This is a genomic window from Acidocella aromatica (genome assembly GCF_014201825.1).
Lineage (GTDB): Bacteria > Pseudomonadota > Alphaproteobacteria > Acetobacterales > Acetobacteraceae > Acidocella > Acidocella aromatica.
In genome coordinates this window covers 280,062-393,586 of sequence record NZ_JACHFJ010000002.1, presented here as the reverse complement: position 1 = coordinate 393,586, position 113,525 = coordinate 280,062, and the positions used below count along the sequence as shown (strand labels likewise).

104 protein-coding genes, 1 tRNA gene and 1 pseudogene (2 of these 106 cut by a window edge) are annotated in these 113,525 nt (G+C 64.6%); 72 read left to right on the top strand and 34 right to left on the bottom strand.

Annotation, left to right across the window (positions count from 1 at the left end; genetic code table 11):
* The 3 genes in view from HNP71_RS04440 to HNP71_RS04430 are tightly spaced (at most 45 nt apart) and all read left to right on the top strand, a layout consistent with a single transcriptional unit that may run on beyond the window.
* Window positions 1–223, top strand: partial view of a YggT family protein gene (locus HNP71_RS04440; protein ID WP_183265655.1) — the 3' portion only. 86 nt of this gene lie to the left of the window's left edge; the window shows 223 of its 309 coding nt (coding positions 87–309); its start codon lies off the left edge, out of view; it ends in the stop codon at window positions 221–223.
* A gap of 45 nt (window positions 224–268) precedes the next feature.
* Window positions 269–2,854 carry an MMPL family transporter gene (locus tag HNP71_RS04435; RefSeq protein ID WP_183265654.1) on the top strand — a complete coding sequence of 862 codons (2,586 nt, stop codon included), beginning with the start codon at window positions 269–271 and terminating at the stop codon, window positions 2,852–2,854.
* Window positions 2,838–3,041, top strand: coding sequence for a ribbon-helix-helix domain-containing protein (locus HNP71_RS04430; protein WP_183265653.1), 204 nt, complete (start codon window positions 2,838–2,840; stop codon window positions 3,039–3,041). Before HNP71_RS04435 ends, HNP71_RS04430 begins: the two co-directional genes overlap by 17 nt.
* 80 nt (window positions 3,042–3,121) lie before the next feature.
* Here HNP71_RS04430 and pheT read toward each other — a convergent pair whose 3' ends face one another.
* Together pheT and HNP71_RS04420 are read right to left on the bottom strand one after the other, a co-directional pair.
* Window positions 3,122–5,578: a phenylalanine--tRNA ligase subunit beta gene (pheT, locus tag HNP71_RS04425; RefSeq protein WP_183265652.1), complete on the bottom strand. Its 2,457-nt coding sequence runs from the start codon at window positions 5,576–5,578 to the stop codon at window positions 3,122–3,124.
* Between the two features lie 3 nt (window positions 5,579–5,581).
* Window positions 5,582–6,634: a phenylalanine--tRNA ligase subunit alpha gene (locus HNP71_RS04420; RefSeq protein WP_183265712.1), complete on the bottom strand. Its 1,053-nt coding sequence runs from the start codon at window positions 6,632–6,634 to the stop codon at window positions 5,582–5,584.
* A gap of 301 nt (window positions 6,635–6,935) precedes the next feature.
* On the opposite strand from HNP71_RS04420, the gene HNP71_RS04415 reads away from it, so the two are divergent.
* From HNP71_RS04415 to bfr, 5 genes are all read left to right on the top strand, one after another.
* The gene (locus HNP71_RS04415) at window positions 6,936–7,433 is read left to right on the top strand and encodes an OmpA family protein (protein WP_183265651.1); all 498 of its coding nucleotides are present in this window, start codon (window positions 6,936–6,938) and stop codon (window positions 7,431–7,433) included.
* 136 nt (window positions 7,434–7,569) lie between these two features.
* On the top strand, window positions 7,570–8,457 hold the full coding sequence (locus HNP71_RS04410; protein ID WP_183265650.1) for a tetratricopeptide repeat protein: 888 nt from the start codon (window positions 7,570–7,572) through the stop codon (window positions 8,455–8,457).
* Window positions 8,448–9,656, top strand: a complete 1,209-nt coding sequence (gene tilS, locus HNP71_RS04405) for a tRNA lysidine(34) synthetase TilS (protein ID WP_183265649.1) — start codon at window positions 8,448–8,450, stop codon at window positions 9,654–9,656. The genes HNP71_RS04410 and tilS overlap by 10 nt, the downstream gene beginning before the upstream one ends.
* 65 nt (window positions 9,657–9,721) lie before the next feature.
* Window positions 9,722–11,626 (top strand): ATP-dependent zinc metalloprotease FtsH, encoded by a 1,905-nt coding sequence (ftsH, locus tag HNP71_RS04400; RefSeq protein WP_183265648.1) that lies wholly within the window; start codon window positions 9,722–9,724, stop codon window positions 11,624–11,626.
* An 81-nt stretch (window positions 11,627–11,707) separates the two neighbouring features.
* On the top strand, window positions 11,708–12,190 hold the full coding sequence (gene bfr, locus HNP71_RS04395; protein ID WP_183265647.1) for a bacterioferritin: 483 nt from the start codon (window positions 11,708–11,710) through the stop codon (window positions 12,188–12,190).
* 8 nt (window positions 12,191–12,198) lie between these two features.
* Here bfr and panB read toward each other — a convergent pair whose 3' ends face one another.
* The 4 genes from panB to HNP71_RS04375 are packed head-to-tail and all read right to left on the bottom strand — an operon-like array spanning window position 12,199 to window position 15,462.
* Window positions 12,199–12,978, bottom strand: coding sequence for a 3-methyl-2-oxobutanoate hydroxymethyltransferase (gene panB, locus HNP71_RS04390; protein WP_183265646.1), 780 nt, complete (start codon window positions 12,976–12,978; stop codon window positions 12,199–12,201).
* Window positions 12,975–13,445 carry a CinA family protein gene (locus HNP71_RS04385; RefSeq protein WP_183265645.1) on the bottom strand — a complete coding sequence of 157 codons (471 nt, stop codon included), beginning with the start codon at window positions 13,443–13,445 and terminating at the stop codon, window positions 12,975–12,977. Before HNP71_RS04385 ends, panB begins: the two co-directional genes overlap by 4 nt.
* Window positions 13,442–13,888, bottom strand: coding sequence for a phosphatidylglycerophosphatase A family protein (locus HNP71_RS04380; RefSeq protein WP_183265644.1), 447 nt, complete (start codon window positions 13,886–13,888; stop codon window positions 13,442–13,444). Before HNP71_RS04380 ends, HNP71_RS04385 begins: the two co-directional genes overlap by 4 nt.
* Window positions 13,885–15,462, bottom strand: a complete 1,578-nt coding sequence (locus tag HNP71_RS04375) for a lytic transglycosylase domain-containing protein (RefSeq protein ID WP_183265643.1) — start codon at window positions 15,460–15,462, stop codon at window positions 13,885–13,887. The genes HNP71_RS04380 and HNP71_RS04375 overlap by 4 nt, the downstream gene beginning before the upstream one ends.
* A gap of 96 nt (window positions 15,463–15,558) precedes the next feature.
* Here HNP71_RS04375 and dapA point away from each other — a divergent pair, with 96 nt between their 5' ends.
* Both dapA and smpB read left to right on the top strand, forming a co-directional pair.
* Complete coding sequence (gene dapA / locus HNP71_RS04370; RefSeq protein WP_183265642.1) at window positions 15,559–16,437, top strand: 4-hydroxy-tetrahydrodipicolinate synthase; 879 nt, start codon at window positions 15,559–15,561, stop codon at window positions 16,435–16,437.
* On the top strand, window positions 16,434–16,916 hold the full coding sequence (gene smpB / locus HNP71_RS04365; RefSeq protein ID WP_183265641.1) for an SsrA-binding protein SmpB: 483 nt from the start codon (window positions 16,434–16,436) through the stop codon (window positions 16,914–16,916). Before dapA ends, smpB begins: the two co-directional genes overlap by 4 nt.
* Window positions 16,917–17,027: 111 nt before the next feature.
* On the opposite strand, the gene HNP71_RS04360 is transcribed toward smpB, so the two are convergent.
* Together HNP71_RS04360 and HNP71_RS04355 are read right to left on the bottom strand one after the other, a co-directional pair.
* Entirely contained in the window at window positions 17,028–17,651 is a 624-nt protein-coding gene (locus HNP71_RS04360) for a uracil-DNA glycosylase (RefSeq protein WP_183265640.1), read from the bottom strand.
* Window positions 17,651–18,223, bottom strand: coding sequence for a LabA-like NYN domain-containing protein (locus tag HNP71_RS04355; RefSeq protein ID WP_183265639.1), 573 nt, complete (start codon window positions 18,221–18,223; stop codon window positions 17,651–17,653). Before HNP71_RS04355 ends, HNP71_RS04360 begins: the two co-directional genes overlap by 1 nt.
* 120 nt (window positions 18,224–18,343) lie before the next feature.
* Between HNP71_RS04355 and folK the strand changes: the two genes are divergently transcribed.
* The 6 genes from folK to HNP71_RS04325 all read left to right on the top strand — a co-directional run bounded on the left by folK (window position 18,344) and on the right by HNP71_RS04325 (window position 24,005).
* Window positions 18,344–18,850, top strand: a complete 507-nt coding sequence (gene folK / locus HNP71_RS04350) for a 2-amino-4-hydroxy-6-hydroxymethyldihydropteridine diphosphokinase (protein WP_183265638.1) — start codon at window positions 18,344–18,346, stop codon at window positions 18,848–18,850.
* Window positions 18,851–18,924: 74 nt separating this feature from the next.
* Window positions 18,925–19,338 carry a DNA-directed RNA polymerase subunit omega gene (rpoZ, locus tag HNP71_RS04345; protein ID WP_183265637.1) on the top strand — a complete coding sequence of 138 codons (414 nt, stop codon included), beginning with the start codon at window positions 18,925–18,927 and terminating at the stop codon, window positions 19,336–19,338.
* 42 nt (window positions 19,339–19,380) lie between these two features.
* Window positions 19,381–21,606, top strand: a complete 2,226-nt coding sequence (locus HNP71_RS04340; protein ID WP_408840596.1) for a RelA/SpoT family protein — start codon at window positions 19,381–19,383, stop codon at window positions 21,604–21,606.
* Window positions 21,603–22,013, top strand: a complete 411-nt coding sequence (acpS, locus tag HNP71_RS04335; RefSeq protein ID WP_183265635.1) for a holo-ACP synthase — start codon at window positions 21,603–21,605, stop codon at window positions 22,011–22,013. Before HNP71_RS04340 ends, acpS begins: the two co-directional genes overlap by 4 nt.
* Before the next feature lie 62 nt (window positions 22,014–22,075).
* Entirely contained in the window at window positions 22,076–23,356 is a 1,281-nt protein-coding gene (locus HNP71_RS04330) for a GGDEF domain-containing protein (RefSeq protein WP_183265634.1), read from the top strand.
* Between the two features lie 31 nt (window positions 23,357–23,387).
* A complete protein-coding gene (locus HNP71_RS04325; protein ID WP_183265633.1) occupies window positions 23,388–24,005 on the top strand; it encodes a flavin reductase family protein in 618 nt (205 codons plus the stop codon).
* Window positions 24,006–24,062: 57 nt separating this feature from the next.
* Here HNP71_RS04325 and HNP71_RS04320 read toward each other — a convergent pair whose 3' ends face one another.
* Together HNP71_RS04320 and HNP71_RS04315 are read right to left on the bottom strand one after the other, a co-directional pair.
* Entirely contained in the window at window positions 24,063–24,311 is a 249-nt protein-coding gene (locus tag HNP71_RS04320) for a DUF3297 family protein (protein WP_183265632.1), read from the bottom strand.
* Window positions 24,308–25,567, bottom strand: coding sequence for a D-alanyl-D-alanine carboxypeptidase family protein (locus tag HNP71_RS04315; RefSeq protein ID WP_183265631.1), 1,260 nt, complete (start codon window positions 25,565–25,567; stop codon window positions 24,308–24,310). Before HNP71_RS04315 ends, HNP71_RS04320 begins: the two co-directional genes overlap by 4 nt.
* Before the next feature lie 258 nt (window positions 25,568–25,825).
* On the opposite strand from HNP71_RS04315, the gene lepB (HNP71_RS04310) reads away from it, so the two are divergent.
* The 13 genes from lepB (HNP71_RS04310) (at window position 25,826) to pnp (ending at window position 40,129) form a co-directional block, all read left to right on the top strand.
* Window positions 25,826–26,479 (top strand): signal peptidase I, encoded by a 654-nt coding sequence (gene lepB, locus HNP71_RS04310; protein WP_183265630.1) that lies wholly within the window; start codon window positions 25,826–25,828, stop codon window positions 26,477–26,479.
* A gap of 65 nt (window positions 26,480–26,544) precedes the next feature.
* On the top strand, window positions 26,545–27,297 hold the full coding sequence (lepB, locus tag HNP71_RS04305; RefSeq protein WP_183265629.1) for a signal peptidase I: 753 nt from the start codon (window positions 26,545–26,547) through the stop codon (window positions 27,295–27,297).
* Window positions 27,294–27,965 carry a ribonuclease III gene (gene rnc, locus HNP71_RS04300; protein ID WP_183265628.1) on the top strand — a complete coding sequence of 224 codons (672 nt, stop codon included), beginning with the start codon at window positions 27,294–27,296 and terminating at the stop codon, window positions 27,963–27,965. The genes lepB (HNP71_RS04305) and rnc overlap by 4 nt, the downstream gene beginning before the upstream one ends.
* Complete coding sequence (era, locus tag HNP71_RS04295; protein ID WP_183265627.1) at window positions 27,962–28,855, top strand: GTPase Era; 894 nt, start codon at window positions 27,962–27,964, stop codon at window positions 28,853–28,855. Before rnc ends, era begins: the two co-directional genes overlap by 4 nt.
* A gap of 7 nt (window positions 28,856–28,862) precedes the next feature.
* Window positions 28,863–30,158 (top strand): hypothetical protein, encoded by a 1,296-nt coding sequence (locus HNP71_RS04290; protein ID WP_183265626.1) that lies wholly within the window; start codon window positions 28,863–28,865, stop codon window positions 30,156–30,158.
* Window positions 30,107–31,765, top strand: coding sequence for a hypothetical protein (locus tag HNP71_RS04285; protein WP_183265625.1), 1,659 nt, complete (start codon window positions 30,107–30,109; stop codon window positions 31,763–31,765). The genes HNP71_RS04290 and HNP71_RS04285 overlap by 52 nt, the downstream gene beginning before the upstream one ends.
* Complete coding sequence (locus tag HNP71_RS04280) at window positions 31,762–33,387, top strand: hypothetical protein (protein WP_183265624.1); 1,626 nt, start codon at window positions 31,762–31,764, stop codon at window positions 33,385–33,387. Before HNP71_RS04285 ends, HNP71_RS04280 begins: the two co-directional genes overlap by 4 nt.
* On the top strand, window positions 33,384–34,625 hold the full coding sequence (locus HNP71_RS04275) for a hypothetical protein (protein WP_183265623.1): 1,242 nt from the start codon (window positions 33,384–33,386) through the stop codon (window positions 34,623–34,625). The genes HNP71_RS04280 and HNP71_RS04275 overlap by 4 nt, the downstream gene beginning before the upstream one ends.
* Entirely contained in the window at window positions 34,622–35,569 is a 948-nt protein-coding gene (locus HNP71_RS04270) for a glycosyltransferase family 2 protein (RefSeq protein ID WP_183265622.1), read from the top strand. Before HNP71_RS04275 ends, HNP71_RS04270 begins: the two co-directional genes overlap by 4 nt.
* 34 nt (window positions 35,570–35,603) lie before the next feature.
* The gene (locus tag HNP71_RS04265; RefSeq protein ID WP_183265621.1) at window positions 35,604–36,434 is read left to right on the top strand and encodes a carbon-nitrogen hydrolase family protein; all 831 of its coding nucleotides are present in this window, start codon (window positions 35,604–35,606) and stop codon (window positions 36,432–36,434) included.
* On the top strand, window positions 36,431–37,189 hold the full coding sequence (locus HNP71_RS04260; protein ID WP_183265620.1) for an NAD kinase: 759 nt from the start codon (window positions 36,431–36,433) through the stop codon (window positions 37,187–37,189). The genes HNP71_RS04265 and HNP71_RS04260 overlap by 4 nt, the downstream gene beginning before the upstream one ends.
* 41 nt (window positions 37,190–37,230) lie before the next feature.
* Window positions 37,231–37,701 carry a xanthine phosphoribosyltransferase gene (gene gpt / locus HNP71_RS04255; RefSeq protein WP_183265619.1) on the top strand — a complete coding sequence of 157 codons (471 nt, stop codon included), beginning with the start codon at window positions 37,231–37,233 and terminating at the stop codon, window positions 37,699–37,701.
* A 274-nt stretch (window positions 37,702–37,975) separates the two neighbouring features.
* A complete protein-coding gene (pnp, locus tag HNP71_RS04250; RefSeq protein WP_183265618.1) occupies window positions 37,976–40,129 on the top strand; it encodes a polyribonucleotide nucleotidyltransferase in 2,154 nt (717 codons plus the stop codon).
* Between the two features lie 108 nt (window positions 40,130–40,237).
* On the opposite strand, the gene HNP71_RS04245 is transcribed toward pnp, so the two are convergent.
* From HNP71_RS04245 to HNP71_RS04220, 6 genes are all read right to left on the bottom strand, one after another.
* Window positions 40,238–41,542, bottom strand: a complete 1,305-nt coding sequence (locus HNP71_RS04245) for a glycosyltransferase (RefSeq protein ID WP_183265617.1) — start codon at window positions 41,540–41,542, stop codon at window positions 40,238–40,240.
* Between the two features lie 15 nt (window positions 41,543–41,557).
* Window positions 41,558–42,427 carry a hypothetical protein gene (locus HNP71_RS04240; RefSeq protein ID WP_183265616.1) on the bottom strand — a complete coding sequence of 290 codons (870 nt, stop codon included), beginning with the start codon at window positions 42,425–42,427 and terminating at the stop codon, window positions 41,558–41,560.
* 108 nt (window positions 42,428–42,535) lie between these two features.
* The gene (locus HNP71_RS04235; protein WP_183265615.1) at window positions 42,536–45,265 is read right to left on the bottom strand and encodes a glycosyltransferase; all 2,730 of its coding nucleotides are present in this window, start codon (window positions 45,263–45,265) and stop codon (window positions 42,536–42,538) included.
* Entirely contained in the window at window positions 45,262–47,010 is a 1,749-nt protein-coding gene (locus HNP71_RS04230; RefSeq protein WP_183265614.1) for a tetratricopeptide repeat protein, read from the bottom strand. Before HNP71_RS04230 ends, HNP71_RS04235 begins: the two co-directional genes overlap by 4 nt.
* Window positions 47,011–47,016: 6 nt before the next feature.
* On the bottom strand, window positions 47,017–48,438 hold the full coding sequence (locus tag HNP71_RS04225; protein WP_183265613.1) for an HlyD family type I secretion periplasmic adaptor subunit: 1,422 nt from the start codon (window positions 48,436–48,438) through the stop codon (window positions 47,017–47,019).
* Entirely contained in the window at window positions 48,395–50,683 is a 2,289-nt protein-coding gene (locus HNP71_RS04220) for a peptidase domain-containing ABC transporter (RefSeq protein WP_246344052.1), read from the bottom strand. The genes HNP71_RS04225 and HNP71_RS04220 overlap by 44 nt, the downstream gene beginning before the upstream one ends.
* 225 nt (window positions 50,684–50,908) lie before the next feature.
* Between HNP71_RS04220 and HNP71_RS04215 the strand changes: the two genes are divergently transcribed.
* Together HNP71_RS04215 and HNP71_RS04210 are read left to right on the top strand one after the other, a co-directional pair.
* Entirely contained in the window at window positions 50,909–51,400 is a 492-nt protein-coding gene (locus tag HNP71_RS04215; RefSeq protein ID WP_183265612.1) for a GNAT family N-acetyltransferase, read from the top strand.
* A gap of 103 nt (window positions 51,401–51,503) precedes the next feature.
* Entirely contained in the window at window positions 51,504–52,595 is a 1,092-nt protein-coding gene (locus HNP71_RS04210) for a glycosyltransferase family 87 protein (RefSeq protein ID WP_183265611.1), read from the top strand.
* A 159-nt stretch (window positions 52,596–52,754) separates the two neighbouring features.
* Here the strand turns inward: HNP71_RS04210 and HNP71_RS04205 are convergent, their stop codons facing one another.
* The gene (locus HNP71_RS04205) at window positions 52,755–53,921 is read right to left on the bottom strand and encodes an iron-containing alcohol dehydrogenase (protein ID WP_183265610.1); all 1,167 of its coding nucleotides are present in this window, start codon (window positions 53,919–53,921) and stop codon (window positions 52,755–52,757) included.
* A gap of 6 nt (window positions 53,922–53,927) precedes the next feature.
* A complete protein-coding gene (locus HNP71_RS04200; protein WP_183265609.1) occupies window positions 53,928–55,289 on the bottom strand; it encodes a glutamine synthetase family protein in 1,362 nt (453 codons plus the stop codon).
* A 173-nt stretch (window positions 55,290–55,462) separates the two neighbouring features.
* On the opposite strand from HNP71_RS04200, the gene HNP71_RS04195 reads away from it, so the two are divergent.
* Window positions 55,463–57,007, top strand: coding sequence for an amino acid permease (locus HNP71_RS04195; RefSeq protein WP_183265608.1), 1,545 nt, complete (start codon window positions 55,463–55,465; stop codon window positions 57,005–57,007).
* A gap of 113 nt (window positions 57,008–57,120) precedes the next feature.
* On the top strand, window positions 57,121–57,963 hold the full coding sequence (gene kdsA, locus HNP71_RS04190; RefSeq protein ID WP_183265607.1) for a 3-deoxy-8-phosphooctulonate synthase: 843 nt from the start codon (window positions 57,121–57,123) through the stop codon (window positions 57,961–57,963).
* An 18-nt stretch (window positions 57,964–57,981) separates the two neighbouring features.
* Here the strand turns inward: kdsA and HNP71_RS04185 are convergent, their stop codons facing one another.
* On the bottom strand, window positions 57,982–58,185 hold the full coding sequence (locus tag HNP71_RS04185) for a hypothetical protein (protein WP_183265606.1): 204 nt from the start codon (window positions 58,183–58,185) through the stop codon (window positions 57,982–57,984).
* 335 nt (window positions 58,186–58,520) lie between these two features.
* Between HNP71_RS04185 and HNP71_RS04180 the strand changes: the two genes are divergently transcribed.
* The 7 genes from HNP71_RS04180 to HNP71_RS04150 all read left to right on the top strand — a co-directional run bounded on the left by HNP71_RS04180 (window position 58,521) and on the right by HNP71_RS04150 (window position 64,790).
* Window positions 58,521–59,423 (top strand): YicC/YloC family endoribonuclease, encoded by a 903-nt coding sequence (locus HNP71_RS04180; protein ID WP_183265605.1) that lies wholly within the window; start codon window positions 58,521–58,523, stop codon window positions 59,421–59,423.
* Window positions 59,416–59,997, top strand: a complete 582-nt coding sequence (gene gmk / locus HNP71_RS04175) for a guanylate kinase (RefSeq protein ID WP_183265604.1) — start codon at window positions 59,416–59,418, stop codon at window positions 59,995–59,997. The genes HNP71_RS04180 and gmk overlap by 8 nt, the downstream gene beginning before the upstream one ends.
* A gap of 144 nt (window positions 59,998–60,141) precedes the next feature.
* A complete protein-coding gene (gene gyrA / locus HNP71_RS04170; protein ID WP_183265603.1) occupies window positions 60,142–62,865 on the top strand; it encodes a DNA gyrase subunit A in 2,724 nt (907 codons plus the stop codon).
* Window positions 62,858–63,364, top strand: a complete 507-nt coding sequence (gene coaD, locus HNP71_RS04165) for a pantetheine-phosphate adenylyltransferase (RefSeq protein WP_183265602.1) — start codon at window positions 62,858–62,860, stop codon at window positions 63,362–63,364. The genes gyrA and coaD overlap by 8 nt, the downstream gene beginning before the upstream one ends.
* Before the next feature lie 59 nt (window positions 63,365–63,423).
* Window positions 63,424–63,912 carry a peptidylprolyl isomerase gene (locus HNP71_RS04160; protein ID WP_246344051.1) on the top strand — a complete coding sequence of 163 codons (489 nt, stop codon included), beginning with the start codon at window positions 63,424–63,426 and terminating at the stop codon, window positions 63,910–63,912.
* An 86-nt stretch (window positions 63,913–63,998) separates the two neighbouring features.
* Window positions 63,999–64,073, top strand: a tRNA-Lys gene (locus HNP71_RS04155).
* 66 nt (window positions 64,074–64,139) lie between these two features.
* Complete coding sequence (locus tag HNP71_RS04150) at window positions 64,140–64,790, top strand: nucleoside phosphorylase-I family protein (RefSeq protein ID WP_183265600.1); 651 nt, start codon at window positions 64,140–64,142, stop codon at window positions 64,788–64,790.
* 85 nt (window positions 64,791–64,875) lie between these two features.
* Here HNP71_RS04150 and hpnH read toward each other — a convergent pair whose 3' ends face one another.
* Window positions 64,876–66,030: an adenosyl-hopene transferase HpnH gene (gene hpnH / locus HNP71_RS04145; protein WP_183265599.1), complete on the bottom strand. Its 1,155-nt coding sequence runs from the start codon at window positions 66,028–66,030 to the stop codon at window positions 64,876–64,878.
* Between the two features lie 24 nt (window positions 66,031–66,054).
* Entirely contained in the window at window positions 66,055–67,008 is a 954-nt protein-coding gene (ispH, locus tag HNP71_RS04140; RefSeq protein WP_183265598.1) for a 4-hydroxy-3-methylbut-2-enyl diphosphate reductase, read from the bottom strand.
* 285 nt (window positions 67,009–67,293) lie between these two features.
* Between ispH and dxs the strand changes: the two genes are divergently transcribed.
* From dxs to hpnJ, 4 genes are read left to right on the top strand one after another with little or no spacing between them, the layout of a single operon-like run.
* Entirely contained in the window at window positions 67,294–69,225 is a 1,932-nt protein-coding gene (gene dxs, locus HNP71_RS04135; RefSeq protein WP_183265597.1) for a 1-deoxy-D-xylulose-5-phosphate synthase, read from the top strand.
* Window positions 69,226–69,269: 44 nt separating this feature from the next.
* Window positions 69,270–69,893 carry an ABC transporter substrate-binding protein gene (locus HNP71_RS04130; protein ID WP_183265596.1) on the top strand — a complete coding sequence of 208 codons (624 nt, stop codon included), beginning with the start codon at window positions 69,270–69,272 and terminating at the stop codon, window positions 69,891–69,893.
* Between the two features lie 17 nt (window positions 69,894–69,910).
* On the top strand, window positions 69,911–71,038 hold the full coding sequence (gene hpnI, locus HNP71_RS04125) for a bacteriohopanetetrol glucosamine biosynthesis glycosyltransferase HpnI (protein WP_183265595.1): 1,128 nt from the start codon (window positions 69,911–69,913) through the stop codon (window positions 71,036–71,038).
* Window positions 71,039–71,048: 10 nt separating this feature from the next.
* Window positions 71,049–72,491, top strand: coding sequence for a hopanoid biosynthesis associated radical SAM protein HpnJ (gene hpnJ / locus HNP71_RS04120; RefSeq protein ID WP_183265594.1), 1,443 nt, complete (start codon window positions 71,049–71,051; stop codon window positions 72,489–72,491).
* Between the two features lie 42 nt (window positions 72,492–72,533).
* Here the strand turns inward: hpnJ and HNP71_RS04115 are convergent, their stop codons facing one another.
* Complete coding sequence (locus HNP71_RS04115) at window positions 72,534–72,953, bottom strand: VOC family protein (RefSeq protein ID WP_343062203.1); 420 nt, start codon at window positions 72,951–72,953, stop codon at window positions 72,534–72,536.
* Between the two features lie 4 nt (window positions 72,954–72,957).
* On the bottom strand, window positions 72,958–74,007 hold the full coding sequence (locus HNP71_RS04110; RefSeq protein WP_183265593.1) for an alcohol dehydrogenase catalytic domain-containing protein: 1,050 nt from the start codon (window positions 74,005–74,007) through the stop codon (window positions 72,958–72,960).
* A gap of 159 nt (window positions 74,008–74,166) precedes the next feature.
* Between HNP71_RS04110 and HNP71_RS04105 the strand changes: the two genes are divergently transcribed.
* From HNP71_RS04105 to HNP71_RS04085, 5 genes are read left to right on the top strand one after another with little or no spacing between them, the layout of a single operon-like run.
* Window positions 74,167–75,045, top strand: coding sequence for a class II glutamine amidotransferase (locus HNP71_RS04105; RefSeq protein WP_183265592.1), 879 nt, complete (start codon window positions 74,167–74,169; stop codon window positions 75,043–75,045).
* 29 nt (window positions 75,046–75,074) lie between these two features.
* Window positions 75,075–75,755 (top strand): GltB/FmdC/FwdC-like GXGXG domain-containing protein, encoded by a 681-nt coding sequence (locus HNP71_RS04100; RefSeq protein ID WP_343062202.1) that lies wholly within the window; start codon window positions 75,075–75,077, stop codon window positions 75,753–75,755.
* Window position 75,756: 1 nt separating this feature from the next.
* Window positions 75,757–77,094, top strand: a complete 1,338-nt coding sequence (locus tag HNP71_RS04095; RefSeq protein WP_183265591.1) for an FMN-binding glutamate synthase family protein — start codon at window positions 75,757–75,759, stop codon at window positions 77,092–77,094.
* 19 nt (window positions 77,095–77,113) lie between these two features.
* Window positions 77,114–78,415 (top strand): type III glutamate--ammonia ligase, encoded by a 1,302-nt coding sequence (glnT, locus tag HNP71_RS04090; protein ID WP_183265590.1) that lies wholly within the window; start codon window positions 77,114–77,116, stop codon window positions 78,413–78,415.
* 29 nt (window positions 78,416–78,444) lie between these two features.
* Window positions 78,445–78,918: a GNAT family N-acetyltransferase gene (locus HNP71_RS04085; protein ID WP_183265589.1), complete on the top strand. Its 474-nt coding sequence runs from the start codon at window positions 78,445–78,447 to the stop codon at window positions 78,916–78,918.
* Window positions 78,919–78,957: 39 nt separating this feature from the next.
* Here HNP71_RS04085 and HNP71_RS04080 read toward each other — a convergent pair whose 3' ends face one another.
* Complete coding sequence (locus HNP71_RS04080) at window positions 78,958–79,566, bottom strand: superoxide dismutase (RefSeq protein ID WP_183265588.1); 609 nt, start codon at window positions 79,564–79,566, stop codon at window positions 78,958–78,960.
* Between the two features lie 54 nt (window positions 79,567–79,620).
* Here HNP71_RS04080 and HNP71_RS04075 point away from each other — a divergent pair, with 54 nt between their 5' ends.
* Complete coding sequence (locus HNP71_RS04075; RefSeq protein WP_183265587.1) at window positions 79,621–80,295, top strand: squalene/phytoene synthase family protein; 675 nt, start codon at window positions 79,621–79,623, stop codon at window positions 80,293–80,295.
* Here HNP71_RS04075 and HNP71_RS04070 read toward each other — a convergent pair.
* On the bottom strand, window positions 80,279–81,205 hold the full coding sequence (locus HNP71_RS04070) for an oxidoreductase (protein WP_183265586.1): 927 nt from the start codon (window positions 81,203–81,205) through the stop codon (window positions 80,279–80,281). The genes HNP71_RS04075 and HNP71_RS04070 overlap by 17 nt on opposite strands.
* A gap of 1 nt (window position 81,206) precedes the next feature.
* Window positions 81,207–82,199, bottom strand: coding sequence for a porphobilinogen synthase (gene hemB, locus HNP71_RS04065; RefSeq protein WP_183265585.1), 993 nt, complete (start codon window positions 82,197–82,199; stop codon window positions 81,207–81,209).
* 231 nt (window positions 82,200–82,430) lie between these two features.
* On the opposite strand from hemB, the gene HNP71_RS04060 reads away from it, so the two are divergent.
* The 10 genes from HNP71_RS04060 to thiL are packed head-to-tail and all read left to right on the top strand — an operon-like array spanning window position 82,431 to window position 90,665.
* Window positions 82,431–83,693 (top strand): NRAMP family divalent metal transporter, encoded by a 1,263-nt coding sequence (locus HNP71_RS04060; RefSeq protein ID WP_183265584.1) that lies wholly within the window; start codon window positions 82,431–82,433, stop codon window positions 83,691–83,693.
* A 36-nt stretch (window positions 83,694–83,729) separates the two neighbouring features.
* Entirely contained in the window at window positions 83,730–84,188 is a 459-nt protein-coding gene (gene rpiB, locus HNP71_RS04055; RefSeq protein WP_183265583.1) for a ribose 5-phosphate isomerase B, read from the top strand.
* Complete coding sequence (gene glyA, locus HNP71_RS04050) at window positions 84,185–85,468, top strand: serine hydroxymethyltransferase (RefSeq protein WP_183265582.1); 1,284 nt, start codon at window positions 84,185–84,187, stop codon at window positions 85,466–85,468. Before rpiB ends, glyA begins: the two co-directional genes overlap by 4 nt.
* A gap of 7 nt (window positions 85,469–85,475) precedes the next feature.
* A complete protein-coding gene (nrdR, locus tag HNP71_RS04045; RefSeq protein ID WP_183265581.1) occupies window positions 85,476–85,958 on the top strand; it encodes a transcriptional regulator NrdR in 483 nt (160 codons plus the stop codon).
* Window positions 85,945–87,045: a bifunctional diaminohydroxyphosphoribosylaminopyrimidine deaminase/5-amino-6-(5-phosphoribosylamino)uracil reductase RibD gene (ribD, locus tag HNP71_RS04040; RefSeq protein ID WP_343062201.1), complete on the top strand. Its 1,101-nt coding sequence runs from the start codon at window positions 85,945–85,947 to the stop codon at window positions 87,043–87,045. Before nrdR ends, ribD begins: the two co-directional genes overlap by 14 nt.
* The gene (locus tag HNP71_RS04035; protein ID WP_183265580.1) at window positions 87,046–87,660 is read left to right on the top strand and encodes a riboflavin synthase; all 615 of its coding nucleotides are present in this window, start codon (window positions 87,046–87,048) and stop codon (window positions 87,658–87,660) included. It begins immediately after the preceding gene.
* Window positions 87,660–88,781, top strand: a complete 1,122-nt coding sequence (ribB, locus tag HNP71_RS04030; RefSeq protein ID WP_183265579.1) for a 3,4-dihydroxy-2-butanone-4-phosphate synthase — start codon at window positions 87,660–87,662, stop codon at window positions 88,779–88,781. Before HNP71_RS04035 ends, ribB begins: the two co-directional genes overlap by 1 nt.
* On the top strand, window positions 88,778–89,257 hold the full coding sequence (gene ribH / locus HNP71_RS04025) for a 6,7-dimethyl-8-ribityllumazine synthase (protein ID WP_183265578.1): 480 nt from the start codon (window positions 88,778–88,780) through the stop codon (window positions 89,255–89,257). Before ribB ends, ribH begins: the two co-directional genes overlap by 4 nt.
* A complete protein-coding gene (gene nusB / locus HNP71_RS04020) occupies window positions 89,254–89,730 on the top strand; it encodes a transcription antitermination factor NusB (protein ID WP_183265577.1) in 477 nt (158 codons plus the stop codon). Before ribH ends, nusB begins: the two co-directional genes overlap by 4 nt.
* Window positions 89,730–90,665, top strand: coding sequence for a thiamine-phosphate kinase (gene thiL / locus HNP71_RS04015; RefSeq protein WP_183265576.1), 936 nt, complete (start codon window positions 89,730–89,732; stop codon window positions 90,663–90,665). Before nusB ends, thiL begins: the two co-directional genes overlap by 1 nt.
* A 155-nt stretch (window positions 90,666–90,820) precedes the next feature.
* Here thiL and rpmG read toward each other — a convergent pair whose 3' ends face one another.
* From rpmG to rnr, 3 genes are all read right to left on the bottom strand, one after another.
* Window positions 90,821–90,988 carry a 50S ribosomal protein L33 gene (rpmG, locus tag HNP71_RS04010; RefSeq protein WP_048877824.1) on the bottom strand — a complete coding sequence of 56 codons (168 nt, stop codon included), beginning with the start codon at window positions 90,986–90,988 and terminating at the stop codon, window positions 90,821–90,823.
* A 67-nt stretch (window positions 90,989–91,055) separates the two neighbouring features.
* Window positions 91,056–92,579: a S41 family peptidase gene (locus tag HNP71_RS14355; RefSeq protein ID WP_183265575.1), complete on the bottom strand. Its 1,524-nt coding sequence runs from the start codon at window positions 92,577–92,579 to the stop codon at window positions 91,056–91,058.
* Window positions 92,576–94,831: a ribonuclease R gene (gene rnr / locus HNP71_RS04000; protein ID WP_456304179.1), complete on the bottom strand. Its 2,256-nt coding sequence runs from the start codon at window positions 94,829–94,831 to the stop codon at window positions 92,576–92,578. Before rnr ends, HNP71_RS14355 begins: the two co-directional genes overlap by 4 nt.
* A 139-nt stretch (window positions 94,832–94,970) precedes the next feature.
* On the opposite strand from rnr, the gene HNP71_RS14350 reads away from it, so the two are divergent.
* The 3 genes from HNP71_RS14350 to HNP71_RS03985 all read left to right on the top strand — a co-directional run bounded on the left by HNP71_RS14350 (window position 94,971) and on the right by HNP71_RS03985 (window position 100,346).
* Complete coding sequence (locus tag HNP71_RS14350; protein WP_183265573.1) at window positions 94,971–99,089, top strand: Hint domain-containing protein; 4,119 nt, start codon at window positions 94,971–94,973, stop codon at window positions 99,087–99,089.
* A gap of 115 nt (window positions 99,090–99,204) precedes the next feature.
* The gene (gene rpsD / locus HNP71_RS03990) at window positions 99,205–99,819 is read left to right on the top strand and encodes a 30S ribosomal protein S4 (protein ID WP_183265572.1); all 615 of its coding nucleotides are present in this window, start codon (window positions 99,205–99,207) and stop codon (window positions 99,817–99,819) included.
* Between the two features lie 134 nt (window positions 99,820–99,953).
* Window positions 99,954–100,346, top strand: coding sequence for a hypothetical protein (locus tag HNP71_RS03985; RefSeq protein ID WP_183265571.1), 393 nt, complete (start codon window positions 99,954–99,956; stop codon window positions 100,344–100,346).
* Between the two features lie 51 nt (window positions 100,347–100,397).
* Here the strand turns inward: HNP71_RS03985 and HNP71_RS03980 are convergent, their stop codons facing one another.
* The gene (locus HNP71_RS03980) at window positions 100,398–100,784 is read right to left on the bottom strand and encodes a hypothetical protein (RefSeq protein WP_183265570.1); all 387 of its coding nucleotides are present in this window, start codon (window positions 100,782–100,784) and stop codon (window positions 100,398–100,400) included.
* 301 nt (window positions 100,785–101,085) lie between these two features.
* On the opposite strand from HNP71_RS03980, the gene HNP71_RS03975 reads away from it, so the two are divergent.
* The 6 genes and pseudogenes from HNP71_RS03975 (at window position 101,086) to HNP71_RS03950 (ending at window position 106,577) form a co-directional block, all read left to right on the top strand.
* Window positions 101,086–101,754, top strand: coding sequence for a DsbA family oxidoreductase (locus HNP71_RS03975; RefSeq protein WP_183265569.1), 669 nt, complete (start codon window positions 101,086–101,088; stop codon window positions 101,752–101,754).
* A gap of 65 nt (window positions 101,755–101,819) precedes the next feature.
* Entirely contained in the window at window positions 101,820–102,821 is a 1,002-nt protein-coding gene (locus HNP71_RS03970) for a lipid A deacylase LpxR family protein (protein WP_183265568.1), read from the top strand.
* A 297-nt stretch (window positions 102,822–103,118) separates the two neighbouring features.
* Window positions 103,119–103,364: pseudogene (gene hfq / locus HNP71_RS03965) on the top strand (RNA chaperone Hfq); the annotation flags it as partial.
* An 88-nt stretch (window positions 103,365–103,452) separates the two neighbouring features.
* The gene (gene hflX / locus HNP71_RS03960; protein ID WP_183265707.1) at window positions 103,453–104,730 is read left to right on the top strand and encodes a GTPase HflX; all 1,278 of its coding nucleotides are present in this window, start codon (window positions 103,453–103,455) and stop codon (window positions 104,728–104,730) included.
* Complete coding sequence (locus tag HNP71_RS03955) at window positions 104,727–105,545, top strand: inositol monophosphatase family protein (protein ID WP_183265567.1); 819 nt, start codon at window positions 104,727–104,729, stop codon at window positions 105,543–105,545. The genes hflX and HNP71_RS03955 overlap by 4 nt, the downstream gene beginning before the upstream one ends.
* A 24-nt stretch (window positions 105,546–105,569) precedes the next feature.
* Complete coding sequence (locus HNP71_RS03950) at window positions 105,570–106,577, top strand: zinc-dependent alcohol dehydrogenase family protein (protein ID WP_183265566.1); 1,008 nt, start codon at window positions 105,570–105,572, stop codon at window positions 106,575–106,577.
* A 9-nt stretch (window positions 106,578–106,586) separates the two neighbouring features.
* On the opposite strand, the gene HNP71_RS03945 is transcribed toward HNP71_RS03950, so the two are convergent.
* The gene (locus tag HNP71_RS03945) at window positions 106,587–107,675 is read right to left on the bottom strand and encodes a M14 family metallopeptidase (RefSeq protein ID WP_343062200.1); all 1,089 of its coding nucleotides are present in this window, start codon (window positions 107,673–107,675) and stop codon (window positions 106,587–106,589) included.
* On the opposite strand from HNP71_RS03945, the gene HNP71_RS03940 reads away from it, so the two are divergent.
* Both HNP71_RS03940 and HNP71_RS03935 read left to right on the top strand, forming a co-directional pair.
* Window positions 107,650–108,576 (top strand): mitochondrial fission ELM1 family protein, encoded by a 927-nt coding sequence (locus HNP71_RS03940; RefSeq protein WP_183265565.1) that lies wholly within the window; start codon window positions 107,650–107,652, stop codon window positions 108,574–108,576. The two genes, HNP71_RS03945 and HNP71_RS03940, sit on opposite strands and share 26 nt — an antisense overlap.
* A 9-nt stretch (window positions 108,577–108,585) precedes the next feature.
* The gene (locus HNP71_RS03935; RefSeq protein WP_183265564.1) at window positions 108,586–110,472 is read left to right on the top strand and encodes a hypothetical protein; all 1,887 of its coding nucleotides are present in this window, start codon (window positions 108,586–108,588) and stop codon (window positions 110,470–110,472) included.
* Here HNP71_RS03935 and HNP71_RS03930 read toward each other — a convergent pair.
* The 3 genes from HNP71_RS03930 to HNP71_RS03920 are packed head-to-tail and all read right to left on the bottom strand — an operon-like array spanning window position 110,469 to window position 112,864.
* Window positions 110,469–111,221: an arginyltransferase gene (locus HNP71_RS03930; RefSeq protein WP_183265563.1), complete on the bottom strand. Its 753-nt coding sequence runs from the start codon at window positions 111,219–111,221 to the stop codon at window positions 110,469–110,471. The two genes, HNP71_RS03935 and HNP71_RS03930, sit on opposite strands and share 4 nt — an antisense overlap.
* Before the next feature lie 45 nt (window positions 111,222–111,266).
* Window positions 111,267–111,713 (bottom strand): RDD family protein, encoded by a 447-nt coding sequence (locus tag HNP71_RS03925; protein WP_183265562.1) that lies wholly within the window; start codon window positions 111,711–111,713, stop codon window positions 111,267–111,269.
* Complete coding sequence (locus HNP71_RS03920) at window positions 111,710–112,864, bottom strand: glycosyltransferase family 87 protein (RefSeq protein WP_183265561.1); 1,155 nt, start codon at window positions 112,862–112,864, stop codon at window positions 111,710–111,712. The genes HNP71_RS03925 and HNP71_RS03920 overlap by 4 nt, the downstream gene beginning before the upstream one ends.
* Before the next feature lie 47 nt (window positions 112,865–112,911).
* Between HNP71_RS03920 and HNP71_RS03915 the strand changes: the two genes are divergently transcribed.
* Window positions 112,912–113,525: the 5' portion of an alpha/beta fold hydrolase gene (locus HNP71_RS03915; protein ID WP_183265560.1), read on the top strand. 241 nt of this gene lie beyond the right edge of the window; the window shows 614 of its 855 coding nt (coding positions 1–614); its start codon is at window positions 112,912–112,914; its stop codon lies beyond the right edge, outside the window.

Here is a 113,525-nt window from a genome sequence, read left to right as displayed (position 1 = left end):
CATAGCTTTCGGCGTGGCAAATCCGCGTAACCAGATCGTCTATTCGGTGGCGGATTTCCTGAACAAGCTCACCGAGCCGGTGCTGCGCCCGATTCGGCGCTTCCTGCCGTATCTGGGCAATGTCGATATCTCGCCGGTGGTGGCGATTCTGCTGCTCCAGGCACTGCAGATGGTGCTTGCGGATATTTACGGGCGGCTCGCAATGGCGGGGATGGCTTTCTAGCCGTCCGGCCGTAATTAGAATATAAACGACCCAGGGAGCCCCAATTTGCAAAAGATCATTGTTGCCATCGTCGTAACGGCGCGGCGCAACGCGGCCTTGGTCGTGGTGGCGTTTTTGCTGCTGGCCGGGTTTGGGCTTTGGTACAGCGCCAAGCATCTGGGCATGGACACGGATACCGACAACCTGTTCGCCAAGGAGCTGCCGTGGCGCCAGGCGGATATCCGCGAGAGCAAGAATTTCCCGCAATTCGACAAGCTGATCGTGGCCGTGGTGCGCGCCGCCACGCCGGAGGAAGCCACCGAGACCGCCGCGGCGCTGAACGCGGCGCTGAATGCGGACAAGGCCAATTTTCTCGATTCGAGCTATCCCAGCGGTTCGCCGTTTTACTCGCGCGAGGGCCTGCTGCTGCTGCCTCCCAAGGGGCTGGCGGAGCTGCTGAACGCCATCGTCGCCGCGCAGCCTTTCCTTGGCCAGCTCGCGGCGGACCCTTCGGCGCGCGGGCTGTTCACCGGTATGGGGCTGATCGCCCAGGGCGTGCAGGCGGGGGCGGATATCTCCCCCTATGCCGAGGCGTTGGCCGGGGTGGGGCGCAATCTCCAGGCCGCGGCCGACGGTCATCCGGTGCCGCTCTCCTGGCAGTCGCTGATCATGGATGGCACGGCCGGGCAGCGCGACGCCGAATTTGTGCTGATGCACCCCAAGCTCGACCAAAGCTCCCTGCAGCCGGGAGGCGCCGCCACGGCGGCGCTGCGGCGGATTGCCGCCAACCTGCCGGACGTGAAAGCCGGCCGCGCCACCGTTGACTATACGGGGCAGATCCCGCTCTCCGACGAGCAATTCGCCTCGCTGACCAAGGGGATGGTGCTTGGTGGCATCATCTCCGTGGTGCTCATCGCGCTCTGGCTTTATTTGGCGCTGCGCACCTGGCGGCTGATCGTGCCAATCCTGCTCACGCTGCTGCTCGGGCTGGCGCTCACCGTTTTTTACGCCGCCGTGTTCGTGAAGGTGATGAACCTGATCTCCGTGGCCTTCGCCATATTGTTCATTGGCTTGGCGGTGGATTTCGGCATCCAGTACTGCGTGCGGTTGCGCGATATCCGGCACAACACGCCGGACCCGGAAGTCGCCGTGCCGGAGACCGCGCGTCAGGCCGGGGCGCAGATCGCGCTTGCGGCCACGGCCACGGCCTGTGGCTTCTTCGCCTTCGCGCCCACCGATTTCGTCGGCGTGGCGGAGCTGGGGAAGATCGCCGGGGCGGGCATGTTCATCGCCTTCTTCTGTACCATCACCTTCCTGCCCGCCGTGCTGCGCCTGTTCAAACCCAAGGCGGAGCTGGCCCCCGTATGGCTGCCGGGTGGCGCGGCCATGGACAATATCCTGCTCAAGCACCGGCGCGTGGTGGTGGCGGGGTTCGTGCTGGCGGCGCTGGCGGGTGGGTTTGCCATCGGCCGCGTTGGGTTCGACGCGAACCCGTTGGACACCAAGGACCCGAACACGGAGAGCATGCGCACGATTCGCACGCTGCTGGCGGACCCCGCGACCAATCCGTTCTATGCGGATGTGCTGGCGCCAAATCTCGACGGCGCACGGGAGCTTTCCAAGAAGCTGAGTGCCCTTCCAGAAGTGGCTGAGGTGCTCTCCGGTGCTACTTTTGTGCCCGAGGAGCAGGACCAGAAGCTGGCCATGCTGGCTCAGGCGCAGACCATCCTGGCGCCGACGCTGCTGGCGGCCGCCACCCCGCCCAAGCCGGTCTCGGTGGAGGATATCCGTGCCTCCATGGCCAAGACGCATGACGCCATCATGGCCGTGGCGGACAAGCTGCCCAAGACCTCGCCGCTGCTGGGCATTGCCGCCACGCTGGCGCAGCTCCAGGGCGAGAGCGATGAGCGGGTAATAGCGATGAACGCGGCGGTGACACGCTTCCTGCCGCTGGAACTGACTCGCCTGAGCGAGAGCCTGAACGCGCAGCCGATAACGGTGCAGAGCCTGCCGCCAGAGGTGGCGCGGGACTGGTTCCTGCCTGATGGCCGGGTGCGGGTGGAGGCGCTGCCCTCCGCCGCGGCGCAGACGACCAAGGGGCTGAGGCATTTCGTCAAGGCCGTGCTGGCCATCGCGCCTGATGCGGGCGGCCCGGCGGTTTCCACCGTCGCCACCGCGGCGACGATCCTAGGCTCCTTCCGCGAGGCCGCGATCCTGGCTTTTGCCGCCATCGCCATCATCTTGGCGCTGGTGTTCCGCAATATCCGCGATACCGCGCTGGTGCTGGCCACGCTCGCCCTCTCGGCGCTGCTCACCGGGCTGTTCGCCTGGGTGGTGGGGCTGCATATCAACTACGCCAACATCATCGCGCTGCCGCTGCTGCTGGGCGTGGGCGTGTCGTTCAACGTGTATTTCGTGATGAATTTCCGCGCCGGGGTGCGCCGCTTCCTCGCCTCATCCACGGCGAACGCGGTGCTGTTCTCGGCGCTCACAACGGGCACGGCGTTCGGGGCGTTGGCCTTCTCGGGTGACCGCGGCACGGCTAGCATGGGCGATCTGCTGCTGTTGAGCCTTCTGGCGGTGTTGGTGGCGACCTTCGTCTTCCTGCCCGCGCTGCTCTACGTGCTGGAAGAGGATGCTGGACAAGCGTAGCTTCTCGCTCTCGGGCCACCGCACCTCGGTGGCGCTGGAGCCGGAATTCTGGGCCGCGCTGGGCGAGATCGCCCAGGCGGCGGGCGAGCCGCTTTCGGCGCTCATCACGCGCATCGACGCGAAAAGGGCGGAGGGCCAACCATTGGCCTCCGCCCTGCGCGTATTTGCTTTGAAAGAAAAGTTATAGAAGTTTTTGGGCGCCGCCTTTTTTAAAAAGGCGGCGTTTTCGCAGCTTTTTGAAAAAGCTGCACCAAAAACTTCTATTAATTAGCCGCGCAGCGTGGCGCCGGCTTTCTTGCCCACTTCGGCCACGATCTTGGCGCATACGGTCTCGATCTCGGCATCCGTCAGGCTCTTCTCGCTGGGTTGCAGCGTCACCGCGATGGCCAGGGAGACCTGCCCTTCCGGCACGCCCTTGCCCTGGTAACGGTCGAACAGCACCGCGTTGGCGATGAGGTTGCGTTCCGCCCCCTTGGCGGCGCGCAGCACCGTCTCGGCCGGGGTGGTCTCCGGCACCAGGAAGGCGAAGTCGCGCCGCAGCGGCTGGAAGGGCGGCAAAGCCGGGGCCGTTTTCTTGCGGCGCTTGGGCTCGGGGATGGCGTCGAGGAAGATCTCGAACGCAACGCTGCCCACCGGCAGGTCGAGCTTGGCGCACAGGCTGGGGTGCAGCGCGCCGAACCGGGCCAGCAGGGTCTTCGGCCCCTGGCGCAGCTCGCCGCTCTGGCCCGGATGGTAGAAGCCGGCGCTGCCCACGGAGGTCGTCACCGCGTCCATCGGCACGCCCAGCGCCGAGAGCACCGCCAGCGCGTCAGCCTTGGCGTCCAGCGCGTCGTAACGGCGGCTGGGGGCGAGGGCGGAGAGAGGTGTCTCTCCCACGCGCAAGCCGGCGGCGACCAGCGTCTGGCTGCGGTCCTCGGCATAGGCCGGGCCGATCTCGAACAGCCCGAACTCACCGAAGCCGCGCGCCACGTTGCGCGCCGCTGCCTGGGAGAGCGTCACCAGCGGGGTGGGACGCATCTGGTTGAGGTCGGCGGCGATGGGGTTGGCCAGACGCAGCCCCTCCGGAGTTTCGCCGAACAGGGCGCAGGTCGCGTCGTCGGCGAAGGAGAAGGTGACGCATTCCAGCAGCCCCCGTACCGCCAAAGCCCGGCGGGCCAGAGCCGTGCGCGTCTGTTTGGCGGTGAGGATGGGGGCGGGGATGACGCTCTCGGTACGCAGGGAGACCGGCGCGATGGCGTCCAGCCCCTTCAGGCGCAGCACTTCCTCGATCAGATCCACCTCGGGCTCGATCTCGGCGGCCCCCTCGGCGGCGGCCTGAGCACCCGGCAGGTCCGGGGCTTGGTCCAGCGATTGCGGCTGCGCCACGTCGTTGCGCCAGCTCGGCACGGCCACGGTCACGGAGGTCTCGTCCTCGGCCCGCACGGCAAAGCCCAGCCGCTCCAGCGAGGCCACGGCTTCGGCGGGGGAGATGTCCGAGCCGCCAAAGCTGCGGATGCGCTCAAAGCGCAGCTTGGCTTCGCGGGTCCATTCCGGGCGGCTGCCTGCTTCGGTGATCTCGCTCGCCTCGCCGCCGCAGAGTTTCAGCACCAGATCGGTGGCGGCATCCAGGGCCTCGGGGAGGAGCTGGCTGTCGATCCCGCGTTCGAAGCGCTGGCGGGCGTCGGAGAAGATGCCGGTGCGCTGGCCGGTCTGCGCGATCCGCACACGGTCGAACAGCGCGCATTCGATGAACACCTCGGTGGTGGACTCGTCGCAGCCGGTGGTCTCGCCGCCGGTGATGCCAGCCAGAGACTGCGCGCCCGCCGCGTCGGCGATCACGCAATCCTCAGCGCCGGGCTTGATCTCCTTGCCATGCAGGCCAAGGAAGGCGTCGCCCTCCTGGCCCCGGCGCAGGGTCAGCGCGTTGCCGGAGAGTTTCGCAACATCAAACACATGCAGAGGGCGGCCGAGATCGAAGGTGAAGAAATTGGTGATGTCCACCAGCGTGTTGATTGGGCGCAGGCCGATGCTCTCCAGGCGCTGCTTTAGCCAGTCCGGGCTCTGCCCGTTCTTCACGCCGCGCACGGTGCGGCCCAGCACCCAGGGGGCGGCCTCGGGGAATTCATTCTTCCAGGTAACGGCGGAGGCGCCGGAGGCCGCGATGGCGGGGGCGGTGAAGGGCTTCAGCTTGCCCAGCCCGGCGGCGGCGAGGTCGCGCGCAATGCCGCGCACGGCCAGGCAGTCGCCCCGGTTGGGGGTGATGGCGATCTCGATGATCGGCTCATCCAGCCCGACCCATTTGGCGTAGGTCTCGCCAACCCGCGCGTCCTCGGGCAGCTCGATGATGCCGTCGGCATCGCCCTCCAGCCCCAGTTCGCGGAAACTGGTTAGCATACCCTCGGATTTCTGCCCGCGGATTTCGCCGATCTTGATGGTGATGCCAGCGCCGGGGACATAAGCGCCGGGCGGGGCCATCACCACTTTCAAGCCAGTGCGGGCATTGGGCGCGCCGCACACGATGGTAACCTCGCCCGCGCCCGTGTTGACGCGGCAGACTTGCAGCTTGTCGGCATTCGGGTGTCGGGTGGCCTCGACGATCTGGGCGATGACGAAGGGCTTCAGCGTCTCGGCCTTGTTCTCAACACCTTCGACCTCGAGCCCGATGGCGGAGAGGGTGGTGGTGATTTCATCCAGCGAGGCGTCGGTATCCAGCCAAGTCTTGAGCCAGGAGAGGGAGAATTTCATGGGTCAGATACCCTCGTGCAGCGTGGCGGGGGAGAGCGGCGAGAAGCCGTAATGGCGCAGCCAGCGCACATCGCTCTCGTAGAACAGGCGCAGATCGTTGATGCCGTGTTTGAGCATGGTGATGCGCTCCAGCCCGACGCCGAAGGCGAAGCCCTGGTAGCGGCGCGGGTCGATGCCGCAATTGGCCAGCACGTTGGGGTGGACCATGCCGGAACCGCCGATCTCCAGCCAATCCGTGCCGCCGCCGATCTCGCCGGTTTTCTTGTTCCAGCCGATATCCACCTCCATCGAAGGCTCGGTGAACGGGAAGTAGCTGGTGCGCAGGCGCACGGGCAGGTTCGGCACGCCGAAGAAGGCGGAGAGGAAGTCCGACAGGCAGCCCTTCAGATGCCCAAGCGTGATGCCCTCCTCGATCACCAGCCCTTCGCATTGGTGGAACATGGGGGAATGGGTGGCGTCGTGGTCGGCGCGGAAGGTGCGGCCGGGGACGATGATGCGGATGGGCGGCGGTTCGCTCAGCATGGTGCGCACCTGCACCGGGGATGTGTGGGTGCGCAGGACTTCGCCGCCGGTCAGGTAGAACGTGTCCATCATCGCCCGCGCGGGATGGTGCGAGGGGATGTTGAGGGCGGAGAAGTTGTTCCAGTCGTTCTCGATGTCCGGGCCGTCCTTGATGGCGAAGCCCATGGCGCCGAAGATCGCGGCGATCTCCTCCACGGTCCGGCTGATCGGGTGGATGGTGCCCAGGGGCTCCGGGCGGGGCGGCTGGGTCACGTCGATCCGCTCGGCGGCGAGTCTCGCGGCCAAGGCGGCTTCGTCCAGCGTTGCGCGCCGCGCGGAAATTGCGTCCGTGATCTGCGTTTTCAGCAGGTTAATACCCGCTCCAGCGGCCTTTCTGGCCTCCGGATCCATGCCGCCGAGCGACTTTAACAGCATTGTCACGGAGCCGCTTTTACCCAGCAGGGAGACCCGCAGAGCCTCCAGACCATCGGCGTCGGCGGTGCCGATTTCGCCCAGGGCACGATCCAGCAGAGTCTTCAAATCATCGCCTAACATCAACATTCATCCCAGTTTCCGGGGGGAGGGCAGACATGGCTCGGGGCGAATTGTCAAGCACCCCCGGCCGGTGTGCACATACCCTCGCGCGCCGGGGCAGTGTTACAAAATATCAACAGCCTATAAGAAAATATGGAAGGGCTGATAAACCGATTGAGAATACGTCAAATGCCCCCATGCGGTGCTTGACCCTTGGCGGCGGAGAAGAGTATGGCCGCAGGGGTAGGCGCAATCAAAGCGGTTGCGCAACCTTACAAGACTTAATTTGCTCATCCACTACGGACAGGGATCGGTTAAAATCATGAAAATCAAAGCTCTGGGCGCTTTTGCCGGCCTTGCCCTGCTGGCAGCCTGCTCCTCCAACAACGCCAACACTGCTGCCACTGGTGGCACTGGCGCCGAGGCTACTGGTCCGGCTCCCGGCAGCGAGCAAGACCTGGTCGCCAACGTTGGTGATCGCGTGTTCTTCGCGTTCGACAAGTCCAACCTCTCCGACGACGCCAACGCCACCCTCGGCAAGCAGTCCGCTTGGCTCGCGAAGTACCCCTCCGTGAACGTGCTGGTCGCGGGTAACGCCGACGAGCGCGGCACCGAGACCTACAACCTCGCGCTGGCCAAGAAGCGTGCTGACCATGCCCGCGACTACCTGGTTGCCCAGGGCGTGGCCGCCACCCGCATCCAGACCATCTCCTACGGCAAGGACTGCCCGGTTGCCGCTGGCAATGACGAGTCTGCCTACCAGCAGAACCGTAACGCCATCACCTCCGTGGTTGGCTTCAACCCGCAGAACTGCAAGTAATTCTCTCCGCCGCCCCGGTGTGAACCGGGTGGCGTGAAAATTACGACCGGCGGCGCCCCAAAAGGTGCCGCCGGTTTTGTTTTTGGGGGGCGCAGGTTATACCGGCAGCATGTTGAACCCCTTGTCCGGAAGCCTCATGCGCCAGAAACTTCTCGCCCTTGCCACTGTTGCCGCGTTGCTGCCGCTCGCCCAGGCGCGGGCGCAGTCCATGGTTCAGAGCCAAGAGGGCATCGCCCTGCAGAACGAGATTGACCAGCTACAGTCTCAGCTGCAGCAATTGCAGGCCAATGGCGGCAATGGCAGCTCGGCGCTGGCGGGCTCCTCGTCTCCGCCGCCCGCCAGCAGCGGCGGCGGCAGCCAGGACCAGGGCGGCATGGTGGCGAACCTGCTCACCCAGGTGCAGCAGTTGCAGCAGCAGGTGCAGGACCTCAGCGGCAAGGTGGACGAGCTGCAGAACCAGGTGAACACGCAGCACGATGCCACCGAGAAGGAGATCGGCGACCTCAAGTTCCAAATGGGCAGCGGCGGCGGTGCGGGGGCTGCGGCAGGCGCCGCGGCAGCTGGTGCGGCGCCAACCCTGGCGGCTCCGGCACAGAGCAGCGCCCCGGTGGCGCCCGCTCCCCAGGCGGCGGCCTCGGCCAATCCGCGCGAGGCGCTGAAGGCGGCCGAGGCGGCTTATACCAAGCATGACTACGCCACCGCGCAGTCTCTGGCGCAGGGCATCGTGACCCAGAACAAGCAGGCGCCGGAAGCTTACCGTGCGCAGTATCTCGTGGCGCAGTCGCTGTCGGCGCAGGGTAAGGCGCAGAGTGCTGCTATCGCCTTCGACAGTACCTACAACATGAACCGCAGCGGCACCTACGCGCCTCAATCGCTGCTCGGCCTGGCCAGTAGCTTGAGCGCCATTGGCCAGACCGAGGCGGCCTGCGACACCATCGCTTCCCTCAACAGCCAGTTCCCCACGCCGCCCGCGGGGATGCAGCCGCGCATCGATGCGGTGAGCAAAAGGGCGCATTGCCAGTAAGGCACGTATTTACCGAGGCGCTGGCGCAGCTCGGGCCGTTTGGGGCTGAACCACGCTTTGCCGTGGCCGTCTCCGGTGGGGCGGACAGCACCGCACTGGCGCTGCTGGCGCATGAATTTTGCGCCGCCCGTGGTGGGCATGTGCTGGCGCTGATTGTCGACCACGGCTTGCGCGCCGATTCGGCGGCAGAGGCGGTGGTTACCGCCCGGCGGTTGGAAGCGCGAGGCATTGCCGCGCATGTTCTTACCCTTTCCGGTCTGCCGCGCGATGCCGGGTTGCAGGAAGCCGCTCGCGCCGCTCGGTACGTGGCTCTGGCCCAGGCCGCGTTCGCTGCGGGGTATTTGCATCTGCTGCTCGGCCACCATGCGGCGGATCAGGCGGAGACGGTGGCGATGCGCGCCCGGCGCGGCCCTGGCGGGGCAGAGGGGATGGCCGCCTGGAGCGCGCGCAATCAGGTGCTGCTGTTGCGTCCTCTGCTGGGCGTGCAGCCTGGGGCGTTGCGGGACTATCTGCGCCAGCAGGGTATGGATTGGGTCGAGGACCCCTCCAACCAGGCGGATAAATTCGAGCGTGTGCGCATCCGCCAAGCCGGGCAGGGGCTGCCGCCCATGGGTGCTGAGGCGCGTGCGGCGCGGGAGATGGAGGATGCGGCGTTCCTGGCCCGGCATGCGCAAATCCACCCCGAGGGGTTCGCTCTGCTGGACGCTGGATCAGCCCCGCCCAGCGCGCTGGGGGCGCTGATCCGTACCTTGAGCGGCACGCTCTACCCGCCGCGCCAAGAGCGGGTGGCGGCGCTGGCGGGTAGGCTTCGGCCCGCCACGCTGGGAGGAGTGAGACTCCTCCCAGCTGGTAGGCTTGGTCCCGGCTGGCTGCTGGCGCGTGAGTCCGCCGCGTGCGCCCCGGCTGTGACAGCCATTCAGGGCGCGCGCTGGGATGGGCGGTTCACTCTGCTGGCCGAACCTGGGGGGGGGGACAACCTGGGCGCGTTGGGTGTGGACGCAGAAAAATTTCGAAGATATAACGATTTGCCGTCCGTGGTGTTGCGCGCCATGCCGGCATTGCGGGGGGCTGATGGTAACATTCGGTTTCCCGTTCCTGTCTGGTTTTCGCCTGCCGTGCCGGTTACAGCCTACCCGTTTACCGCGTATGGCCAATTTATTTGTGCAGATATGGGAAAACGGTGCAGAATACCCATCTAGTGGCCATGGGAGCCTGTGTATGCACCGCATGGCCGCGGACATTGAAGGAATTGGACTAGTCTTAGATGAATAATCTGGGTCGAAATATTGCGCTTTGGGTGGTTGTTGCACTGGTTTTGGTTGTGCTGTTCAACGTGCTGCAGCCCTCCAGCCAGCAGGGGAACACCTCGCAGATTGCCTATTCCAGCTTCCTGGACGAGGTGAACAACGGTCAGGTGGCCAAGGTCACCATCACCGGGCAGGATATCGCTGGCACTACCAAGGACGGCAACGGCTTTGAGACCTACGCGCCGGAAGACCCGAATCTGGTACCCAAGCTGGTCTCGGCCGGGGTGAACGTGACTGCCAAGCCCGAGGATTCCGGCAACCCCTATGTGCGCATGCTGATCTCCTGGCTGCCGATTCTGGTGATGATCGGGGCGTGGATATTCTTCATGCGCCAGATGCAGGGCGGCGGCGGACGGGCCATGGGCTTCGGCAAATCCCGCGCGCGGCTGCTCACCGAAAAGCAGGGGCGCGTGACCTTCGAGGATGTCGCCGGTATCGACGAAGCCAAGGGCGAGTTGCAGGAGATCGTTGAATTCCTGCGCGATCCGCAGAAATTCCAGCGCCTGGGTGGCAAGATCCCCAAGGGGTGCCTGCTCGTCGGCCCGCCCGGCACGGGTAAGACGTTGCTGGCCCGCGCCATCGCGGGTGAGGCGAACGTGCCGTTCTTCACTATTTCGGGCTCCGATTTCGTGGAGATGTTCGTCGGTGTGGGTGCATCCCGCGTGCGCGACATGTTCGAGCAGGGCAAGAAGAACGCGCCCTGCATCATCTTCATCGACGAAATCGACGCCGTCGGCCGCCATCGTGGCGCCGGCCTGGGCGGCGGCAACGATGAGCGCGAGCAGACGCTGAACCAGATGCTCGTGGAGATGGACGGATTTGAGTCCAACGAGGGCGTGATCCTGATCGCCGCCACCAACCGGCCGGATGTGCTGGACCCGGCGCTGCTGCGTCCGGGCCGTTTCGACCGTCAGGTGGTGGTGCCCAACCCGGATGTGACCGGGCGCGAGAAGATCCTGCGCGTGCATATGCGCAAGGTGCCCCTGGCCTCGGATGTCGACCCCAAGACCATCGCTCGCGGTACGCCGGGCTTCTCCGGCGCGGATCTCGCCAATCTGGTGAACGAGGCGGCTTTGCTCGCCGCGCGCATCGGCAAGCGCGTGGTCGCCATGGCGGAGTTCGAGAGCGCCAAGGACAAGGTGCTGATGGGCGCTGAACGCCGCTCGCTGGTGATGTCCGACGCAGAAAAGACCATGACCGCCTATCACGAGGGGGGGCATGCCATCTGCTCCATCTCGCTGCCGGAGTGCGACCCGGTGCACAAGGCCACCATCATTCCGCGCGGGCGCGCGCTGGGCATGGTGATGAGCCTGCCCGAGGGCGACCGCTACTCCGTGAGCAAGCTCAAGCTGCTGCAACAGCTGATCATGGCCATGGGCGGGCGTGCCGCGGAGGAACTGGTGTTCGGGCCGGAGAAGGTCTCCAACGGCGCCTCCGGCGACATCAAGATGGCGACCGATACGGCGCGACGCATGATCACCGAATGGGGCATGTCCGAGAAGCTCGGCATGGTCTCCTATGGCGATAATGGGCAGGAGGTGTTCCTGGGTCACTCCGTGATGCAGAACAAGAGCGTCTCCGAAGCGACGGCGCGCGAGATCGACAACGAGGTCCGCGCCTTCGTCGATCACGCCTATGCCGAGGCCAAGCGCATCCTCACCGAGCGCAGGGACGATCTGGAAGCCCTGGCCAAGGGGCTGCTGGAATACGAGACGCTTTCGGGCGATGAGATCCAGCAGGTGCTGCGTGGCGAGAAGATCATCCGCAAGGTGGTGGACGAGCCGATGCAGGATAACCGCCGCTCCTCCGTGCCCACGGCCACGCCCAAGCCGGAACTCCCGCCGGGCGCGTTGCCGGCGTAAGTCTTCACGCCGCACCACTCTTGAATCCGCTGCGAAGTGGGCCAAATGAGTTTGGCCCACTTAAGCGCACGGAGATGCGGCATGAAAGGCGATCCAAAAGTTATCGAGTACCTGAACGAAGCGTTACGCCACGAACTGACGGCGGTGAACCAGTATTGGCTGCACTACCGGATGCTGGAGAATTGGGGCTTCAAGGAGCTCGCCGCACGATGGCGGGCGGAATCGATAGAGGAAATGCGCCACGCCGATCTGCTGATCGCACGCACACTGTTTCTGGAAGGCCATCCGAACATGCAGACGCTTGGGGCGCTGCATATCGGCTCCCAGGTGCCGGACATGGTGGTGAACGATCTGCATGCTGAAATCGAGGCGCGCAATCTTTACGCCGATGCCGCGCATTATTGCCATTCGGCGAAGGATTTGGTGACGCGCGATCTGTTCGAGCAGCTCATGCATGACGAGGAAGTGCATATCGACTTCCTCGAAACCCAGCGTGATCTGATCAACCAGCTGGGTTCCGCGCGTTACCTCTCGCAATACCTCGGCAATATCAAAGCCGAGTAGGCTGCATTTCAGCCCTGCGGAAATATGCTGCCGCGCACCTCTTCGGCGTATTGGCTGAGGGCTGTCTGCACAAGATCCGCACCATCCAGATAGCGCTTGGCGAAGCCTGGGGCCTTGTCCGGGTTCAGGCCCAGCACGTCGTGCAGCACCAGCACTTGGCCGTCTGTGCCATTACCGGCGCCAATGCCGATGGTCGGCACCGGCACCCGCTTTGTGATCTCGGTGGCAAGCTCGGACGGGATGGCCTCCATCAGCACCATGCGCGCCCCGGCTTCGGCCAGGGCCAGTGCGTCCTCGATCAGCCGGGCTGCGGCATCGGCCGTCTTGCCCTGGCGCTTGAAGCCGCCAAGCTGGCGCACATGCTGCGGCGTGAGCCCGATATGCGCGCAGACCGGAATGGCGCGCTGGGAGAGGAAGGAGACCGTCTCCACCATCGGCGCGCCCCCCTCAAGCTTCACGATATCAGCTCCGGCCTTGAGCAGCCGGGCGGAGGCGCGGAAGGCCTGGGCGGGAGATTCCTCGAAGCTGCCGAAGGGCAGGTCGGCCATCACCAGCGCGCGGGTAATGCCCTTGGCGACGATGCGGGTGTGATACTCCATCTGCTCCAGCGAGACGGGCAGGGTGTCTGCCTCGCCCGCCACCATCATGCCCAGGCTGTCACCCACCAGCACGGCATCCACCCCGGCAGCGTCGGCCAGCCGGGCGAAGGGATAGTCATAGGCCGTGATCATCGTCATCTTGCGGCCTTCACGCTTGGCTTTTTCCCAAACGGCGAGATTTTTGCTCATATCTTCTCCCCTTCCTGCTCCAGCAGTTTCAGCGCGAAAGATACGCTCTGCGTGCGGATCTCATCGCGGTTGCCGTGAAAAATCTTGTGGTAGGTAAGGCTTTCTGCTGGTCCGGCAAGCCCGAACCAGACAGTGCCGACGGGTTTCTCTAAAGTGCCGCCATCCGGCCCGGCAATGCCGGTGATGGCCACTGCCACATCCACCCCCGCCCGCGCCCTGGCTCCCTCCGCCATGGCTCGCGCCACCGGCTCGGAGACCGCACCGGCCATGTCCAGCATATCCTCCGGTACGCCGAGCATCTGCGCCTTGGCGGCATTGGCATAGGTGACGAAGCCGTGGGTGAACACGGAGGACGCACCAGGGACGGTCGTGATGGAAGCGGCCACCAGCCCGCCGGTGCAGCTTTCGGCTGTCGCCATGGTGAGGCCCTTTTGCTTGTACAGGGCCACGAGGCGCGCGGTGTTCATAGTGGCGAGACAAGATGCAGCGCGAGCATCACCACCCAGGCCATCAGCCCAGCGATGATGTCGTCGCCCATGATGCCGTATTCATCGGCCCGCTTATCGGCCCAGGCGACGGGGCCGGGCTTGAGGATGTCGAACAGACGGAACAGCGCGAAACTGAGCAGCGCGCCCCAGACGCTAACGTCGTAGAGCGCCAGAAGCGGGATCATCTGCCCGGCGATTTCGTCGATAACCACCCATTTCGGGTCGTCGTTTTTCTCCGGCAGGCGGGATACGGCGTACACGCCCACCGCGGTGGCGATGACGATGCCGAACAGCAGTGGCAGATGCCCCAGATGCAGTAGCGCGCAGCCCAACGCCAGCCCCACCGCCGAGCCAAACGTGCCGGGGGCCTTGGGAGCGTAACCGGAGCCGAAGCCGGCGGCGAGAAAGCGCCAGGGGTTCATGACTTCATCCACGGGTCAAGCGGGGAGGGGGCAGAGCCATTGAGCGTGGCACGGTAGATGGTGGCGTTTTCCAGCACGCGCTCCACGTAGTTGCGGGTTTCGTTGAAGGGGATTTCCTCGATCCAGTCGAGAATATCCGCCCCGCCAGCCTGCGAGCCCAGCTCCGGGTCGCCATTCTGGCTCAGCCAGCGGGAGACATTGGTCGGCCCGGCGTTATAGGCGGCGATGGCCAGCGGCAGGCAATTGCCGAAATTCGCCACCTCCTGCGCCAGATAGGCCGAGCCCAGCGCCATGTTGCTCTGCGGATCAAACAGATTGCCCATGGGGATGCCCGCCCTCTTGGCGGTGCGGCGGGCGGTTTCGGGCATCAGCTGCATCAGGCCCACCGCGCCAGCGCCGGAAATCACGCTGGGGTCGAAGCTGCTCTCCTGGCGCATGATAGCGTCCGCCACGGCGGGCTCCAGCCCGCTGCTGGGTGGGGCGTACGGGTTGGGCCAGCCATCCGGCAGCATTGTCTGTCCGGCAATGCCCGCGCTGCGGGCGATGGACACAGCCGATTGCGGCAACCCCAGCCCCAGCGCCAGCTTGGCGGCCATCACGCGGGATTTGTCGTCCCCCGCCGTCTGGCCGAGCTTGTTGAGGAACATCACGGCGTCATGCGTGTCGTTCATCTGGATCAGCAGCACGGCGGCGCGAGGCAGTTCCATCAGGCCGAAGCTCAGCGCGTCGGCGGCGGAGAAATCGGTCTCCTGCGCGCTCTGGATGCGCCCGGCCATGTCGGTATCCGACCCGCCGAGGGCGAAATTGGCGAGCTGGCCGTAGAAGGTGCTGGGATAGGCGGCGGCGCGGGTATAGTCAGCCGTGGCGGCGGCGCCGCTCTCGGTGCGGGCGAGCCAGTAATAGGCGCGGGCCTGGGTGATGACAGCCGGAGACACTGTGGCCAGGGCACGGAACCAGGTGGCAGCCTGATCCGGCTGGTGCAGGAAGCGCAGGAGTAGAAAACCGGCGAGGAAGTCGCGGTCGGCATTCTGCTCCCGTGCGCTGGCTGGCGGGGTGACGGCGTTGACCACGGCATAGGCGTCCTTGGCGTCGCCTGCGCTTAGCAGGGCGCGGGCGAGGCGGTTCTGGTCGGGCCAGAACATTAGGCGCTGGGCGGCATCGGCGGCGTTGAAGGCAGCTTGGCCCTGCTCCTGCCAGTTACGCGCGGCCTGGATGTCCTGCCCGGCGGTATGCAGCGCCTCGACCTGGGTGATAAAATCCGGCGTGGGCTCGGCGGCCTGCGGCGGCAGCCCTGCGGCCTGGGCGGCGCGCAGGGCGAGCAGGCCTTGTTCCGGCCAGTCCGGGTTCTCGGCGATGAACTGGTTGATCTCGTCCGCCGTGCCGCCGCCGGGATCGGTCAGGCGGAAGAAGGTGACGAGCTTGACCATCAGCGGATCGCCCGTCTGCTGGGCCAGGGTGGCCGCGTCGGTAAAGTCGCCATTATGCACATCGGTCATGATCTGCGGGGTGGCAGCGGTCTGCGCGCAGGCAAGCGCGGGCAGGGCGAGAAACGGCAAGGCGGCCAGGAACTTCATGTGCCATAGTGTAGCAGCGCCGCACATCGGGGCCAAACCCGCTTGCAGCATGGCGATACGCGGATTACGTGGGGAGCCACAGGAGAAAGAGTAAAAATGTTTCACGGCTCGCTGACCGCTCTGGTCACCCCCATGCACGAGGACGGGCGCATCGACGAAGATGCCTATACCCGTCTGATCGACTGGCAGATCGCCGAAGGCACCAACGGGCTGGTCCCGGTTGGCACCACCGGCGAATCACCCACGCTGAGCCATGAGGAACATAAACGGGTGGTGGAACTAGCCGTGGCCAGCGCCAAGGGCCGCGTGCCGGTGATGGCCGGTGCGGGCTCCAATTCCACGGCCGAGGCTATTGGCTTGGCGCAGCACGCGCAGAAGGCAGGGGCGGATGGCGTGCTCGTCGTCACCCCGTATTACAACAAGCCGACGCAGGAAGGGCTGTTCCGCCATTATCAGGCGATCGCCCAGGCCATCGATATTCCGGTGATCATCTACAACATCCCCGGCCGCTCGGTGATCGACATGAGCGTGGAGACGATGGCACGCCTTGCCGAGATCAAGAACATTGCCGGCGTGAAGGACGCGACGGCCAACCTTACCCGCCCGCTGCATACGCGCCGCGCCTGTGGGGCGGATTTCATTCAGCTCTCGGGCGAGGACCATACGATTCTCGGCTATCTGGCCAGTGGCGGGCATGGCTGTATCTCCGTCACCGCCAATGTCGCGCCGCGTTTGTGCGCCGAGCTGCATCAGGCCTGGGCCAAGGGCGACACCAAGGGCGCGCTGGAGATCCAGATGCGCCTGCTGCCGCTGCACGACGCGATGTTCTGCGAGAGCAATCCGGGGCCGGTGAAATACGCGGCCTCGCTGCTGGGCTTCGGCACCAACAATGTCCGCCTGCCGCTGGTGCCTATCTCCGATGCCAGTGCCGCGCGCGTGAAGGCGGCGATGCTGGAAGTCGGCCTGCTGCATTGAGCAAGGACACGAAAAAATCGGGCCTGATCTCGCACGGCATCGCCGCGCAGAACCGCAAGGCCCGGTTCGACTACAAGATCCTCTCCACCATCGAGGCCGGGATCGTGCTGAAGGGGCCGGAGGTGAAGTCGTTACGCATGGGCCGGGCCACGTTGAACGAGGCCTGGGCCGGCGAGCGCGATGGTGAGCTATACTTGTTCAACATGTATATCCCCGAATACCAGGGCGGTGTGCTGTCGCGCTTCGAGACGCGCGCCATTCGCAAGCTGCTGGTAAAGCGCAAGGAGCGCAACCAGATCTTCGGAGCCATCGCGCGCGAGAGGCAGACCATCGTGCCGCTGGATATCCATTTCAACGACCGTGGACTGGCCAAGGTGACGTTGGGCATCGCGGAGGGCAAGCAAAAGGCCGACAAGCGCCAAGCGGCGGCGGCCCGCGACTGGCAGAGAGATAAAGCCAGGCTGCTGCGGAGCAGGTAAAAGTTACAAAATTTTCCGGGCGCCGCCTTTTTACAAAAAGGCGGCGTTTTTCGTGGCTATACTACTCAGCGCGCTTGAACAGTGGCACGCTAAGCAGCCCAGAAACTTTTGTTAATTTAGCCGCGCCCTGATCTCTTCCACGACGGCCTCGAACATCGGCGCGGTCAGCCGCCCGGTGTTCACGTTGTACTGCGAGGTGTGGAAGCTGTCGGCCAATATCAACCCGTTCGGCAGCTCGTGCATCGACCCATGGGCGAACTTGTAGGCGGCTGGCTTCAGCCCCAGCACGCGCAGAATGCCCTCATGCGGCTCCCGCCCGATGGCCAGGAAAACGCGCAGCTTACGCATGGAGGCGATCTCCTCGGCCAGGAAGGGGCGGCAGGTGTTGATTTCCACCGTCTGCAGCTTGTGCTGCGGCGGGGCGCAGCGCACCGCGTTGGTCACCCGGCAGTCATGCAGCTTCAGCCCATCATCGGCGCGCTCCTCGTAGCTGCCGCTGGCGAAGCCCGTCTTCAGCAGCGTGGCATAGAGCAGGCGCCCCGCGACATCGCCGGTAAAGGGGCGGCCGGTGGTGTTGGCGCCGTTCACGCCAGGGGCCTGGCCCACAATCAGCAGGCGGGCTGTGGAGGGGCCAAAGCTCGGCACGGGGCCGTTGAAGCCATGCGGAATGGCGCGGCGGTTGCTCTCCCGGTACGCCACGAGGCGCGGGCAGAGCGTGCAGTCGTGGCCGGGCATCACGCTTCGTCGTCGTCACGCTGGCGGGTACGGCCTTCCTGGGGCCGCCGCGTGAATTCCGGCGCGATGTCGGCCAGTTCCACGTATTGGTCGGCTTGGCGGCGCAGTTCGTCGGCGATCATCGGCGGGGAGGTGCGGATAGTGGAAACGACCGAGACGCGCACACCCTTGCGCTGCACGGCCTCGACGAGGCGGCGGAAATCGGAGTCGCCCGAGAACAGAATCGCATGGTCGAGTTTTGGTGCGAGCTCCAGCATGTCGATCGCCAGTTCGATATCCATATTGCCTTTGATCCGGCGGCGGCCCAGCGCGTCGGTGAATTCCTTGGCCGGTTTGGTGACTAGGCTATACCCGTTATAGGCGAGCCAGTCTGTTAGAGGTTTCAACGGGGAGTACTCTTCAGTCTCCAGCAGGGCGGAATAATAATAGGCACGTAGCAGATTGGTTTTCGCGCCAAAGTAGTCGAGCAACCTCCGGTAATCGATATCGAAGCCCAGGCTGCGAGTCGCGGCGTATAGATTAGCCCCGTCGATAAACAGCGCGGTTCGTTCCTGGGACGAAAAACGGGTCATGCTTTTGTGCTTCTCATGAAATAGGCGTTAAGGCGGATATACATCGCTGCGGATAATGTTAGAAAGGTCCCGTCGATTAAGCCAGCCGGGACGGGGCCAGAGAAAGGTATTTTCTTAGATATGATATTGATTGCCATCGGCGCCAACCTGCCAGGGCCGGAAGGCGAGTCGCCGCTGGAGACCTGTCAGGCCGCCGCAGAGGCCGTCCGTGCCATTCCTGGGCTTGAATTCGTGGCGCTGTCTCCCTGGTACCGCACCGCCGCCATCCCCCGTACCGAGGACCCGGATTACTGCAACGGCATGATCCGCATGGAAGGTGACATCCCCCCCGCCGAGCTGCTGGCGACGCTGCACGGGATCGAGGAACGGTTCGCCCGAGAGCGTTCCATCCCCAACGCCCCGCGCACGCTGGACCTCGACATTATCGACCTCAATGGCATCATCCGCGCCGTGCCGGACCCGGTGCTGCCGCATCCCCGGGCGCATTTGCGCGCCTTCGTGCTTCGCCCGCTGCTGGATGTCGCCCCCGCCTGGCGCCACCCCACGCTGCGCCGGAGCGTGACCACCTTGCTGGCCGAGCTGCCCCCGCAGTCGTTGCAGCCCTGGCATGAGGATGAGCCGGCCTAAAAGCCATAAACACTTGCATCGCGCCTGCGCGCGGGTTAAGGCAACCGTTCAATTTTCTGCCTGGAGCTTTGTTTATGGCCCGCGTAACCGTTGAAGACTGCGTTGAAAAAGTGCCCAACCGCTTCGAGCTGGTTCTGTTGGCCGCGCAGCGCGCCCGTAACATCAGCCGTGGCGAGCAGCTGACCATCGACCGGGATAACGACAAGAACCCGGTCGTCGCTCTGCGCGAGATCGCCGAGGAAACCCTTGCTCTGCCGGAACTGGAGCAGGATCTGGTCAAGGGCCTGTCCCGCGTGCCGGAGCCGGAGCCCGTGGACGAGGAGGTGGTGGACCTGATCCCCACCGAGCAGAATATTTTCGGCTTGCAGGATGTCTCCGCCGAGGAAGAGGCCGCCGCCATGGCCGCCGAGGGCGAGGAGATCATGTCTCCCGAGGATATCCAGGCCGCGATCGAGGCCGAGCTCGGCGGCAAGTCCTCCCGCCGGTAACCCCGTATGCGGACGGGCTGCCGTGGCTTGAGCCTGTCCTGCCTGCCTGAAGGGCTGTCCGCTAGCCCGCCGCAGTTCCACCCGGAGCTGCGCGGGCTTTTGGCGCGTGTAGCCTCATACGACGCCAAGGCTGATCCGGCGCTCATCGATGACGCCTATGGCGTGGCCGAGCAGGCTCATGCCGCGCAGAAGCGCGATAATGGCGAGCCGTACATCACCCATCCGCTGGCCGTGGCGAACATCCTCGCCGGCTATAAGCTCGATGCCGCCTCCATCATCACCGCGCTGCTGCACGACACGGTGGAGGACACCTCCGTCAGCCTAGCCGATCTGCAGAAGCGGTTTGGCCCCGAAATCGCCGGGCTGGTGGATGGCGTCACCAAGCTGACCCGTCTCGAGCTGCAATCGGACCGCACCAAGCAGGCGGAGAATTTTCGCAAGCTCGTGCTGGCGATGAGCAAGGATATCCGCGTGCTCATCGTGAAGCTCGCGGACCGGTTGCACAATATGCGCACCATCGGCGCAATCTCGGCGGCGCATAAGCGCCAGCGGATCGCGCGCGAGACGATGGAGATCTACGCCCCGCTGGCCGAGCGCATCGGCATGGAGGCGGTAAAGACCGAGCTGCAGACGCGCTCCTTCGCCGAGATCGACCCCGAGGCCTATGAGACCATTCAGGCGCGCCTGAACTTCCTGCGCGGGCAGGGGGCGGATGTCATCGAGGAGGTGCGCCGGGAGCTGACCAATGTCTGTCAGGAGGCGGGCGTGAGTGTGGTGGAAATCGCGGGGCGCGAGAAATCGCCCTATTCCATCTGGCAGAAGATGCAGCGCCGTAACGTTGCCTTTGAGCAGCTTTCGGACATCATGGCCTTCCGCATCATCGTGCCCAGCCGCGCGGATTGCTATGTGGCGCTGGGGGCCATTCATGCCGCCTATCCGGTCATCGCCGGGCGGTTCAAGGACTATATCTCCACGCCCAAGACCAACGGCTATCAGTCTTTGCACACGGGCGTGACGCTGCGCCAGCCGCGCAACCAGAAGATCGAGATCCAGATCCGCACGCCGGAGATGCAGGCGGTGGCGGAAGCCGGTGTTGCTGCGCATTGGCTGTATAAGCAGTCGGATGCCTCGGCTGGCGATGTGCAGAAATTCCGCTGGGTGCAGGACCTGCTGGAAATTCTCGAAAACTCCGCGCCCGATGAATTTCTAGAGAACACCAAGCTGGAACTGTACCAGGACCAGGTGTTCTGCTTCACGCCCAAGGGGCAGCTCATCCAGCTTCCGCGCGGCGCGACCTCGGTGGATTTCGCCTATGCCGTGCATTCGCAGATCGGCGATACGTGCGTGGGGGCGCGCATCAACGGGCGGCTGATGCCGCTGCGTTACGAGCTGCAGAACGGCGACCAGGTGGAAATCCTCACCGCGCGCGGGGGCACACCGTCTCCGGCCTGGGAGCGGTTTGTCACGACAGGCAAGGCGCGGGCGCGCATCCGCCGCTTCCTCGCCCAGCAGATGCGCGACGCGCACCGCGACGCGGGCAAGTCCATCCTGGCCAAGGCCTTCCGTCAGGAGGGCGTGGACGGTTCCGAAAAAGTGCTGGAGCCGGTGTTGAAGGCGCTGAAGCAGGCGAGCGTGGACGATCTCTACGTTGCCGTCGCCACCGGCATTATCGGCGCCAAGGACGTGATCAACGCCGCCTACCCGGAGCTGCGCGCCCCACGTGCCCCGCGCATGCTGCCGGCCTTCATGGGCGGGGCGCTCACCGCGCGCTCGCCGCGCAGCAGCGGGGCCAAGGCCGATTATGGCATGCCAATCACCGGCATCGTCGCGGGCATGGATGTGCATTACGCCGGGTGCTGCCATCCGCTGCCGGGGGATAAGATCGTCGGCATCGTCACCACCGGCAAGGGCGTGACCGTGCACGCCAAGGATTGCGCCACGCTGGAGACCTTCGCGGCGACGCCGGAGCGGTTCATCGACATCGATTGGGATACGGCGAGCATCGCCAAGATGGACCCGAAGACGCAGAAATTCACCGGGCGCATCAGCGTCATCGCCAATAACGGCCCCAACGCCCTGGCCAGCCTCACCAACGCTGTGGCCAAGCAGGACGGCGCCATCGCCAATCTGAAGGTCGTGAACCGGCAGCAGGATTTCTTCGAGACGCTGGTGGATGTGGAGGTGCGCGACGCGCGCCATCTCAACCAGGTGATCGCCGGGCTGCGCGGCACCTCGGGGATCGCGCAGGTCGAGCGCGAGCGGGCATGATCCTCGGGCTCGGTTCCGATATCTGCGACATAAGGCGGATCGAGGCGGCGCTGGAAAAGCATGGCGAGCGCTTCACCCTGCGTGTGTTCTCCGAGGTGGAGCGCGCCCGCTCCGAACGCCGGGCGCATTTCCGCGCGCCGAGCTACGCCAAGCGCTTCGCCGCCAAGGAGGCCTGCGCCAAGGCGCTCGGTACCGGGTTCCGCCATGGCGTGTTTCTCTCGGATCTGCGCGTGGTCAACCTGCAATCCGGCCAGCCGACACTGGAGTTGCATGGCGGGGCGCTGGAGCGGCTGCACGCCATCACCCCGCCCGGCCATGCGCCGCGCATTTTCCTCTCGCTGACCGATGAATATCCCTATGCCTACGCGCAAGTGATTATTTCCGCGGAGCCATTAGCCGCCACTTAACTTTGTCGCCCCATGCTCAGGAAGGAATGCTTTGTTAACCAGTTCCTTCCGGCGGAGGCGGCATGATTGCGGATACGATCGTAGATACGATGGCGGCGAGCGCGTTTCTCGCCATGGCCTATGTGGTTAACGACCTCTCCACCGCGACCGAGGACAGCGTTGTGGGTGAACAGCGCACGACACTGATGATTGCGCTGCTCTCCGGCGCCCTGGTGGAGACACTGGCCATCGCCACCGCTCCGCTGTGCTGGGTTGAGCTGAATTACATGCTGAACTTTACCGCGGCACTTTGCCTGCTGGCGCTGCCCGCCGTGTTCTGGCCGGTGGCGCGGCGGTTGCGGGAGGGGCGGGCCCAGGTTCTCAACCGGCGGCTGGAGGCGCGGGCGCGCCGGGCGGAAGCCGCCGCCGAGGAAGCGCGTTTCTGGCTGGCCAAGGCTGAGCAGGCCGGGCATGTCGGGCATTGGCGCCTCGCCGTGCCGGGGCAAACGCTGACATGGTCGGATGAGGTGTTCCGCATCCATGGCCTGTGGCACGAGCATTACCGCCCACGGCTGGACTCGGCACTCGCGGCATTTCATCCGCTGGATGGCGCGCGCATCGGGGCGCTGCTGCGCGAAGTCATGGAAAAAGGCGGCGAGTTTGATGTAACGGCCAAGCTGCGCCGCCCGGATGGCGAGATCCGCAACGTGGTGCTGCGCGCCCAGGCGCTGCGTGGCCGCTTCGGGGACGTGGAGGCGGTGCAGGGCGTGATGGTGGATGTGACTGAGACCCGCAGGGCCGAGACGCATCCGCCTGCCCATGCCGGGTTGGAGGATGGTACCGTGGACGAACTCACCGGCCTGCTCAGCCGCAAGCAGTTCGATGCCAGCCTGGGCTACGAGTTCAAGCGCGCCGTACGCAGCAAGATGCCGCTTGGGCTGGTGCTGATCGAGATCGACCAATTCGCTCGCTACACGGCGCGCCACGGCCGCAAATCCGCCGATGCCTGCCTGCGCGGCGTGGGCGAGGCGGTGCGGGCTGTACCGCGCCGTACGGGCGATCTCGTCGCTCGTTACAGCAAGACGGAAATCGCCGTACTACTGCCGTTGGCCGATGCCGCCGGGGCGGAGTGCGTGGCGCAAAAGATTGCCGAGGCGGTGCGGGCTTTGGCCCTGCCCGACGATGTGCGCGAGGGCGGGCTGCTGACATTAAGCGGCGGGGCTGCGGCCTTCAGCGGGCCAGATGACCTCTATAACCCGCAGGAGCTCACCCGCCGCGCCACCCAGGCGCTGGCCGATGCAAGGCTGTTCGGTGGCGATCAGGTGTGTCGTTACCGGGAGACGGAATTCACCGAGAAGGCTTGAGCCCGGCGGTGGCGGTGCCACATAGGGGGGCATGGAGCAGGACCATTTCTACGAACCGGCCAAAGGGCACGGGCTGAAGCACGATCCGTTCAACGCCATCGTCGGGCCGCGCCCAATTGGCTGGATCTCCTCACGCGGTGCGGATGGTTCGGTGAATTTGGCACCATACAGCTTTTTCAATGCCTTTTGTTATCACCCGCCGATTATCGGCTTCTCCAGCATCGGCGCCAAGGACACGCTGCGCAATGTTCGGGAGACCGGGGAGTTCGTATGGAACCTCGCCACGCGGGAGCTGGCCGAGGCGATGAACGCGACCTCAGCCACGGCGGCTTATGGGGTGGATGAATTCACTTTAGCCGGGCTGGAAAAGGCGCCCGCGAACCTCGTGCAGCCGCCACGCGTGGCGGCGAGCCCGGTGAATTTCGAGTGCAAGGTGGCGGAGATCGTGCAGCTCAAGGGCTGGCAAGGGCAGCCCGCCGAGGCGTGGCTGGTACTGGGGGAAGTGGTGGGCGTGCATATTGCCCCGCATCTGATCGTGGATGGGGTATTCGACACGTTCAGCGCACGTATTCTGCTGCGCGCGGGAGGCGCCACGGCATATGCCGAAGTGCTGCCGGAAACCCGCCTCGATATGAAGCGGCCCGGCTAAGTTCTAAAAGTTTTTTGCAGGTGTGGGGGCTTTTTTCAAAAAGCCCCCACGACTTTCTTAGCCCGCGGCGTCGTCACGGAAATAAGCTTCAACCTTGCCCTTGAGCTTCATGGTCAGCGGCTTGCCGTGACGGTCGGTGGTTTTGCCGGCGGCCACGCGCACCCAGCCTTCGGAGACGCAATATTCCTCGACATTGTTTTTCTCGACCCCGTTGAAACGGATGCCGATGCCCCGCTCCAGCAGCTTCTCGTTGAAGAAGGCGCTGTCCGGGTCGATGGAGAGGCGGTCGGGGAGGGTGTCGCTCATAGATACTTGCTCAGCTTACGTTTGATTTTGGTGAAGAAGCTCGCCTGCGGCGAATCCGCCAGGGCCAGCACCGGCACGGTGGCCAGGGTTTTGCCGTTGGCGGTGTAGGTCACGCTGCCCAGCGTCTCGCCCTTGGTCACGCCAGGGGTGAGGTCGGCGGTGTAGGTGATGCTGTGGGTCACGCTGTTGGCGGCGTCGGCGGGCAGGGTGAGGAACACGTCCTGCGCCGGGCCGACGGGCACGCTGCCGCTATCCAGCGCGTCGCTGGTGAGCGTGTCGATCTGCTGGTTCGCGGTGGCGATCTTCGTGTCGGTGAAGAATTTCTGGCCGTAGGCGAGCAGCGTCTCGATGGCGGCGGTGCTTTCGCCCCAGGTCGGCCCGCCGGTGACCACGGCGATCAGCCGCATGCTGCCGCGCTGGGCGGTGACGTCGATGCAATGGCCGCTTTCCTTGGTCAGGCCGGTCTTGAGGCCGTCCACGGTGGGGTCCTTGGCCAGCACCGGGTTCCAGCTCGCCTGGGTGATGTTGTTGTAGGTGTAGCTCTGCTGCTTGGAGATATCGAGGATCTCCGGCTCCTCCTGCAGGATGGCGCGGGAGAGCAGCGCCACGTCCATGGCCGAGGTGTGCAGTGCGGGGTCGGGCAGGCCGGTGGGGTTGACGTAGTTGGTATCGGTGAGGCCGATATTGGCGGCCTCCTTGTTCATCATTTGCACGAAGGAATCGGTGGAGCCGGCCACCTGCTCAGCCAGGGCGGTGGCGGCGTCGTTACCCGAGTCGATGATCAGCCCGTGCAGGAGTTGGTCCACGGTAACGACCGAGGTCGGGTCGATGAACATGGTGGAGCCCTGCTGGTGCCACGCATCGACCGAGACCGGCACGGTCTGGTCCAGCTTCAGCCCGCCGCTGTGCAGCGCCTTGTAGACGATGTGCGCCGTCATAAGCTTGGTCAGGCTGGCGGGGGGGAGCTGCATATGCGGCGCGGCCTCGGCCAGGATGGCGCCGGTGGCGGCGTCCATCAGCACATAGGCCGTCATGTCCGGCAGCGTGGGCGGCACGGGAGTGGATTTATCGCCCGCCGGGGAATCCGGCACCGGCGCCGGGCCGGTGGGCGCGGCGGTGGCGCCGATCTTGTCCGCCTGGGCGGAAGCGGTGTGGGGGCCGTTATCGACGGCGTGGTGAGTCTTGGCCGCGGCGGCGTTGGCGAAGACCAGCGCGGCGGCAAGGGCGGCGCGGGACAAACCGTTGGTCTTGAGCATGGGCGAATCGGTCTCCGTGCTGTGCTGGCAAATGCGGGCCTCTCTGTACCCATTTGTTGACACGCCGCAAGCGCCGGGATTGAAAGCGGCAGATTACAGATGGTTATTTAATGTAATGCGGCGCTTGAGAGGCTGTTTAAGAACTCGCTCCGGCGAGGCGGTTAGGCGTGATTTTTGAGTGCCGGAGCCGAGCGTGCTTAAGGTACGTGAGCACCGGAGTGCAGAAAAACGCGGCTAAAGGGCCGCCGGAGTAGAGTTGTGAAACAGACGCTAAGGCTGGGGGAGGTGCTGAGGACATTGGCCATCGCCCTGGCCGTGGCGGTGGGCGTGCGCCACTTCCTGTTCGCGCCGTACTGGATTCCCTCGGGGAGCATGGTTCCGGAACTGCTGCCGGGGGATTGCCTGATCGTCAGCAAATTCCTCCACGGCCCGTTCCGGCGGGGTGAAGTGCTGGTCTTCGCCTCGCCCACCGGCTCGGGCGAAGTGCTGGTCAAGCGCGTCATCGGCCTGCCGGGCGATAGCGTGCAGCTCAAGGCCGGGCGGCTGTTCCTCAATGGCCAGCAAGTGCCGTGCGCCGACGCGGGCCATTACGAGGACGAAAGCGGGGCGGGTCCGGTGGTGGCCCGGATCTGCACCGAAACCCTGCCGGGGGGGCGGAGCTACCCCATCCTCAAGGTGGCGGATGACGGCTTTGCCAACAACACGCCGGTTTACACCGTGCCGCCGGGCGATCTCTTCCTGCTAGGCGACAATCGCGACAATTCCGAGGATTCGCGCTTCCTCGACGGGCCCGTGGGCTACGTGCCCGAGCGGGACGTGATCGGCCGAGCCGTGCTGGTGCTGGTGGCGCTGGACCCGCGCGCGCACGGTCTCAAACTGCGGCCGGGGCGGTTCTTCCGGCGGGTGGAGTAAGGCGTTTCCTTGACAAGCCGCCAGTGCCGGGTTTGATGCGCCAAGTTTCGAGGATTGGCATATAGATGGCACGCAACGCGCAGCATTCCGGCGGTTTTATCGAATTCGTCAAAACCATAGTCTATGCCGGGCTGATCGCCGTTGGCATCCACACCTTCCTGTTCGAACCGTTCTATATCCCCTCCGGTTCCATGGTGCCGACCCTGCTGGTGGGCGATTATCTGGTGGTGAACAAGTTCGCCTACGGCTATTCGCATTTCTCCTTCCCCTTCGCGCCGGATGTCTTCTCGGGCCGTTGGCCGGGCGGCGCGCCCAAGCGGGGCGATGTGGTGGTGTTCCGCCCGCCTGGGCTGCCGGATGAGGATTTCATCAAGCGCGTCATCGGCCTGCCGGGCGATACCATCCAGGTGACCAACGGCCAGTTGCTGATCAACGGCCAGCAGGTGCCGCGCACCGATGCCGGGACCTATGTCGATGACAGCGATGCCTACGGGCCGCCGGTGCAGGCCCGCGACTATACGGAGACGCTGCCGGGCGGAAAGGTGCACCAGATCCTCAAGCGCACCGATGAAGGGTTCGCCAACAACACCCCGGTTTACACCGTGCCGGCGGGCGATATCTTCCTGATGGGCGATAACCGCGACGATTCCGAGGATTCCCGCTTCCTCGATGGTCCAGTGGGCTATGTGCCCATCGAGAACGTGATCGGTCCGGCTTCGCTGATCTTCTTTTCCATCGATCTGAAGCATCCGTTCTGGCAGTTCTGGTACTGGCCCGTCGAGATTCGTTGGGGCCGGATGCTGCACTCCATTACGTGAGCGGGTTGACCTCCGCCCAGGCGCTGCTTGGGCATGATTTCACCCGCCCCGAGCTGCTGGCCGAGGCGCTTACCCACCGCTCCGCCGCCGGGGCCAAGGGGGTGGGCTCGAACGAACGGCTGGAATTCATCGGCGACCGTGTGCTCGGCTTGGTGGTGGCCGAGTGGCTGATCGAGCGCTTTCCCAATGAACAGGAGGGTAAGCTCGGCCCGCGTCTGGCGGCACTTGTCTCCAAGCCGTCGCTCGCGGCCATCGCCGAGGCTCATGGCGTGGCCCATATGCTGAACGTCGCGCCGGGAGAGGCCAAGCGCGGGGTGAGCGCCCAGGCAAATGTGGTGGCCGATGCGTTGGAGGCGATGATCGGGGCGCTGTATCTGGATGCCGGGCTGGATGCGGCGAAAGCGTTTATCCGCCGGGTTATGAAGGATGTGGTCGTGGCCCAGGCCGCCCCACCCAAGGACCCCAAGACGGCGCTGCAGGAATGGGCGCTCAAGCGCTCCCAGCAACTGCCGGTTTATGAAGTGGTGTCGCAAAGCGGCCCCTCACATGCGCCGCTCTTCGTGATACGGGTGAGCGTGGGCAAGGAGAGTGCCGAGGCCAAGGCCGGGGCCAAGCGCGCGGCGGAACAGGAAGCAGCACGGATGCTGCTGGAGATATTGCCAGAATGACGACGAAATGCGGTTTCATTGCGCTGATCGGCGCACCCAATGCGGGGAAATCCACGCTGCTCAACCGCCTGACGGGAGCGAAGCTCTCCATCGTGACGCCGAAGGCGCAGACAACCCGTGCGCGCGTGCTGGGGATTCTGGTGCGTAACGAGGCGCAGATGCTCTTCGTGGACACGCCAGGCATCTTCTCGCCCAAGCGCCGGCTGGACCGCGCGATGGTCGCCGCCGCCTGGGATGGCGCAGCCGAGGCCGATTATGTGCTGCTGCTGGTGGACGCCAAGGCCGGGTTGACGGACGCCGTGCGCGAGATCGTGACCAAGGCCGCCGCTTCGGGCCGCAAGATGGCGCTGGTGCTGAACAAGATCGACCTGATCGACCGCCAGAAGCTGCTGCCGCTCACGCAAGACCTCGCCGCGCTGGCTGAGTTCGAGCAGATATTCATGATCTCCGCCAATACTGGCGACGGCATTAACGTGCTGCTGGATTTCTGCACCGCCAAGTTGCCCGAGGGGCCGTTCCTTTACCCCGAGGACGAGATGACCGACCTGCCGGACCGTCTGCTCGCCGCCGAGATCGTGCGTGAGCAGATCTTCCTGCAAACCCGCGACGAAGTGCCCTACGGCACCACGGTGGAGACCGAGAGCTTCAAGGAGCAGAAGAACGGTATCCGTATCGACGCGGTGATCTACGTCTCCCGCCCTGGGCATAAGGCGATCCTGATCGGCTCTGGCGGTTCGCGCATCCGCGAGATCGGCGCGCGGGCCAGGGCGGAGCTGACGCGCCTGTTCGAGACCAAGGTGGATCTGTTCCTGCGTGTGGCCGAGCGTGCGGGCTGGGACGAGGAAGCCGCCCGCATCCGCGCCACCGGACTGACCGACCCGAAGATCTGACCCAAGCATGGCGCGGTGCACCGGCCATGGGATACGCCATGAACTGGCGCTGCGCTGCGCGCCGAGCCTTGTGGCTGCCGCCCTGTACGGGCTGTTTATGCTGCTGTTCTTTGCGGCTCCGCGTGGTTATGCGGCGCTGCTCGGGCTGCTGGACCCGATCCCGAATTTATACACCTTCACCGATCTAATGGCCGTGCTGCAGGCTGGGGCATGCTGGAAAGCGGGGGTGAACGTGTACCTGCCCAGCCCCTGTATGCATGGCGGGGTGTATAATTACGCGCCAATGCTGCTGCGCATCGCCGATCTGGGCATCGGCCCGGCCCTGCGCATGCCGTTGGGTTTGGCTAGCGGCGTGCTGTTCCTGCTAGTCAGCCTGGGGTTGCCGCCCGCGCGCGGATGGGGCGGGGTTGTCTGGCGTTGCCTGGGGCTCTGTTCGGGCGATGTGATGCTGGCGCTGAATACCGCCAATCTGGATGTGCTGATCTTCGTGCTGTTGGTGGCGGGCCTGCTGCTTCTGCTGCGGGCGCGGCTAGCGGCGCTGGGCTATGCGTTGTTCACCCTGGCAGCGGCGATGAAGCTTTATCCTGCCGTGCTGTTGGGGCTGGTACTACGGGAGAGGCGGCGCTTCATCGTGCTGATGACGCTGGTTCTGGCGGCGGCGGGAGGTGTGTACCTCTGGGCCTATGGCGCGGGCACGGCGCGGGCCATCGACATTTTGCCCGGCGGCCTGCCGTTCCGTGCAGTGTTTGGGGCGATGAACGTGCCCTTCGGCTTGGCGCTGCTAGCCTTTCTGCCTGTGCATACGCTTGAGCCGGACCAAGCCGCTTTTTTTGCGGCGCTGAGCTATCCTTTTGTGCCGCTCTATATCGTGGTGGCGCAGAAGCTGCTGGTGCTGGCGGGTATTGTTTCCGCGCTGCAACTGGCGCCGCGCTACCAGGAGGAGCTACGCGGTCTGTCGGAGTCGGAGCATCTGTTTCTACTTGCCGGGGCCATATTGGTCGGCTTCTGCTTTTGCGCCGCGCAGAATCTCGATTACCGCGCCATCTTCCTGCTGCTCACGCTGCCGGGGCTGATGCGACTGCGAGCGGCGGAAGCAGCGGATCTGCGCTTTTTGCCGGTGGCGGTGCTGCTGCTGTTGTGGGAGGGGCTATTCCGTCATCTGGCCGGCATGGTGGGATATGCGGCGCAGGTGCTGGCCTGGGGCGTGCGGGAATATCTCTGGTGGTGGGTGGTGGTGCGGCTTCTGGCGCTGTGCGTCTGCTGGCTGCGGACGTTGCGCCAGCCAAGCGAGGTGGCGTGCTGAAGCGCTTCTGGCCCTGGCATTTGGCCGCGCTGACGCTTTACGCGATTTGTGCCTGGGCGGCGGTGCAGCATGGGACGCCGCTCACAGGCATGGTCTCGGGCGGCGGCAGCGAGCCACTGCAATTCATCTGGTTCTTCGCTTGGTGGCCCTATGCGCTGGCGCACCATCTCAACCCGTTGTTCACGCAAATGGTTTGGCAGCCCGGAGGGCTGAATCTTGCTTGGGCTACCGGGGTGCCGGTTCTGGCGCTGCTGGCACTGCCGGTCACCAAGCTGTTTGGCCCGGTTGTTGTCTTCAACCTATGCAATCTGGCGGCTCCGATCATGGCGGCGTTTGTGGCCTATGCGCTGTGCCTGTACGTGACCCGGCGGCCGGAGGCAGCGCTGCTGGGCGGATTTCTGTTTGGTTTCTCCAGCTATGCGATGTCTCGCCAGAGCGAACAGCTGAATCTGGAAACCACCTTTTTGCTGCCTTGCCTTGTGTTGCTGGCGTTAGCACGGCTCGATGTCCGGGTAGGGCGCATCCTCACCGCGTTGCTGGGGGCGACGATGCTGGCCGCGATGGCCGGGATCTCGCTGGAGATGTTCGCGACCACGGTGGTTGCCGGGGGCTTTGCTTGGGCGTTGGCCTGGGTGCTGCTGCCGCAACGCCGGGGTGGTCTGGCGCTGCTGGCGGGCGATGCTTTGCTGGCCGCTCCGCTGCTGCTCCTGCTGCTTGCGCCGCTGCTCTGGGCGCTGTTCGTACAGCCGCATGATGTCTCCCTGCCCAAGGCTTGGCCTTTCTTCTTCTCCACCGACCTGCTCAACCTCATCATCCCGACCCCGACCAATGCCATCGGCGGGGTGGCGTTTGCGTCCGTATCCAGGCATTTCCCAGGCTTTGTTAGTGAGCAAAGCGGGTATCTCGGCCTGCCGCTGATCATCCTGCTCTGGCTCGCCTTGCGCGCGGGGCGGGCTTATCTGCGCTGGCTGGTTCTGGGGCTGATTATCGCAAGCCTGGGGCCGCGGCTTTGGCTCAGTGGGCACGATACCGGCATTCCGCTGCCCTGGATGCTCATCCACGCCTTGCCGCTGCTCGGCAATGCGCTGCCGGCTCGGATGATGCTCTATGCCAGCCTCGCCATCGCCATCGTTGCCGCGCTCTGGGTGGCCGAGGCTCCGCGCCGGCGGCTGCCGTTGGGCCTGCTGGCGGCGGCGATGCTGTGGCCCACCCCGCGCCCGGTGCAGGCGATTCCGCATTCGGCTTTTTTTTCGCCTGGGCGGGTGGGACAGGTCCTGGGACAGGGGGCAAAGGTGGCGGTGCTGCCCTTTGGGTTCTTCAGCCCCTCAATGTACTGGCAGGCCGAAAGCGACTTTGCCTTCGCGCAAACGGGTGGATATCTCGGCTTTCCACCGCAGCGCGTGCAGCAGAATACGGCGCTGATGCGCTATTTCTTTGGGTTGGAAGTGCCGGATATCGTTCCTGCTTTCGCGGCGTATTGCCATGAGACCGGCACGCAATACGTGGTGGCGGGGCCGGGTGCGCCTAGTGACATGGTTGTCGGCCTGCGCGCCTTGGGCTGGCCCGTGCGTCAAGTGGATGATGTGACGGTGTTCACAGTGCCATGAACCGCCATGCTGCCGCCTTTGCCGTGTACGCTCTGCTTGGCGTGTTGTTGCTTTGGCACGGCGCCTCGCTGACGCATCAACTCTCCGGCGCGGGGGCGGACCCATGGGATTCTCCGTGGTTCCTCGCCTGGTGGCCCTATGCGCTGACGCATCATCTCGATCCGTTTTTTACGAACCGCATCTGGTACCCGAGCGGCGTTTCGTTGCTCTGGGTTACCTCGGTGCCGCTACTGGGCGCGCTCGCCGCACCGCTCACCCTCACCGCCGGGCCGGTGCTTGTCTATAATCTCTATGCGCTTACCGCCCCGGTCCTGGCCGCCTGGGCTGCTTATCTGCTCTGCCATTGGCTGGTGCGGGATTTTTCCGCGTCGTTGATTGGTGGCTTCCTGTTCGGGTTTTCCGCGTACGAGATGACGCAGGATGCGGCGGCACTGAATCTCGCCGTAACTTGTCTGGTGCCCGCTCTGCTGCTGGTGGTGCTCAAGCGGTTGGACGGCGAACTCTCCCGCTCCGCCGCCGTGGCGCTGGCGGCGCTGCTGCTGCTGGCGCAGTTCCTCATCTGCCTTGAGATATTCGCCATGATATTCGTCTTCGGCGGCATGGCCTGGGGCTTGGCCTATTGGCTGCTGCCAGCGCGGCGGGAGGGGCTGCGGCGGCTATTTGCCGACGGGCTGATCACCGGGCCGTTCGTAGCGTTGCCCCTGGCGCCGCTGTTTGTACTCATGGCGCGGGATTACTGGATGATCAATCATCCGGCGATCTGGCCCTATTACTTCACCGCCGATCTCGCCAATCTCGTCATCCCCTCGGCGATGAGTGTGTTCGGTGCGCCATTCGTCACTATCTCCAGGCATTTTTCACTGAGCGCCCAGGAGCAGGATGCCTATCTCGGCCTGCCGCTATTGTTGCTTATCTATTTGTTTGCGCGCGGGCAGGGCAGGCAGCCGCGGGGGCGCTATCTGGTGGCATGCTTCCTGGCCCTGCTGGTTTGCGAGTTGGGACCACAGCTTTGGGTGGCTGGGCATATCACTCCCATCGTGCTGCCCTGGATGCTGATGGTGAAGCTGCCACTGCTGGGCGCCGCCCTGAGCGCACGTTTCACCATGTTCACCGCGCTGGCGGGCGCAGTCATCGCCGCGTATTGGCTGGCGCAGCCAGGGGGGCGGTGTTGGCGCTTGGCGTTGGGCGTGCTGGCTTGCGTGGCGCTGCTGCCGGTGCCGCATCCATGGCGGCCGGCACCATATTCCAGCTTCTTTCAGCCTGGGCGCGTGCAAGTGGTGCTGGGGGAGAACCCGCGTTTGTTGGTGCTGCCCTTTGCGCTGCATGGGCCCTCCAGCTTCTGGCAGATGGAAAATGGCTTCGGCTACACCCAGGTGGGTGGGTATCTCGGCTTTCCGCCCCGGCCCGCTCAGGCCTTCAAGGCGGTGGGCGATTTGTTCGGCGGCACTGTTGGCCCCGGCTTCGTGGATGACTTCGCAACCTATGCCCGTGCGGCGGGGACGCAATATGTCGTCGCCGGACCAGGCACGCAGGCGGATCTGCTTGCCGCCATCGCCACGCTGGGCTGGCCGCAAAAGCAGGTGGATGACGTGACGATCTTTACCGTGCCGAAGTCGCAATGATGAACCGCTTCGCCATTTCGGCCCTCGTTTTTGCCGCGCTGCTGTTGTTCATCGCGTTGCAGCTTGCCGTGCCAAGCGTGTATTTCTCTATTCTGTCTGCTTTCGATATCCCCAGAGCAGCACAGTCATTTTCCGATCTTGACGCGGTGTTGCAGGCGCTGCGTTGCGCGGGGCAGGGGGTGGATGTGTACGTGCCCAATGCCTGCATGAATGGAGGGAATTACAATTATTCCCCATTTCTTCTGCATTTTCCGATGCTGGATGGTTTGGCGGGGCATCTTAACCTCGCGGGGTTGGGGCTGGGCGTATTGTTCATTGCGGCTCTGGCAGTGCTGCCAGAGCCGCAAAGCCGGGAAGAATTCTTGTTGCGCACGCTGGCAAGTGTTTCCGCCAGCACGGCCTTCGCTGTCGAGCGGATGAATCTCGATGTGCTCATCTTCCTCTTCGCCGTGGCGGGTATCTGGTTGGTTCTGCGGGGTGGCGTCGCGAAGCTCGTGGGTTATGTGTTGTTCGGTAGCGGCGCGGCGCTGAAATATTACCCCGTGGCGCTGTTGGCACTGCTGCTGCGCGAGCCGCCTCGGCGTCTGGCGCTCATCGTCGCGCTGCTGGCCTTCGTGGGGCTGGGCGGCGTTCTGCGCTTTAGCGCGGGCATACAGGCCGTTCTGGCCGCCATTCCGCATGGCCCGCCCTTTGGCAATTGCTTTGGCGCCATCGACATTCCTCTGGGGATCAGCCTCGGCATCGCCGCCCTGCATGGCGATGATTTGCGCCATCTCGCCAATATCCACATGCCTCTGGTGCTGTACGGCGTGTACGGGGCGATGATCCTCTTCACCCTTTGGCGCGGCTGGGTGGGCACCGTGCGTTATTGCCCGGCCCTGGAAAAGCTGGATGCCAAGACCCAGGCTTATCTGATCGCCGGTGCGGCGCTCATCTGCGCCTGCTTCTTCATGGCGCAGAATATCGACTACCGCGCCATCTTCCTGCTGCTCGCCCTGCCAGGTGCGGCTATGCTGGACCGCCCCCTGGCCATCGCCATTGTGGTGCTGATGTGGGAGAGTTTCTTCCGCATCGCAACAATTTCCGTTATGCCTCATCTGCTTGGGCAGGCGGCGGGCTATTCCGTTGTCATCATGGTCTGGCTGGCGCGCGAGGTTTTATGGTGGTGGGTGGTCACACGGTTTCTGGCTCTGCTGTTCCTCTATGCGCGGGAGAATCTCCTGCGGGTGCCGGCATGACCCAGCTGCTTTCCCTCGTGGTGCCGTTCTACAACGAGGCTGCCGCGATCCAGTCCTTCGCCGACGCCATTCTCCCGGCGCTTGAGGCTGTACCCGATGCGCGCTGGGAGATTGTCTGTGTCGATGACGGTAGCAAGGATGGCACGTTGCTCAAGCTGGTCGCCCTGGCCCAGGCCGATTCGCGTTTCCGCGTGCTCGAATTCTCGCGCAATTTCGGCAAGGAGGCGGCGCTGACCGCTGGCATCGACGCCGCCAAAGGCGAGGCGGTGATCCCCATCGACGCCGATCTGCAGGATCCGCCCGAGCTGATTGCCGAGATGGTGAAAGCCTGGCGCGAGGGGGCGGAGGTGGTGCTGGCAAGGCGCATCGACCGTTCCTCGGACGGTGTGCTTAAGCGCAAGACCGCCGCCTGGTTCTATCAGCTCCACAACAAGCTCTCGAAGATCAAGATCCCAGAGAATGTCGGCGATTTCCGGCTCATGGACCGCGCCGTGGTGGACGCGCTGAAGCAACTGCCCGAGCGTCAGCGCTTCATGAAGGGGCTGTTCGCCTGGGTGGGATTTCGTACCGTCACGCTCGACTATACCCGCGCCCCGCGCGCTGCCGGTGAGACGAAATTCTCCGGCCTCGCGTTGTGGAACTTCGCCATGGAGGGCTTCACCAGCTTCTCCACCGCGCCGCTCAAGGTGTGGACCTATCTCGGTGCCGCCTCCGCCATGCTGACCTTCATTTACGCGCTCTATATCGTCATCCGCACCGTGGTGTTCGGTAATGCGGTGCCGGGCTATGCCTCGCTCTTTGTCGCCATTACCTTTTTCGGCTCGGTGCAGCTCATCAGCATCGGCTTGCTCGGCGAATATATCGGGCGCATCTACATGGAGACCAAGCAGCGCCCGGCCTACATTGTCCGCAAGAGCTATGGCGGTGACGGCGCCTCCGGGTAACACTATGATAGCGCGGGACTAAGAGGGGATAAGAATGCGCGTTGCCGTGATCCAGATGTCGCCAGGGGCCGACAAGGGCGAGAATATTGCGCAGGCGCGCGGGCTGATCGAAGGCCTGCTGGCCGAGCAGAAGGTCGATCTGCTGGTGCTGCCCGAGATGTGGACCTGTCTTGGCGGCTCGCGCGCCAACAAATTTGCCGCCGCTGAAACGCTGCCCGTGCCGGGCGGCACCGGCGGCGAGGCTTATGAGTTCCTGCGCGGCATGGCGGTGGTGCATAACGTATACGTCCATGGCGGCAGCATCGGCGAGCTGGCGGGGGAGAAGATCCTCAACACCTCCATCGTGTTCAACCCCCTGGGCGAGGAGCTGGGCCGCTACCGCAAGATCCACCTGTTCGACATCACCACCCCGGACGGGCAGGGCTACCGCGAGAGCGCCATCTACGGCGCGGGCGACGAGGTGGTGACGCTGGATATCGCCGGCACCCGCGTGGGCTTGGCCATCTGCTATGATATCCGCTTCCCCGAGCTGTTCCTGGCCCTGCGCCGGGCAGGGGCGGAACTGATCGTGCTGCCCGCCGCCTTTACCCTGCAAACCGGCAAGGACCATTGGGAGGTGCTGCTGCGCGCCCGCGCCATCGAGACGCAATGCTGGTTCGCCGCTTCGGGCACCTGCGGCACGCATCACGAGGGCAATGGCGAGCCGCGCCAGACCTACGGCCATTCGCTGATCGTGGACCCGTGGGGGCATGTGGTGGCCAAGGCGTCGGACGGCCCTGGCTGGGCCGTGGCCACCATCAACAAGGCATTCACCGCCAAGGTGCGGGCCAACATGCCGCTGCTCGACCACCGGCGGCTGGCGTGAAGTTAGCTTTTATCGCAGCGCAGACCGAAGGCGCCCAGGCCGCACGGGAGCGGCTGGTGGCGCTGTATGGCGAGCATCCGATCAAGGACGCCGATGTGCTGGTGGCCCTGGGCGGCGATGGGTTGATGCTCGAATGCCTGCACCGCGTGCTCGGCGCCGGGATGCCGGTTTATGGCATGAATCGCGGCTCTGTCGGGTTCATGATGAACGAGTTCCACGAGGAGAACCTGCCTGCGCGTATCACCGAGGCGCATCCGGCGGTGCTGCACCCGCTGCGCATGCATGCCGTTACCGCCTCGGGCGTGGTGGAGGAGGCGATGGCCTTCAACGAGGTCTCGTTGCTGCGCCAGGGGCGGCAGGCGGCCAAGATCCGCATCTCCATCGACCATCGCGAACGCCTGCCGGAGCTGATCTGCGACGGTGTACTGATCGCCACCCCCGCCGGCTCCACGGCCTATAACCTTTCGGCGCACGGGCCGATCGTCCCGCTCTCGGCCAACCTCCTGCCGCTTACGCCGATCTCCGCCTTCCGTCCCCGGCGCTGGCGCGGGGCGCTGCTGCCCTCCAACGTGGAGGTACTGTTCGAGGTGTTGGAGCCGGACAAACGCCCGGTGGCGGCGGTGGCCGACTTCACCGAGGTGCGCGATGTCATCTCAGTGGCGGTGAGCGAGGACAAGAGCTTAGGTGCTACCGTGCTGTTCGACCCCGACCGCGCCCTCTCCGAGCGCATCATCACCGAGCAATTCACCGTCTGATTATACTTGCCGGGGCGGGCGGGCTTCATTAATCCCGCCCCATGGCACAACATTATTTCACTGTTACCTGGGACCAGTTGCACCGCGACGCCAAGGCCCTCTCCTGGCGGCTGCACGCGCTGGGGCCGTGGGTTGGCGTCGTCGCGATCACCCGTGGCGGGCTGATCCCCGCCGCGATCATCGCCCGCGAACTGGAATGCCGGCTCATCGAGACCGTCTCGGTCGTCACCTATGACGATGAGAATTTAGGCCAGCCGCAAGTGGTCAAACCCCCCGCCGCCGCAGGGGATGGAGAGGGCTGGTTGATCGTGGACGATCTCGTGGACACCGGCACCACCGCCAAGCTGGTGCGTTCGCTGCTGCCCAAGGCGCATTTCGCCACCGTGTACGCCAAGGCGGCGGGCAAGCCGCTGGTGGATACCTTCATCACTGAGGTGAGCCAGGATACCTGGATCCTCTTCCCCTGGGACACCGAGCCGCAGTTTGTAGCACCCGTGGCGCGCCAAGGGTAACAAACTTCGCCTAGCCATTGCCCCGAGAATCAGCTAGGAAGCCGCATCGCGCCATGGTGGCGCGGTGTGTTAAGCGGCTGATCGGGGCGTGAGCGCAACCGGATGACCGCGCCGCCGCTGGGTTTTTGCATCAGCGGCGTTTCCGGCCACATGGTCCGTGGTTGCGGGTGTAAACCCCAGCCAGACCCATGCCGCCCGAGGCGCCGCCCCATAACCGGCCAAAGCGCCCATCCTTTGCCACGAACGTCTCCGGCGGCCGCGCTGGAGTACATGCATGTTCGATAAATATTTCCGTAAAGAGCTGGATTGGGCCGGTAAGACCCTGATTCTGGAGACCGGCAAGGTCGCCCGCCAGGCTGATGGCGCGGTCGTCGCCTCCTATGGCGATACCGTGGTGCTCGCCACCGTGGTCGGTGCCAAGACCGCCAAGCCGGGCCAGGATTTCTTCCCGCTGACCGTGAACTATCAGGAGAAGTTCTACGCCGCCGGCCGCATCCCGGGCGGCTTCTTCAAGCGTGAAGGCCGCCCGACCGAGCGCGAGACGCTGGTCTCCCGCCTGATCGACCGTCCGATCCGCCCGCTCTTCCCCGAGGGCTTCCGCAACGAGGTGCAGGTCATTGTCAGCGTGCTGAGCCATGACCTGGAGAACGATCCGGACATCGTCGGCTTGGTTGCCGCCTCCGCCGCGCTCACCCTCTCCGGCATTCCGTTCTTCGGCCCGGTTGGCGCCGCCCGCGTTGGCTATATCGACGGTCAGTACATTCTGAACCCGACCACCAGCCAGTGCGAAGAGAGCAAGCTCGACCTCGTTCTCGCTGGCACCACTGAAGGCGTGCTGATGGTTGAGTCCGAAGCCTCCGAGCTGTCGGAAGAAATCATGCTGGGCGCCGTCACCTTCGGTCACGCGGGCTTCCAGCCGGTGATCCAGGCGATCATCGAACTGGCCGAGCTGGCCGCCAAGGACCCCTGGGCCCTGCCCGAAGAGTCCGACGAGACCAAGACCCTGAAGGCCCGCGTGGACGAGCTGGCCCGCGCCGGCCTGAGCGAGGCTTATAAGGAGACGCAGAAACAGGTCCGCTACGAGAAGATTGGCGCGGTGAAGAAAGAAGCCGCCGCCAAGCTGACCGAAGAAGGCCTGAACGCCGAAGCCGCCAAGGGTTTGTTCAAGGAGTTGGAAGCCGACATCGTCCGCAACAACATCCTGGACACCGGCTTGCGCATCGACGGCCGCGACACCAAGACCGTCCGCCCCATCCTGGCGGAAGTTGGCGTGCTGCCGCGCACCCATGGGTCCTCGCTGTTCACCCGTGGCGAGACCCAGGCGCTGGTGGTTGCCACCCTCGGCACCGCGCAGGACGAGCAGGTGGTGGATGCCATCGAGGGCGAGTTCAAGGAGCACTTCATGCTCCACTATAACTTCCCTCCGTTCTCCGTTGGTGAGACCGGCCGCATGGGGTCGCCCGGCCGCCGCGAGATCGGCCATGGCAAGCTGGCTTGGCGCGCGGTTCACCCGCTGCTGCCGACCAAGGAAGCCTTCCCGTATACGCTGCGCGTGGTCTCCGAGATCACCGAGTCCAACGGTTCCTCCTCGATGGCCACTGTCTGCGGCACCTCGCTGGCACTGATGGATGCCGGCGTGCCGCTGAAGCACCCGGTGGCGGGCATCGCCATGGGCCTCATCAAAGAGGACAAGGGCTTCGCCGTGCTTTCCGACATCCTGGGCGATGAGGATCATCTCGGCGACATGGACTTCAAGGTGGCTGGCACCGAGAACGGTGTGACCTCGCTGCAGATGGACATCAAGATCACCTCCATCACCCCGGAGATCATGCAGATCGCCCTGGAGCAGGCCAAGCATGGCCGCATGCATATCCTGGGTGAAATGGCCAAGGCCCTGACCGGCAACCGCCAGGGCGTTTCGGCCAATGCGCCGAAGATCGTGACCATCCAGGTGCCCAAGGACAAGATCCGCGACGTGATCGGCACTGGCGGCAAGGTGATCCGCGAAATCGTGGAGACCACCGGCGCGAAGGTCGACATCAACGACGACGGCACCGTGAAGATCGCCGCTTCGGACGACAAGAAGATCCAGGCCGCGATCGAGAAGATCAAAGGCATCGTCGCAGAGCCGGAAGTGGGCGTGATCTACACCGGTAAGGTCGTGAAGACCGCCGATTTTGGCGCCTTCGTGAACTTCCTGGGTGCCAAGGATGGCCTCGTGCACATCTCCGAGCTGGCCCAGGGACGCGTTGCCAAGACCACCGACGTGGTGAAGCAGGGCGACACCGTGAAGGTGAAGGTCATCGGCTTCGACGACCGTGGCAAGGTGAAGCTCTCCATGCGCGTGGTTGACCAGGAGACCGGCGCGGATATCTCCGATCAGGTCGGTGGCAAGGGCAAGAAAGACGCTGCCGGCGCCGAAGAGTAAGTTTAAAAGTTTTTTGGATGCGGCCTTTTTTACAAAAAAGGCTGCATCCTTCCGGACCTTTTTAAAAAGGGCAGGAAACCAAAAACTTCTATAATAAAAAACGGCGCCTTACGGCGCCGTTACTTTTTTCCGGGTCCTCGGTTTCGCCGCCACTTTTGGCGGGGGAGGCAGCAGGGGGCGCCCAACAATTTCCTCGATATACGCGCGGTAATTGGCGATATAGGCGTCCATGGCCAGATTCTGCTCGGCAAAAGCCCGTGCGCCTTTGCGCAGCTTGGCGGCCAGCTTGCCATCCTCCAGTGCGCGCAGAACAGTTTGCGCGAGCTTGGCATGGTCCAGTGTTGGCGTGACCAGCCCGTTCTGCTCGTGTTTCACGAATTCCGTCACCGTATCGGTGTCCGAGCCGACCACCATGCAGCCGCAGGCCAGTGCCTCGCGCAGCGACCACGAGGCGACGAACGGATAGCTCAGATACACATGCGCGTCCGAGCGTTTTAGCAGCGCCAGGTGCTGCTCATACGGCACTTTGCCGAGGAAATGCACGCGCGAGAGATCGAGCTGTGAGCCGACCTCGCGCAGCATCACCTCGCGCCAGCTTCCACCCTGCCGGGGCGGCGCGCCATAGCTGATTTCGTCGCCACCAACGAGGGAGACAACCACATCCGGCCTTTCCGCCAGGATGCGGGGCAAAGCCCGCATGAAGGTATGGAAGCCCCGGTACGGCTCCAGATTGCGCGCCACATAGGTAACGAGCTTCTGTTCGGGCGTGACCGTGAGCCCGCCCACAGTGAGTGGTGCCTTGCGGCTGGCAGGGTCCGGCTTGCAGAGTTCGAGATCGACACCTTCTTCGATGATGCGGATCTGCTTCTGCGCCCAGTTTGGGTAGGTGCTTTGCTGCCAGCGTGTCGGCGTCTGCCCGTATTGCTCCAGGTTGAGTGCCAGCAGGTTCACCGAGTTCTTGCCGCGCACAGCGCCGAACTGCGCTTCGGGCATCGGGAATTCCGGGTCGAAATTCACGTCCGTGCCGTGGATTTTGTAATAGAACTCGAAATAACCGAGGATCGGCACGCCGGGGAAGGCATCGACGAGATTGAGCATTTCGCCCCAGCCGTGATGCCCGACGATGATGTCGGGCTTGAAGCCCAGTGCCTTGATCTGCAACGCGCCGCGATACCCGGCCTGGGCCCGGCGTGTCGACATCTCGTATTCCCGCGCCTCCAGCACCAGCGAGGCTGAAACCGGAGGTGGCTTGGAATAGGTGACCTTGCGCACCCCGGCCATGTGGTTGTTGTTCGGCTCCGTCATGAAGACAAGCTCGTGCGTGCCTTCATGCTTTTCATTATCCGCCTGCAAGCTGCGCAGCAGATGCAGGTACTGGCCAGGGAAGTTCTGGTGGACGAAGAGAAAGTTCACGGTGCCGCGTGCCGGTTAGCGCTTGCCCCGCGCGGCCTTGCGGGCGCGCGGCGTGAGGGTGATTTGCAGCGCTTCCAGGGGAGCGAGGGTCTCGGCCTCGCATGTTTCGTCATTGCCTACGGGGCCAGCAGCGGCACCGCCGACGAAGCTCGCTGAGACGCTCACCTCGTAGCGCTCCGCAGCCTCGCCGCTGAGGCGCACGCGCAGGCCGAGCAGCGGCAGGGCCATGCCGCGTGAGCCGCAATATTCACCGGCTTCCACCCAGGGGGAGAGCCAGCCGCGCCCAAGCACGGCCTGATAGGTGAGGTCTGCCGGGGCGATGCCCTCGGGGGCTGCGACGGAGAAGCCCTCGACCCAGCTATTGCTGCCGCGCTCGCCGAGCCAGTCGCCGAACTTGGCGCCAACATCGCCCCGGCCCTGGATATGCGCCACAAAATCGACCTTTTCAGGCTCGGCCTGGACCTGCGCCTGTGCTGCCGGAACGGGAGTTTCGTTGGCCGCGAGCAACTGGCGCACCTGCAGGCGCGGCGCGGCATCGGGCTGGTTGGGAAGCTGGTAGATGGTCACCAGCACCTGGGCGGGCTGGTTGCGGATGCGCACCAGCGTGGCATCGCCTTCGGCGTTCAGCCAGCCATCGGGGCGGAAACCGGCGATCTCCACATTCTGCCCGCCGATGGGCGGTGGGGAGACGCGCACGCCCGGCATGCCGTTATGCGAAGGTGCGGCCGGGTTCGTTTCGTTAATGAAGCAGAACAAGCCCGGCGGCAGGTTCATCATGTGGCCGGTAACTTTCAGCTCATGGACCTGGGCGCTACGATCGCTCCCCGCTGCACCGGCTTCGGGTGCGGGTGGTGCGGGATTCTTGGCGGATTTTGCAGCAGCCATTTGGTCTCCTGATCGTCGTGGTTATGCGGATTACCCTAGTTTAACAGGGTTAATTTAACTCCCGGTTTTTATCCAGCCCTCGATAAGCGGAAAAGGGCGGATTATGCTTCAAAACCGGCAGCTTAACAAAAGATCATTGATACGTGCTGCGGGCAGCCCAAGCGGCAGCACCAGCCCGCGTCCCGTGGCCTTGACCCGCTCGGCCTGGGCGCCGATTCCGAACACGATGGCGGGTAACCCCGCCGCCCACGCCTCGCCCAGGGTGAAGCACCAGGTTTCCGGGCAGATGGAGGGCAGGAAGGCCAGATGCGGTTGTGTTTCGGCAAGCAGGCCTGGCAATTCGCCCTCGCGATAGGGGGCGGTGACGAAGACGCCAGCCTCCAGCAGGCGAGCGTCATCGGCGCTGCCGCCGATGACGCTGAAGGTAAGCGGCAGATTGCGGGAGGTGGCATCGGCGGCGCAGTCGAGCAACACGTCGAACCCCTTGGCCGGTCCGATGCCGCCAATGACGGCGATGTTGCGTGCCACGCCGGGTGGCGGCGGGGGAACGAGAGGGCGCGGTGCGGCGTCATTTTCCCAGGGCTGCACGCATGGCTTTACCCCAGGAAAATGGCGGGCGATGCGGGTGGCGACATCCTCGGATGGCGTGATGACCCTACGGGCGGCGGCGAATTCGGCGGTCGAGCGGGCGAGCAGCTTGCGCATGGGCAGCTTGCTGAAAAGATCGCCCCCCTGGGCACGGCAGGAGATGCAGCCCGTGATATTAGGCTCGCCGCAATAGCGTAGCGGTTCACCGGGCGCCGCGTGGCGCAGCAGCGTCACGCGCGGGCAGAAGCTGGCGTAGTCATGCACCACGATGTCCTGCGCCACGCCGAGATGTTGGGCCAGGGCGCGCACGCTGTCGTCATGCCCCAGCGTGTGGTGCAGCATCACCTGTTCCACGCCCAGGCGGCGCAGCAGCGCCAGCAAGGCGGGCATGGCGGTGGGGAGGGAGAAGGTGAGGTTGGGGTAGTCCTTGGCCTCGCCGGTGCAGAGCAGCGAAGGCCAGGGATAAGGCGTCTTGGTGGCAAGGTTGGTGGGGAATTGCGTGACCAGCAGCAGCGTGGCGTATCCGGCGCGTCGCCATTTGCGTAGATCCGCCGCCATCTGCCGGGCCACGCCGCCGCCATGGCTGTGCGAGATCAGCAACACGGTGCGCTTATTGGCGCAGGCGGCGCGCAGGCGGGCTTCATCGAGTGCTGCGCGGTACGGGTATAGCCGGTCGGCCGCGATCTCCTCCAGTATCATCTCATGGTAGCCAGGATAGAGCCGGTTGAACACCGCGCCGTTGCGGGTCATCAGCCCGCGTGTGGCGGCGCGGAAGGAGATGCCGCCCACATGCGCCACATAAGCCCCGGCCGCGGCCATATGCCGGTAGCCGAGATGCCGCGCACGCAGGCAGAAATCATTTTCCTCGCCGTAACCCTGGGCGAAGATCTCGTCCCTGAAGCCGCCGGTCGCGGTCAGGCAGTCGTGCCGGATATACATGCAGAATCCGACCCCGGTGGGGATTTCGACAGCTGCCGCGCCGTTGGTCTGCCGTGCCAGGGTGTCCAGCCGGGTGGCCTCGCGCAGATCGGGCATGGCATTGCCGCCATGGCGCGCCGGGTAGCTGCAGATGCTGGCCTCGTTGGAGAGCGGCGTGACCGTGCCGGTAGCGGCGTCGGCATAGGCGGCGTCCCGCAATGTGCCGATGGCGCCAGGAGGCAGCAGGATGTCGCTGTTCAGCAACAGCACGTCACGCCCAGCCGCTTCGGCCAGCCCGGTATTCACGGCGGCGCAGAAGCCCTGGTTTTTGGCATGGACAAGCAAGGTCAGGCGCGGCTCGGCGGCGGCAAGCGTGCGCAAATGCCGGCTCAGCGCGGGGTCTGGAGAGGCATCGTCCACCACGATCAGCCGCGCATCGGCGGGCATGGCAGCCAGCACCGAGGCCAAGGCCGCCTTGGTCTCGCCCAAGCCTCGGTACACAGGCATTAGCAGCGCCAGCGGAGCTTGGGGTGGGATGCGTTTGGGCGGCTTGCCGCGTTTCGCCGCCGGGATGGGCGGGGAAGCCAGCGCACGCGGGTCCAGCGGGCTGCCCATGATGTTGGCACCATCCGGCCCGTGCAGGGCGAAGGGCGGGGTAAGGCCGTGCAATTGCCGGGCGCTCAGGCGGAAGCTGTGGCGGGGTAGGAGCGGGGCGCTGTCATCGGGCTTCAGCGTCTTGCCGAAGCGGATGTTCCGGCGCTGCCCGGTGGCATCGGCGAGGACCAAGCAAGGTGGCTCGTCGGGCCAGGCGGGGCGGCAGGCCCAGCCGCTCAGGCCCTCTTTCTCCCAGGCCACCAAGCCTTCCACCCGGTTCAGCGCCTTGCTGTCCGCCCGTGCGCCGAGCAGGCGGTGGGTGCCGTGGAGGATGATCTCGCCCGTTGGTGTGACCTGCTGAACCCCGCTGAAACCGGCCTGGGTGGCGACATGGAGGGCGAAGGCGGTAAAGTTCGGATCGGGCGCCAGGCAATGCCGTGTGAGCAGGTGCGCCAGCGCCTTCGCGGCGGCCTTGCTGTTGCCTGCGCTTTGCTCGGCCAATGCCAGGCCGGTCCAGGCGGCGGCGATGTCGTGCCGTTTGGCAATGGGGGCGAATTCCGCCCCCGCCTCGGCGGGCTGCCCGGCGGCCAGCAAAGCACGGGCAAGGTCCAGCGCGATGCGCGGGTCATCCGGGGCCAGACGCCGGGCCCGGCGCAGCCAAGCCAGCGCGTCCTTGCTTGGCTCCAGCCCGCGCGCCCAGGCAGCGGCCGCGGTATCGAGGCTGTTCCGGTGCTTCACTCGGCGGCGGTGGCGGGGGGCTCCAGCGACGCGAGGTCGGCCTCGGCTTCAGCCAGACCGGCCTTGGCCGCCAGGGTAAGCCATTTGCGCGCTTCGTCAGCGTCGGGCTCGATGGCGATACCCAGGCGCAGATATTTGCCCAGCATCAGCGCCGCGCGCGGATGTCCCAGCTCCGCCGCCTTGCGGTAGAATTCGAGCGAGCGGGCGCGGTCGGTGGGGATCTGGTGCCCGCCGCCATACAGCGCGCCGAGCGCGAACATGGCATCGCGGGAGCCATTTTCGGCGGCGCGTTCGAACATCATCCGCGCGGCTTCGTCGTTGCGCGGGCCGCCAAGCCCTTGCAGTTCCAGCGCCGCGAGGTCGAGCAGCGCGTCCGTCTGGCCGAGCGAGGCCGCCTTGGCCAGCCAGAGTCGTGCCTCGACGAAATCCTGTTTCACGCCACGGCCTTCCGCCAGCATACGGCCCAGGCGGTGCTGGGCGTTCAGCACATGGTCGGCGGCGCGTCGGAACCACTCCACGGCCTTGGCCTCGTCCTTCTCCACACCCACGCCCTCGGCTAGGCAGACGGCGAAGTTATACGCCCCGATCAGATCCCCGGCCTCGGCCGCTTTCTCGAACCATTCATGCACCGGGGCGGGCTCGGTGAAGCGCGGGTTGATCTGCTTCTTCAGCATCAGCGTGGCGAAATCCGCCTGCGCGATGAAATCCCCGGCCTCGGCGGCTTGGCGGAACCATTTGGCGGCTTCGTCCGGGTCGCGCGGCACGCCGGCACCCAGCATGTAAAGCACGCCCAGCGAGCGGGCCGCGGCACGGTGCCCGGCCTCGGCCGCGATGCGGAACCAGTTGGCGGCTTCGGCATAGCTCGGGGGCAGATCGCCATCGCCATTGGCGTAGATATCGGCGACGAGCGCCGCCGCTTCCGGGTCTCCTGCGATCGCCGCGCGGCGCAGCCAGGTCTCGCCCTCGGTCTTGTTGGTCTTGATGCCAGTGCCCTGCATTAGCATCAGTCCGTATTTGGCCTGGGCGTTGCGGATGCCGCCCTTGGCCGCCTCGCCGTAATGTTCGGCGGCTTTCGCGGGGTCGGGGAGCAAGCCGATGGCTTTTTCGTAAATCTCGGCCAGATAATAATGCCCGAGCGCCAACCCGGCCTCGGCCGCCTTGCGGATATGCTCTACCCCCCGGAAGGTTGGTTCGTCTTCCTCGGCGCCGCGCAGGGTGAGCAGCCCGAAGCCGAGATGCCCGTAGGCATTGTCCGCCTCGGCGGCGCGGCTGTACCAGAGCCTGGCCTTCGCGTCGTCGCGCAGCTCCTCCGGGCCTTCCATATAGATATATCCGGCCAGAGCCTGAGCCCGAGGCTCTCCGGCCTCGGCTGCCAGCAGCGCCCAGCGCAGGGCCTCGGCGAGGTCGGCGGGCCCGTCCTTGGCTCCACCGAACAGCGCAGAATCCGGCCGGTAACCGGCAAGATAAATACCCGCGAGGTTGGTCTGGCTCTCGACATCGCCTTTTTGGGCGGCGCGGGTGAACCAGTTCACCGCGTCGGCCGTGCTGCCATGGCCGCCCAGCCCCTGGTGGTAATAGGTGCCGAGCTCACGCTCCGCCTCGGTGATGCCTGCCTCAGCCGCCACGACGTAAAGCTTGAACGCCCGGGCGAGATCGCCCGCCGCTTTCAGCTCCCGCGCACGGATGAGCGCCTTGTCCGGATGGCGGGCGGCCAGTTTGTCGCTGATCGATTTCTTCAGGCTCATGGCGGGTTAGGGCTCGTGCATGCTGTTGTAAGCGACAGGTGCCAGCTGGGAGAGGAAGAAGCCGAGGATTGAGCGCTTGCCGACGATGACATCGGCCTCCACCGGCATGCCCGGCACCAGCCGGAAGCCGGTGGGGACGTTGTGCAGGTTCAGCACATCCAGCGAGACTTGCACCTTGTAGTAGAGGGTCTGCGGCCCGCCAGGCAAAGGCGGACCGTTTAGCGCGGCACTCTGCTGGTCCTGCGGGTTGAAGCTCTCGGCGCTGATGGAGGTGACGGTGCCCTTGGCCGTGCCGTAAAGCGAGGGGTCGAGGGTGGCGAATTTGATCACCACCTTGTCGCCCTGCTGCACATAGCCGGATTCCGTTGCCGCGATATCCGCCTCGACCGTGAAGGGGGAATTCACTGGAGCCAGGTCCATAAGCTGCTGGCCCGGTTGAAGCACAGACCCTTGGGAGACCTGGGCGATGGACTGCACAACGGCGTCTTGGGGGGCTGTGAGTTCCACCAGATCATTGTTCAACTTGGCCTTGGCAAGGTCTTGCTGCGCCTGGGCCAAATTGTTCAGCGCGGTGGCCAGCTGGGTGGAGGTTTGGGCCTTGAACTGCTGGTCGAAGCTGTCGCGCTGCGCCTGCACGGCGGCGAGCTGCTTTTGGTCGGCATCAGCCTGCGAGACGGCGGAGGCAAGCTGGGTCTGCATGCTCACGCGGTCATCGGTGGCGGCGAGCGTGTCCAACTGGCTGCCGACCTGCAATTGCTGCAGCTTCTTGCGCATGTCCTCGACATTACTGGCAATGGACAGGCGCTGGCGGAAATACGCCGCCTGGGCCTTGTAGCCCTGGATCTGCGTGTTCAGCTGGTTGATCTGCTGGTCGTAGTTCTGCAGCGTGAAGTTATACTGGCCCATCTGCTGGTTATAGGTTTGCAGTTGCAGTGCGGAGAACGGGTTGCTGGGGTCCGGCACGTAGGGCTTGCCGTCCTCCTGCGCCTGGAGCTGTGCCACCTGGGCGGCATAGTTCTGCTCCTGCTTGGTCAGGCCCGTCAGGTCCGCCGTGGCGTAGGTGGGGTCGAGCGTTGCCAGCACCTGGCCCTTGCTCACGAAATCGCCGGCGTGAACCTTGATGTCGCGGATGATCGAGCCGCTGTTGAATGCCTGGATGGAAAAGTCCGGCGTGGTGGCGCTGAGCGTGCCGGTGCCGCTAACCAGCTTGTCCACCTTCACCGTGCCGGCAATGAGCAGGACCGTGCCAATCAGCGCCGTGACGATATAGGTTGTCGAGCGTGCAAACATCGGCAACGGCGTGGCGATGACCGCAGCCGTAGGGGACTGGAATTCCAGCACCGGCAGCGGCAAGGCTTCCTCAGCAACGGTGCCGAGGGCCTGGTCAGTGGCCTTTGGTAAGAACCGGCGCAGACGCAGCATGGTCATCGAATCCTTCAGGCGCGAGGTGGCGGTTCTGCTGGAACCACAGATGGCGGTAGATGGCGCAACGCTCTACCAGTTCGTGATGCGTACCGATGTCGACGGTGCGTCCGCGGTCGAGCACCATGATTAGGTCACAGTCGAGCAGAGATGAGAGGCGGTGCGAGACGATCACCATCGTGCGCCCCTTGGCGATGCGCAGGATGTTGGCGTTCACAAGCGCCTCGCTCTCGGGGTCGAGGGCCGAGGTCGCCTCGTCCATGATCAGAATCTTGGGATCCGAGATCAGGGCGCGGGCGATGGCCAGGCGCTGCTTTTGTCCGCCGGAGAGGTTGGGCGAGCCTTCCTGGATAAAGGTGTCGTAGCCGTTGGGCAGACGTTCGATGAACTCCTCAGCCCCGGCAAGGCGGGCTGCGCGCACCGCATCCTCGAACGACAGGCCCGGCCGCCCGGCGATAATGTTCTCGCGCACCGTGCCGCGGAAGAGGAAGTTGTCCTGCAGTACCATGCCGAAATTCTTGCGGATATGGCGCAGGTTGATTTCGCGCATATCGTTGTCGTCGATACGGATGGCGCCCTGGTAGTCGCGGTTGATGCCTTGGAGCAGGCGGGTGATGGTGGACTTGCCCGAGCCCGAGCGCCCCACCAGCCCAAGCATGGTGCCAGCGGGAATCTTGAAGCTCATCTTGTCGAGCGCCGGGGTTTTCGCGCCCTCGTATTTGAAGGTGACGTCATCGAACTCGATGGCGCCCTCGAAGCGCGGGCGCAGGCCGTGGGTGAGGGCCTGCTTCTCGTTCGGGCGGTTGAGCACCGAGGCCACCTGGCCAATCGCGGCCTGAGCGTCCTGCACGTTTTCCATCAGCCCGGCGAGGCTGACCAGCGGCCCGGCGACGCGGCCGCCAAGCATCATGAAGCCGGTGAGGCTCCCGGCATCGAGCGGGTTGTTGCTATGCAGGGCGATATAGGCGCCGAGCGTGATCACGCCGATGCTGCAATAACGCTGCAAAGGCATGGCCAGCGTTGCGGGCCAGTTGGCCAGCTGCCCAGCCTCGACATGCAGTTCCGCCACCTCGGCCACGCGCCGGTCCCAATCGGCGGCGCGGGTAAGCTCCAGCGCCAGCGCTTTCACCGTCTTGATGCCGTAGATGGATTCCACCAGCACCGAGCCCTTGCCTGATTCCGCTGCGATGATTTTTCCGGTCATGATCGCCATTGGTCGCAGGAAGGCCGCGATGATGGCGGCGATCAGTGCCGCGGCGATCAGCACCGTCCAGGCCAAAGTCGCGTTCATGTAGAACAGCAGCGGCAGCAGGATGCTTAGCATGAACAGGTCGATGAAGGTGTTCATCAGCCTGCCGGTGAGGAACTCGCGCACCTTGTTGACCTGCTGCACCTTGTAGGTAAGTACGCCGGCCTGTTGCTGCTCGAAGAACTCGATCGGCAGCGCGAGCAGACGGTCGAAGATCATCAGATTGAGGCGCGAATCCAACTTGGCCGCGAGGATCACCTCCATCAGCTTTCGGCCCCAGCTCAGCAGCATCTCGAAGCCGATGGCGACGACGAGAAGGATGATGACGAGATCGAGCGTCGCCGTGCCCTGATATTGCAGCACCGTGCCGATGACGCGCATCACCACGAAGATCGGCACCAGGCTGAGGATGGTGATGGTGATGGAGGAGATGGCGATGTCGCGCATGATGCGCTTGTCGGCCCAGACCAGCCGGGCGATCAGCCCGAGATTGAACACCGGCTCGCCTTCCAGCCCGCCGCGCTTGGCGCGGATCAGCAGCGCGCCGCCGCTCCAAACCTGCTTCAACCGCAGCTCATCCACCGCGATCAAGGGGTCTCCCGTGCCGCCACGCGGGTCGCGCAGCACCAGTAATCCGCGGTCGCGGTCACGCCCCACCACCAGCGCCGCGCCGCCATCGTCGAGCAGCAGCACGATTGGCGCCGGGTCGTCGACCTTCATCAACTGGCGGAAATTCATCGGCACGCCGCGCACCCACAGCCCGGTCTCGCGAAGCCACTCCACCAAAACGGGCGGGGAGGGGGCGGGTTCGTCTGGGCGCAGGCGCAGGCTTTCTGGGTTCATCTCCACGCCGTGATAGCGGGCGGCGAACATTACCGCCGCCAGACGCGCCTGGGCCAGCGTATCGGCACCATGCACCGCGTCGTTCAAGGCGGTGACATCCGGATTAGCGCCCGGCTCTCCCGCTGTGCCAGCTGCGGAGCTGCGCGTCGTATCGGTCATGTCGTCTTACCCTTTTCGCACGGCATGGCATATCGTGCCCGGCATGAGCTGTCCGGGCATGCCACTTATGCATGATAATCTCGCTCATGCACAACGGCTATCCGCATAGAGGCGGCTTGCTATCTGATTTTGCGGTAAAATGTTCGTAAGTCCCTGGTGCGCCCCGGACGGTGCTTTTCACGGGACGGCGGATTTGCCATGCTCCGGCGCATCGGGAGAGTGGGTATGGAGATTTTCGACGCAAGCGAGGACGATCTGCCGGGGATCCAGGCGATCTACGCGCATCATGTGCTCAACGGTACGGGATCGTTCGAGGCGGTGCCACCCTCGTTGGAGGAGATGAGAGCGCGGCTTGAGGCGAACCGGGAAGCGGGCTTCGCCTGGCTGGTGGCGCGCGACGCCTCCGGCGTGCTGGGCTATGGCTATTACGGCCCGTTCCGCGACCGCCCCGCCTACCGTTTCACGGTGGAGGACAGTGTTTATGTGCGCGAGGGGCTGCGCGGCCAGGGGGTGGGTAAGGCGATCGTCAGCGCGCTGATCGACCGCGCCCGCGCCGCCGGGTTCAAGCAGATGCTGGCGCTGATCGGGGATTCGGAGAATGTCGCCTCGATCGGTGTGCATGCCAGCACGGGGTTCCAGCAGACCGGCATCATGCGCAAGGTAGGCTGGAAGTTCGACCGCTGGCTGGATGTGGTGGTGATGCAGAAGGGGCTGTAAGGGGGATAATTTTCAAGCCTCTCACGGGGGCAGTTTGGTGCATCCGGTCGCACGTCCCGGAGGCAATCGGAGGACGGAACGCCGTCCATCTGGGGGATGTCTGTTGATACTCATTGTCATCGCCATGGCTGATGTCATTGGTGTTATCTTTTTCGGACACTTGTTCCTGAACAACTTTTCCAGAGGCGCCTTTGCTGTTCCTGGTGACTTTGCATGTTTCCGGGCGGCCGGTAAGCTCGTGGCTACCGAGGTCGGGGGGCATGCCGAAGACATAGCAAAGGTCTGTGAATACACGTATCCACCGCCGTTCCTCTTTTTGGTCCGTCCATTGGCGCTATTGCCCGCGCCTGAGAGCTTCGTGGTTTGGACCGTGGCGGGGCTGACCGCCTTTATATTTGCAGCACGCCGGGTGGGGGTGCCTCTTGCAGCGGTGGCGTTGGCGATGGTCTCTCCTGTCTCCCTATATGGCTTAGCTATTGGTCAGAATGGCTTCTTCACCTCCGCTCTGCTGCTTTTGTCCCTCGGCTGTGTCGAGGCGTCGCCGATTCTTGCAGGATTGGGAGCCGGTGCGCTGATCATCAAACCGCATTTGGCCATGTTGCTGCCGGTCTGTTTTCTAGCCGCCAGAAACTACACGGCTTTCGTGGTTGCCGCTGTTACGGCTGGGGGGATGGGCCTGAGCAGTGTGCTATTCTTCGGTCCTGCTACGTGGGTTTATTTTATCTATCACGAGCTTGCCGTAGCTGGTACGATCATGTCCCGTCCCTGGCCGTTTGGGCAGAGTATCATGGTTTCGCCCTTCGTGGAGGCGCATAGCCTGGGGAGCGATGTCCCCACGGCAATGCTTGTACAGGGGATGGCAACACTGGCTGCAGCGGTGCTGACTTGGCGCTTGTGGCGTCGGCGTTGGACTGGTAACCCTCTCGCCCGGCTGCTCGCTACGCTGGCTTTAGCGTTCCTGTCCGTACCCCATGACTGCATCTACGATTTATCAGCCATGGCCGCCGTTCTTGCCGCATACGGGATGAGAGATCCGCGTTATGGGCTTGAGATCTTTGCAGCGTTCTGTTTGCTCATGGCGGTCTATGCGCTGCTGTCGTTCTTCACTTTCTCAACTGGTGCAATGTTCTTGGTGGTTGTCGCCGCCTATGGCGCTTCAGAAGCCCGGCTCCAGTTTGCCAATAGCACGACCTAAGAGCAACGAAGGAGGGCTGGAAGTTCGACCGCTGCCTCGACGGGGGGATGCAGATGGGGTTGTGAAAAAAGCGTTTTGGAAATTTTTTAGTTTGCTCAGCGCGCCACTGGTTCAGGCGCGCTGAGCAAAGTTCTTGTAAAAAAGCAGCGCTAAAAGCTTTTAATTCTCCAACCCCGCCAGATTCCCCGCCATCGCCGCCTGCAAAATGCGCAGGTAATCGGCCTTGTCGGCCACGCGTGGGTTGTCCGGCGTGTTCGGGTCCAGCACCGCTTCCTCGGCCAGTTCTTTCAGCGCCTCGGGCGTCACTTTCAGCCCTTCCAGCGTGTGCGGAATGTTGAGTGCCGTGCGCAACTCCAGCACCCAGTTGAGGAAGCCGTCGAACCCGTTCTCAATCCCCAGCGCTTGGGCGGCGCGGGCGATCTTCGCTTCCACCACCGGGCGGTTGAAGGCCAGCACATAGGGCATCAGCACGGCGTTGGTTAGGCCGTGATGCGCGTGGAAGCGCGCGCCGATGGGGTGGGAGAGCGAGTGGATCGCGCCCAGCGCCTTCTGGAAGGCGGTGGCGCCCATCGAGGCGGCGGCCAGCATGTTCATTCGCGCCTCGGGGTTCTTCGGCTCGTTCACGGCGGTCAGGAGGTTCTCCTTCACCAGCCGCATGCCCTCCAGCGCGATGCCATCGGCGATCGGGTGGTAGAAGGTGGCGTAATACGCCTCCAGCGAGTGGGCGAGGGCGTCCATGCCGGTCCAGGCGGTGACGAAGGCCGGCAGGCCGTAGGTCAGCTCCGGGTCCAGCACCACGAGGCGCGGGAGCATCTGCGCGTGCAGCAGGATGTATTTACGGCGTTTGGCGGTGTCGATCACCACGGTCGCGCGCCCTACCTCGGAGCCCGTGCCCGCGGTTGTGGGCACGGCGAAGATCGGCGGGAGCGGCGCATCCACCGCCGGGGTAGGCAGGGTGATCTCGAAATCCCAGAGCGGGCGGGAAGTGGAGACGGCGAGTGCGATGGACTTGCCGCAATCCAGCCCCGAACCGCCGCCAACCGCGATCACGGCCTGCGCGCCATGCGCCTTGTAGGCAGCAGCACCCGCGGCCACGTCCTCGGCCAGCGGGTCGGGGTGCAGGTCCTTGAACACCGCCGTGGCGATGCCCGCCTTCTCGAACGATTCAACAATGCCCGTGAAGAAGGGCAGCCCGGCCACGCCAGGATCGGTGACGATCAGTACACGAGCAATCCCGGCACTCCGCACGCGGGCGGGTAGTTCCGCGACGCGCCCCGCGCCAGCCAGAATCTCCGTGGGGATTCGCCAATTACCGCGTAATTCCATGGTAGCTTACATCCTTTCAAAAGACCGGAACCGTTCCCAGTCAGTCACGGCCGCGTTGAACGCGTCCAGTTCCACTTTCGCCATGTTAGTGTAATGTTTCACAACATCGATGCCGAACACCGAATGGGTGAACTCGCTCTCCGCGAACAGCTTGGCGGCATCGGCCAGGGTGTTGGGCACACGCGGCAGGTCGGCGGTGTAGGCGTTGCCGGTGAACAGTGGCACCGGGGCATAATCGCCCTCGATGCCCGCAAGCCCGGCGGCGATCATCGCGGCCAACACCAGATACGGGTTCACATCTCCGCCCGGCAGGCGGTTTTCCACGCGGATGGACTTGCCATGTCCCAGCACACGGAAGGCGCAGGTGCGGTTATCCATGCCCCAAGCCAGTGCCGTGGGGGCAAAACTGCCCAGGGCGAAGCGCTTGTAGGAGTTGATGTTGGGCGCGAAGAACAGCGCGATCTCGGGCGCGTGGCGCAGCAGCCCGGCCATGAACTGCTTGAACAGCTTGGAGGGCGAATGCCCGTCGGCATCGAGGAACACGGCATCGCCCGCCTCGTTGCGCAGCGATAGATGCGTGTGGCAGGAATTGCCCTCCCGCTCGTTGAACTTGGCCATGAAGGTGATGGCCGCATTCTCCTGCGCAGCGATCTCCTTGGCGGCTTCCTTGTAGATGACATGCTTGTCGCAGGTCTCCACCGCTGGGCCGTAGCGGAAATTGATCTCGTGTTGGCCGAGATTGCACTCGCCCTTGGAGTTTTCCACTTGGATTCCGGCGGTCTCCATGGCGTTGCGGATCCGCCGGATGATGGGCTCCACCCGTGCGGTGCCGAGGATCGAGTAGTCGTTATTGTACTGGTTGGCCGGGGTCAGGCCCCGATACGCCTTGTTCCACGCGTCCTCATAGGTGTTACGAAACATGATGAACTCAAGCTCGGTGGCGGCCCAGGCGGTGAGGCCGTGCGCCTTCAGCCGGTTAAGCTGCTGCTTGAGCATGGTCCGCGGCGACATATCCGCGGGTTTGTGGCCCTTCAGCTCGATGTCGCACAGGATGATGGCCGCCCCCGGCTGCCAGGGGGCGAGACGCAGTGTGGAGAGGTCGGGCGCGAAGATGAAATCGCCATAGCCCTTTTCCCAGGAGGTCAGCTCATACCCCGGCACCGTGCCGCATTCGATATCAGTGGCCAGCAGGTAGGAGCAGCCCTCGGCGGCTTCGGAGGTCACGGATTCGAGGAAAAATCTCGGCATCACCCGCTTGCCCTGCAGGCGGCCCTGCATGTCGCAGGCGGCGACGATGACCGTATCAATCTCGCCGCGCTCGGCCATGCCCCTGAGCTCGGGCAATGTCAGATGGGGGGTTGAGACCATGGTTTAGCTCCCAGGTTGTTTTGTCGATTATAATCACAATTTTCTATGCGCAGGAATGGCGGAAGGCCAAGTTTCTCTTGGCGAACCCAATATCAGCGTATAGGCTCCGTCTATAAAAACAATCACGCCAAAAACTAACAAAACACGGCCAATGAAACATAGAGGGGTACTTGATGTCTAACGAGACTGAGAAAGAGGTGTTGGCGGCAGATGCCGCTGCACTGCACAAAATGGGATACGCGCAGGAGCTTTCCCGGCGTATGCATGGCTTTTCGAATTTCGCCGTGTCTTTCTCCATCATCTGCATCCTGGCGGGTGGCATCACTTCCTTTCAGGTCGGCTACAGCACTGGTGGCGCCTTCACCGCCATCATCGGCTGGATCGTCGGTTGTACCTTCGCCCTGATTGTCGGCCTCTCCATGGCCCAGATTGCGTCAGCTTATCCCACGGCGGGCGGCTTGTACCACTGGTCGTCCATCTTGGGTGGGCGTGGCTGGGGCTGGGCCACTGCTTGGTTCAACATGCTGGGGCTCATCTTCGTCATCGCCTCGGTCAATGTCGGCGTTTACAATTTGTTCGTCGGCCTCGTCCTCAATAATATTTTCAACATCAACACGTCCTCCTGGGGCTTTGCGCAGCAGACCATCGCGGTGGTGCTGATCACCGGCGTGCAGGGGCTGCTGAACCATTTTGGCATTCGCACCACCACCAAGCTCATCGACTTCTCGGGCGTGCTGATTTTTGTCATCGCCGTGCTGCTGACCGGCACCATGCTGTATGCTGCACCGCACCTGGATTTTTCGCGCCTGATCACGTTCCACAACTTCTCTGGCGCCCCGGGTGGCGGCATCGTGCCGCAGAGCAGCAGCCCGTATTATTTGTTCCTGCTGGCGCTGCTTTACCCGCTCTACACGGTCACGGGGTTCGACGGTTCGGCCCACACCTCCGAGGAAACGGTCGATGCCCGCCGCAACGTGCCGCGCGGCATCATCAATGCCATCTTCTGGTCGGCGGTGTTCGGTTTGGTGATGGCCTGCTCCTTCGTGCTGGCCATGCCGGACCCGGTTAAGGCCGCGGGTGATGGTGGCAATGTCATCTTCAATCTGCTGGCTGGCCTCGCGGTGCCGACGGCGGTGAAGGACGTGTTGTATGTCGGTATCGTGCTGTCCAACTTTCTCTGCGCGCTGGCCGGTGTCACCTCCACCTCGCGCATGGTCTACGCCTTCGCGCGTGATGGCGGTCTGCCCGGGCACAAATACCTGAAGCAGGTTGATCACAAGCATCGCTCGCCGGTTTATGCCATTTGGGCGGTCGTGGCGGTGTCCATCGCCGCTACGCTGTACTCCCCGGCCTTCGCGGCGCTGGCGGCGGGCTGCGCGATGTTCCTCTACATTTCGTATGCCATGCCGATCATGGCCGGGCTGTTCGCCGAGGGCCGCAGCTGGACGGAGTTCGGGCCGTTCCGCCTGGGCTTTCTGTCCAAGCCGCTGGCTCTGATCAGCACCCTGGGCGGCATCGTCATCATCTACATTGGCACCCGTCCGCCCAATGACATTCTGGACAGCTACTTCATCGGTCTGCTCGCCGTCATCGCGGTGATCTGGTTCGGTGTTGCCCGCACCCGGTTCCCTGGGCCCCCGATCAACGCCACCGAAATCGCCGCCCGCGCGGCCGAGATCGTGGCCGAGGAGCAGGCCCTCAAGGGCGCCCAGGACTGAGCTCCCGCACCTTGCGGCAACTGGAGGGCCCCGGAGTGATCCGGGGCTTTTTTTGCGGGCTGCGTCTTTGCGAGCTATAGGACGGCAAAATGCCCGCTGCTGAAGGAATCGCCATGACCGCTCCCGTCGCCCCTGCTGCTATAGTCTCCGTTGGCGGCGTTGATTTCGGAAACGATCTGCCGATCTCGTTGATTGCCGGGCCTTGCCAGATCGAGAGCGCGGCCCACGCCTTCGAATGCGCCAGCGCGCTGAAGGAGATATGCGCACGCTTAGGTGTGGGCCTTGTGTTCAAGAGTTCCTTCGACAAGGCCAACCGCACTAGCCTTTCCGGTGCGCGAGGGGTGGGGCTGGACGCCTCGCTGAAAATCTTCGCTGACATCAAGAGCCGCCTCGGCCTGCCGGTGCTCACCGACGTGCATGAGCGCGAGCAATGCGCCCCGGTGGCCGAGGTGGTGGACGTGCTGCAAATCCCCGCCTTCCTTTGCCGGCAGACGGACCTGCTGATCGCCGCCGCCGAGACCGGCGCGGTGGTTAACGTGAAGAAGGGGCAGTTTCTTGCTCCGTGGGACATGAAGAACGTGCTCGCCAAGGTCACGCAATCGGGCAATCCGCGCGTGATGGCCACCGAGCGCGGCACCAGCTTTGGCTACAACACCCTGGTTTCCGATTTCCGCGCCCTGCCAATCATGGCCGGATTCGGCTCGCCGGTGATTTTTGATGCCACCCATTCCGTGCAGCAGCCGGGCGGGCTTGGCGGTGCCTCGGGCGGGCAGCGCGAGTTTGTGCCTGTGCTAGCTCGCGCCGCCGTGGCGGTGGGCGTGGCCGGGCTGTTTATCGAGACTCATCCGGACCCTGACAAAGCCCCTTCTGACGGCCCGAATATGATCGCGCTCAAGAATTTCGAGGCGCTGGTTCGCGGGTTGATGGCGTTCGACAAGGTGGCGAAGGGGCAATAAGCCCCGGCCTCGCCTGACTTAATGGCAGGTTGCGGTCTCGCGCATCAGCGCCGGGCGCGGTGCGGGAGCCTCGTGGTCTGGCTCCTCCTGCCGCAACGTTGCGAACTGGTGGAGCAGGCCGCCGGCGCGCTCCTGGTTCCGTGCCTCCGGGCAAATGGCATCAGACCGATGAAAGCGCGGCACGGCCCAGAGCATGAACCCGTGAAAGGTTTTCGTGGTCATAGTCCAACCCCTAAAGTTGTGGCCGGTACTTAACCGGAAACGGACTTGCTTCCTAGTGAAAAGCGGCTCCGAAATGGTTAAAATTCAGCGAGGTACGGAAATAATTTTGCGTGCAGCGCAGCAATGTGACAAAATGTGGAAATTTATTTCTTCGTTTCGGCTGCAACTAACGGTGTTTTTCCGGCGGCTCTCCTGCGCTCCAATGTCCGGTCTGGTTAGAGTTTCTGACAACCTAAAGATGAGTCCGTAATGTGGTGAAACCGGTGCGGCCCCTTCGGGAAGGTCTTGCCAGGACATATGGGCAGTCCGCCCCCCTCCTGCTATGAGGCCAGCCCATGACTGAATTTTCGCAAATCGCCTCGATGACGGGGTTCGCCCGCGCCCAAGGTGAGCTGAACGGCACTGCCTGGGTGTGGGAGCTGCGCAGCGTGAACGGGCGTGGACTGGACGTGAAGCTGCGCCTGCCTTCTGGGCTGGAGGCGCTGGAATTCCCCCTGCGTGACCTCGCAGCCAAGCGGCTGAAGCGCGGTAATGTTTCCGGCACGCTCACGCTCAAGCGCGAGCAGGCTGTGTCCATCGTGCCGGATATGGTGGCGCTGGAGCGGATCAAGGAACTGGCGATCGAGCTGGCGGACAACATCCCCGGCGCACTGCCGCCGCGGGCCGAGTTGCTGCTGGGCCTGCCGGGGGTGATGCGCAGCACTGGGGCGCAGGATGAGAGCGAGGAGGAGCGCGTCGCCCTGCATGACGCGGTGCGCACCGGCTTTGTCCAGGCGCTGGAGGGGCTGGCGGAGTCCCGCGCTGCCGAAGGCCGCAAGCTGGCCGAGATCGTCGGCGCCAATTTACACGAGATTGCCCTGTTGCACGAGGCTGCCGGGCTGGAAGCCGCCAAGCAGCCGGAGTTGCACCGCGCCAAGCTGGCCACGCAGCTGGCTGAGCTGATCGGCGGCACGCCGAATCTGCCGGAAGAACGCATTGCCCAGGAAATTGCCTTGCTGGCCACCAAGTCCGACGTGCGCGAGGAGCTGGACCGTTTGGCCGCGCATATCGAGGCTGCGCGCGCCTTGCTGAAGGAAGGCGTGGCTGTGGGCCGCAAGCTGGACTTCCTGATGCAGGAGTTCAACCGCGAGGCGAACACGCTCTGCAGCAAATCGGCCTCGGTGCCGCTCACCAATATTGGCCTCGCGCTGAAAGCCGCCATCGAGCAGCTGCGCGAGCAGGTGCAGAACATTGAGTAGGCGCGGCCTCTGTTTGGTGCTGGCCGCGCCCTCGGGGGCGGGCAAGACCACCCTTTCGCGCCTGCTGCTGGAGCAGGACGATGAGCTGAACCTCTCGGTGAGCGTGACCACCCGCGCGCGCCGCCTCGGCGAGAAGGAAGGTAAGCACTACCATTTCATCACCCAGGAGCGGTTCGATGAAATGGTGGAGGCGAACGAACTTCTGGAATATGCCCGCGTGTTCGGCCGCTCCTACGGCACGCCCCGGGCCCCGGTGGAAGGGGCGTTGACCATGGGGCAGGACGTGATGTTCGACATCGACTGGCAGGGCTTCCGCCAGCTTCGCGCCTCCATGGGCGGGGATGTGGTGGGCGTGTTCATCAAGCCGCCCTCGCTGGAGGTGCTGCGCCACCGCCTGACCAAGCGCGGCGACACGCCCGAGCAGGTGGAAGCCCGCATGGAACACGCCGAGGCTGAAATCTCTCATGCCGGGGAGTTCGACTATATCGTGGAGAACCATGACCTCGACGTGGCCCTGGCCGATCTGCGCGCCATCCTGCGCGCCTGCCGGCTGGAGACTAAGCGGCAGCTCTAAAGGTCATGGCGCGGGCGATTTGTAAAACCGCCCGCGCCATGCTACAAATGGGCGAGAATGCAGGATATTTTTTCCCATATTTTCAACGCCTTGCAAGGCGCCGCGCTGGCCGATGTCCAGCGTTGGGCGAGTCTCTGATCTGACATGACCGATATTACTGAAGACCCCGGCGCGGAGCCGCTGCTGCCGCGTGGCCAGGAGCCTGTTTCCATCGAGCATGAGATGCGTAAATCCTATCTGGATTACGCCATGTCCGTCATCGTCAGCCGCGCTCTGCCGGATGCGCGGGACGGGCTGAAGCCTGTGCACCGCCGCATTCTGTACGCCATGAACGAGGCGGGCAACACGCCGGACAAGCCTTACCGCAAATCCGCGCGCATGACCGGTGACGTGATGGGTGCCTACCATCCGCATGGCGACAGCGCGATCTACCTTGCCGCCGTGCGTATGGCGCAGGACTTCTCGATGCGCCTGCCGCTTATCGACGGCCAGGGCAATTTCGGCTCCATCGATGGCGATATGCCCGCCGCCATGCGTTATACCGAGATGCGGCTGGCCCCCTCGGCCATGCTGCTGCTCGCCGACATCGACAAGGACACCGTCGATTTCCAGCCGAACTACGATGAAAGCGAGCAGGAGCCGCGCGTTCTCCCGGCAGCCTTCCCGAACCTGCTGATCAACGGCTCCAACGGCATCGCCGTGGGCATGGCGACCAACATCCCGCCGCATAACCCGACGGAAATCCTGGACGCCGTTCTGGCGATGATCGCCGAACCGGACATCTCGCTGGAAGAGCTGATGAAGATCGTCCCCGGCCCGGATTTCCCGACCTCGGGTATCATTCTCGGCCGCTCCGGCATCCGTTCCGCCTTCGAGACTGGGCGCGGTTCCATCATCCTGCGCGCCCGCGCCACCATCGAGGAAATCCGCAAGGACCGCGATGCGATCGTGGTCACGGAAATCCCGTATCAGGTCAATAAATCCACGCTGCTGGAGCGCATCGCCGAGCTGGTGCGCGCCAAGGAGATCGAGGGCATCGCCGACCTGCGCGATGAGTCCGACCGCGAGGGCATGCGGATCGTCATCGAGCTGAAGCGCGACGCCACCGGCGAGGTGGTGCTGAACCAGCTCTATCGTATGACCAATCTGCAAAGCAGCTTCGGCATCAACATGCTGGCGCTGGACAAGGGCAAACCCCGGCAGATGGGGCTGAAGGAGTTGCTCGGCCTGTTCATCGAGTTCCGCGAGGAGGTGATCCTCCGCCGTGCGCGCTTCGACCTGAACAAAGCCCGCGATCGCGCGCATCTGTTGATCGGCCTTGGCATCGCCGTCGCCAATATCGACGACGTCATCAAGATCATCCGCTCCAGCCCGGATTCCAACACCGCCCGCGCCGCGCTTATGGCGCGCGAGTGGCCGGCGGAAAACGTGTTGTCGCTGCTGGCGCTGATCGACGATGTTGGCAATTCTGTTTCCGAGCACAACACCATCCACCTTACGGATGCGCAGGCGCGCGGTATTCTGGAACTGCGCCTTGCCCGCCTCACGGGGCTGGAGCGTGACAAGATCCAGTCGGAGCTTTCGGAAGTTGCCGAGAAGATCAAGGAATATCTCGCCATTATTGTCTCGCGCATCCGCCGCCTGGAAGTGATGCGCGATGAGATTCTGGCCGCACGTGAGAAGATTTCGTCTCCGCGTAAATCCTCCATCGAGGATGTGGACGCCGATCTCGACGACGAGAGCCTGATCGAGCCGGGCCAGATGGTCATCACCCTGACGCGTGACGGCTTCATCAAGCGCACGCCGCTCGATGTCTTCCGCGCCCAGAATCGCGGCGGGCGCGGGCGCTCCGCCGCGGGCACGCGTGGCGATGATATCGTCACGCGCAGCTTCAACGCCCATACCCACCAATTCGTGCTGTTCTTCTCCTCGGGAGGCAAGGTCTTCCGCGAGAAGGTCTGGCGCCTGCCGGAAGGCGGCGCCACGGGCAAGGGCAGGGCGCTTGTCAATCTGCTGCCCGAGCTGGGCGGCGACCAGATCACCACCGTGCTGCCGCTGCCGCAGGATGAAACCCTATGGGAGAATCTGCACCTCGTCTTCGCCACCTCCAGCGGCAATGTACGCCGTAACCGGCTGGCGGATTTCAAGAACGTCCGCGCCTCGGGGCTGATCGCCATGAAGCTGGACGAGGGAGACCATCTGGTCGGCGTCGCCACCTGCCGCGACGGCGACGACGTGTTCCTGGCCACCAAGCTTGGCCGCTGCATCCGCTTCCAGATCACCGACGATAATTTACGGGTGTTCTCGGGCCGCGACTCCACCGGCGTTCGCGGCATCAGGCTTGGTGCGGGGGATGAGGTGATGAGCCTCTCAGTGTTGCGCCATGTCGAAGCCAGCGTGGAGGAGCGTGCCGCGTTCATGAAGCAGCGCAACGCCACCACGGGCGAGGAGGGCGAAGCCTCGACCGAGGCCGAGGAGAGCGTGGCCGATGTCGCCCTCTCCGATGAGCGGATCAAGGAGTTGGCCGAGGCGGAGGAAATTCTGCTTACCGTCACCGATTCGGGCTTCGGCAAGCGCTCTTCCGCTTACGAATACCGTGTCACCGGGCGAGGCGGACAGGGCATCGCCAACATCACGCTCAACGCCAAGCGCAACGGCACCGCCGTGGCGGCCAGCTTCGCGGTGCGTCAGGGTGACGACATCATGCTCGTCACCGATGGCGGGCGGTTGATCCGCGTGCCGGTGGACCAAGTGCGCATCACGGGCCGCGCCTCAATGGGAGTGACCCTGTTCCGCCTGGATGAGGACGAGCGCGTGACCAGCGTGTTCCCGGTGTTGGAACAGGAGCAGGAGGGTGAAGATGGCTGAGCGTATCGCGCTTTATCCCGGCACGTTCGACCCGATTACCAACGGGCATGTCGACATCATCAGCCGCGCCGCCAAGCTGGTGGATAAGCTGGTGATCGGCGTCGCGGTGAATGTTGGCAAAGGGCCGCTCTTCAGCCTGGAGGAGCGCGTCGCGCTGGTCGAAGCCGAGGTGCGGCCCATCGCCGAGCGCGCTGGCATCGAGCTTGCAGTCCGCCCGTTCTCGACGCTGCTGATCGCCTTCGCGCGTGAGGTGGGGGCGCAGATGATCGTGCGAGGCCTGCGCGTCGTTACCGATTTCGACTATGAATTCCAAATGACTGGGATGAATTACCGGCTCGATTCCAGTATCGAGACCGTATTCCTGATGGCGAGCGAAACGCACCAGTTCATTTCCTCCCGGTTCGTGAAGGATGTCGCCGCCTTCGGGGGGGATATCTCCAGCTTCGTGCCGAAGCTGACAGCCCAGAAAACCATGGCGAAACTGAAAGGTGAAGCATGATCCAGCGCCGCACACTTCTCACCGCCGCAGCCGCAATTCCTCTTTCAACCGGAGTTTCCATGAGCGAAGCGCAAGCCGACACCCCCGTCTCCAACACGCTGAAGATGACGCTGAAATACGGCGACGTCACGATTCAGCTCCGCCCGGATCTGGCTCCCCAGGCCTCCGAGCGCCTGCGTACTCTCGCGGGTCAGGGCTTCTACGATGGCTGCAAGTTCTTCCGCGTCATCGCAGGCTTCATGGCGCAGACCGGCGACCCGACCAACACCGGCATGGGCGGCTCCAAGCTCCCCAACCTGCCCGCCGAGTTCACGCAGGATGCCAGCTTCCTCACCGGCACGGTGGGCATGGCCCGTACATCGGACCCCGACTCGGCCAACTCGCAGTTCTTCATCTGCTTCGCCCCGTCCACCTTCCTCGATGGCCAGTACACCATCGTCGGCCAGGTGACCGCCGGGATCGACGCCGTGCAGCAGATTAAGAAGGGCACCGGCTCGAACGGCCAGGTCCAGGATCCGGATTCCATCATCAAGATGGTGGTTGTTTAATCCGCTAGGCTTGACTTTGGGGGGAGAAAAATGGTTCTTGCCCCCACCACAAGGGTGTCCTCGCGGCACCCTTTTTAAACGCTTCCGAGCCTGTAGCTCAGTGGTAGAGCATCCGACTTTTAATCGGACGGCCGTGGGTTCGACCCCCACCGGGCTCACCAAGCTTTCAACCTCACCGTGATTTTCCCTATGTTCGCACAGCCTGCGGAAAGTGCTATGTCTATGGCATGGAGCGGGGCAAAATCGGCATTATCACGGGTCTGACCGCAGAGGCGCGCTGGCTGCGCGAGGCGGGCTTCATGGTCCAGGCTGGCGGCGGTACGCCTTTGGGTGCCGAGCGCGCGGCGCAGGCGCTGGCGAGGGAAGGGGCCCAGGGGCTTGTAAGCTTTGGGCTGGCTGGTGGGCTGAAGCCAGGCCTCAGCCCGGGCAGTATCCTTGTTCCTCCAGCGGTCATCGAGGGTACCAGGACCTATATCTGCGATTTTGCGCTCATGGAGTTCCTGGGCGGCTCCACCGGCACGTCCATACTGGCGGGGCAGAAGATCGCCGCCACGGCGCATGACAAGGCGTTGCTGTACCGCCGCAGCCATCCGGCGGCCATCGACCTCGAATCGGGCGCTGTCGGTCGAGTCGCGGCCGAGAAGGGGTTGCCCTTTGCGGTACTGCGTGCAGTAACCGACCCGGCCGAGCTGGACCTGCCGCCCGCCGCCATGGTGGCGCTGAAGGATAATGGCAGCGTGGATCTGGTTAAGGTGCTGCTGTCCGTACTGAAGCAGCCCAAACAGGTTCCGGGGCTGATTGCCTTGGGGCGCGATGCCAAGGCCGCCCGCGCGGCCCTGATCGCCCGGGTAAAGACGCTGCCGCCCCGCACGTTTTAAAAGGTCTAAAAGTTTCTTTGATAGCTTTTTGAAAAAACTGCACCAAAAATTTCCGCAAAAAAGGGGGCGTTAGCCCCCTTTTTCATTACTCAGCCGGCAGGGCTGCGTTTTTCTTCGCCTGGATCTCAGCCATCTTGGTCTCGACATGGCGGGAGAACACGTTGAAATCCGCCTTGCGGGCTTTATCCAGCGGGATGTCCTTGGCCATGGCGCCCTCGGTCTTAATCCCGCGGAGCGCCACCTGGGCGATCTTCCAGGGATGCTTCACCGAATCCATCACGGCGGTGGCCTCGAAACCCGAATGCACCATGCAGTCGGCGCATTTTTCATAATTGCCGACACCGTACTTATCCCAGTCGGTGGTCTCCATCAGCTCCTTGAAGCTCTTGGCGTAACCTTCGCCGAGCAGGTAGCAAGGGCGCTGCCAGCCGAACACGTTGCGCGTGGGGTTGCCCCAGGGCGTGCAGGCATAGGTCTGGTTACCGGCCAGGAAGTCCAGGAACAGCGGGCTCTGCGTGAACTTCCACTTCTTGCCGCGCTTCGCGCTCTCCTTGCCGCGGTGGAAGATGGCGCGGAACAGCTCCTTGGTGCGGGTGCGGTTGAGGAAGTGCTGCTGGTCCGGTGCGCGCTCATAGGCGTAGCCGGGAGAGGTCATCACGCCCTCGATGTCGAGATCGGCCACCGAATCGAAGAACGCGGCCACGCGGTCCGGGTCGGCGCCGTCGAACAGCGTGCAGTTGATGCTGGTGCGGAAGCCCTTGGACTTGGAGAGCTTGATGGCGGCCACGGCGCGCTCATACACGCCTTCCTGGTCCACGGCGCGGTCGTGCATCTCCTTGTCGCCGTCCAGGTGGATGTCCCAGCAGAAATTCTTGTGCGGCTTGTACTGGTCGATCTTCTTTTCCAGTAGCAGCGCGTTGGTGCACAGAATCACGAACTTGCCCATCTTCAGATAGGCGTCCACGATCTGCGGCATCTCCTTGTGCAGCAGCGGCTCGCCACCGGCGATGGCGATGATCGGCGCCGGGCATTCCTCAGCGGCCTTGATCGCGTCCTCGACCGAGATGCGCTGGTTCAGGATCTCATTGGGATAGTCGATCTTGCCGCAGCCCTGGCAGGCTAGGTTGCAGCGGAACAGCGGCTCCAGCATCAGCACCAGCGGGTAACGCTTATTGCCCGAGAGATGCTGCTTGAGGACATAGGCGCCCACACGGAGCGCCTGGTTCAACGGTACACCCATATTAATACAGCCCCGTCCTTAATTTTATAGGCTGGCCACTTCGGCCGGCAGTTTGAATTTAACGTCTTCCGGCGTGCCCGCCAGCAACTCCACTTTCACGTTGCCGAAGCGCTTCAGCCCCTCGATCACGCCCTGCACCAGCACTTCCGGGGCGGAGGCGCCGGCGGTCAGGCCCACGGTGGTCACGCCGCTGAACCATTCGGGCTGCAGGGCGGAGGCGTCGTCGATGAGATAGGCGGGGTGGCCCAGCTCGGCGCCGATCTCGCGCAGGCGGTTGGAATTGGAGGAATTCTTGCTGCCCACCACGAGGATGATGTCCACCAGCTCGGCCAGATGGTGCACCGCCTCCTGGCGGTTCTGGGTGGCGTAGCAGATATCCTTCACATCCGGGCCGGTGATGTGGGGAAAGCGGGTCTTGAGCGCCGCGATAATACCGCGCGTATCGTCCACCGAGAGGGTGGTCTGGGTGATGTAGGCCAGCTTTTCCGGGTCCTTCACCTCCAGCGTCTCGGCATCCTCGACCGTCTGGACGAGATACACGGTGCCGTCGATTTGGCCGATCGTCCCCTCAACCTCCGCATGTCCGGCATGCCCGATCAGCACGAGTTCCCGGTCCTGGGAGGCGTAGCGGCGGCCCTCGGCGTGTACCTTGGCGACCAGCGGGCAGGTGGCGTCGATCACCGGCAAGGAGCGGTCAGCCGCGGCCTGGACGACCTTGCGGGCCACGCCATGGGCCGAGAACACGGTCCAGGCGCCTTCCGGCACCTCGTCCAGCTCGTCCACGAACACGGCGCCACGGGCGCGCAGATCTTCCACCACATGGCGGTTATGCACAATTTCATGGCGTACATAGATGGGCGGGCCAAACTTGGTCAGGGCGCGCTCCACAATGTCGATCGCCCGTTCCACGCCGGCGCAGAAACCGCGGGGCTGGGCGAGGATCACTCGTATCGTCTTAGTGGTCTGTGAACCGTCCATATCGTCCGTCCTGTTGCCTGTTGGTCACGCCGCGTGGCTTTATCATGCCCTGCAATAGGTCATTGCTTCCATAATCCGCAAGGTTGGGATTAAGAAGAACTTTCATACTCGGCGGTTTACGCAGGGGTGCATGGCTGGCTTTTCTGCCCGGGGGCCCTTATGTCTCCGAAAATTTCGGAGTAACAGACGCTCCGCCTGAAAAGGCAGTCTGGGATATTAGGTTAGAGCGAAGGACGAAACCATAATGCGGATACAAGAGGCGCGGCTTACTGGGGGAACTCACTGATGCCGCCGCGGACACCGCTTCTCGACAGGGTTAAGATTCCCGCCGACCTGCGTAATTTCTCTGCCGACCAGCTGAAGCAGCTGGCCGATGAGCTGCGTGCCGAGACCATCGACACAGTCTCCACCACCGGCGGCCATCTCGGCTCCTCGCTCGGCGTGGTCGAGCTGACGGTCGCCATCCACGCGGTTTTCGACACCCCGCGCGACCGGCTGATCTGGGACGTCGGCCACCAGTGCTACCCGCACAAGATCCTCACTGGTCGGCGCGACCGCATCCGCACCCTGCGCCAACCGGGCGGGCTCTCGGGCTTCACCCGCCGTTCTGAGAGCGAGTACGACCCGTTCGGAGCCGCCCATTCCTCCACTTCCATCTCGGCCGGGCTCGGCATGGCCGTGGCTAGTGAGCTGAAGCACGAGGACCCGGCGCGCAACGTTATCGCCGTGATCGGCGATGGCTCGATGTCCGCCGGCATGGCCTACGAGGCGATGAACAACGCGGGCGCGATGAAGTCCCGCCTGATCGTCATCCTCAACGATAACGACATGTCCATCGCCCCGCCCGTGGGCGCGATGAGCGCGTATCTCTCCAAGCTGATCTCCTCGCGCAGCTTCCTCAGCCTGCGGGATTTCGCGGCCAAGATGGCCAAGCGCTTCCCCCGCCAGCTGGAGCGCACCGCCCGCCGCGCCGAGGAATATGCCCGCGGCATCCTCACTGGCGGCACGCTGTTCGAGGAACTGGGCTTCTATTATGTCGGCCCCATCGACGGCCACAACCTTGAGCATCTGCTGCCCGTTCTGCGCAACCTGCGCGACTCGGACACCGCCGAACCTGTGCTGCTGCATGTCGTCACCCAGAAGGGCAAGGGCTACGCTCCAGCCGAGGCTGCGGCTGACAAGTACCATGGGGTGCAGAAGTTCAACGTCGTTACCGGCGAGCAAAAGAAGGCCCCGCCCGGCCCGCCGACCTATACCAACGTGTTTGCCAAGGCGCTGATCGCCGAGGCGGAGGCGAACCCAAACATTGTGGCGGTCACCGCCGCCATGTCTCCTGGTACGGGGCTCGACAAGTTCGAGAAGCAATTCCCGAATCGCATGTTCGATGTCGGTATCGCCGAGCAGCACGCCGTGACCTTTGCCGCCGGTATGGCGACCGAAGGGCTGGCCCCGTTCTGCGCCATCTACTCCACCTTCCTGCAGCGCGGTTACGACCAGCTGGTGCATGACGTGGTGCTGCAGAACCTGCCGGTCCGCTTTGCCATGGACCGTGCCGGTCTGGTCGGTGCCGACGGCGCGACCCATGCCGGTGCCTATGACCTCTGCTTCCTCGGCCCGATGCCCAACATGGTCATCATGGCCCCGTCGGATGAGGCCGAGCTGATGCACGCCGTGGCCACCGCCGCCGCCATCGACGACCGGCCCTCCGCCTTCCGCTACCCGCGTGGCGAGGGCGTGGGCGTGGAGCTGCCGACGCGCGGCACGGTGTGGGAGATCGGCAAGGGCCGCATCCTGCGCGAGGGCGGCAAGGTCGCCATCCTGGCACTGGGCCCGCGTCTGGCCGATGCGCTGACCGCCGCCGATGAGCTGGCGGCCCGCGGCTATCCCTGCACCGTGGCCGATGCCCGTTTCATGAAGCCGCTGGACACCGCGCTGCTCGACCAGCTCGCCCGCCATCACGAGGTGCTGATCACAATCGAGGACGGCGCGGCTGGTGGCTTCGGCGCCGCCGTGGCGCATCATCTGGCCTGGACCAGCGCCTTCGATAAGGGGCTGAAGTTCCGTCCGATGACCCTGCCGGACCGGCTGATCGACCACAACACCCCCGTGGCGCAGCTTATCGACGCCGGGCTGACCGCCACACATATCGTGACCCACGCCCTGCTGGCGCTTGGTGGCGAAACTTTGCACGACGCCATCGCAATTCCGGCACAGTGACCCTTTATAAGGGTCACATTCAACCATCTTTGAACGAGGGTCACATGAAATCGTCTCTCAAGGCTTCGTTGCTGGCTCTGGCCGTGTGCATGGGGTCGGCGGCCTTTGCCGCCACCACACCGGAGGCAGCGCCCGCCGTGGCGCTGGATAACGGGTTGCTCGCGACCATGAAGGCGGCCTCCGCCGGCAAGGACGTGCAGTCCCGTTACGATGCGCTGGCCCCGGTGGTCCGCCAGACCTATAACCTGCCGGAAGTGGCCAAGAACTCGGTCGGCTTCCTGTGGTCCACCCTCCCGGCTTCCCAGCAGCAGGAGCTGAACCAGCTCTTCGAGCAGTTCACCATCTACAGCTACGTCGCCCAGTTCAAGGATTATGGCGGGCAGAGCTTCAAGGTGCTACCGGATGAGAAGGCACTCGGCGCGAAGAAGATCGTCGAGACCCAACTCCTTCCCGGCGATGGCGGCGATGCGGTCGAGCTGGATTACGTGATGGAGAACGGTCCCGCCGGCTGGCAGATCACGGATGTGCTGCTCAACGGCACGATCAGCCAAGTCGCGGTCCATGCCTCCGACTTCGCCTCGCTGGTCAGTTCCGGCGACGCCTCGAAGCTGATCGAGGCGCTCAAGGGCAAGATCGCCGCGCTTCAATCCCTGGCAGCGTCGAAGTAAGGCCAGCCGGTTTCAGCGTGCAAATCCTGTCTGTCTTCACCAGCCTGTGCGCCTTTGTGGGCGTGGCACAGCAGTTCATCGGCACGCGGCTGATCGAGCGTCTGGCCACGGCCCCGGCATCCGTGCCCGCTTCGCGCCCGGCTGTCTCGGTGCTCAAGCCGCTCTGCGGCGTGGACCCTCTGACCGAGCTGGCGCTGGAGTCCTTCTTCCTGATCGACTACCCGGACTACCAGCTCGTGTTTGGGGTGCAGAACGAGACTGACCCGGTGCGGGACGTGCTCGCCCGCTTGCGCGCGCGCTATCCCGAGCGGGACGTGGCGGTGGTCGTGGACGCCGCCCTGCACGGCAGCAACCGCAAGGTCTCCAACCTCATTAACATGCTGCCCGAAGCCAAGCACGAGGTGCTGGTGATCTCGGATGCCGATATCCACGTGCCGGTCTATTTTCTGGATCGCGTGGTGGCGGAAATGGCGAAGCCCAATGTCGGGCTGGTCACCACGCTCTATACCGGCCTGCCGGGCACGTCCGCTCTGGCTTCGCTGCTTGGTGCCTGCCAGATCAACTATACCTTCCTCCCTGGCGCGCTGCTGGCCCGTAAGCTTGGGCGGCAGGATTGTCTGGGCGTGACCATGGCCCTTACCAAGACCGTGCTCGCCGAGATCGGCGGGCTGGAGGCGGTGGCCAATAACCTTGCCGACGATCAGGTGCTCGGCCGCCTTGTGCTGGCCCGTGGCTACAAGCTGGGGCTCGCCCAGGTGATCCCGGCCACCACCGTGCCGGAAGATGATTTCAACTCGTTGCTCCGGCACGAGCTGCGCTGGGCGCGTACCATCCGGGCGCTGGTGCCACTGCCTTATGCGGCGTCCATCCTGCAATTATCGCTGCTCTGGGCTGCGCTAACCGTGCTCTTCGCCGGCGGGGCGCTCTGGTCCTGGGCGCTGTTCGCACTGATTCTAACCGCCCGCTATGCCGCCTCGCGCAAAATAGACGCGGCGCTGCGCCTGCCGAAATCCGGCGCCGCGTGGCTTTTACTGTTGCGCGAACTCTATTCCACCATCATTTATGTCGCCAGCTTCACTGGCAGCCAGGTCGACTGGCGTGGTCAGGTGATGCACGCCGATGCCGGCAAAGTGGCGCACCGCTGAGAGAGAAGAGATGACGAAACTGAAAACACTGTTCCTGCAACCTCCCTCCTTCGACGGTTTCGATGGCGGCGCCGGCTCTCGCTATCAGGCGCGCCGCGAGATCAAATCCTTCTGGTTCCCCACTTGGCTGGCCCAGCCCGCAGCGCTGCTGCCGGATTCGACGCTGATCGACGCCCCGCCCGCCAAGCTGACCATGGCGGACGTGCTGCCGCACGCCAAGACGCATGATCTGCTGATCATCCACACCTCCACCCCCTCCTTCGGCAACGATGTGAAGGTGGCGGAAGAGTTCAAGAAGCTGAACCCGAATCTGCTGATCGGCTTCATCGGCGCTAAGGTGGCCGTGCAGCCCGTCGAGTCGCTCGAGCGCGCCAAGGTGCTGGATTTCGTCTGCGGCAATGAGTTCGACTTCACGATTAAGGAAATCGCCGAAGGCGCCTCCCTGCGCGACGTGAAGGGCATCTGGTGGCGCGACACCACCGGCGAGATCATCAAGAACGAAGACCGCCCGCTGCTGATGAACATGGACGAGCTGCCCTTCGTGGTGGACGTCTACAAGAAGCATCTGCGCATCGAGGATTACTTCATCGGTTACCTCAAGCATCCGTACATCTCGGTTTACACCGGCCGCGGCTGCAAGTCGCACTGCACCTTCTGCCTGTGGCCGCAAACGGTGGGTGGGCACAAGTACCGTACCCGCTCGGTGGAGAACGTGATCGCCGAAATCAAGCGCGCCAAGGAACTCTTCCCGCAGGTGAAGGAGTTCATGTTTGACGACGACACCTTCACCGACGATCTGCCCCGCGCCGAGGCCATCGCCAAGGAGCTCGGCAAGCTCGGCGTCACCTGGTCCTGCAACGCCAAGGCCAACGTGCCCTACGAGACGCTGAAGGTGTTGAAGGCTAACGGCCTGCGCCTGCTGCTGGTGGGCTACGAGTCCGGCAACCAGCAGATCCTGCACAACATCAAGAAGGGCATGCGCATCGAGGTGGCGAAGAAGTTCACCGCCGACTGCCATAAGCTGGGGATCATGATCCACGGCACCTTCATCGTCGGCCTGCCGGGCGAGACTCGCGAGACGCTGAAGGAGACCATCGCCTTCGCCAAGGAGATCAACCCGCACACCATTCAGGTGTCGCTGGCTGCTCCGTATCCCGGCACCTTCCTGTACAACCAGGCGGTGAAGGAAGGCTGGCTGGACGTGGAGCATGCCGAGCTGATCGACGAGCATGGCGTGCAGATCGCCCCGCTGCACTACCCGCATCTCTCCCACCAGGAGATTTTCGACGCGGTGGAGGAGATCTACCGTCAGTTCTACTTCCGCCCCTCGAAGATTCTCTCCATTCTTAAAGAGATGGCGCTCTCGCCGCAGATGCTGGTGCGCCGCCTGCGCGAGGGCCTGGAGTTCAAGGCGTTCCTCAAGGAACGCCACGCCACTAAGGCGGTCGCCTGAACAAACAAAAAGCCCCGGTGAAAACCGGGGCTTTTTTTCGGCCTAGTAGTTCGCCCAGAGCCCTGGCGTGGCCAGTTCCACCGAATGGCCGTCGGGGTCGCGCAGATACAGGCTGACGCCGCCCAGCTTCCAGGTCACCCGGCTTTCCACTGCTATGCCGAGCGTGGCCAGATGCGCCTCCCAGCCCTCCAGCGCCGCTTTGGGAATGGCGAAGCACAGATGCTGGCAGCCCGAGCTGCCATGGGCAGGCACATGACCGCCGGGCGTATCGCCGCCCGCATCCGTGGTACCATGCAGGAACAGCAGCAGCACGCCTTGCGCCGGTACGCGCAGCGCCACCATGCGGTGATCGCGGTAAAGGGGCTCGAACCCAAAGACCTGCCGGTAGAATCCCTCCGCCCGGTCCAGCTCCGCCACGTAGAGCGACGTTTCCAGAATATGGGTGAGGAGGGGCGTAGCCACGGCCTCAGCCTTGCAGCGAGGCCATGTCGATACAGAAGCGGTACTTCACGTCGCTCTTCAGCATCCGCTCATAGGCTTCGTTGATGTACTGGATCGGGATGATCTCGACTTCCGAGGTGATGTTATGCTGCCCGCAGAAATCCAGCATCTCCTGCGTCTCCTTGATGCCGCCGATCAGCGAGCCGGAAAAGTTCAGCCGCTTGAACAGCAGGGGGAACACGTTGATGGGCATCGGCTTATCCGGTGCGCCGACCTGCACCATGGTGCCTTCGCGCTTGAGCAGCCCGAAATAAGGCGTCAGGTCATGCGCGGCGGCCACGGTGTCGATAATCAGGTCGAAGCTGTTGGCGTGCTTCGCCATCTGCTCCGCATCCTTGGACAGCACGACATCATCTGCCCCCAGCGCCTTGCCGTCATTCACCTTGCTGGCCGAGGTGGTGAAGAGAATCGTCTCGGCCCCCAGCGCATGGGAGAGCTTCACGCCCATATGCCCGAGTCCGCCCAGCCCGATGATGCCTACCTTCTTGCCGGGTCCGGCTCCCCAATGGCGCAGCGGTGAGTAGGTGGTGATGCCCGCGCACAGCAAAGGTGCGGCGGCGGCCGGGTCCAGGTTTTCGGGGATTCGCAGCACGAAATCCTGGTCCACCACGATCTTGTCGGCATAGCCGCCCTTGGTCGGCTCGCCGGTCTGCTTCTCCACGCCGCCATAGGTGCCGGTGAAGCCGGGTTCGCAATACTGCTCAAGCCCTTCCTGGCAGGAGGGGCAGGTGCGGCACGAATCGACGAGACAGCCCACGCCGACGAGCTCGCCCACCTTATATTTAGTCACCTGCGCGCCAACGCTCTTCACCCGGCCCACAATCTCGTGCCCAGGCACGGCGGGGTAGGTGCCATTGCCCCATTCATTACGGACGAAATGCAAATCCGAATGGCACACACCGCAATAAAGAATCTCGATTTCCACATCGCTCAGCCCGACATCGCGGCGGGTGAAATTGAGCGGGGCGAGGGGGGATTGAGCATCGGGGGCGGCAAAGCCGGTACATGTCAGCACGTGCGTCTCCTTGAGTGTCGAGGCGGATATCGGCCCATAGCCGGGTATTTCAACCGCACCGCAGCATATTTCTTTTTAGGAATACTTTATTCTTCATGGTTGACGGGTCTACTGGGCGCAGGTAACATCAACTCAAGTTTAAAGGAGTTTACACAGACAATGTGTGGCATTGCCGGACTATTCCTGAAAAATCATTCCCTGGAGACGGAACTTGGCCGCCTTACCGCCGGCATGCTTTCGGTGTTGACAGATCGCGGCCCGGACTCTGCTGGTTTCGCAATCTACGGTGCGGGAAACCCGGGGCATCTTAAATTCACCCTGCGTGCATCTGCGGGTTTTGACTTCTTTGCTCTGCCGGCGAAGTTCGATCTGAGCTGCACAGAGCATGACGATCACGCCGTAATCTCCTTCCCCGCCGAGCGCGAGGCCGAGATCCGCGAGGTTCTGGCTCGTCATCCCGAGATTTCCATTGTCTCCACCGGTGCGCGCATGGAGCTGTTCAAGGGCGTCGGCCTGCCGGACGATGTGTCCAAGCGCTTCGGCCTGCACAAGATGTCTGGCAGCCACGCCATCGGCCATACCCGCATGGCGACTGAATCGGCGGTGACGACGCAAGGCGCACATCCGTTCTCAACTGGCACCGATCAGTGCCTCGTGCATAACGGCTCGCTTTCCAATCATAATGCTGTGCGCCGCGTCCTGGCGCGCGAGGGTATCAAGTTCGACACCCAGAACGACACGGAAGTGGCTGCCGGCTTCGTCGCCTACCAGCTGCGCGAGGGCAAGAAGCTCGACGAGGCGCTGCACGCGGCGCTGGAAAACCTCGATGGCTTCTACACCTTCGTCGTCGGCACCGAGACCGGCTTTGGCGTGCTGCGCGACCCCGTGGCCTGCAAGCCCGCCGTGATGGCCGAAACCGCCGATTACGTGGCCTTCGGCTCGGAATACCGCGCCCTGGCCGATCTGCCGGGCATCGAGAACGCGCATATCTTCGAACCCGAACCCGCCAAAGTCTATTTCTGGGAGCGCGCCGCGTGAGCGCCGCACAAAAAACCATGGAACACACTGTGAGTTTCGATCTCGGCGCGGCCCCGCTGCGCGAGCTCAACGCCACCCTGCAAGGGCTGGACTCCACCACCAACCAGACCGCCTGGAGCGTGCTCAACCCCCGTGGCGGCCACGCCATCGCGGTGGGCCTCACCGCCCCGGTGACCGTCACCATCGAAGGCCATGCCGGTTATTACTGCGCCGGGATGAATGACGGCGCGACCGTCATCGTCAATGGCAGCGCCGGCACCGGTGTCGCCGAGAACATGATGTCCGGCCTCGTGCATGTGAAGGGCGATGTCAGCCAGTCCGCGGGGGCCACCGCGCATGGCGGCCTGCTCATCGTCGATGGCAACGCCTCCGCCCGCTGCGGCATCTCCATGAAGGGCGTGAACATCGTGGTGAAGGGCAATGTCGGCCATATGAGCGCGTTCATGGCGCAGAGCGGCAATCTGGTGATCTGCGGCGATGCCGGCGAGGCGCTGGGCGACTCCCTCTACGAGGCGCGGCTTTTCGTGAAGGGCAGCGTCAAGAGCCTGGGCGCGGATTGCGAGGTCAAGGAAATGTCCGCCGAGGACAAGACGATCCTGGTGGACCTGCTCGCCAAGGCGGGCGTCGATGCCAAGCCGGAAGAATTCACCCGCTACGGCTCGGCCCGCAAGCTCTACAACTTCCATGTCGACAATGCCGGGGCCTACTAAAATGAACGAGACGCACCTCCCGCATATCCCGCAGACCAAGCCGCGCTACTCCGCGACCTTCGATCCGTACACCATCTCCGAGATCGAGCGCGCGGCCGCCACCGGCATCTATGACATCCGTGGCGGCGGCACCAAGCGCAAGCTGCCGCATTTCGACGACCTCGTGTTCCTCGGCGCCTCCGTCTCCCGCTACCCGCTGGAAGGCTACCGCGAGAAATGCGGCACCGATGTCGTGCTCGGCACCCGCTTCGCCAAGAAGCCGATCCATCTGAAGACCCCGGTGACCATCGCGGGCATGTCCTTCGGCGCGCTCTCCGGCAACGCCAAGGAGGCCCTGGGCCGCGGCGCCACCGCCGTCGGCACCTCCACCACCACGGGCGATGGCGGCATGACCCCCGAGGAGCGCGGCCACTCCCAGACGCTGGTGTACCAGTACCTGCCGTCCCGCTACGGCATGAACCTCGCCGATCTGCGCAAGGCGGACGCCATCGAGGTGGTGATCGGCCAGGGTGCGAAGCCCGGCGGCGGCGGCATGCTGCTGGGGCAGAAGATCTCCGACCGCGTGGCCCAGATGCGCAACCTGCCGAAAGGCATCGACCAGCGCTCCGCCTGCCGCCACCCGGACTGGACCGGCCCGGACGATCTCGAGATCAAGATCCTCGAGCTGCGCGAGCTGACCAACTGGGAGAAGCCGATCTACGTGAAGGTCGGTGCGACCCGCCCCTATTACGACACCGCCCTGGCGGTGAAGGCCGGGGCCGACGTGGTGGTGCTGGACGGCATGCAGGGCGGCACCGCCGCCACGCAGGAAGTCTTCATCGAGCATGTGGGCATCCCCATCCTCGCCGCCATCCGCCCCGCCGTGCAGGCGCTGCAGGATCTCGGCCTGCACCGCAAGGTTCAGCTCATCGTCTCCGGCGGCATCCGCAATGGCGCGGACGTTGCCAAGGCCATGGCCCTGGGCGCTGACGCGGTCGCCATCGGCACCGCCGCCCTCATCGCGCTGGGCGATAACTCGCCCGAGTTCGAGGACGAGTACCGCAAGCTTGGCACCACCGCCGGCGCGTATGACGACTGGCACGAGGGCAAGGACCCCGCCGGCATCACCACGCAGGACCCGGCGCTGGCCGCGAGGCTCGATCCGGTGAAGGCCGGGCGACGCTTGGCCAACTACCTCAGCGTGCTGACGCTGGAGGCGCAGACCCTGGCTCGTGCCTGCGGCAAGAGCCATCTGCACAATCTCGAACCGGAAGATCTGGTGGCGCTGACCATCGAGGCGGCCGCCATGGCGCAAGTGCCGCTGGCGGGCACCAGCTGGATCCCGGGCAAGAACTTCTAATAAGGGGCTGAATAAAACCATGGCGACTGTGCTGGCCGAAAAGGCGAAAGAACTGGGACTAAAATACTTCCTGATTTCCTACACGGACCTTTTCGGCAGCCAGCGCGCCAAGCTGGTTCCGGCCTCCGCCATCGCGGGGATGCAGAAAAACGGTGCGGGCTTCGCGGGGTTTGCGACTTGGCTCGATCTCTCCCCGGCGGACCCGGACATGTTCGCCATCCCCGACCCCGAAACCCTGACGGTGCTGCCGTGGAAGAAGGATGTGGGCTGGCTCGCCTCCGACATCTGGATGGCGGGCAAGCCCGTCGCCCAGGGCCCGCGCGTCGTCCTCAAGAACGTAATGGCCCAGGCCGCCGAGCTTGGCCTGCAAATGAAGAGCGGCGTGGAATGCGAGTTCTTCCTCACCAACGCCGACGGCACCGCCATCGCCGATGAGCTGGATACCGGCTCCAAGCCTTGTTACGACGCCGGGGCGCTGATGCGCCGCTACGATGTCATCACCGAGCTTTGCGACGCGATGCTCGACCTCGGCTGGAACCCGTACCAGAACGACCACGAGGACGCGAACGGCCAGTTCGAGATGAACTGGCACTACGACGACGCGCTGCTGACCGCCGACCGCCATGTGTTCTTCAAGTTCATGGCCAAGTCCATCGCCGAGAAGCACGGCCTGCGCGCCACCTTCATGCCCAAGCCCTTCCTGGGGCTCACTGGCTCGGGTTGCCACTCGCATGTGTCGCTGTGGAATGGCGAGACAAACCTGTTCGAGGACGAGGCCGGGGAACTCGGCGTCTCCCAGCTCGGCTATCACTTCATCGGCGGCACCATCAAGCATGCCGACGCCCTGGCCGCCGTGCTGAACCCCACCGTGAACAGTTACAAGCGTATCAACGCGCCGCGCACCACCTCGGGCGCCACCTGGGCCCCGAACACCGTGACCTATTCGGGCAATAACCGCACCCACATGGTGCGCATCCCCGAGCCGGGCCGCTTCGAGATGCGCCTCGCCGACGGCGCGGTGAACCCGTATCTACTGCAAGCGGGCATTCTCGCCGCCGGTCTGGACGGCATCAAGAACAAGATCGATCCCGGCAAGCGCCTGGACATCAACATGTATACCGAAGGCCACAAGGTGACCGACGCCAAGCGCCTGCCGCTGAACCTGCTGGACGCCCTGCGCGCCTTCGAGGCCAACGACACGCTGAAGGCCTCGCTCGGCGAAAGCTTCGTGAAATCCTACGCCAAGCTGAAGCACGGCGAGTGGAACGAATACGCTGCCCATCTCACCGACTGGGAGCGCAAAGCCACTCTGGATTGCTAAATCACACACGAGATGCGACGTGAGCCGCCATGCTCACGCCGCTCTCTCTCAACACATCGCAATTACCGCTCCTGCGCGATCTCAATAACGAGCACGCGCGGGAGCTTTCTTTTGCCGATGAAGCGCGCTTCGCCCATCTCGTGGACAACGCCTTCTTCGCCGCGCATATCGGCGCGGAGGCGTTCATTATCGCCTTTGACCAAGACGCCGATTACGACTCTGAGAATTTCCTTTGGTTCCGCCAGCGCTTTTCGCGCTTCGTCTATGTGGACCGCGTGGTGACGGCAGGAGCCGCGCGGGGCAGGGGGCACGCCGCAGCGCTTTACAACGCCCTCTTCGCCGCCGCCCGCGCGGCAGGGCATGAGCGCATCACCTGCGAAATCAACGCCGATCCGCCCAATCCGGGCTCGGAGGCGTTCCACGCCAAATTCTGGTTTACGGAAATCGGCGGCGCCGTGCTGCCCAACGGCAAAACGGTGCGCTACTACGAGCGCAGGCTATAAAAAAACCCCCTGGCGGAACCAGGGGGTTTTTCTTTTGTCTCAGGCCGAGAGCAGGTTGGCTTCGGCGTATTCGTAGTTGGCCAGCTTGTCCAGGAAGTTGGTGATATAGTCCGGACGGCGATTGCGGAAGTCCACGTAGTAGGCGTGCTCCCACACGTCATAGGTCATCAGCACCTTGCCTTCGCCGGTCACCAGCGGGGTGGAGGCGTTGGGGGACTTCGTCACCTTCAGCTTGCCCTCGGGGGAGAGCACGAGCCAAGCCCAGCCGGAGCCGAACTGCGTGGTGCCGGCGGTCTTGAAGGCGTCCTTGAAGGCCTCCACGGAGCCGAAATCCTCGACGATCTTGGCTTCCAGCTTGCCGGGGATCTTGCCGCCGGTGGGCGAGAGGCTCAGCCAGAACTGGCTATGGTTCAGGTGCTGGCCAGCGTTGTTGAACACCGGGGTCAGCTCTGCATTGTTGTGGGAGAGCTTCACCAGCTCCTCCAGGGACTTGCCCTGCAGCGCCGCATTCTTCTCGACGAGGCCGTTCAGCGCCGTCACATAGGCGTTGTGGTGCTTGCCGTGGTGCAGCTCCAGGGTCTCCTGGCACATGCCGGCATTTGCCAGCGCGTTAACGGAGTAGGGGAGGGAAGGCAGTTCAAACGCCATTTGGCACTCTCCAGTATGTTTTGTGTCGTGGTGCGGATTAGCTATGGAGAGTTTATGCCCCCGTCAAGCGACTCCCCCCTCGTGCGGCTGCGCCGCGCCGACCCCGACCGTTTCTTCTGCACGCTCTTCGCCCCCGCCGACCAGCGGGAGGCCCTGGCCTTGCTGTATCTCTTCAACCACGAGCTGGCGCGCGCGCAAGAGGTCGCCTCCGAGACGCTGTTGGCCATGATCCGCCTGCAATGGTGGCGTGAGGTGGTGGAGGGCGAGGAGCGCAAGCACGAGCTGGCCACCCCGCTCTCCGCCGCATTGAAGGCGGGCGTGTTCGCGCGGGGGGATCTGCTGGCGCTCATCGAGGCGCGCGAGGCCGGGCTGGACCTGCCGGATTCGGAAGCCTTTTATGCCTATGCCCGCGGCACGGGGGGCAGGTTGGCGCGCATCGCGGGCAAGCTCCTGGGCGCCGACTCCCAGGCGGTTGAGGACCTTGGTACCGCCTACGCCATCTCCGGTCTGCTGCGTGCCACCCAGCGCCGCCCGGAGGATGGCACGCCCGACGAAACGCTGGCCGCCCAGGCAAAAATCCTGCTCACCGCCAAGCCGCCGCGTATTGCGCTTGCCGCCGCTCTGCCAGCCGTCTTCGCCCGGCGCGACCTTGCGCGCCCCACTTCCAGCCCGCGTGGTCTGGCTGACCGTCTGGCGGTGCTGATGGCTGCGCTTACGGGCCGGGTGTAAAACTGCCGCCGGTCAGCTCCTCGGCCAGCCGCCACAACCGCGCCCCGGTCTGCGCATCCAGCGCCTTGGGCTTGGCCCTGGCCAGCCCTGGAGGACCTCGGAATTCACCGACCCCCAGCGGCCCGTAATAGGCGCCGGGTTGGGCGGTTGGGTCAGTCGCCGCGAGCAGCGTCGGCCAGGCTCCAGCATGGCCCGGCTGCACCACAAAGGCCTTGCCGATATTCATCAGTACGGCGAGCATACTCTTATTGCCCGGCCCGTTGGCCACAATCTCGGTGGCCGCGATGCCCGGATGCGCCGCGACCGAGAGCAGCCCCCAGCCTCCGGTATCCGAGCGCCTTTGCAGTTCCTGGGCAAAGATCAGCATGGCCAATTTGGATTGCCGGTACGCATTCCAGGCGTGGTAGCGCCGCTGGTACTGCAAATCCTCGAAATCGATCCGCCCCTGCCGGTGGGCGACCGAGGCGATCTGCACCACGCGTGGCGCCGGGGCATCCAACAGCGTTGGCAGCAGCAGGCGGTTGAGCAGAAAATGTCCGAGAAAATTCACGCCGAATTGCAGCTCGAACCCCTGCGCCGTGACCTGCCGCTGATGCGGCGCCATCACTCCGGCATTGTTCACCAGGATATCAAGCGCGCCATGCGTTTCCTTGAATGCCCCGGCGAAGTCCTCCACCGAGGTGAAATCGGAGAGGTCCAGGCGCAGGAATTTCGCCCGCCCCGGTGCTTCTTCATTCACCAGCGCCGCCGCCGCCTCGCCCTTCTTGGCGCTGCGGCAGGCCAGCACCACATCGGCCCCGGCGCGCGCCAGCTCCAGCGCGGTGTAATAGCCGATGCCGCTATTGGCCCCGGTGACGATAACCGTCTTGCCCGTGAGGCTGGGCAGTTTCGCACCGGGCCAGAGCGACATGTCAGCCCTCCAGCAGCTTGGCCGCGTGCACGGCGAAATAGCTCAGCACGCCTGAGCATCCGGCGCGCTTGAAGGCGAGCAGGCTCTCCAGCACGGCCTTGTCGTGGTCGAGCCAGCCATTGCGCACGGCGGCCATGATCATCGAGTACTCGCCCGAGACCTGATAGGCGAAGACCGGCATCTCGAAGCGGTCCTTCACCCGGCGGATGATGTCCAGATACGGCATGCCCGGCTTCACCATCACCATGTCCGCGCCCTCGGCGATGTCCATGGCCACCTCGCGCAGCGCCTCGTCGGAATTGGCCGGGTTCATCTGGTAGGTTTTCTTGTCGCCCTTCAACGCGCCGGAGGAGCCGATGGCATCGCGGAACGGGCCGTAGAAGGCCGAGGCATATTTTGCCGCGTAGCTCATGATGCGGGTGTTGATGAGCCCGGCCTCGTCCAGCGCCATGCGGATCTCGCCGATGCGTCCGTCCATCATGTCGGAGGGCGCGATGATGTCGATCCCCGCCTCGGCCTGGTTCACGGCCTGCTGCACGAGGACTTCCACGCTTTCATCGTTGGCGACGTAACCATCCACCAGGAGGCCGTCATGCCCGTGATCGGTATAGGGGTCGAGCGCGACATCGCCGAGCAGGGCCATTTGCGGGAATTCGCGCTTGAGCAGCCGCGCGGCTTTGCACATCAGATTTTCCGGGTTCAGCGCCTCGGTGCCTTGCGCGTTCTTCTTCTCGGCAGGCGTGGCGGGGAACAGCGCCAGGGCAGGGATGCCGAGCTTGGCCGCCTCCTCCACATGCTTGGCCAAACCATCCAGCCCGCTGCGGAACACACCCGGCATGGCCGAGATTTCAGTCGGCTCGCCGCCTCCCTCGCGGATGAAGATCGGCCAGATCAGATCATCGACTGACAAACGGTTCTCGGCCACCAGGCGGCGTGTGGCGTCATCGAAGCGGTTGCGGCGCAGGCGGGTGAGGGGGAAGCTTTGCATTGTCATGGCGCTATTCTACCCCGGTTCCGCAGGCAGTGCGAGGCAGTTGACAGCCCAAACCATGCGGCGCTAGCTGCGTTTTGAATTGAGAATAATTGTCAGTTGCGGCTGAGGTGCGGGAATGTGCCGGACATTGATCCAGATCAATGATCGGTCCGAAGCAGCCACTGAAAACTATTCGCAGACTTAAAAAGTGAGAACGAATTGCAGTCTCAGGATCAGGGGGCGGACTCCAAAATGTCAAGCGTAATCAAGCCGCAGGCTGCCCCGCGTTGCGGGCTGCCCGGCTGGGCCATGCTCATGGCCGTATTCGGCCCCGGCATCGTCGTTATGCTGGCCGATACCGATGTTGGCTCCATCATCACCGCCGGGCAGAGCGGCGTGCAGTGGGGCTACAAGCTGTTGCTGCCGCAGTTCCTCCTCATGCCGGTGCTCTATGTGGTGCAGGAGCTCACCGTCCGGCTTGGCATCTTCACCGGCAAGGGGCATGGCGAGCTGATCCGCGAGGCCTTTGGCCCCGGCTGGGCCTGGTTCTCGGCTTCGGGACTGGCGGTGGCCACCATCGGCGCGCTGCTCACCGAATTCTCTGGCGTGGCCGGCGTGGGCGATCTTTTTGGTATCCCGCATTATGTCTCTCTGCCGCTGGCGGCGGCGGCGCTGCTTGGGATCGTCGTTACCGGCTCATACCGGCGCGTCGAGCGCGTCGCCATTGCGGTGGGGCTGTTCGAGCTGGCGTTTTTCTTCGTCGCCTGGGCGGCGCATCCAGATCTCGGACTGATGGCCACCGAGTCGCTGCACCCTCCGGTGTTCAACGCGAGCTACGAATATCTCGTCGCGGCCAATATCGGCGCGGTGATCATGCCGTGGATGGTCTTCTACCAGCAATCCGCCGTGGCCGATAAACGCCTCCAGGCCGAGCATTTCCACGCAGCGCGCTGGGATACGGGCATCGGCGCCGTCGTCACCCAGTTGGTGATGGCCGCGGTGCTCATCGCCGCCGCCGCTTCCATCCGTCCACATGCGCCACAGGCCAGCCTTTCCACGGTCGGGCAGATGAGCCTCGCCATGACGCCCTATCTCGGCGCCGAATTCGGCAAGGTGGTGTTCGCCTTCGGCGTGTTGGGGGCGGGGCTTGTCGCGGCCATTGTCGCCTCGCTGGCTTTGGCCTGGGGCTTGGGAGAGGTTGCTGGCTACCGCCGTTCGCTCGAATATCACCCGCTCAAGGCTAAATGGTTCTACGGCGTGTACGCGGTCTGCGTCATTGGCGGGGCGCTGGTGGTGGGGCTGGTCCCCAATCTGATCAGCCTGAACGTGGGCGTGCAGGTGATGAACGCGCTGCTGCTGCCGGTGGTGCTGGGCTTCCTCGTGCGCCTTGCCATGGTCACACTGCCCGAGGCCCAGCGCCTCAAAGGCTGGTACATGTGGGTTGTCTTCGGGGTGTGTGCCATCACCTGCGCCTTTGGTGTTCTGGGCGGCATCGGCGGACTGTTTCTCGGCTAGTTCCCTTTGCCCGTCCCTGCGTGATAAGGGGTCGGCATGACTCGTTCTTTGATCCTGGCCCTGGGGGCCGACCATGGTGGCGTGAACCTGAAGAAGCGGCTGGCCGTTGTGCTGGCCGAGGCTGGTCATCAGTTGCTGGATTTCGGCACCGATGGCTCGGAAAGCGTCGATTATCCCGATTTCGCCCACGCCGTTTGCGGTGCCGTGGCGGAGAAGCGCGCCGATTTCGGCATCCTGGTCTGCGGCACCGGCATCGGCATGAGCATCGCCGCCAACCGCAACCCCGCGATCCGCTGCGCCCTGGTGCATGACGTCACCACCGCGCGCCTGACACGCCAGCATAACGACGCCAACGTGCTTGCCCTCGGCGCCCGCATCACCGGTGAGGAAGTGGCGCTCGACATTCTCCACACCTTCCTGACGACCAAATTCGAGGGCGGCCGCCATGAACGCCGTCTCGCCAAAATTAACCAGACCACGGAAAACACGCCATGACGCAGACCCTCTCGCGCTTTTTCTCCGCCCCGCTCACCGAGACCGACCCCGAGATCGCCGCGATCATCGGCCGTGAACTGGGCCGTGAGCAGGACGGCATCGAGTTGATCGCCTCCGAGAACATCGTCTCCGCCGCCGTGCTGGCCGCGCAGGGCTCGGTGTTCACCAACAAATACGCCGAAGGTTACCCCGGCAAGCGCTATTACGGTGGCTGTGGCCCCTCGGATGAGGTGGAGACCCTGGCCATCGAGCGCGCCAAGAAGATCTTCAGCGCTGGCTTTGCCAATGTGCAGGCCAATTCCGGCTCCCAGGCCAACCAGTCGGTGTTCCTCGCCCTCATCCAGCCGGGCGACACCATTCTGGGCATGTCCCTGGCCGCTGGCGGGCATCTCACCCATGGCGCCGCGCCCAACATGTCCGGCAAGTGGTTCAACGCGGTGCAGTACGGCGTGCGCCGAGAGGACGGCCTGCTCGACTACGAGGAGCTGGAGCGCTTGGCCCGCGAGCACAAGCCCAAGCTGATCATCGCCGGCGGCTCCGCCTATCCCCGTTTTATCGACTTCGCACGCTTCCGCGCCATCGCGGATGAAGTGGGCGCGTATTTCATGGTCGACATGGCGCATTTCGCCGGTCTCGTCGCCGCGGGCATTTTCCCCAACCCGCTGCCGCACGCGCATGTCGTCACCACCACCACGCATAAGACCCTGCGCGGCCCGCGTGGCGGCATGGTGCTGACGAACCACGAGGACATCGCCAAGAAGATCAACTCCGCGATCTTCCCCGGCCTGCAGGGCGGCCCGCTGATGCATGTCATCGCCGGCAAGGCCGTGGCCTTTGGCGAGGCGCTGACCCCGGAATTCGTGGCCTACCAGAAGCAGGTCGTGGCCAACGCCAAGACCCTGGCCGCCACGCTGGTGGAGCAGGGGCTCGCCATCGTTACCGGCGGTACGGATAGCCACCTGATGCTGGTCGATCTGCGCCCCAAGAACACCACCGGCAAGGCGGCTGAAGCCTCGCTGGAGCGCGCGCACATCACCGCCAACAAGAACGCCATCCCGTTCGACCCGGCCAAGCCTGCCATCACCTCCGGCATCCGCCTCGGCACCCCGGCCGCCACCACGCGTGGCTTCGCCGAGGCCGAGTTCAAGGAGATCGGCCTGATGATCGGTGAGGTGCTGGACGGTCTGGCCAAGTCCAACGACGGCACCAACGAGGCCGCCGAGGCCGCCGTTGGCGAACGGGTGAAGGCGCTCTGCGCGCGCTTCCCCATCTACCGGTAAATCCGGCATGCGCTGCCCGTTCTGCGGTGAATCCGACACGCAGGTAAAAGACAGCCGGCCCACGGATGACGGCAGCGCCATCCGCCGCCGCCGGTTCTGCTCGGCCTGCGGTCAACGCTTCACCACCGTGGAACGGGTGCAGCTGCGCGAGTTGGTGGTTCTCAAGGCCGATGGCCGCCGTGCGGCCTTCGACCGTGACAAGCTGGCCCGCTCCATCCGCGTGGCGCTGAACAAGCGTCCGGTGGATGAGGAGCGGCAGGAACGCATCGTCAATGGGATCGTCCGCAAGCTGGAGGCGAGCGGCGATAGCGAGATCAAGAGTGAACAGATCGGCGAGGCGGTGATGGATGCGCTCAAGGCCGTCGATGCCGTGGCCTATGTCCGCTTCGCCTCCGTGTATCGCGATTTCCGCGAAGCCCGTGATTTCGAGGAATTCCTGGGTGGAATGGATGGCGCTCCCCTGGCCACGGAGAAGCATGGCGATGACTGACGCGGTGCATATGCATGCCGCCCTGTCCCTGGCGCGGCGCGGCCTGGGGCAGACGGCCCCCAACCCCTCCGTCGGCTGCGTCATCGTCAAGGATGGCAGGGTCGTCGGGCGAGGTACCACCGCCCCGGGCGGGCGGCCGCATGCCGAGGTTGTGGCGCTCAACGCGGCGGGCGAGGCGGCACGCGGCGCAACCGCTTACGTCACGCTGGAGCCGTGCAGCTTTGCCGGAAAGTCAGGTGCTTGCACTGAGGCGTTAATCTCGGCTGGTATCAAGCGCGTGGTCGTTGGCGCCACCGACCCGCATCCCAAGGTGAATGGCGCGGGAATCGCCCGGCTGCGCGCGGCGGGAATCGAGGTGACCGAGGGCGTGCTGCGCGCGGAATGCGAGGCGGTGACGGAAGGTTTCGCCATGGTGCAGCGCCTGGGGCGGCCGCTCGTCCGCCTGAAGCTCGCGACCACGCTGGATGGCCGGATCGCCACCGCCAAGGGCGAATCTCAATGGATCACCGGCCCCGAGGCGCGCCGCGCGGTCCATGCCATGCGCGGGCGGCATGATGCGGTGCTGGCTGGCGTCGGCACCGTGCTGGCCGATGACCCGGAACTGACATGCCGGCTCGACGGTTTCCGCGCCGCGCCACTAGTGCGCATCGTGGTGGACAGCCATCTGCGCACGCCGCTGCTCTCCAAGCTGGTCCGCGGTGCCGCCCAGCACCCGCTCTGGATTTTGCACCGGGACGGCGCGGACAAGCTCCGTGCCAAGGCGCTGGAAAGTGTCGGGGTCAAGCTGATCCAGCTGCCGCCCAGCACCATCGGGGTGGATCTCGTGGCGGGCATGCAGGCATTGGCCAAGCATGGCCTCACCCGTGTGATGGTCGAGGGCGGCGCGTCGATTGCCTCCAGCATGCTCCGCGCCCGGCTGGTGGACCGTCTTTCCTGGTTCCACGCCCCCGCCGTGATGGGCGGCGATGGCTGGCCTGGCGCCCAGGCCTTCGGCATCACCAAGCTCGAGGACATGCCCCGTTTCCGTGCGGTTTCGCGCCAGCAATGGGGGCAGGACGTGCTTACCAATTTCAGGAAGGTCGTCTAAATGTTCACCGGATTGATTACCGGCGTCGGTACCGTGCGCGAAGTGCAGCCGCTGGGCGGGGGCAAGGATGCCCGCTTCGTCATCGCCACGCCGGACAACGCCGCCTGGAAGGGCGCTGACAAGGCGCTCGGCGCCTCCATCGCCTGCTCGGGCGTGTGCCTCACCGTCGTCGAGGCTGGCGAGGACTGGTTCGCCGTCGAGGTCTCGGCGGAAACCCTCTCCAAAACCACGCTGAGCGCCTGGAAGCCGGGCGCGAAGATCAACCTCGAAGGCTCGCTGCGTCTGGGCGACGAGATCGGCGGCCATCTGGTCTCCGGCCATGTCGATGGCCTCGCCGAAATCGTCTCCGCCACGCCGGAGAACGGCTCCACGCGCTGGGTGTTCCGCCTGCCGCCGGAGCTGGCCCCCTATGTCGCGCCCAAGGGCAGTATCGCCATCAATGGCGTGTCTCTCACGGTCAACGAGGTTGAAGGCCTGACCTTCGGCATCAATATCATTCCCCACACTGCCGCCCATACCAATTTCCACACCTTGCAGGTAGGAGATGCGGTGAATGTGGAAATCGACATGCTGGCGCGCTATGTCGCCCGCCAGCTCAGTTTCAAGGACGCGTAATGCAAGGCCTCAAGACATCCACTCTGCACGACTACATCTCCCCGGCTTCCGAGATCATCGAGGAAGCGCGGGCGGGGCGCATCTTCATCCTGGTGGATGACGAGGACCGCGAGAACGAGGGCGACCTCGTCATCCCCGCGCAGTTCGCCACCCCGGATGCGATCAATTTTATGATCAAGCACGCGCGTGGGCTGGTCTGCCTGGCCATGACCAAATCTCGCTGCGAGGTGCTGGGTCTGCCGCTGATGACCCAGGCCAACGGCACCCGCCATGAGACGGCCTTCACCGTTTCCATCGAGGCGAAGGAGGGGGTCACTACCGGCATTTCGGCGGCTGACCGCGCCCGCACCATAGCGGTGGCGATCAACCCGGAGATGGGCCGTAACGACATCGTCTCCCCAGGCCATATCTTCCCGCTGATGGCGCGCGAGGGCGGCACGCTGATTCGCGCCGGGCACACAGAAGCCTCGGTGGACATCGCCCGTTTGGCAGGGCTGATCCCGGCCGGCGTGATCTGCGAGATCATAAACGACGATGGCACCATGTCCCGCCTGCCGGACCTCGTGGCCTTCGCCCAGCGCCATAACCTCAAGCTCGGCACCATCGCTGACCTCATCGCCTACCGCCGCACCAATGAGCGGCTGGTTAAGCGCGTGGAGCAGGGCAACATCACCGCGGCGGACGGGCAGAGCTGGAAGATGATTGCCTTCGAAAGCAAGGTGGACGGCATCGAGCATCTGGCGCTGGTGAAAGGCGACATCTCTGGCGATGAGCCGGTTCTGGTGCGCATGCATGGCATGGACCTGATCGCCGACGTGCTGGGGACCGGTCATCTCAACACCCTGCACGGTGCCATGGCGCAGATCGCCGAGGCCGGGCGTGGCGTGGTGGTGATCGTGCGCGAGCAGCGCAAGGCGGCGATGTCGGCTGGCATCCGCGCCCTGATGGAGGGGACGCCGCCCGCCTCCGGCCTGCGCGATTACGGCATCGGTGCGCAGATCCTGCTCGACCTCGGGGTGAAGAACATGATCCTACTCTCCAACCACAAGCGCCACATCGTGGGGCTGGAGGGCTATGGCCTAAACGTGGTCGAGCAGCGCCAGATCGGGGGTGAGGCATGAGCACCGCCGACGCGCCCGACGCCATCGCCCCCGCCGTGCCCGGCCCCGCGCCCAGCATCCTGGTCATCAGCGCGCCCTATTACCGCCAGGTGGTGGACGGCATGTTGCAAGCCGCCAAAGCCATCTTTGCGCAGGCTTCGGCCACGGTGCAGGTCATCGAGGTCGGCGGTGCCTATGAGCTGGCACAGGCTTTGGCCATTGCCGCCGCTTCGGGCCAGAAGTTCGACGGCTACGTGCTGCTGGGCTGCGTGGTGCGTGGCGAGACCGACCATTACGAATTCATCTGCGCCTCTTCCATGGATGCGATCCTACGCGTCGCCACCAGCCACGCGCTTTGCGTAGGCACGGCGCTGCTCACAGTGGACACGCTGGAACAGGCCTTGGCCCGCAGCCATGAGACCGGTTCCAACAAGGGTGCCGAGGCTGCCGTCGCCTGCCTCAAACAAATTGTCCTGAAGAGGGAGTTGGCGGCATGAGTGCGCGTCCCCGTACCCTGGCGCGTGTTGCCGCCGTGCAGGCGCTCTATCAGGCTGAACATGCCAGCCAGAGCGGCGAGACCGTGATCGACCAGTTCGTCCGCCACCGGATCGGCGACCCGCCGGGCAGCGGCGGGGTGGAGGAGGGACGTCTGCCCGCCGCTGACGTGCCGCTCTTCGCGCGCATCGTCCGCACAGCCACGGAACAGCAGGACACGGTGGATGGCATGATCGTGGGCGCTTTGCCGGAAAGCTGGCCGATGAACCGGCTGGACCCGGTGCTGCGCGCGGCCCTGCGCGCTGGCGGGGCAGAGCTGTGGCTGAGCGACGGTCCGCCTGCCAAGGTGGTCATCAACGAGTATATGGACGTCGCCCACGGCTTCTTCTCCGGCGACGAGCCGCGCATGCTCAATGGCGTGCTGGACCGTCTGGCGCATCTGCTGCGCCCGGCGGAATTCCCCCAGGCGAGCTGATGCCCGACGAGTTCTCCCGTATCGCGCGGTATTTTGCGCCATTGGCGGGAGAAGCTGGGCTGGGGCTGAAGGATGACGCCGCCGTGCTTGCCCCGCCGCAGGGGCGGGAGCTAGTGCTCACCGTGGACCAGATGCTGGAGGGGGTGCATTTCCTCCCCGGCGACGATCCCGCGCTCATCGCTCGCAAACTGCTGCGCCGCAACCTCTCCGACCTTGCCGCCATGGGGGCGGTGCCGCTGGGCTATTTGCTGACAACGGCGCTGCCCGCGGTACTTTCCGAGGATTGGCTGGCCGGATTCGCGGCCGGGCTGGCGCAGGACCAGAAGGCGTTTGGCCTGAAATTGCTGGGCGGGGATTCGTCCTCCTCACTGCATGAAATCTCACTTACCGCCACGCTGCTGGGTACGGTGGCGCCAGGAGCTGCGCTGCGCCGCAATGGGGCCAGGGCAGGGGACGAGATCTGGGTGACGGGCACTATCGGCGATGCGGTGCTGGGCTTGCAGGCGCGGCTTGGCCAGCGCGAGGACCCCACAGGCTTTTTCATACGCCGTTCCCTGCTGCCGGAGCCGCGCGTCGGGTTGGCTCTGGCGGGGCTGGTGACGGCGGCTATCGATGTGTCGGACGGGCTGGTGCAGGACTTGGCCCATATTGCCGAAGAATCGGGGCTTGGGGCGGTTATCGAGGCCTCTCTGGTTCCGGTCTCGCCCGAGGCTGCGGCGTTGGGCGATTCGGTGTTGCAAGCGCGCCTGACTGGCGGGGATGATTACGAGTTGATCTTGGCCGTGCCGCCCGGCAAGGACGAGGCGCTGCGGGCCGCCTGTGGTGCCGTAGCGGTGACGAAGATCGGCGTATTCGAGCCTGGCGCCGGTGTGCGGGTATGTGCTGTGTTGGGGGATGAAATCCCGCTCAAGTCACTGGGCTGGAAGCATTTTTAGCTGCTTAACCAGAAACCGGTTAATGAACCGAAGTTTTTGGCGCGGCTTTTTTTAAAAGCTGCGTCTATCAGAGACATTTTTGAAACGCGCAAAAACCCCCGCAGCCGATGGCTCCGGGGGTGGATTGCCGCAAGAAAGCGGAAGCGCCGAGGCGCTTACTTGATCTTCGCTTCCTTGAACTTGACGTGCTTGCGCACGACAGGATCGTACTTGTTCAGCTCCAGTTTCTGGGTCTGGGCGCGCGCATTCTTCTTGGTTACGTAGAAGTAACCAGTGTCCGCGGTGGAAACGAGCTTGATTTGAACGACGTTAGACTTTGCCATGATTAAGAATCTCCAGAGCGCGCCGTATGGCGCAGATAAAGAGGTTTCGTCAAGTGTGGTTTGCCCTCTAGCGCAGCAAAGCTGCCTGATACGCCGCCGGTGAGGACAATACATGAGCGGCGGCGGTGAGGTCGAGATCCGAGCCGATATCGGCCGGACAGAAATTGCGGATGCGCAGCACGTCGTCCATGTCGGTGGGGGCGCGCATGGCGCGGGCGGCGGCCAGGGGCTTGGCCTGCAGGTTGCGGCCCTGGTCCAGCGCCGCCAGCTCGGTCTGGAGTATTTGCGGCCCCAGGCTGGTGCAGATCTGCGGCATCACGCCCAGGCTTTGCAGCGGCCAGCCGCGCGGGGCAAGAACGCGGCTCCAAGTGACGTAGAGCTCTCCGCCATCGGGCAGGGAGGTGAGTGTCTGCACCAGACCCTTGCCCAGCGTCTCGGAGCCGATGACCACGGCGCGGCCGTTATCGGCCAGGGCGGCGGCCAGGATCTCGGCGGCGCTGGCTGTCTGCCCGTCCACCAGCACCACCAGTGGCGCGCCGTTTGTCAGGTCCGAGCCCTCGGCCTTGAAGCTCTGGTCGGCATCCGGGTCGCGCCCCACGGTTTGCACGATCATCCCTGAGGGCAGCAGCGAATCCGCCACCAGCACGGCCTGGCGCAGCACGCCGCCGCGATTCCCGCGCAGATCCAGCACCAGCCCGGCGGGGGCGGGGCTCTGTGCCAACAGCGAGGCTAAGGCGGCGCCGAACTGCGTGGCCGTGCCCTTGTTGAAGGCGCTGATCTTGAGCGCCACCACGCCGGGGGCGGGCGAGGGTTCGGTGAACACCGTCTGCGGCGGGATGAAGCCGCGTGTGAGCGTGACCTGCTGGGTGGCGGGCGGGCCGTCCGAGGCGTCTTGCACCGAGAGGGTGACATTGCTGCCTGCAATGCCACTCATGGCCGAGTTCAGCCCGTCCACCGCGCCGGGATAGGCCGAGCGCCCATTCACCGAGAGCACGGTCATGCCCGGCAGCAGCCCAGCATTCTCGGCCGGGCTTTCAGCCGCCACGTCGCTGATGATGACATGGCCGGATTTGGCCGCGAAGGTGAGGCCGGTGCCCGCGAGCCCCATGATCATCAGTTGGTTCTGCGCCGCGATCTCGGGTGCCTCGTAACGGGAATAGGGGTCGAAATGGTTGAACAGCTCGTCGAAGAAGCTGCTGACGATTTCCTGCGTGCCAGCCTGCTGCAAGGCCGGGGAGGCGGCGTAGGCCGCGGCGGCCACCTGGGCGGCCACCTTGCCCCAGCCGGCGGTGTCGCCAGCTTGCGGGGCGGCGACGGCCAGCAGCAGCGCGTTGGGGCCATATAGGCGCACCTGTCCATCCTGCAGCGTGGCGTTCAAATCCGGGTCCAGCGCCGCGAGGCCGTTGAGGCCCCAGATCGTCATTTGCGGCACGGTGAGCGCCTGTAGCGAGCGCGGGGCGATATAGGTGAGGGCGGCGGACCATACGGCCCCGGCGGTGGCAGAGTCGAAGCCAACGGTCGCGGCATCGGCCACGCGGGTCCACAGACCGCCGCAAAGACACACGACAATGAGGAGAGTCGCGCGCCTCACCTGTGCCGCTTCTGCTTTTGCTTGGGCTTGCTGGGCTTCACCTTGCCGGGTTTGGTCTTTCCGGGTTTGGCCTGCGCCGTTTTACCACGCCGCGCCGTGCCAAGGCCGGGGATGGATTCCGCCATTCCGAACAGCAGGCCGCCGGTCACGGGCCGGGCCTCGTTGAGCCGAACGTCGATAGGTTGTGCCAGAGAGAATACATGGCGGCTCCGGCGTCCGGACAGAGTCTGGGTAGCCTCATCGAAGATCCAGTGATCATCCGGCAAAGACGCCATACTCAAGAAACCGCTCGCACCACTCTCTATTAGAGTGACGAATAAACCGAACTTCGTCACCCCCGAAACCCGGCCTGAGAACAACTCTCCAATGCGGTGTTGCAAATACAGCGCAAGGTAACGGTCGGCCGAATCGCGCTCGGCCAGGGCGGCGCGGCGTTCGGTGCCGGAAATTTGCTCCGCCGTGATGGCGAAACCGGCGATGTCCTCGGGCGAGAGACCGTCATTGCCCAGCTTCAGCCCGGTGATGAGGGCGCGGTGCACCAGCAAATCCGCATAACGGCGGATGGGCGAGGTGAAATGCGCGTAGCGGCTGAGCGCGAGGCCGAAATGCCCAATATTGTCAGGCGAGTACTCGGCCTGGGACTGGGCGCGTAGCATTGTCTCGTTGACCAGCGAGGCGGAGGGCGTGTCCGCCACCAGCTTGAGGATATGGTCGAGGTCGCGCGGGTGCAGCGAGTCGCCGGGCTTGAGCGAGATGTCCAGCGTGTGCAGGAAGTTGCGCAGGCGGTCGAGCTTCTCGGGGGCGGGCGGGGCGTGCACGCGGTACATGCAAGGCATGCTCAGGCGTTCAAGCTCCTCCGCGGCGCAGACATTGGCGAGGATCATGAACTCCTCGATCAGCTTGTGGCTGTCCAGGCGCGGGCGGGGGGCGACGCTTTGCACCTGTCCGTCCTCGCCCAGCACCACTTTGCGTTCGGGCAGGTCGAGATCCAGCGTGCCGCGCGCGTGCCGGGCCTGGAGCAGGGCGAAATAGGCGGCGAAGAGGTTGGCGTGGTTCTCCGGGCTCTGCTCGAACTCGGCCTGGATCTGCTCATAGGTCTTGCGCGCGGCCGAGCGCATCAGTCCGCGCCCGAACTTGTGGCTCTGCTTATGGCCGTGGACGTTGATGTGCATCTCCACGAACAGGCAGCCCCGGTCTTCGTCCGGCTTGAGGGAGCACAGCCCGTTGGAGAGCGCCTCGGGCAGCATCGGCACCACGCGATCGGGGAAGTAGCAGCTATTGCCGCGCTCGCGGGCGCAGCGGTCCAGCGGTGAGCCGGGCTTCACGTAATGCGCCACGTCGGCAATGGCCACGATCAGCCGGTAGCCATGCTCCACCTTCTCGGCGAACACGGCGTCGTCGTAGTCGCGGGCGTCGTGCCCGTCGATGGTGATGAGTGGCAATTCCCGCAGGTCGGTGCGCTTGCCCAGCGGCACCGGCTTGGCCTTTTCGGCGTCTTTCAGAGCGCCGTCGGTGAAATCCATGGGGATGCCGTGCTGGGCGATGGCGATGAGGCTGACGGAGCGGGCATCGTTGATGCTGCCGAGTTTCTCCGTCACGCGCGCGGGCTTGGGACCAAAGACGCGGCCGGGCAGGGGCTCGGCGCGGACGATCTCGCCCTCCTGCGCGTGCATGGTCTCGCCTTCGGGAACGATCCATTCCGTTTTTTGCCGCCGGTCGGTGGGCTCGATCCGCCCGCCATGCGGCGTGACGTGGAACACGCCGACGATGCTGCCAGCCTGCTCGGCGATGCGCTTGATGGTGCGGCCCTCGTATTTGTCCGGCCCGACGCGCCTGAGCTTGGCCAGTACCCGCGCGCCGGGGGCGAGTGCGGCCTGCCCTTTGGCCTCGGCGTGCATGAAGATGATCGGCGGGCGGCCTGGGCCGTCCCACACCACCGGACGGGCCAGGGCCTCGCCGTCACGGTCGATGCCGGTAACCTCCACCAGCGCGCTCTCGGGCAGGCGCCCGGCCTCGGTGAAGCGCTTGCGCCCGGCGCGTTCGGCATCGCCGGAGACCTCCAGCGATTTCATGATCCCGCGCAGGGCCTTGCGGTCCTCGGTCTTGACCGAGAAGGCGCGCGCCACGTCGCGGAAATGCACATTCTGCCCGGCCTCGGCCAGGAACTGCTTCACCGAGTCGCGGCTTGGCAGCGCCGGGGCGGCTGCCGCTTTGGCGGGTTTGGCGGCTTTGGCGCGGGGCTTTTTGTGCACGGTTTTCATGAGGCACAGTATGGGGCTGGAACCGTTACAGGACCATGCCCGGCGGGGGGAGAATTTTCGGCGCGGCAATTACACCCAAAGGTTGCTTTGTTACCGTTGATTAATTGTTAAGATTGTATAGGTTCCGGCCGTGACCAGCCGGCTCAACATCTCCGCGCCCGCGACTCTGACCGTGCTGGCCGGCAATGCCACACTGTCATCGCTGCGGGATTTGCCGCCCGGCATTACGGTGAATGCCCCCACCGGAGGCACGCTCACCGTGACGCTCCAGGCTGGGAAGGCGGGCGCGGTGCTGAGTGCGGGAGCGCTCTCGGGCAACGCGATTACGCTGAGTGGCAGCGCGGCGCAGGTGAACGCCGCTTTGGCCGGTTTGCAGCTCACCGAACCGGGTAGCGCCAGCACCGATATCATTACCCTGGCCGCGAGCGATCCGCTGGCGCTGGCGGCGCAGAGCGACATCGTGGTGGATGTGGTGGCCGGCACCGGCCCGGCTTTCATCAACCCGGCGAAGATCGTCACGCTGAGCCCAAACTCGCTCACCACGTTGCCGGATCTGCTGCTGTCCGACCCCATCGCCCAAGGGCTGGCCGCGATGGGGCTGGGGCAGGAGGAAACGCTGAGCCTTACCCTCTCGGTGGCGCGGGGCGTGCTGCTCCTGCCGGGGCTGACCGGGATGAGCGGCATCGAGGCGAGCGGCATCGGCACCGGGACGATCGAACTATCCTTCACCGCCGACGAGATTGGTACGCTCAACACGCTGCTGGCGGGGTTGGATTTTGCCGGGCCGACCGTGAGCGGCGGGCAGCATCTGGACTACACGCTGTGGAACCTGAATGGTGTGCTGCCGCGCGCGGTGACCTATGGGAACATCTACCTCAACACCGTGGGCACGGCGGCGCCCAGCGGCACTTATGCCGCTGGGGCGGATACGCTGATCACGGGGGGCGCCGCGCCATCCGGGGCGCTGGAGGTGAGCGGCGCAATTGCCGTGCTGGGCAATGTGACGCTGGCTTCGGGGACGAGCATCGCGCCCGGCGCGGCGCTGGAGGTGCCCTATGATACGCTCACCTTGGGTGGCACCAGCCTGGATTTCGGGCTGATCGACGCCGCCACGTTGGTGGAAACAGGCACACTGCTGGCGGCGGACGGGACCGTGGCCGGACCGGTGCAGATGAACAGCGGCGCGCTGCTGGAATTCGCCGAGGGCTTCACTCTGGGCGCGGGGCTGGGGAGTGATTACGCGCAGGGGCTCTCGCTAGCCTCGGGCGCGGTGCTGGAGGGGGCTGGCACGCTCTCGGTGGGGAATTTCTACGCTGCTGGGAAGATCGTCGGGCTGGGTACCATCCTGGCGCTGGGCGGGGAAACGCTGGAAGTCGATGCCGGGCTGATCACCGGCGGCACCCAGCTGGAGGTGGCGGCTGGCGGTGTGATGGTGCTGGGCGAGGATTCTTCGCTTTATGGCATGTTCAACACCACGCCGCTCACCATAGGCAGCTCTGTTACCCTTAGTTTCCTGGGCAATAACGGGGCGATACCCGTGAGCGGTGGCTATGCCGGAACGCTGGGCGGTGCGGGGGGCGCGTTCGTTATCACCGGGCCGGAACTGTTCTCGGGCGCCATTACCGGCTTCACGCCGGGCGACGAGCTGATCTTCCCCGGGCTCAGCGGCTTCAGCGTCTACAACGTCAGCCAGACCTCCTTTTCCGTTATGGGTGTCAACGGGAACGGCAATACCCAGACCTACACGATCCATGCTGCCATCCCGACCGGTTATTCCGCCGCCGCCGGGGTGGATGCACAAGGTGATGGCGTAATCTACCTGCGCCCCACCGCCCCGACGGTGAGCAGCGCGACAGTGTTGGAGGCCAGTGCCGGGGTGGCGCAGCCTCTGCTGGGGTTGAACCTGGAATTGACCGGCACGGCGGCGCAGAGCCTAGCCATGACCGTCGCCGTGGCGAATGGCGGTTTGAGCCTGGGCACGCTGGTGCCTTCGGCGACGTTGACGCTGACCGGGGCAAATGTGCAGGCGCTGAACGCCGAGCTGGAGGGGCTCACTTATACCGGCACCGGGGTAAGCGACGCGCTGACTTTTACCGGCGGTACCGGGCTGCTGGCGGGGTTAAATGAGCAGGTATTTATCACCGCCGTCGGCGCCGCCGGGATGGAGAGCTATGGCCCCGCCACTGGCCTGACGCAGGTGACGGCGGCGCAGGCGGTGAGTGGCATCGCGGTTTCCGGGACGGTGGAGTTCGAGAATCTGCTGGAAGCCAGCGGTTATTCCGGCACCGCGCTGCTGGTGCAAGGCGGCGGGGAAGCGATCTTCGGTGCCGGCGCCACCGCTGTGCTGGGTGCCGATGTGACGCTCAGCGCCGGTACGCTGGCGGTGTTGGGCACGGCGTTTTCCGTCAGTGGCAATGTTACTCTTACCGGCGCCAGCGAGGCGGTGGTGACCGGCGCGCTAACCGCTTCGGGAGGTTTGGCGCTGGCTGGCGGGGTGTTCGACATCGGAGGCGCGGCCAAGCTGGGTGGCGCAACGCTGGGCAGCGCGGGAACGCTGCTGGCCTATGGCACGGCAGCGGCGTTACTGGGGGCGGTTAGCAATGCCGGTGGCATGACGCTGGAGAACGACGCGACGCTGAGTGCCGCCAGCTATGATGGCGCGGGGATGCTGGTGCTGGATGGTACGGCGCTGCTCGGCGTGAGCGGGGGGATGACGGCCGAGGCCGGGGCGGGGATTTCCGTTGGGCTTGGAGGCATGCTGACGGCGGGCACGCTGGCCGATGCCGGGGCGATGGCCGTGGCTGGGCATGTGTCCGTGGCGTCCAACTTGAGCGCTTCCGTGGTGCTGGTTGGCGGCGCGGTCACGGCCGCGAGCTTCTCCGGCGGGCTAATCGGCTATGGCGTGCTGGCGACGGGGATTGCGGATACAGGCACCATCGAGGCGCTGGGAGGGCGGCTGATCCTGGCGGGGAGCATCGCCAATGCCGGGATGCTGGAGGTGGGCAGCAGTGCCGCGCTGGAGCTGAACGGGGCGGTGAGCGGGGCGGCGGTGAGCTTTGCCGGAACGAGCGCAGAGCTGGTGCTGGACGACGCGGCGTCCGGGATTTCGGGCATCGCCAATATGACCGGCGGCGATGTGGTGGATCTGGTCGGCGTCGCCCCGAGCCTGGTGAGTTGCGCAGGCGGTACGGTTTCGGTGCTCGATACGCTGGGCAATACCGTCACCGCCTTCGCGGTACAGACGGTGGCGGGGCAGTCTGCGGTGAGCATCGTCTCGGACAATGCGGGTGGCGCGCTGCTTACGCTTGGCGGGGAGATGCCCTGTTTCGCCCGCGGCACGCGGCTACTCTCGCCCAGCGGCTACCGCCCGGTGGAGGAACTACGCCCCGGAGATCCGTTGATCACCGCCTCGGGCGAGCGCCGCCCGGTGCGCTGGGTTGGGTGGCGGACGCTGGATCTCGGCCCAGCCCGGGCGCGCAACGCCCTGCCAGTGCTGATTATGCCCGGCGCGTTCGGCCCCGGCAGGCCTCGGCGCATACTGCGCCTCTCCCCGCTGCACTGCGTGTATGCCAATGGCGTGCTAATTCCCGTTACTCATCTGGTGAACGGGGCGACCATCCTCCGCGAGCGCGCGGCGGCGGCGACTTATTATCATGTCGAGCTGGACCGGCACGACATTCTGCTGGCCGAGGGGCTGGAGTGTGAGTCCTATTTCTGCGCCGGCAATCGAGGTGCGTTGTACCACGAGATGGGGCGGCGTAGCCCAGCGGCGCAGCCATGTGCGCCGAACGTCACCACCGGGGCGCGGCTGGCGGCGGTGCGGCGGCGGCTGCATGGAATTGCGCTCGCGGCCGGGTTCTCTCCTGGTTTCGTGCCGCAACTGCGCGTGCTCTCCGTTGCTGGGACGGCGATCCCCGCAATTACCCGCGCTGGGCATGGGCGCCAAGCCAGTGTGGAGTTTGCCAAGCCGGTGAAGCACCTGACCTTGCTGGCAGGCGCCACCTCCCCGGCGGAGACCAACCCAGACTCGGAGGATTGGCGCGCGTTGAGCCTGTGCCTGGGCGAGATGAAGGGGGCGACTCTGGGCGAGGGCTGGCAGCCTTGCGCCCCGGGCGATGGTGGGCGCTGGATGGGGGCGAGGGCGGAATTGCATCTCAACCGCGCGCGGCGGCGGATTCTGCTGCCCCTGGAGGCGATTTCCCAACGCTGGATGCGCCCGCCGGTTGACGCGCAGCGGTCCGGGGTTTAAGGGCGGCGCTTCGTTGCCGGGAACGTGGACGGGCGGTGGTCGCCCGCGCCCGCTCTTTACTGCATTTTGTGGTGAGGGGACTACTGGCGGAATTTTAACAAGAAGGACCAGCGCCGTGACCAAGCGCACAGAGAGCAAGTATAAGATTAACCGCCGCCTGGGCGTTAACCTGTGGGGCCGTGCGAAGTCGCCGGTCAACAAGCGTGAATATGGCCCGGGCCAGCACGGCCAGCGCCGCAAGAAGCCGTCCGACTTCGGCGTGCAGCTGATGGCCAAGCAGAAGCTCAAGGGCTACTACGGCAACATCTCCGAGAAGGCCTTCTACAAGTACTACGAGGAAGCCGTGCGCCGTAAGGGTGACACCTCGGAGAACCTGATCGAGCTGCTCGAGCGCCGTCTGGATGCGGTCGTGTACCGCCTGAAGTTCGCCATTACCCCGTTCGCCTCCCGCCAGCTGGTCAGCCATGGCCACGTGATGGTTAACGGCAAGAAGGTGAACATCCCGTCCTACCAGGTGAAGAACGAGGACGTGATCGAGATTCGCGAGAAGTCAAAGCAGCTCGCCGTGGTGCTCGATGCCGCCCAGAGCGGCGAGCGCGATGTGCCGGAATATGTCGAGGTCGACCACCGTGCGATGAAGGGCAAGTACCTGCGTGCGCCGAAGCTGGCGGACGTGCCCTACCCGGTGCAGATGGAACCGCATCTGGTGGTGGAATTCTACTCCCGCTAATTCGGGCTTATTCCCCGAACACGGAAAACGGCGCCTTCGGGCGCCGTTTTTTTGTTTGTCACATGCAGGAGACATTGAGGTTACAATCACGGCGCAGAAAAAGCAGGGCCGCTTCAACTCAAGGAGTTTTCATTATGCGCCGCGTTTTTCTTGCCTCCTGCATTGCGCTTCTGCCAGGCCTCGCCCTGGCGCAAAGCACCACCACCAACCAGCCTCCATCGCCGCCGCCGGCTGGCGAGGATTTTGGTCCTGGCCCGGACATGATGGGCGGCTGGGGCAAGGGGCATCGCGGCTTTGGGCCGGAGGATATGTTGGTGAAATTTTATGCCGCCAATACCACTCACGACGGGCATCTGACCCTGGCGCAGGCCAAGGCCGCGGGGTTGAACCCAGTGGCGGATCATTTCAGCGATATCGACGTGAAGAAGCGTGGCTATGTCACGTTCTACGACATCGAGGCTTGGCATCTGGACGACATCGCCAAGCATCTGGAGCGGCGCGCGGACGAGTTGCGCGCGCAGGACTGACCAGAGTGCGGGAGCGTTCGGCCTGATGGCTGAACGCTCCCGCCTTGGGCTTTAGCGCGCGCCCGGACGGCCCTGCGAAAGGCGGGCGCTGGTCGGGGTGCCGTCGCCGGTCACGAACATGCTGTGCAGCAGGCCGCCGGCGCTGCCGGTGCTGCTGCTGTCGGTGGAGGTCACGGCCGCGTTGGTTGCGGGGGCGGCGTCAGCCGGGGCGCTGGCGGCGGAGTTCACGGCCGGGGCGGTCTGGTCCTGGGGCTGGGCCTGTTGAGGCACGACATTGCCTACCTTGTTGAACACGGATTGCGGCCCGAAGAGGTGGACCACCGGCCCGTCGCCGGGGGCGGCGATCTTGGCGGGGTTGTCCTCGCGCGCCAGGGCGGCACCGGAAGGCAGCAGTGTGGCGGCAAGCAGAACAATGCTCAAGGTTTTCAAGCGGTTCACGTCGAAATCTCCAATGCGGGGCGGTCCAGCGGGCATGCTGAGCGGCCCGGCTTTCTGTATTCATCGATATTCGTTTGATATTGTATGCTTTCAGTCCGGCCATGGCCATGGGAGTGCTGAAAACGAACCTTGTCCAACCAAGCGTCATTTTATGCCTCTTGTTTGGATGGGGCGCCATATCGCGCCGCAGCACTGCAGCGGCAAGGCCAAGCGCCGATGGCTGGGCGCGCAAAGATGTATGGCTTGCCAGCCATGCGAAACCTCTCGCCCCTGGCGTTGGCTTGGGGTAGGCTGCGTTACCATGAATATTCTCGCCCCCCGTCCAGCGCGGCTGGTTGTCGAGGTCGTGTTCGATTTCGTCTGCCCCTGGTGTTACCTGGGGGTGAAGCGTCTCTCCTTCCTACTCGCAAGGCGGCAGGATCTTGATGTCGAACTCAGCTGGCGGCCGTTCCTGCTGAATCCGGACATGCCCCGCAGCGGAATGCCGCGTGCAGATTACATGATTCGTAAATTCGGCGCCGAGGACCGGGCGCGGCGGCTTTATGCCTCCATCGCCGATCTCGGCGCGGCCGAGGGGATCGAGTTCAACTTCACCGCTATCCGCCGTACCCCAAGCTCGGTGGATGCGCACCGGCTGGTGCGCGAGGGTGCCAAACACGGCGTTGCCGACCAGCTTGTGCAGCGGATTTTCGCGGCGCATTTCGTCGAGGGGATGGATATTGGCAGCCATGCTGTTCTTGCGGGGCTGGCCGCGCAGCTAGGTCTGGACGTGGGGGAGGTCATCGATTTCCTCGCCTCGGGCGAGGGTACGGAATCCGTGCATGCCGAAAACTTACATGCTCATCGCTTGGGAATTAATGGCGTGCCATGTTTTGTCATCGACGGCGAGCACGCCATCGCCGGCGCGCAGGAGACCGAAGTTCTGGAACGGCTGCTCGATTTGGCGCTATGCACGAGCCGGGATCGGTAGTTCCATTATCTGACACATAGGTTACAACCGGTTACGCTAATATTTTCTCGCCGGTTGTGAGATCTATGAAGACATCCCTGTGCCTTGCCGTGTTCAGCTCATTCTCCGCGCTCGCCCTCAGTAGTCCCGCGCAAGCCCAGTCCTCATCGCCATTCGCAGGGATCTGGACCCTTCAGGACGAAAATGCCTCGGTTAGCACCTCGCAGCCCACCGACAGGTATTATGTCAACGGCTTTCACCTGGGATGGACCTCGCCGGAAGGAAAGGTGCCCGATTTCCTGGCCGATTTCGGCCACGCTTTGCTGGGCGAGGGGACGCAGCGCATCAGTGTTGGCGTGGTCCAGCAGCTCTACACGCCAAATGATACCAAGCTGACCAACCCCAACCCGAATGACGAGCCTTATGCCGGGTATCTCGCGGCCACGGTGAGCCTGATCCAGGACACGCCGAACACCCGCACCGTGCTGGGGATGAGCGCTGGCGTGATCGGGCGGGATGCGGGCGGCGAGATCGTGCAGAACGGTTTCCATTCGGTCATCAGCCAGAACGGCACGCATGGCTGGGCGTATCAGCTGCCCAGCGAACCGGCGATCGATTTCTCCGCCGCGCGCATCTGGCGCGTGCCGGTCACGCATCTCTCCAATGGGATGGAAGCGGACATGCTGCCGCAGATATCCGCCATGGGCGGGCTGACCGAGGATTATGTGCAACCCGCTCTGGGCTTCCGCTTCGGCCAGGGGCTGGACGCGGATTTCGGCCCCTCGCTGCTGGCTACGGCGCCCTCGGGGGCCGATGCCTTTAACCAGACCCAGCCTGTGGTGTGGTATGTGTTCGGCAGCGCCGCCGCGAAGGTGGTGGGGCATGACGAGATCCTCCAGGGGGCGGACTTCCAGAGCAGCCGAGGTGTCGATCCGTACCGTGTCGTCGGTACATTCGAGGCCGGGGCGACGGTGATCTGGCGCGGCGTGCGGTTCACCTATACCCAGGTGTTCCAGACCAACCGCTTCTACCACCAGGAAGGCACGATCCACGGCTACGGATCGTTCTCGCTGGGCTTCACCTTCTAACGCGCTGTTTCAAAACGGCGCACTGGTCAAATCCACAGCCGCTTTCTGGGCGCCGCTTGTTTCATGAAAAAAAGGCTGTTTTTTGCGGGTTTTTGCACAGGAAGGCGTCAACTGCCTCGCGCTGTGCGAAAAACGCGGCGCAGCCCCGAGGGAGGGGAATTGTTGTCGCGGCGCACAATTTCTATATAATTCAGGCATCGTCGGGTTGCGCCACGCAGCCGTCGTAAACTTCAGGCTTTTTGTACTAGATTAACCCAGATATCGCCGTATAACGGCGACAAGAATAAGGAATTCACCGTGGCCAACGAAAAAACGCAAAATGTACAGGATGTATTCCTGAATCACGTGCGTAAGAGCAAAACGCCGGTTACGGTGTTTCTCGTCAACGGCGTGAAGCTGCAAGGTGTCATCACCTGGTTCGACAATTTCTCGGTCCTCCTGCGCCGCGATGGGCATACCCAGCTCGTATACAAGCACGCCATCAGCACCGTGATGCCGGGCGCGCCGATCATGCTGTTCGACGCCAGCCGTGCCGAGGGGGCCGCTCCGCCGCCGGCAGAGGGGAGCAGCGGCAGCACGCTGAAGCTGCAGCGTAACCCTGAGCCGCATACGATCCGGAAACCGAAGGCTGATCGAGACCGCACCGCCGCCCAGCAGGGCGGCCATTCTGTTGCCATGGGACAAAGAGGCCGCGCGCACGGGTAACCAGGCGCGTTCGGCCGAGGCGCGTCTGGCCGAGGCCGTGGGCCTTGCCGCCTCCATTGGCCTTGTCATTGTGCATGAGCAGATATTTCAACTGCGCAGCCTCACCCCCGCCACGCTGCTGGGCAAGGGGCAGGTGGAGATTGCCGCCGCCGCCCTGGCCGGAGCGCAGGTGGATGTGGCGGTGGTGGACGCCATGCTCACGCCCGTGCAGCAGCGTAACCTGGAAAAAGCCTGGAAGTGCAAGGTCATCGACCGCACGGGGCTGATCCTGGATATTTTCGGCGCCCGCGCGCGTACCCGAGAGGGCGCGTTGCAGGTCGAACTTGCGCATCTGGAATATCAGCGCTCCCGGCTGGTGCGCTCTTGGACCCACCTTGAGCGCCAGCGTGGCGGCTTCGGCTTCCTCGGTGGCCCGGGCGAGACGCAGATCGAGGCGGACCGCCGGTTGATCGGCGACCGCATCGTGCGGCTCAAGGCGGAGCTTGAGGAGGTGCGGCGCACGCGCGGGCTGCATCGCGGTGCGCGCAAGAAGGTGCCGTATCCCATTGTGGCGCTGGTCGGCTACACCAATGCGGGCAAGTCCACGCTGTTCAACGCGCTTACCGGTGCGACCGTGATGGCCGAGAACCAGCTCTTCGCCACGCTGGACCCGACCATGCGCGGGCTGACGCTGCCCTCCGGGCGCAACATCATCCTCTCCGATACTGTGGGCTTCATCTCCGAGCTGCCGACCGAGCTGGTCGCCGCCTTCCGCGCCACGCTGGAGGAGGTGTCCGAGGCCGATCTGCTGCTGCATGTGCGGGATGTCTCCCACCCCGACACCGAGGCCCAGGCCAAGGACGTGCGCAACGTGCTGGCCCGCTTGGCCAAGGACGGCGCGTTGGACGAGGACTGGCCTAACCGCACGCTGGAGGTGCTGAACAAGGCCGACATGCTGGGCGGGGTGGAGAATGTGGTGCAGGGCGAGGGGATTGCCGTCTCGGCCCTGACGGAGGAAGGACTGCCGCGCCTGCTGGGGGAGATCGACAAGCGTCTGGCCTCCCGGCTGGAGGTGGTGGAGCTGCAAATCCCCGTGGCCGATGGTGCCAAGATCGCTTGGGCCTACCGCCATGGCGAGGTGCTGGCCCGCGAGGATAGCGAGGAGTTCGTGCATTTGACCGTCAGGCTGTCCAGCGTCGACAAGGCGCGGTTCGAGGCGCTGTGACCCCGGCGCAGGAACAAGCCGTCATCGCGCTGCTGCGCGAGGTCTCGCGGCGGGAAATTCTGCCGCGTTTCAAGCGTCTGGGCCGCGGCGATGTGCGCGATAAATCCGGGCCGCTGGATCCGGTGACGGTGGCTGACGAAGCCGCCGAGCGCGCGCTGAACGCGGGGCTGAAGGCGCTGTTCCCCGGTGATGACGTGATCGGCGAGGAGGCGGTTTCCGAAGGTACGGCCCAGCTGGAGCGTCTGGCCGAGCCGGGGCGCGTATGGGTGGTCGACCCAATCGACGGCACCGCGAATTTTGCCGCCGAACTGCCGCTATTCGGTGTGATGGCCGCGTTGGTGGAAGAGGATCAGGTGAAGGCCGGGTTTATCTTCGACCCCATAAGCGACGATTGCGCCGTGGCGCTGGCCGGGCAGGGGGCGTGGCTGGAAGCGGCGGATGGTTCGCGCCGCCGCCTGCGTGTGGCCGAACCGGCCCCGGTGGAGCAGATGTTCGGCTCGATGTCCTGGCGCTACATGGAGGAGCCGCTGCGCGCGCATGTGCTGCACCGGCTGGATCGGCTTGCCGCCGTGACCGATTACCGCTGTGCCGCGCATCAGTATCGTATGCTGTCGGCCGGGCATTGCCACGTGCAGATGTTCCGCAAGCTTATGCCCTGGGATCATGCCGCGGGCTGGCTACTGCACAGCGAGGCGGGCGGGTATTCCCGGCATTTCGATGGTTCGAATTACCGCCCCTCGCACACCGGTGGGGGGTTGCTATTGGCCCCCGACGCCCCCAGTTGGGAGGCTCTGGCGGAGGCGCTGCTGCGCTGACCCTGACTTTTTGAGGGGAACGAGATGAAGGCGATCAAGATCAAACAACCCGCGGGGCTGGAAAACCTGCTCCTGACCGAGATGGACGCGCCATCGCCGCCCGGCCCGGGGGAGATATTGGTCCGGCTGCACGCCAGTTCGCTGAATTACCATGATTACGCAGTGGCCATTGGCGCCATTGCCACCGCCGAGGGGCGCATCCCCATGGCCGATGGCGCAGGCGTGGTGCAGGCCGTGGGCGCTGGCGTGGGCGAGTTCAAGCCGGGCGATCATGTTGTTTCCTGTTTCTTTCCACACTGGCTGGATGGCGCGCCGAGGATCGGCGATTTCTCCACCACGCCGGGCGACGGCGTGGACGGCTATGCCCGCGAATACGTGACCGTGCCGGCACAGTTCTTTACCCACGCCCCGCGCGGTTGGACCCATGCCGAGGCGGCGACGCTGACCACGGCGGGGCTGACCGCTTGGCGGGCGCTGGTGGTGGAGGGGCGGATCAAGCCCGGCGAGACCGTGCTGGTGCTGGGCTCTGGCGGTGTGTCGGTGTTCGCGTTGCAGATTGCCCGGGCGGCGGGGGCGAATGTGATCGCCACTTCGTCCTCGGACGAAAAGCTGGAGCGGCTGCGGGCGCTGGGGGCGGAATACGGCATCAACTACCGCACCACGCCGGAATGGGGGCGTGCTGTGCTCGACTATACAGGCGGGCGCGGTGTGGACCATGTTGTGGAAGTCGGCGGGCCGGGCACGCTGGCGCAGTCCATCACGGCGGTGCGGATTGGCGGGCATATCTCGCTGATCGGCGTACTGACGGGCTGGGGCGGCGAGGTGCCGACCGCGGCGCTGATGCTGAAGCAGGCTAGGCTGCAGGGCATAGTGGTCGGCAACCGTCGCCAGCAGGTGGAGATGGTAGCCGGGATGGAGGCAAGCGGGATCCGCCCGGTGATCGACAGCCTGTTTGCGTTGGAGGATATTGCCAACGCCTTCCAGCACGAGAAGTCGGGGAGGCATTTCGGCAAGATCTGCCTGGAGTTTTAAAAACTTCCGTTAGTTTTCTAGCATTTTCGCGAGCCGTACAGCTGTGTGCCCGTGCGCGACCTTCAGCGCCGGGAGCACCAGCATCATATTGTCCTCGGGCGTGAGGATGGCTTCGTCGCCATCATGCGCGATGACTGTTCCGGCATGGGGCACGATCTCGCCGCCATGGAAATCGCGCACGAAGGTAAAACGGTTGGTCCGTGCCGTGATGGTGCGGACCACCTGCGCCAAGCGCGGGGGCGGCGGGGTGGCGATGCCCTCCGCCATACCAGCATGGCGCAGCAGCGAGAGCACCGTCTCACGGCTCTGTGCGATGGCTTTTGCCTCCCAATGCTGCCCGGCCTCCACCAGCACGCAAGCGGCTTTCTGCTCAGCGCCCTCGGTGAAACGCCCGTAATCGATGAGCCGTTTGCCGCCTTTATGCCCGGTATCGGCCACAACGAGCCCCGGCGTGCCCACAGCCAGCGCCAATTCGCGCCCCCGCGCTCCCGCGCCGCATAGCAGCAGCGGCTCCGAGGGCCAGAGCATCGTGTGCAGATCGAGCAGCTGATCGGCACTGTCGATCAGCGGTTTCATCTCGCGCGCGCGGTCCAGCTCTGCCGAGCGGCGCACGCCGAAAAGTTGGTAATCGTCCCATACGCGGTTGAGGTCTTCCTCGAGATAGCGTGAGGCCAAGGGGTTTCTGGGGTCGAACCGCTTATACGCGGCGAGGTTGGCGAAGCCGAGCGTAAGCCGCCCGCGCAATGGGGTGAAACCCGTGCGCAGCAACTCGGCCAGCACGATGGCGCCCGCAAACTCATTGCCATGAATTAATGAAACGATCACCGCATGCGGCCCCTCGCGCCCTGAATCGAGCGTGGTGAAGCCGGGTATGCCGGTATTGCCGGCGATGAAGGGGGTGAGGTCGGGCGGCGCGATTTCTACGGCGAAACCAGGCAACCCGTGGGCATGCGGGCTGTGCGACAGCGCTTCGGGCAAGGGGCCGGAACTCATAGCCGCCAGTGTAGCCGGGTTGTGGCGGGGCGCAATCCGTGGGTTGACGCCGCGCCGTGCCCCAGCCAAAGCCGGAGCCATGCCGATTGTGAGACTCTTTTGCACCGACCTCGCCGGGCTGCGGAACCAGGCGCTGGGCTTGGCCGAGGCCGCCGGATTCGTGCCGGACATGCACCCGCTGCGCTTTCTCAAGCCCTGGGACAAGATCCCGACCAGTTTCTGGTTCAATCCTAGGCTGGCCGTGGGGGCGGAGGCGTTCGAGGCCCCGCTGCCGCCGGTGGTGATGGGCGCTGGCGGTGCGGGCTCGCGCGTGGCGGCGGCGCTGCGCGGCAAGAATGTGCGGGCCGTGGCGATCCAGCATCCGCGCATGGCGCTGCATAAGTTCGATGCCATTCTCGCCGCCCGGCATGACGGTATTGCCGGGCCGAACGTGATCGTCACCCGCACGGCGCTGCACCGCGTGACGCAGGCGCGTCTGGCCGCCGAACGCGAGCATTGGGCGCCACACTTTGCCGCGTATCGGCGCCCGCTGGTGGCGGTGCTGCTGGGCGGCTCCAATGGCCGCTACCGGTTCGAGGCTCCGCAGGCCCATGCTTTGGCCGTGCAGCTCGCCAATGTGGCCCGGCAGGCGGGGGTAGTCATCACCCCTTCGCGCCGTACTTCGCCCGAGGTTGTGGCCATTCTGCGCGCAGCCCTTGAGCCTCTGGGGGCTTGGATCTGGGATTTTACCGGCGAGAACCCGTATTTCGGCATGCTGGCCTGTGCCGATGCCATCATCGCCACGGCGGATAGTGTCTCCATGGTCTCCGAGGCGGTGGCGACGCATGCGCCGGTATATCTGGTGCGGCTGCCGGGCAAATCCGCGCGTATCGGCATGTTCATGGACGAGCTGGTGAAGGACGGGCGCGTGCGGGATTTCGACGGGCGGCTGGAGCTATGGAATACCGCGCCGCTGGATGATACGGCGGAAGCGGCGGCGGAACTGCGCCGACGTCTGGGGCTGTGAGATAAAAATATGCTGGATATTGAAACGTTCGATAATTTCCGCGGCGGCAATACGGTCTACAAGGCGCTGGCGCACCCCATGGCGGCGCGGGCTCTGGCGGCGCTGGCCGAGCGGGCTGGCACCGTGGCAGTGGTTGACCCGGAGGGTTACGCCGGGCCGCTACTGGCCCTTTGCCCGGATTTCGACGTTGAAGGCGTTTACGTGCAGGACGTGCTGGCCGTGGGCCAAGTACGCGGCGGGCATATCGCACGGGCTTTGACGGCATTGCCCCAGGCGCGGGTGCAGACGGTGCTGATCGCGGCCTTCGACGCACCGCGTGTGGCCGAGCGGCTGCGGCGTTTCCTGCCGCCGGGCGCCGAGGTGCTGACGCTGGACGAAATAAAGCTGCCCGAGGCATGGCGCAGCGTGCCGGAGCGGTATCTGGACGGGCGCAACTTCGCCACCAATTTCGTGTTCTTCCGCGATGACGGGCATTTCGCCACCCGCCTCACCACCGCCAATTACTGGGCCGGATACGGCGCCAAGGCGGTGCGCTTCTTCCACATTCTGTTCGGCGCGCAAGGCGAGGTGCTGGCCGAATGGCAAGCTGACGCCGCTGCCGGGCCGGGTGGCTATGTGCTCGACAGCCAGGAGATCCGCAGACGCTTCGGGCTGGGGCCGTTCACAGGGCAGTTGTTCATCCATGCCACCGGCATCTCGGGGCATGACGTGGTGAAATACGCGCTGGATACCTATGCCACCGATAACGGGGCCTCGCTCTCCTGCACGCATGATGCCAATGCCTGGCCCTCCGAGCGGTTCGCCGGGTTGCCAGCGCCGCGCCCGGATGAGCGCGTGATCCTGTGGGTGCAGAACAGCCACGCCGTGCCGATCCCGGCGGGCGGGCTGGCGCTGGACCGCATGGGCGAGGGCGCGGCCAAAGCGCTGGATGAGGAGGTTCCTCCCTTCGCCACGCTGGCGCTGGATGTGGCGGAGCTGTTCCCGGACCTTAAATGGCCGGCGCAGCTCGAGGTTCTGGCTGGGCGGCATGTGGTGCGTCCACGCTACGAGGTGCAGCGCGGCGGGCGCACGCGCATCGCCCATGTGAACGTGGAGCGTGCGGATTTGAAGCCCGATGAGGGGCTGAAGGCGCTACCTTCCGAGATGGGGCGTGGGTTCCTGCTGCCTTTCCCGGTGCTGCCGCGTCAGCGGTTCCGTACCGTCGTACTGCCCACCCCGATGGCCGTGACAGAGCAGAACACCCCGCTGCGGCTGGACGTGTTCGCCCCGGACGGCGCGAAGCTGGCGGAGCATTATTCCGGCGTGCTGCCGCGCAAGCATGACTGCGCCTTCGACCTTGACTACATGCTGCCCGAGGACGCGCTGCCCGAGGGCGGCCATGCCGAGTTGGTCTATGATTTCCGCGCTGGCGGCGAGGCCAATGGCTGGCTGCACGCGCTGTTCCGTTTCGAGGACCGTGTGAGCGGCCATGCGGCGGAGAGCAGCTTCGGCGCGCATATCTTCAACACGCTGATGGTCTACAAGAACGAGCCGCAAAGCTATACCGGCAAGCCGCCGGGACTTTCCACGCGGCTGTTCCTCAAGCTCGGCTTCGGCGGGCGGGAGAGCTTCTGCGTGCTGATCTACCCGGCCTCGGGGCCTTGGGTGGAGTTCTCCAGCACCGAGTTGAAACTTTACGACGGCGCGGGGCGGAAGTTGGAAACGGCTCGGGTCCGGATCGCTTGTTCAGGCTCGTTCGTTGTACGGCCCTCGGAGCATTTCTCCGCCGAGGCGCTGCGCGAGGCGGGCGAGGCTGGCTATGTGCTGATCCGGGATGTCACCTGCCGCTTGTTCGGTTTCCATGGCATGGACGACGGCACGGGCGGCTTCTCGCTAGATCATATGTTCGGGTTCTAGACCTCCACCAGCGCCCCGACCTTAAGCGTTTCGCCCAAGCCCACCCATTGTCCGCCGCGTAGCACCTCGCTGGGGCGAAACTTGGCTTTGTAGGCCATCTTGCGGCTCTCGGCGACCCAATAGCCGAGATAGACATGCGGCAGCCCCAGCTCCACGGCACGCTGCACCAGCCAAATAATGGCGTAGGTGCCGAGGGAGCGGGGATCCAGCGTGGTGTCGAAGAAGGAGTACACGGCGGAGAGGCCGTCGCCAACGCGGTCGGTAAGGCAGGCGCCGGCGAGGCGGCCATCGGGCAGCCGGAACTCGATCACCGAGGTCTCGATCGGCGTGTCCTCGATCATGGCGCGGTAGTCGTAGAAACTCATCGCCGCCATGTCGCCGTCGCCATGGCGCATCTGCTGGTAGACTTGGAAGAGCTGGTACTGCTCGGCCGTGGCGCGGGGCGGCATCTCCTGCACGGTGAGATCGGCGTTGAGGCGGGCCACCTTGCGCTGCGTTTTGTTGGGCATGAAGTCCTGCGCGCGAATGCGGATGGGCAGGCAAGCATTGCAGGAGGGGCAGACCGGCGCATAGGCGATGTTGTGGCTGCGCCGGAAGCCACCGCGCGAAAGACGGTCGTGCAATGATTCCGCCGAGACCCCGGCCAGCTCGGTCACCACCTTGCGCTCGGTGCGGCCCTGCACGTAGGGGCAGGGCAGCGGCGCCGTGGTGTAAAAGAAATGCGGGCGGCGGGGCGATTTGAAGCTCATTACAGCTTTATGTTTGGGGTTCAGCCCCGCCGCGTCAACAGGAATTTACCTGGACCTGATGACCACCAGCCCGGAAAGGATGTCATGCCCCATTCGTCCGCGCGGATTGAGGAAGGCCAGCAGGAACGGAATGCCGACCAGCACGTAGCTGAGCCAGAGCAGCACGGCCCAGACCAGTCCCTGGGCGAGGTTGGGCGGCGCGGTCCAGTTATCGTCCTGCCGCACGGCGAGCCCGGCGAAGCGCTGCCCCGGCGTGGCGCCGCTCCCGCCCACCAGCAGGGTGTAATAGGCCAGCGGGATAAAGGGGATGACATGGAAGGCGAGCCAACCCACGCCCAGCGTGAGGATGCCGAACAGGGCGATGAGGAACACCGCCGCCCAGCCGACGATGTTGATGCAGATGCAGTCGACGATCAGCGCCAGGAAGCGCCGTGGCAGCACGCCGTCCGTCAGGCGCGGGTCGAAGGGCGGGGTGGAGAGGTATTCGGTCATGCCTGGGAGTGTGCGCCGCGCGGGGGGCGGAGCGCAAGAGTGGCGATGGCGGCGAACAGTGCAGCCTCCGGCACGGCGTAGAGGAACCAGTGCCAAGCCGGGGTGAGCAGCGTCAGCGGGCCGAGATAGATTAGCGCTGCCAGGGCGAGCGGCCATGCGGAGGGGCGCATGGGAAGGCAGAAGGCCAGGGCGGCGGTCAGGGCCACGCTGTCATACGCATAGGCGTGGGGCTGGGCGAGGAAAGTGCCGGTGAGCAACGCAGCCACGGCCAGACGGTACGGGCCACGCCTTGCCAGCCAAGCGACAACCGCCGCCACCAAGGCGAAGCAGGCGATTTGCACTATCCAGGCGATGTGCTGCTTCACGCCCAGCGCGACGAGATTGGCGGCGGGGGTGACGATGATATTGAGATTCAGCCCCGTGGAGGCGAAATAATTGGCCTGGTATTGCGGTAGCGTATGCGCCCAGCTGAGCCACAGCCCGGGTGGAAAGGCGAGGCAGGACAACCCTGCCATCGCCAGCGCCGTGAGGCTGGCGATGGCGATGGCCCGCCACTCGCCGTGCGCCAGCAGGAAGACAGGGATGAGCACGCCGAGTTGCGGCTTCAGCGTGAGCAGCCCGAAGGCGATGCCTGCCAGAGCCGGGCGCGTCGGCAGCGCGCCGAACCCCGCCAGCAGCAGGGCGGTGGTGAAGAATGCCGTCTCCCCAGTGGCAGCCGAGATCAACGCGGCTGGGCTGGCTAGCAGCGCCGCCAGCACAGCCCAGCGCGCGCGGGGGAAGGCCAGCGGCACGGCGGTGGCGAGAGCGGCGAGGCCTGTAGCGGTCCAGATGATCTCGGCCCAGCCGTAGGAGATGTTTTTCAGCCACCAGATCGGCAGTAGCAGCGTGGGCGCATAGAGATAGGGGTAGAAACTGTCGAACCCCGGATACAGCGCCTGCTGGAAGGCTTGCAGCGCTGTGGCGTCGTAGATCTGCGCGATGGGATGCGTGGCGGCGAAGCGCGGGAAGGACCAGAAGGCCATGAAGTCGCAATTCAGCCGCGTATGGGTGAACAGCAGGTAGCCGAGGGCGAGGATATTGAGCGCCGCGCAGGTGCTGACCACCGCGATAAAGAGCTTGTAGGCCGGGCCGGTTGTGGGCTGGGTTGGCATGGCTTAAGCCTTAAGCCAGCTTCGGGTTACGGTCGATGGAGGGGCATATGCCGCGCGCGGGTTCGGTCAACTATCTGTTCGGCACCAAATTCTACAAGATGGCCTATGTCGAGTCCGGCAACCCTGCGGCTCCGGCCGTGCTGTGCGTGCATGGTCTCACGCGCAATGGGCGGGATTTCGACGCTCTGGCGGAGGCCCTCTCCGACCGGTTCCACGTCATCTGCCCTGATCTGCCGGGGCGCGGGAACTCCGACTGGCTCCCCGAATCCATGGCCTATCAGCCGCCGACCTATGTGGTGGCGCTGGCGCATCTGCTCGCACAGCTCAACAAGCCGGTGGCCTGGGTGGGGACGTCTCTGGGCGGCATCTGCGGCATGATGGTCGCCGCCGCGCAGAATACGCCAATCACAAGGTTGGTGCTCAACGATGTCGGCCCGCATATCCCTGCCGTGGCGCTCAAGCATATCCGTGATTACATGAGCACCGCGCCCGACCGCTTCGTCTCGCTGAAGGCACTTGAGGCGCATCTGCGCCTGGTGCATGCGACATTCGGTCCGCTGAGCGACGCGCAATGGGCACATATGGCCCGCTTCTCCGCCCGGCAGGTGCTGGACCAGACCGGGAACGGGGCCTTCGCCATGCATTACGACCCCAAGATCAT

Excerpts from the sequence above, each read along its gene's own strand:
- HNP71_RS04080 (WP_183265588.1), bottom strand. The coding sequence starts at position 79,566 with ATGGCGTTTGAACTGCCTTCCCTCCCCTACTCCGTTAACGCGCTGGCA.
- HNP71_RS04230 (WP_183265614.1), bottom strand. The coding sequence starts at position 47,010 with ATGAGCCTGAAGAAATCGATCAGCGACAAACTGGCCGCCCGCCATCCG.
- dapA (WP_183265642.1), top strand. The coding sequence starts at position 15,559 with ATGTTTCACGGCTCGCTGACCGCTCTGGTCACCCCCATGCACGAGGAC.
- ribD (WP_343062201.1), top strand. The coding sequence starts at position 85,945 with ATGGCGATGACTGACGCGGTGCATATGCATGCCGCCCTGTCCCTGGCG.
- HNP71_RS04185 (WP_183265606.1), bottom strand. The coding sequence starts at position 58,185 with ATGACCACGAAAACCTTTCACGGGTTCATGCTCTGGGCCGTGCCGCGC.
- HNP71_RS04415 (WP_183265651.1), top strand. The coding sequence starts at position 6,936 with ATGAAAATCAAAGCTCTGGGCGCTTTTGCCGGCCTTGCCCTGCTGGCA.
- HNP71_RS04180 (WP_183265605.1), top strand. The coding sequence starts at position 58,521 with ATGACTGAATTTTCGCAAATCGCCTCGATGACGGGGTTCGCCCGCGCC.
- HNP71_RS04325 (WP_183265633.1), top strand. The coding sequence starts at position 23,388 with ATGGAGCAGGACCATTTCTACGAACCGGCCAAAGGGCACGGGCTGAAG.
- HNP71_RS04380 (WP_183265644.1), bottom strand. The coding sequence starts at position 13,888 with ATGAACCCCTGGCGCTTTCTCGCCGCCGGCTTCGGCTCCGGTTACGCT.
- HNP71_RS03935 (WP_183265564.1), top strand. The coding sequence starts at position 108,586 with ATGCTGGATATTGAAACGTTCGATAATTTCCGCGGCGGCAATACGGTC.
- glnT (WP_183265590.1), top strand. The coding sequence starts at position 77,114 with ATGGCGACTGTGCTGGCCGAAAAGGCGAAAGAACTGGGACTAAAATAC.
- HNP71_RS03985 (WP_183265571.1), top strand. The coding sequence starts at position 99,954 with ATGCGCCGCGTTTTTCTTGCCTCCTGCATTGCGCTTCTGCCAGGCCTC.
- pnp (WP_183265618.1), top strand. The coding sequence starts at position 37,976 with ATGTTCGATAAATATTTCCGTAAAGAGCTGGATTGGGCCGGTAAGACC.
- acpS (WP_183265635.1), top strand. The coding sequence starts at position 21,603 with ATGATCCTCGGGCTCGGTTCCGATATCTGCGACATAAGGCGGATCGAG.
- panB (WP_183265646.1), bottom strand. The coding sequence starts at position 12,978 with ATGAGCAAAAATCTCGCCGTTTGGGAAAAAGCCAAGCGTGAAGGCCGC.
- folK (WP_183265638.1), top strand. The coding sequence starts at position 18,344 with ATGATATTGATTGCCATCGGCGCCAACCTGCCAGGGCCGGAAGGCGAG.
- hpnH (WP_183265599.1), bottom strand. The coding sequence starts at position 66,030 with ATGGGTGTACCGTTGAACCAGGCGCTCCGTGTGGGCGCCTATGTCCTC.
- HNP71_RS04420 (WP_183265712.1), bottom strand. The coding sequence starts at position 6,634 with ATGTTAGGCGATGATTTGAAGACTCTGCTGGATCGTGCCCTGGGCGAA.
- rpmG (WP_048877824.1), bottom strand. The coding sequence starts at position 90,988 with ATGGCAAAGTCTAACGTCGTTCAAATCAAGCTCGTTTCCACCGCGGAC.
- HNP71_RS04270 (WP_183265622.1), top strand. The coding sequence starts at position 34,622 with ATGACCCAGCTGCTTTCCCTCGTGGTGCCGTTCTACAACGAGGCTGCC.
- hpnJ (WP_183265594.1), top strand. The coding sequence starts at position 71,049 with ATGACGAAACTGAAAACACTGTTCCTGCAACCTCCCTCCTTCGACGGT.
- glyA (WP_183265582.1), top strand. The coding sequence starts at position 84,185 with ATGACGCAGACCCTCTCGCGCTTTTTCTCCGCCCCGCTCACCGAGACC.
- lepB (WP_183265629.1), top strand. The coding sequence starts at position 26,545 with ATGGCACGCAACGCGCAGCATTCCGGCGGTTTTATCGAATTCGTCAAA.
- ribH (WP_183265578.1), top strand. The coding sequence starts at position 88,778 with ATGAGCACCGCCGACGCGCCCGACGCCATCGCCCCCGCCGTGCCCGGC.
- nusB (WP_183265577.1), top strand. The coding sequence starts at position 89,254 with ATGAGTGCGCGTCCCCGTACCCTGGCGCGTGTTGCCGCCGTGCAGGCG.
- gpt (WP_183265619.1), top strand. The coding sequence starts at position 37,231 with ATGGCACAACATTATTTCACTGTTACCTGGGACCAGTTGCACCGCGAC.
- HNP71_RS04200 (WP_183265609.1), bottom strand. The coding sequence starts at position 55,289 with ATGGTCTCAACCCCCCATCTGACATTGCCCGAGCTCAGGGGCATGGCC.
- nrdR (WP_183265581.1), top strand. The coding sequence starts at position 85,476 with ATGCGCTGCCCGTTCTGCGGTGAATCCGACACGCAGGTAAAAGACAGC.
- HNP71_RS04290 (WP_183265626.1), top strand. The coding sequence starts at position 28,863 with ATGGCGCGGTGCACCGGCCATGGGATACGCCATGAACTGGCGCTGCGC.
- HNP71_RS04075 (WP_183265587.1), top strand. The coding sequence starts at position 79,621 with ATGCCCCCGTCAAGCGACTCCCCCCTCGTGCGGCTGCGCCGCGCCGAC.
- HNP71_RS03940 (WP_183265565.1), top strand. The coding sequence starts at position 107,650 with ATGCCGATTGTGAGACTCTTTTGCACCGACCTCGCCGGGCTGCGGAAC.
- HNP71_RS03925 (WP_183265562.1), bottom strand. The coding sequence starts at position 111,713 with ATGACCGAATACCTCTCCACCCCGCCCTTCGACCCGCGCCTGACGGAC.
- HNP71_RS04195 (WP_183265608.1), top strand. The coding sequence starts at position 55,463 with ATGTCTAACGAGACTGAGAAAGAGGTGTTGGCGGCAGATGCCGCTGCA.
- HNP71_RS03920 (WP_183265561.1), bottom strand. The coding sequence starts at position 112,864 with ATGCCAACCCAGCCCACAACCGGCCCGGCCTACAAGCTCTTTATCGCG.
- HNP71_RS04060 (WP_183265584.1), top strand. The coding sequence starts at position 82,431 with ATGTCAAGCGTAATCAAGCCGCAGGCTGCCCCGCGTTGCGGGCTGCCC.
- ispH (WP_183265598.1), bottom strand. The coding sequence starts at position 67,008 with ATGGACGGTTCACAGACCACTAAGACGATACGAGTGATCCTCGCCCAG.
- ftsH (WP_183265648.1), top strand. The coding sequence starts at position 9,722 with ATGAATAATCTGGGTCGAAATATTGCGCTTTGGGTGGTTGTTGCACTG.
- pheT (WP_183265652.1), bottom strand. The coding sequence starts at position 5,578 with ATGAAATTCTCCCTCTCCTGGCTCAAGACTTGGCTGGATACCGACGCC.
- HNP71_RS04385 (WP_183265645.1), bottom strand. The coding sequence starts at position 13,445 with ATGAACACCGCGCGCCTCGTGGCCCTGTACAAGCAAAAGGGCCTCACC.
- HNP71_RS04130 (WP_183265596.1), top strand. The coding sequence starts at position 69,270 with ATGAAATCGTCTCTCAAGGCTTCGTTGCTGGCTCTGGCCGTGTGCATG.
- HNP71_RS04215 (WP_183265612.1), top strand. The coding sequence starts at position 50,909 with ATGGAGATTTTCGACGCAAGCGAGGACGATCTGCCGGGGATCCAGGCG.
- HNP71_RS04225 (WP_183265613.1), bottom strand. The coding sequence starts at position 48,438 with ATGACCATGCTGCGTCTGCGCCGGTTCTTACCAAAGGCCACTGACCAG.
- HNP71_RS04150 (WP_183265600.1), top strand. The coding sequence starts at position 64,140 with ATGGAGCGGGGCAAAATCGGCATTATCACGGGTCTGACCGCAGAGGCG.
- HNP71_RS04355 (WP_183265639.1), bottom strand. The coding sequence starts at position 18,223 with ATGACCCGTTTTTCGTCCCAGGAACGAACCGCGCTGTTTATCGACGGG.
- HNP71_RS04330 (WP_183265634.1), top strand. The coding sequence starts at position 22,076 with ATGATTGCGGATACGATCGTAGATACGATGGCGGCGAGCGCGTTTCTC.
- dxs (WP_183265597.1), top strand. The coding sequence starts at position 67,294 with ATGCCGCCGCGGACACCGCTTCTCGACAGGGTTAAGATTCCCGCCGAC.
- HNP71_RS04410 (WP_183265650.1), top strand. The coding sequence starts at position 7,570 with ATGCGCCAGAAACTTCTCGCCCTTGCCACTGTTGCCGCGTTGCTGCCG.
- rpiB (WP_183265583.1), top strand. The coding sequence starts at position 83,730 with ATGACTCGTTCTTTGATCCTGGCCCTGGGGGCCGACCATGGTGGCGTG.
- HNP71_RS04095 (WP_183265591.1), top strand. The coding sequence starts at position 75,757 with ATGAACGAGACGCACCTCCCGCATATCCCGCAGACCAAGCCGCGCTAC.
- HNP71_RS03975 (WP_183265569.1), top strand. The coding sequence starts at position 101,086 with ATGAATATTCTCGCCCCCCGTCCAGCGCGGCTGGTTGTCGAGGTCGTG.
- HNP71_RS04070 (WP_183265586.1), bottom strand. The coding sequence starts at position 81,205 with ATGTCGCTCTGGCCCGGTGCGAAACTGCCCAGCCTCACGGGCAAGACG.
- era (WP_183265627.1), top strand. The coding sequence starts at position 27,962 with ATGACGACGAAATGCGGTTTCATTGCGCTGATCGGCGCACCCAATGCG.
- HNP71_RS03950 (WP_183265566.1), top strand. The coding sequence starts at position 105,570 with ATGAAGGCGATCAAGATCAAACAACCCGCGGGGCTGGAAAACCTGCTC.
- HNP71_RS04035 (WP_183265580.1), top strand. The coding sequence starts at position 87,046 with ATGTTCACCGGATTGATTACCGGCGTCGGTACCGTGCGCGAAGTGCAG.
- HNP71_RS04160 (WP_246344051.1), top strand. The coding sequence starts at position 63,424 with ATGAGCGAAGCGCAAGCCGACACCCCCGTCTCCAACACGCTGAAGATG.
- kdsA (WP_183265607.1), top strand. The coding sequence starts at position 57,121 with ATGACCGCTCCCGTCGCCCCTGCTGCTATAGTCTCCGTTGGCGGCGTT.
- rpoZ (WP_183265637.1), top strand. The coding sequence starts at position 18,925 with ATGGCCCGCGTAACCGTTGAAGACTGCGTTGAAAAAGTGCCCAACCGC.
- HNP71_RS04205 (WP_183265610.1), bottom strand. The coding sequence starts at position 53,921 with ATGGAATTACGCGGTAATTGGCGAATCCCCACGGAGATTCTGGCTGGC.
- HNP71_RS04315 (WP_183265631.1), bottom strand. The coding sequence starts at position 25,567 with ATGCTCAAGACCAACGGTTTGTCCCGCGCCGCCCTTGCCGCCGCGCTG.
- gyrA (WP_183265603.1), top strand. The coding sequence starts at position 60,142 with ATGACCGATATTACTGAAGACCCCGGCGCGGAGCCGCTGCTGCCGCGT.
- HNP71_RS04240 (WP_183265616.1), bottom strand. The coding sequence starts at position 42,427 with ATGGCTGCTGCAAAATCCGCCAAGAATCCCGCACCACCCGCACCCGAA.
- HNP71_RS04220 (WP_246344052.1), bottom strand. The coding sequence starts at position 50,683 with ATGACCGATACGACGCGCAGCTCCGCAGCTGGCACAGCGGGAGAGCCG.
- HNP71_RS04320 (WP_183265632.1), bottom strand. The coding sequence starts at position 24,311 with ATGAGCGACACCCTCCCCGACCGCCTCTCCATCGACCCGGACAGCGCC.
- HNP71_RS04430 (WP_183265653.1), top strand. The coding sequence starts at position 2,838 with ATGCTGGACAAGCGTAGCTTCTCGCTCTCGGGCCACCGCACCTCGGTG.
- HNP71_RS04105 (WP_183265592.1), top strand. The coding sequence starts at position 74,167 with ATGTGTGGCATTGCCGGACTATTCCTGAAAAATCATTCCCTGGAGACG.
- HNP71_RS03970 (WP_183265568.1), top strand. The coding sequence starts at position 101,820 with ATGAAGACATCCCTGTGCCTTGCCGTGTTCAGCTCATTCTCCGCGCTC.
- HNP71_RS04085 (WP_183265589.1), top strand. The coding sequence starts at position 78,445 with ATGCTCACGCCGCTCTCTCTCAACACATCGCAATTACCGCTCCTGCGC.
- HNP71_RS04275 (WP_183265623.1), top strand. The coding sequence starts at position 33,384 with ATGATGAACCGCTTCGCCATTTCGGCCCTCGTTTTTGCCGCGCTGCTG.
- HNP71_RS04280 (WP_183265624.1), top strand. The coding sequence starts at position 31,762 with ATGAACCGCCATGCTGCCGCCTTTGCCGTGTACGCTCTGCTTGGCGTG.
- hemB (WP_183265585.1), bottom strand. The coding sequence starts at position 82,199 with ATGACAATGCAAAGCTTCCCCCTCACCCGCCTGCGCCGCAACCGCTTC.
- coaD (WP_183265602.1), top strand. The coding sequence starts at position 62,858 with ATGGCTGAGCGTATCGCGCTTTATCCCGGCACGTTCGACCCGATTACC.
- bfr (WP_183265647.1), top strand. The coding sequence starts at position 11,708 with ATGAAAGGCGATCCAAAAGTTATCGAGTACCTGAACGAAGCGTTACGC.
- HNP71_RS04265 (WP_183265621.1), top strand. The coding sequence starts at position 35,604 with ATGCGCGTTGCCGTGATCCAGATGTCGCCAGGGGCCGACAAGGGCGAG.
- HNP71_RS04360 (WP_183265640.1), bottom strand. The coding sequence starts at position 17,651 with ATGCCCGGCCACGACTGCACGCTCTGCCCGCGCCTCGTGGCGTACCGG.
- HNP71_RS04375 (WP_183265643.1), bottom strand. The coding sequence starts at position 15,462 with ATGAAGTTCCTGGCCGCCTTGCCGTTTCTCGCCCTGCCCGCGCTTGCC.
- HNP71_RS03930 (WP_183265563.1), bottom strand. The coding sequence starts at position 111,221 with ATGAGCTTCAAATCGCCCCGCCGCCCGCATTTCTTTTACACCACGGCG.
- ribB (WP_183265579.1), top strand. The coding sequence starts at position 87,660 with ATGCAAGGCCTCAAGACATCCACTCTGCACGACTACATCTCCCCGGCT.
- thiL (WP_183265576.1), top strand. The coding sequence starts at position 89,730 with ATGCCCGACGAGTTCTCCCGTATCGCGCGGTATTTTGCGCCATTGGCG.